The organism is Nocardia sp. bgisy134, assembly GCF_965341865.1.
Lineage (GTDB): Bacteria > Actinomycetota > Actinomycetes > Mycobacteriales > Mycobacteriaceae > Nocardia.
Map to the genome: position 1 here is coordinate 1 of NZ_CBDQZP010000013.1, position 114,198 is coordinate 114,198.

Here is a 114,198-nt window from a genome sequence, read left to right on the forward strand (position 1 = left end):
CTGAATCGGCCGACCCGGTTGGTGGTGGAACCGAGAGAGGAATTCTGAGCTGTTCTTCGCGCTGCTCGGGCGACATGGAGTACGTAGTGCGCACATCTGGCCGGGGTGAGATGCCGGTTACACACTCCTCGAATACCCGTACACGGGAGGCAGACGACGATGTCACCTCTCTTTGCAGGCGGCCCCATGATTCGGCGTGGTGAGAGCGCGGATCGTGGTTGATCGGTCAGGCAGTCGGGGAACCGCTACCCGCCGGTCCGCGGCCCCGGGGACACCGGGTCCGGCGCGGACGGAAGCCTCCAGATCGGCCTTCGATCACATCGCTACCACGGAGTTGGTCGGAGCAGCCTGAAATGCCGAATGCAGGATGGTTTTGAAACCCGCCAGTATCGAGAATCGAACGATTTCGCGGCACCACCAGGCAGACAGCTTGCCGCGTGATGAGGGAGTTGGGCCAGGACGAGCTGATCGACCGGTGGACGTGGCTGGGCAAGGAACCAGAGCTGGACGCCACCAAGCGGGGCGCGACGAAACTCGGGTTCGGGCTGATGCTGCGGTTCTATACCAAGCAGAGCCGGTTTCCGCGTGCCCGGGCCGAGATCGCCGACGCTGCGGTCGACTACGTCGCCCGGCAGGTGGATGTAGAGCGGAACGAGATGCGTTCTACGACTTCACCGGCCGTACCAGCAAGCGCACCGGGTCAAGCGGTGGTGTGGTCGGGAGGTGACTATCCCGACCTGTACGACATGCGGTAGGCGATAGGTCCGATGAGCAGGGGCTGGTCCAGCATGTCTGCCGTGAACGACACTCCAGTGACCTTCGCCGCCAGGGCGAAGGCTCTCGGCACGACGGCGCTGTAGCTGATGTCCCAGGCGTCCGAGTCGCTCTCGTCTTCATCGGCGTCATAAACATAGTCATCGTCGGTCATGTCCAGCTCCATGCCCAGCTCGCGCATGTAGTCGTTGAGCCGGTCGGGGTCGCAACCCCAACGGATATGCGGGTACTCCAGTCGGTGGCCGGTCACGATCGTCCCGTCGATCGCGTACTCGAGGCTGTGCTCGGCGTAGCCGTGGATGGTGATCGCCAGGACCTCACAGTCTCGCGATAGTTCCGCCAGCGTCTTGCGGTCAGTCATCCACCACCCGACCGGTTCGATGGCCACGCTCCATGCACCGGCCCGAAACACGCCCACGTGACCGCCTCCGTGCACACCGCCAGTCTTGCCGAGGAACTCGACCATCCTGTCGTTGAGCTCTTCGAAGTCCGACTCCTGGCCGGAGTCGTCGCCTTTGCTGAAGCGGCGCACCACCTCCGACGGGTCAAGGTTTCGGAAGAAGCCGACACTGAAGATCTCGCCCAGCGGGTCCGCTTGGCTCTCGGATGCGTTGAGCCACTGGAGTGGGGCCAGGGGATCAGTTGTCGCCATATGGGTCATGGTGGCAGACCCCACCGACAACTAATCGATCGTCTGGAACACCTGATCGACCCACTGTCCTCAGCGCGGAATTCCCGTGGCTCCGTTGACATCCGAGCGGCTCGCCGGGCCGGTCCGCCAGGGTCGGCAGATCACCGGACTTGCTACCACTGGCGACCATCCTTGCCGCGCGGCGAGGTGGCCCTCGGCACCGAGCACATCGGATCGGCATCCGGGACCGCCCGAAAGCACTGAAATGCCGCGTAGCGCGCTACCCGAATGGGCATGTCACAGCGGGCGAACGTCGCTTTTCCATACAGAGCATAGGTGTCGGCGGTGCACTCGATCGGCTGGCAGGGAAGGATGTCGATGTGACCGAGTTGCTCGACGACGCTCGTTTGGAACGGACTGCGGTAGTGGCGAACTCCGAGATGAACCGCGAGCGCCGCATCGGCGCATATCGCCGAGAGCTCGGCTTCGATCCGACGGCATGGCTGACAGCGCGGCCGGCACCACAGCGGTGGTTGGATGTGGGATGCGGTAGCGGCCGAGCTCTTTTCGACGCGGCGGCGTCACTGTCCGGGCATGTCGAGATCATCGGCCTGGACCTCGTCGACTTCTTCGCCGGACCCTCACGCCCCGGAGTCGACCTGCTCACCGGGTCGGTGCTGACGTGGCAGCCGCAGGCACCAGTGGAACTCATTACCGCAGTCCACGTCTTGCACTACGTCGGTGACAAGATCGCCGCGCTGACTCGGATGGCGTCCTGGCTCACCGCCGACGGACAGCTCGTCGCCAACTTCGATGCCTCCTCGATCCGGTGGGACGACGGTTCACCAATCGGTAGGCCATTCACTACCTCGCTGCGTCGCAACGGATTCCAGTACGACGCCAGGAACCATCGACTCACCCGCACCGGATATGGCCTGCCCCGCTGGGAGTTCCGGTACCTCGGCGCCGACAACCACGCAGGACCGAACTACACCGGACAGGACTCCGTCGCCGCGCACTACCGCCGATGACCTTTGCGACGCTCGGCACGAGATGGCAACAGCGCCGTGGTTGGGCGCCGCACGGAAGTAGCCGATTACCGTGTCCTACACGGCTGCCTGGCCGTACCGCCGCCAGGCCGGAGCTTCGGAAAGTTATGCCCGGCTCTTACCGCGACAGCGGTAACCACCGCTGCGCCGGTCAGCCCTGACGGCCAACGCCAGGGCAACGCACAGGCCGCCGAATCCTATGCCTCCCGCCAGCAAGATTCCCACGCCAACAATAGCGGTAGCGAGCACAGGAGTGCCGAAGCCGAAGTACACGGCGAACGGACTCGACAGTATTGTGCCGATCAAGCCCCCGATCATGGCCACGATCAGGACAGGTCGGTATTTCATGAATCCGATTCTAGTCTTCGAGTAGCTATTCACTCCGCCCAAGACACCAGCATCACAGACATCCGCACATGCCGCATATCGTCGTCTGCCGACAGCCCGCCTTTGTTGCTGCCCGTTCGCCTTGACGGCCAGATAGCTCCCCGCTAAGTGGCCGCCAGTGGGGAATCTCAACTGGCCGCTGACATATGGTCGGAGCACGGCGCGCCCTCTGGTGGTCAGCGACCCCGGCCGCGCTCTAACACTCTGCGACAACATATTCACCACCCGATGGTCCGCAACCGAATCACTCGCACGCCCCCACCTGCCCCGGTCGAATGTCCGATAGTCGGCATAGGACGTTCGTCGGTCACGCCCAACCTGCCAGACACTCGCCGAAGGACGTCAGATTCCGCCGATACCAGCAGATCTCGGTCTCGGCGTCTGAGCTAGAGTTCACCGATAACCGCCCCCAGGATTCACCAGCGGAGCTGGTGTGGCTATAGGTCCCGCCACACGATCTCGACCGAGGATGTGTCGAACCGCCACGCCTTGCGGTTCTGGTCGACCCATTTCGCGGCATACACCCGCGCGGGTTTGACGATGACCCTCTCGATCAGCCGCGCGGCGGCCTCATGCCGCCAGCGCGCACCCTTCCTATCCCACCCCTGACGCAACTCGCCCGGCGTGGACCCGATATCGGCCAGCACAGCGAGGGCTTGTGCGCCACGCAACGAATCCTGTTCGGCACGAAGCGCTTTCAGCGTCTGATTCAGTCCCGTGATGGTGCGTTCGATCACCCGCAAATCGTCTTCGTCACCGGCCCCGGTCAGCACCTCGGTGCGGCGGTCGGTTTCGGCATCCAGATTCCCCGCCGTCGTCTCGATACGCTGTTGCAGTTCCGCGATGCGCCCGGCGTTGTCGTTCCCGCGATCCAGCCGGGCCAGGATCTCCGGGTGCTCGTACACGGCGATCACCTGCTGCGCGACGTACATCTCCAACGCGCCCGCATCCCGGAACACCCGCCCGCACCCACACGCCACCTTCGCTGAATCCTTGGCCCGGCACCCATACCGGCGCTGAACAACGGTGCCGTTCTTGCGTTCACGCTCCAACTGCGAACCCACCATCCACGTGCCGCAATACTGCCCCGCCCGCTCGCGGCCCTCGCCCCAGGTGCAGCCGCACTCGGCCAGCCCGGTCAACCAATACTCGCCGTTACGCTGCCGGGGACGATCCGGCTCCTCGAGACGGCGGTGCGCGGTCAAAGCTGCTCGCATCGCGTCCTGCTCGGTGCGGGTGAAAATGCCCGGCCACTGCCCACGATGCCGGGTACCGGTGCGCTCGTGCACCCGAATGCCGTTGCCCTCCGGGTTGTTCAAGCACTCACACCGGGCACCGGTCGCGTCGGTGTGCTCACCCAGGTCATAGACCACATACGCCTCCAACCGCAGCAGGTGAGACAGTTTGCCCACCCGCCACTGCCCGCCCTGGGAGGTGGTGATCCCCCGGGCGTTCCAATCGGTGATGATCGTGGTCTGGGACTCGCCGTTGATCACCCGGTCCCGGCCCTCCTCGAGAACCGCTACCTCCTCGGCCCGCAACGCATACCGATCCAAAATGTCGGCACCGGTAATCGGGTGTGTGCCAACGACTTTGCCGTACCCGAAGCGGCGTGCACCGCCCTGCATCACCCCCTTGGCAGCCTCCTCGCCCATCCGGTCCAGGAGGTTTTCGGTGTTGGTTTCCCGGTACTCGGCGGCTTCGGCGACCTTCACCATGAAATTCTTCCGGCCTGCGCCCGTGGTTAAGTCGTACTCGGTGTCCTTCATGAACACATACCGCACCCCCTCGTCCCCGGCTCGACCGGACCGATGTCGGGGACCACCTGGCCTTCGGCGCGGGTATCCACTTCTGTCTGGGCAGCGCGCTGGCCCGGCTGGAAGCCACCGCCGCCATCGCGGAGATCATGCGTCGCGCCCCGTCTCTGACCTCGGCCGGGACGCCGGAGCGCATCGCCAGCCCGGTGCTCCGAGGCCTGCGCAGTCAACCCGTCCGCCTCGGCGCCCTGACAGCACCGAATCACCCTGGGCGATAGATCTCGTCGAACACCATCAGCTGGGCAGCGGTCAGCAGCGATCGAGCCTCGGCCAGGAGGCTCTCTCCTTGCTGCACGTGGAAGGGCCACCGGCACTTGTGTGACATCTCGAGATGAGCTCGGCTCTTGTCGGGGTCCACCGGCAGGCCGTCGGCTCCGACGAGGTAGGCCAGGCCGAGCTGGAAATGGGCATTGCCCTGCGCGAAGTGGTCGTCGTCGTAACGAAGAGAGGAACATTCGAGAAGGTCATCGGCGAAGGAGCCGGCCTCGGGGTGGCCGAAGTCTGCTGCGACATTGAGCAGTTTGTAGAGCAGTACGTCCACTTCTACCGCGTCGGCATCCGCCGATTCGAGCAAGAACAGGGCATCGACGTCACCCGCCCGAGCCGACGCCACGTACTGCCGGAATGACGGGGAGCAACCTGGGCCCGGGCTCACGACATACCCGCCCTGGTTCTCGAACGGCGATGCGCTGTCGGCAACTGTCATATTCGGCACTGTAGAGCCCGGCACCGACAGCCGGAGCGCGATGGTTGGGGTATGCCGTGTCTTGCCGCCCAGGTCAAGCGGCCGCTCCCCCAGTTGGCCCCTCCCCCGCTGCACGTGGCACCGCGCCTTCTCCGCGCATCGGCGCCGCGCTGCTCGGTCACCTCGAAATCCAGACCACCCGCGGCTACGTCGCGGTCTTCGAGGAGGATGTGGTCCGCCACTACCCGGAATTCCTCGACCGGCGGCGCGCTCAACGCCCCGCCGAGGAATACCGCAAACCGACCGAAGACGAGTGGGCTGGCTTCGAGGAGCACTTCGACAAACGACGCGTCGAATTCGGATCCTGCGGGCGCCCCTACGGCACCAGCCGCCGGCACGAACCCTCCTGCTTCTCTGAACTAACTGGCCGTGCCCATTCGGCGTCGGTCGAGCGCACTCGTGCACCCGATGACCGGTCAATTGGTCAGATCGTGCTGATCTACCAACTGGGCGTAATCCGTGTGGATTTCTCCATCGAGCAGTTTCCGGTAGAAGGCGTTCATCGCCGCGGCGGCTGGTGCGTGTCGGGTCAGGATCGCGGTCACCGTCGGAGCCACGTCGCCGGGATATGGCCAGCCGCGCAGTGGAGTACACACTCGTTACGGGCGAGGGGGCCGCCGCTGGTCGGTATCGGTATCACCCCGGGGTGAACAAACCTCGCCCGGATTCTCGAGCCGCGGGCGCAACCGCGGTCTGCGGGGGCCGGTGATCGTCCGGTGACGTTTTGGCCTGTCAGGCGCGGTCGTGGAGAGTGACCTGGTAGCCGTCGGGGTCGGCGAAGGTGAATGTCCGACCGAAGGGGCCGTCGATCGGTGCGGAGACGATGGTGTGACCGTCGGCGACCAGCGCATCGTGAATGGCTTGGACGTCTGTGGCGTGGAGCCAGATCGCGGCACCGATGCCGGGCTGAGCAGCGGATGCGAGATCGGTGCCGGGAACGATGTCGCGGAGTGCGAACGCGATCGGCTTCGTCTCGAAGACGACGGCGTGCGGAGGTCCGGCCTGCGAGCGGACGAGGCCGAGGTACTGCTCGTAGAACACCTGCGAAGCGTCGAGGTCGCGCGCTTGGAGTGAGATGAAGTCGGGGCCGGTGGCGGGCATGATGATGCTCCTTCTCTTCGTGTCAGGTTTCTGACACGGATCAATTTATGTCAGAATACTGACATGAGTCAAGACGGTGTCGGCGTCGACCTGGAGACGTCACTGGGCTACCTGCTGAAAGAGGCGTCGAGCGCGCTACGTGTAGCTATGGAGGAGGTGTTGCGGCCGCTCGGGATGAGCGTGACGCACTACTCCTGCCTCGAGCTGCTGGCTCAACGACCGGGCTTGTCGAATTCCGAGCTCGCGCGGGGCGCGTTCGTGACCCGGCAGACGATGAACGTGCTGCTCCAGGCCCTGGAACGAGACGGCTACGTGACCAGGCCTGCGCAGGCACCCGTCGGGAAGGTTCTTCCCACGCGGCTCACGCCTCGCGGCCGGCGGAGCCTCGAGAAGGCGACCATAGCGGTCCGGTCCGTCGAGGTCAGAATGCTGGCCGGCCTGACCGAGACCGAGCAGTCGGACGCGTTCCGGATCCTGCACAGCATGATCCATTCCCTGCACGATGGCAACGACGGTGCATAGCTCGCTTTCCCGGCACACGTCTCGCCGCGCCCGGATAGGAGTGCGGCCATCCCTGCAGGCAACTTCGACACCGACAGACCCCGACTACACCCTCCTTTTGCGATGAGCCTGATTGTCGGCATGCCGAGGCTGATGAATGACGGTTCGCCGGGCTGCTTCTCGTCGAGTTGGGCCAGTTTGCCTTCAGCACCGGCGAGGCTTACTTGCAGGCCTTCGATCTCGCCGAGCCATCCCTCTCGCTCTGCTTCGCTGATCCGGGTGGTGAGGTTGTCTCGGATTTGTTCCAGCCGAGTGCGTTGTTGCGGATCCGGCCACGGGAGCGAACATCGACACAGACTTCTATGAACTTGATTCTCATGGGGCAGAGCTTCTTCCGGAGATCGAGCCGAACGTGGGCATTCCGAGTCCCGTTGCTGCCGTGGTGCGTTGGAGAGTGGAATCGATCTGGGCGAGTTTGCCTTTGACGCCGCTGTAGCTGATTTGGAGTCCTTCTACTTCGCCGAGCCAGCCCTCGCGTTTGGCGTCGATGATGCGGGCTTCGAGGTTGTCGTGGATCTCTTCGAGCCGCGCCCGCTGGGCGGGGTCCGGTCGAAGGAGCGAGCACCTCACGCAAGCTTCTCTGAACTAGGGGTTGTCCTGCGTGGACTGTTGGGTAGCCTGCGGTCGTGGGAACGGGACCGAACACCGCCGGCTGGCTGGAAGACACGCGGACGTCCTACGACACCGTCGCTGCTATTTATGCAGATCTGACGCGTCACCTTCTGGATGAAACGCCCGATGAGCGCGCTGTCCTGGCGTTGTTCGCCGACCGGGTGCGTGCCGAGGGCGGGGGCCCAGTTGCGGACGTGGGGTGTGGGGCGGGGAGGATCACCGCTCACCTATCCCGGCTGGGCGTCGACGCGTTCGGAATCGACCTGTCGCCCAGGATGATCGAGGTGGCCCGGCGTGATCACCCCGGCCTCCGGTTCGATCTCGGCTCTATGACCGACCTCGCCTTCGGCGACGCCTCGATGGCTGGTCTGGTCGCCTGGTACTCGCTGATCCACGTTCCCGACGACGAGATCAGTTCGGTCTTCGCGCACTTCCAGCGAGTAGTTCGGCCCGGTGGACCGTTATTACTCGGCTTCCATGTCGGTGACGAGTCGCAGTTGAAGACGCAGGGCTATGGCGGGCACCAGATGAACATATATGTCCATCGTCGCCAGCACGGCCAGATGATTGCGTGGCTCAACGATGCTGGCTTCGTCGTCGAGACACACAGAACTCTCACCTCAGCCGAGAGCACGCTCGGGGGGATCATTCTCGCGCGCCGCCAGGTTGACGATCTCGAAGAGTGAATCGATCGAGTTCGCGCCGCCTGGGAGCCAGTTGTGCAATTCGTTCCCTCGCGTCGCAAGGCTGCCGCGGAGTTGTTCGACCTCGCCGAGCGAGCGTTCGCACTTGGCCTATCATCTGTCGCACTGATTCAATCATCGTGGGGCAGAAGACCTTCCAGAGATCGAACCGAACGTGGGCATCCCGAGGTCAGTTCCTGCCGCCGTTCGTTGGAGTGTGGCGTCGATCTGGGCGAGCTTGTCCTTGACGCCGCTGTAGCTGACCTGCAGGCTTCGCCGAGCCAGCCTTCGCGTTTGGCTTCGATGATGCGGGCTTCGAGGTTGTCGCGGATCTCTTCCAACCGGGGGCGTTGGGCGGGGTCCAGCCGTAGAAGTGAACATCTCACACATGCGTGCTCATGAATACAGGGGAGAAGCGAACGCTCGCGCGCGGGTCCCAACGGAGACTTTCCGCTTCTCGAAGTGCGCGAGGAAGGCGTCCCATTCCTGGTCGATGGGTGTGCGGTATTCCTGGCTGGGGCATTCGAACCGGTCGCCGTCGTCGGGCCACCGGCAGGCGCAGCCGCAGGAACAGCGGTTCGGGAACAGCCACTGGTCAGATCGATCGGGCCCAGCAGCGGCTCGCACGACAGGAACCGCACCGCGGCGGGACCGGCGAGCAGGTCGGTGATGCAGTGGGTGACCGCACCGTTTTCCACCGACCTGCCCAGCCAAAGGTTCGGCCGGAGCGCCAGCCCGCGCTCGACCTGCTCCGGGTCACGGGCACCGAGCCGCTTCGCCGCCGCATCGTGCAGCGGTAAACAGAACCGATTCTGTTTGGTAGAAATTCGTGCAGATCGCTTCTTGCGCAATCTAATTCATCGGACAATGGCATCTCGATGGGTACTTCTTCTGTTGGCGTTATCGAGGTGCCTCGCCGGTTTCGTCGTGCGACAATTCCGTTCCGGTTCAGGAATTCGAGGGAGCGCGCATGCAGATCCGTTCCGGCCCAGCTGTACTCGTCGTCACGGTCCTGACAACGCTGGCGCTATCGTCGTGCGGCTCCGACGCAGCGGACCGCGGCGATGCTCCGCCGTCATCGGCGCCGGTCCCCGCACCACAGTCATCGGTGGCTACTTCGTCGGCAGCGTCGGCTACGACGTCCGAACAGCAGGGCCCGACGATCCCTCCGCAGGGGGCGCCGATCACCACGAAGCCCCAACTGACCATCGCGACACCTTCGGTCGTTGCACCCTCGCCGCAAAAGCCGGAGGCACAAACGACTGTCCCCGTACCACAGACGTCAGTCGGCATCACGACCTCTCAGCGTCTGATCGTGCCCGGCATGCCGCCGATCGCGACAACTCCTCCGCCACCGACTCTTCCGCCGCTCACAGCGCGACAAGCACCCTCCAGCCGACCGGAACCGAGTTCCGGCAACGCGGAGCGCTGACCGATGACACAGCAGCAGGAACCGTCTCCGCTGAAGTCGGCGCTGACGCTCGCGGGGGCATTGGCGTCGCAGGCAGCGGTGCTCGTACCGGTCCTCTACTATTTCGGCGCGGTGTACACCCGCGCCTGGTATGGCTATTTCGGCATCGACTCGGGGCTGCTCGGCTACTCGATCACCGATTTTCTGCGGCGATCGATCACTCCCACGTTCTGGCCGGTTGTCCTCGGCATGGTGATGGTGCTGATTCTGGTGGCGTCCCGGGACGTGCCGTTACTGCTGGCCCGGCGGACCCGCAACGAGACTCGAGCGCTTCGGATTTGGTACGTGGCGATGCTGGCGCTGGGAGTGGCGGCGCTCGCGGTGGCCCCGATCATCCGGTTGACCGCGGTGCCGTCGTGGTTTCCGCCGAACAATTACCTGCTGCCGGGATCGCTGGTCGTCGGGAGTGTCTTGCTCGGCTATGTCATTACGCTTCGGTCCAGCAATCCGGGCCTGTGGCAGACTCCGCCGAGCCCAGGACTTCTGCCGCCGGCGCCTCGGCCGACGAATCAGTCAAGCACGATCGTGATCATGATCGCGCTGTTCACCCTCGGACTGGCCGGATTGATGTGGATCACCGGGGCCTACGCGTCCGACCAAGGGCTCACGGATGCTCGAAACCTGGCTCGATCCCAATTCGCCGACCAGCCTTCGGTCGTCGTGTTCAGCGTCGACCGGCTCGCCATCCTCGGCACCGGTGTAGAGGTCGGCGAAATCGACATACCCGGCGAGAAATACCGCTTCTACTACGGGGGTGTGCGACTACTCGACCGAACTGCCGACGCCTACTTCGTCATACCCCAGCAGTGGGAAGCACGGCGCGACCGCGTCTTCATCATCCCCCGCGCCGACACCATCCGGATAGATCTCGACGCCACACACAACAAATAGGGCGACATCCCAGCCGCGGCGCCCTCACTCGAACCCCGACATCGGGCTGGTATCAACCGGTTTCACGCCCTGACACGGAGCGCCGATGTGTGGGCGAGGGCTTGTCGTAGACCAGCGAGTACCTCCAGAAGAGCCTGCGACGGATGCGAGCTCCCCGGAGATGCTCCCCGGCAACAGCGCGAATTTCCGAGAGTGTCTCGCGGGGTGGCGCTGTCGGTGCAGTCATCTCGAGGGGGAAATGGTCCGTCGGCCGTGGATGCTTCAGAACTCCGATGACCATATTGGCCACGGTGGCCACGAGTCCTATTGCGAGATCGACTACCCCTGATTCCCGGTAGCACCCGATGACGACGAGGCAGCCGCCAGGAGCCAGGCAGCGATCGAGATCGCGCAAGGTCTGCGTGAGTGGAAGGTGATGAAGGCTGGCCACCAGTGTGATCGCATCCCACTGACGAGCCGGGTCGCGTTGGTCGAATCGTCGTTGTTCGATCACTACGGAAGGGATGTCGGCGAAGCGCGCTGCCGCCACGCGTGCCGCTTCGGGGTCCGGCTCGATCCCGGTCACGTGTTCGACCCGCACCCGGAGACGGCCGATCAGATTGCCTGTGCCGCACCCGATGTCCAGAACGCTGCGGGCTTTGCTCGACGCGACTCGATCGACCACCCAACCTCCGTAGAAGTCGTTGTGACTCCATGGACGCCGTCTGTTGAACCGATAGATGCGTGAAATCAAGGTCACCGCTCCACCGTACGATCATCCGTGTGGTCACCGGCACCGCTACGCCGAACTGTGGGCCGGTCTCGGCTGCGCCACCACCCGGCCGCTGATTCGCGAAATCCCGCTGCGCACTGTCGGCGCGAAGGCCCGCGGCCGCAACGACTCTCGGCGACGCGGCCGCGGGCCTCGGCCCTGGTCAGGCCGCCTTGTACTTGCGCAGGTACTCGCCGGTCAGGGAGGTAGGGTGGGTCAACAGGTCGGCGGGGGTGCCGGTGAAGACGATTCGGCCGCCGTCCTTTCCGCCGTCCGGGCCCAGATCGATCACCCAGTCGGAGTGGGCGACGACGTCGAGGTTGTGCTCGATGACGACGACGGTGTTTCCGCGTTCGACGAGTCCGTCCATGAGCGCGAGCAGGGTGTCGACATCGGACATGTGCAGGCCGGTGGTCGGCTCGTCCAGCACGTAGATCGACCCGGTATTCTGCAACTGGGTGGCCAGCTTGATGCGCTGGCGTTCGCCGCCGGACAGCGTGCTCATCGCCTGGCCCAGGCTCAGGTACTCCAGGCCGACCTCGTTCATGGTGCGCAACTTGCCATTCAGCGCCTTCTCCGGGAAGAAGCCGAGCGCCTCCTCCGCCGACATCTCCAGCACGTCGGCGATCGACTTGTCGCGCAACGTGTGCCCGAGCACGCCCTCGGAGAAGCGGCGGCCGTCGCAGGCGTCGCAGTGTGTGGCGACCGGGTCCATGTACGCGATCTCGGTGACGACCACACCGCGGCCCTCGCACTGTTGGCAGGCGCCGTGGGAGTTGAAGCTGAACAGGCTCGGCGACTCCCCCGTCGCCTTGGCGAAAAGCTTGCGAATCGGGTCCATCAATCCCAGGTAGGTCGCCGGCGTCGAGCGGGAGGACGCGGCAATGGGCGACTGGTCGACGAACAGCGCCTCGGGATGCTCGCGCACGAACACGTCGCGGATGAGGCTGCTCTTGCCCGAGCCCGCCACGCCGGTGACGGAGGTCAGTACCCCGGTGGGGATGGCGACGGTGACATCGCGCAGGTTGTGCACGCCGGCGTTCTCGATCAGCAACTCGCCCGTGGCGGCACGGAAGGTGTCCTTGACAGTGAACGGCCTGCGCAGACCAGCACCGGTGGGGGTGTCGGCGTCGCGCAGCTCGGCGAAGCTGCCCTGGAACACCACCCGTCCGCCGTGCACGCCTGCGCGCGGGCCGACATCGACGATGTGGTCGGCGATCTGGATGACGTCCGGATCGTGCTCGACCACCAGCACGGTGTTGCCCTTGTCCCGCAGCGCTTTCAGAAGATCGTTGAGCCTGCCGACGTCGCGCGGGTGCAGTCCGACGCTCGGTTCGTCGAAGATGTAGGTCATCCCGATCAACGTGCTGGACAGATGCTTGATCATCTTCAGCCGCTGTCCCTCACCGCCGGAAAGGGTCGAGGTGGGGCGATCCAAGCTCAGGTATCCGAGACCGATGTCGGCCACCCGCCGCAGCGCGGTACGGATGGCGTCGGCCAGGCCGAGCGCCGCGGGGTCGGTGATCTCGTCGAGCACCGCCATGAGATCGGTGATCTGCATCCCCGACCAGTCGGCGATATTGCGGTCGCCGATCTTGGTGGCGAGTGCGGCGGCGTTGAGCCGCGCGCCCCGACAGGTCGAGCAGACGCCCTCGGTGAGGAACTTCTGCATCTGCTCGCGGGTCTTCTCGCTGAGCGTCGAGGTGTCGCGCTGCAGTCGGGTGCGGGTGAACTTCGCGGCGAGTCCCTCGTAGTCGGCCTTCCAGGTGCCCTTCGCGAAGGTGAGCTCCACCTTGCCGCCGCTGCCGTACAGGAAGTCCTGGTACTCGGCCTCGGTGTAGTCGGCCAGCTTCTTGTCCAGGTCGAACCGGCCGGAATTGCCGTAGAGCTGCCAATCACCGCTGCCCACACCGTAACCGGGGAGCAGGATGGCCCCTTCGTTGAGCGATTTGCCACGGTCCACCAGGCGATCCGGGTCCGCGCGCACCGTCATGCCGAGCCCGTCGCAGTCCGGGCACATGCCTTGGGGGACGTTGAACGAGTAGTTGTAGACGAATCCGGCCGAGGGTGAACCGAATCGGGCGAACATGGCGCGCACCATCGAGTAGATGTCCGTCATGGTGCCGACCGTGGAGCGCGGGCCGCCACCGACCGGTTGCTGATCGATGATGACCGGCGCCGTCAGGTTCTCGATCGCCTCGGCGTGCGGGCGCTCGTACCGCGGCAGGAAGTTCAGGACGAACGCCGGGAAGGTGGCGTAGAGCTGGCGCTGCGATTCCACGGCGATGGTGTCGAACACGATGGACGACTTGCCCGACCCGGACACGCCGGTGAAAAGGGTGATCTTGTTCTTGGGGATCTCGAGCGAGACGTCGCGCAGGTTGTGCTCGCTGGCCCCGAGCACCCGGATGACATCGACGGAGGCGGTCGATTCGGTAGATGGCATGCCGAACACCATGCCATCGTGGGCCGACAAAATGGCGAGGGTGAAGTGATGTAGATCACAGAAGCCGCTCGATGATCGGGCCGAACTGTTCCATGCTGTTCTCCAGCACGGTGATGTAGCTGAATCCGAAGCGCTCGCGCAGTTCCCGGACGCGGTCGGCGCCCTCCTCGGGGGAGCCGATCAGCAGAGTCGGGATCCGCTCGGGGTGGTCGGCGGCCGAGGGCGGCAGCGCCGGTGCGTAAGCATCGGCCAGCGCGGGCCAGTCCGCGCGCGAGACCACCCGCTGGATGAGCAGATTCAGTTCCACCTCGCCCGCACGTGCGCCGAGCAGCCCGTCGACATAAGCCACCCGCTCGGCGGTGGTGTCTTCGTCGGCGAGTTGCACCGGGCCGCCGGGCGTCGCTCCCCCGCCCGCGAAGGCGATGATGTCGGCCTGCTCGGCGGCGAGCTTCAACAGCCGGTCGCCCCAGCCTGCCAGCAGCAGCGGCGGTCCGGACGGCTGCGCCGGGCGCGGCTGGTAGTCCGGGTCGGCGAACAACCTGCGCAGCGTCGTGACGGTGTGCTCGAGATGACGCACCCGCTTACCGCCGCTCTGGAAAGGGATTCCGGCGGCGTCGAACTCGGCCCGCACGTAGCCCGCGCCGAGCCCGAGTTCCACGCGCCCGTCGGTCAGCTGGTCCGCGCCCGCCGCGTCGCGGGCCAGCAGCACCGGGTTGTAGAAGGCGGTGTTGAGCACGAAGGTGTTGAGCCGCACGCGTTCGGTGGCCTCGGCCGCCACGATCATGGCGGGAAACGGCGCGGGCAGGCCGAGATGATCGGCGACGCCGACCACGTCGAAGCCGAGTTCCTCGGCCCTGCGGCATTTTTCGATCCACCGGGACCTGGACTCGGGTACCACCATGTTCACGCCGAAACGGAAGGGACGCTGCACAGTCACCGGTCCTGTCTACCCGTTGGCGCGACCCGCCCGCCACCCGGCAAAGTGTGCGCTCAGCACTCCGCGAGCGCACTCGCCGTGACGGCGACGCCGAGGCCGAGCAGCGCCACCGCCGCGCTGAGCGCGGGAACCGGACGTCGTGCCGCTTCGCGGAGGTATCGGCGCCACTCCGCCCCGCGGAAATATCGACGCATCGCGGCAGTGTCGAGTCGTGCGGGACGGCGCGCTCCGCTGTCGGCGTGCGCGGCGTCGCGATCCCTGCGGAACACGCGACGCACGAGCCCGAGGGCCGCGAGGATCAGAGTGGCGGTCACCATGTCCGAACCCCTAGGCGCCGAGCACGTTCGACGCCGGACGCGGCGCGGCCGGGCGGGTGCGGACACCCGGCGCGTGCACGACGCCGAAGGCGAGCAGGCTCTCCGCGGTGTCGAGCACGGTCTCCCGGACGGGACGCATGGTCCAGCCGAGCTCCGTGCGCGCCTTGTTCGCGCTGACCATCTCGGTGCGGCCGAGCACCGGAAGCGCCAGCCGAACGCCCTTGTCGAATCGCGCGACGAGCCGGATCAGCCAGTCGGGCAGCACGCGGGTGGGCACCCGCAGGCCGCGCGGGTTGTATTCGTCGGCCAGGATCTGGGCCAGCTCGGCCATCCACACCGCATCGGACGCGCAGATGTACCGATTGCCCGCCGCCTGCGGCAGCTCCATCGCCAGCCGATGCGCCACGGCGAGGTCACGCACGTCGACCGGGGTCCAGCCGGTGCGCATCGAGCCGGGCACATCCCGCGCCATCAGCCGCCGAATCGGTTCGTGCGAGGTGCTGGTGACGGGGCTCTGTAGCGGGCCGAGCACCATACCCGGGTTCACCGCGGCCAGCTCGAGTCCACGCTCGGCGGGCAGGCCGCCGACGAACTCCCACGCCGCTCGCTCGGCCAGCGTCTTGCTCTTCTGGTAGGGCGGAATCCGGCCGACCACCGACCAATCCGCCTCCGTACGCACGGCGTCGGTGTCGTGGCCGTAGGCGATCGCGGCGACCGAGGAGGTCAGCACCACCCGTCGCACGCCCGGCTCGGCGGCGGCCGCGCGCAGCACCCGCAGCGTGCCCTGGACGGCCGGTTCGACGAGTTCGTTCTCGTCGTCGGGAATGTACGACGGGAACGGCGAGGCCACGTGCACCACGTACGCGCAGTCCGCGACGGCCTCGGCCCACCCGGCGTCGCGGCCCAGGTCGGCGGCGACGAACTCGAGGTCCGCGCCGAGGCGCCGCGCGAGCTCGGTGAGGTGCGCGCGCTTGCCGGTGTTCGCCAAGTCGCGCACGGTGGCGCGGACATGGTAGCCGTGCTCGAGAAGGTCGGCGATGACGTGCCCGGCGATGAATCCCGTTGCGCCGGTGACGAGTACCTGCTTGCTCATGTGTTCCACCTGTCAGGGGAAGAGGGGCGCGGCCGGAATCTAAGCGCCGCTCAGATTATCTAAGCACCGCATAGATAGGTTGTCCAGCCCCGGTCGCATACGCTCGGATGGTGAAGCGGACCAGTTACCACCACGGCGCACTGCGTGATGAGCTGATCGCCGCCTGCCTGCGCCTGATCGAAACCGAAGGCATCGCGGCGGTGAGCCTGCGCCGGGTTGCCAGGGAGGCCGGCGTCAGCACCGGCGCGCCGTACCATCATTTCGCGGATCGGGCCGCACTGCTCGCGACGCTGTCCACCAAGGGATTCGAGCTGCTCGGCGCCGAACTCGCCGCCGCGCGAGCCGCCGCGACCGGCTCGCCGCTGGACACCCTCGCCGCGCTGGCGGGCGCCTACGTCCGCTTCTCGCGCGAGCAACCCGGCTACTTCCGGCTGATGTTCCGGCCGGAGCTCTCCCAGCCGGAGAAGCACCCCGACGCCATCGTGGCGGGCGACGCCGCCTTCGCGATCCTGGCCGACGCCATCGGCGAGTGCGTTGCGGCCGGTCTGCTGCCTGCCGACAAGGCGGATATTCTCGGCATCACCTGGTGGGGCATCGGCCACGGGCTCGCCTCGCTGTGGTTGGACGGTCAGCTGGAGAAGCGGGCCGTTCAGCTCGGCACCACCGCGCCCGAACTGGTCGAGGACGTGATGCGCACGGTGTCCTCGCTCCTCGCGCCCGGGTCTTGACGCGGCGCGCCGCATTTCTGACCTAGAGTGGGCGCCAGATGTTTGCTGTTCCGTCACTGCTCGACCCGATTACCGTGATTCGAGAGGGATGACCGGATGTCCGTACAGCAACAGCTCGACCCGATCGTTCAGCAGTTCGTCGACGCGCTCAACGCCAACGATCGCGACCGCTTCCACTCGGTGCTCACCGAGGACGCGACCATGTCCGATGACGGCGTGGAACGCGATGTCGAGCAGTGGACCGATTCGGAGGTCTTCGCCAGCAACGGCCGGATGCAGATCGAATCGGTGACCGACGGCGGCGTCGAATTGCTCGCCGACTACACGAACTCGCGCTGGGGATCGATGCGCACCGCGTGGCGTTTCACCGTGCGCGACGGAAAGATCAGCCGATTCGAGACCGGACAAGCCTGAAACCCTTGCCGTGGCGGCGCCGATCTTGACATTCTGACCACGTGTTCGACGCGCCACGCTACGGCTCGGGTTCCCTGGCCGACTTGTTTCCCTCTGTCCTGGCCTGTCTGGGCGTCCCCGGCGAAGACGATCGGCTCGGCCTCGGACTGTCCGCGCGCCGGGTCTGTGTCCTGCTGGTGGACGGGCTCGGCGCGGAAGCTCTCGCCGCTCACTCGGAGGAGGCGCCGTTCCTGTCGAGCCTCGCCTCGGCCGAGCTGGCGGCGGGGTTCCCGAGCACGACCGCGACCAGCCTGAGCTCCCTCGGCGTCGGGGTCCCGCCGGGTGAGCACGGCATCGTCGGCTATCTGATCAACGTGCCCGGCTACGACCGGTTGGTGAACGCACTGCGCTGGCGATTGCACGGCGAGGGCCCGAAGGTGGATCTGCTGCGCGAGCTGGTGCCCGAGCAGTTCCAGCCCACCGCAACGGTATTCGAACGCGCCGCCCGTGCCGGGATCAGCGTCTCGCAGGTCGCCCCCATGTACCAGGCGGGCTCCGGGCTGACCAGGGCCGTGTTGCGCGGCTGCGCGTTCCGCCCGAGCCTGTCGTTCGGCGACATGGTCGACGGCGTCGCCGAGGCGTTGCGCACGGGCGACCGCTCGCTCGCCTACGCCTATCACGGCGATCTGGACACCACCGGCCATGTGCGCGGTCCGTCCTCCGACGCGTGGCGGCTGGAGCTCGCACACGTGGACCGCTTGGCCGCCACCATCGCCGAACACCTGCCGCCCGGCGCGGCGCTGCTGGTGACCGCCGATCACGGCATGGTGGAGCTGACCGGAACCGTGGACTTCGACGCCGTCGACGCGCTGCGCGCCGGCGTCCACCAGCTCGGTGGCGAACCGCGGGCCCGACACGTCTACACCGTCGAGGGCGCCGTGGACGACGTCGCTGCGGCATGGCGGGAGACGCTCGGCCCCGACTTCGCGGTGCTGCCGCGCGCCGAGGTGATCGAACGCGGCTGGTTCGGGCCTACCGTCGGGCCCGTGGTGGCCGAGCGGATCGGCGATCTCGTCGTCGCGGCGCTCGGACCGCGCGGCGTCATCCGGACCGGGGCCGAACCGCTCCAATCGGCCATGGTCGGCCACCACGGCTCGCTGACCTCGGCCGAGCTCAACGTCCCGCTGCGCACCTGCCTCGCCTGATCGGCCCGCGTCGGCTCGATCAGGGCTTCCGGCGCCGTAGGCACGGCCGACGGGTTCTCCGGGTCCCAGACCAGGCCGGGCCTTGGTGACAATGTAGGGGCGGTCGGCTTGCGGCAGGCCTGCGATGGCCTTGCCGACCAGTTCCTCCGAATGGCCGAGGCCGTACACCGCGGCGGTGTCGATCCACTTGACGCCCACGTCGAGCGCGTGGCGGATCGCGGCGACCGACTCGGCGTCATCCGTGGCACCCCAGCTGAAGGTCCAGCCCGAGCCCGAAACGGCCCACGAACCGAAGCCCAATCGGGTGATGTCCCTGCCGGTACGGCCAAGCGTGACAGTCATGAGTGATGCGCTCGTGCGAATCCGTGAAGCCGGAACCGTTCCGGCGGATTCGACCTTTGCCGATTCGCGCCGGGTCAGGCAGTGCCCGGCTCTGCCTAGGCACGCCATGACGAGACATCCACCCGAGTCGAGAAATGATGGGACACATGAACTTCGACCGACGCGCCGAACTGGGTGAGTTTCTCCGATCGCGCCGCGCCCGCCTCCGCCCGGAGAAGTTCGGACTCACCTCCTACGGGCGGCAGCGCCGGGTTCCCGGACTGCGTCGCGAGGAGCTGGCGCAGCTGGCATCGCGGCGGGCGTCGTAGGTGAACGAGTACAAGTCATTCATAGGGTCGGGCGGGATCTGCCTTCCTCGAATGATGAGCCGGCACCACCACAACGACCTCGACGATCCAAACGGAATCAGGTCCACTCGCTCGATGTCGTCGAACAGGACATGCACCGGCGACTGCGCGGCTTTCCATTTCGAATGATGGTTCCGGTCCTCGAATACCACGTGGGTAGGCGTCCACGTCAACGACTTCATGATGCTCCTGTCACCTTGACATCAACCACCAATCTGCCTTGGGTCAAGATCTTGGCGGGATCTGGCTGGTCACATGGTTGATGCCACGGCTGGTGAGATCGATCGAGAGCGGTCGGATGGACGGCGATCCCGGCGGGCTGAACGCTCAAACGGAACACCCTGGGCTACTGGCGTTGTCGAAGATGACGATCATGACCGAGCTGAACGCTCGGATCGCGTGGTGCGGTTTCTGCGATTGATGCAGAGACGCGGTAAAGACCTGCCCGTCGACGAACAGGCTGACGAGGAATTCTTCCACGTGGAAATGGCCCGGAGCGGAGTGACACCAGCCGATGTCGACTGGGATACTGGATCTGGCTCAATTTTCGTGATTGACCCGTTCGGGATGCGCTCGGGCGCTTGATCATTGATGATGTCACGGGCGCTCTGGCCTCGGACCGATGTGATCGAGTCGCGGTCGCGTTTCATTGCGGTTCGGCAAAGGAACCAGTACCCGGTGGGCAGATCTCCTGGACGAACTCGCCGCGGAATGCGTCGAAGATCAGGTCCTTCGTGGCGATGTACTCGGCCATGTAGTCACGTTTGCCGTGTTCGATATTGGCCTCGAGGCTGACCCAGTGTTCCAGAAGAGTGAACGACTGCGGATCGTCTCGGTCCTGGAAGATACGGAATTCCAGGCAGTCGGGGTTGGCGCGAGTTGGACCGGCGATCTTCTCCAGCGCCCGTCGCGCTACGTCGATCTGATCCGGCCGCGCATGCACTCGCACAAGCATGACCAGGGGTCCGGGATGCTTCGGTGACGCCGCAGCGACCCGTGCGGTGACCCCGGAGTGGGTATCTGACATGTGGAAAACATACCTCAATTGGTTCATTGATCCAAATTAGTGCGATGATCCAAAAATGCTGGCAGAATCGGGCCATGGCCACACGAGCGCGCCGGGCACAGCGGCGCAACCAGGTGCTCTCCCGCGAGCAGATCATCGCTACCGCTATTGAGCTGCTCGACGGCGGCGGCGAGAGCGCGCTGACGGTCCGGGCGCTGACCGAGCGCCTGGCCACCGGAACCGGGGCGATCTACTACCAGGTAGGCGCCCGAGACGAGCTGCTGGATGCCGCGACCGAAACAGTCATCGGCACTGTGCTCGACACCGAGCCCGCCGGGGCCCGGACCACTGCGGGGGACGAGATCCGCGCCGTGGCGCTGGGCCTGTTCGACGCGATCGCCGAACATCAGTGGCTTGCCACGCGCTTGGCCCTGCAGATCACCCGCAATCCATGCGGCCCGGTGACGGTGGGGATCTTCGAGCGGTTCGGCCGGCAGGTGGGGGCACTGGGTGTGCCGCAAGCCGCGTGGTTCGACGCGACTTCGACGCTGGTGCACTACATCCTCGGTGCTCTCGGCCAGAACGCCCGTATGGACGGTGATACCTCGGGTGTCGACCCCCAGGCCGACCGCGGCGAGTTCCTCGGCGCGGTGTCGACCGCGTGGCGGGAACTCGATCCCGACGACTACCCGTTCATGCACGTGATCGCCGGCCAGATGCGTGAGCACGATGACCGCGAACAGTTCCTCACCGGCATCGCCGTCGTCCTCGACGGCATCACCAACCTGCGCTGACCCGTCGAATCCGATCGGGTCAGCGACAATCAGAGGGGAATTTCTTCATGCATGACGTCATAATCGCGGGCGCCGGCCCGATCGGACTGTTCTTGGCCGGCGAACTCGCGGTGGCCGGTTGTGCTGTCCTGGTACTCGAGCAGAACCCGGACCGGGACTCGCCGTTGAAAACACTCCCACTCGGGCTGCGTGGGTTGACCCCCGGTTCCGTCGAAGCGTTCTACCGTCGCGGCATGCTGGACGCACTGCTGAAAGCGTCCGGTGTCGATGCGGCAGCGGTCGGCGCCGTCCCCGATGCCGACCAGACCCCACCTCCCCGGAACGTGAGCCACTTCGCGGGAATAACGCTCGACGCGACCAACATCGAAACCGACGCCCTCCCGCACCGGCTGCCCAGTCCGGCGATGGAACCGATTATGACCAGCCTCGAGGCGGTCACGACGGTGCTGGCGGAGCGGGCCGCCGCGCTCGGTGCGCAGATCGTCCGGGGTGTTCCCGTCGCAGCCGTGGCCCAGGACGACGGCGCCGTTGTCGCGACGGCGGGCGGGCACGAGTACCGGGCGCGATGGCTCGTAGGATGCGACGGCGGTCGCAGCGCGGTACGCCGGCTCGCGGGCTTCGAGTTCGTCGGCACCGAGCCGCTGTTCACCGGCTACGTCGCACGAGTCACCTTCGCCGACCCGCAACAGTTGCGCCTCGGGTTCAACCTGACACCGACCGGTATGTACCTGCGCACGCCCTTCGAAGGACACCTGGGCATGATGGACTTCGACGGCGGCACGTTCGACCGCTCACAGCCGCTGACCCGCGAACACCTCCAAGCGGTCCTGCGCCGGGTCTCCGGCACCGAGGTGACACTGACCGAGGTCCACCTCGCCTCCAGCTTCACCGACCGCGCCATGCAGGTCACGACCTACCGCAACGGCCGCGTCCTGCTCGCCGGCGACGCCGCCCACATCCACTCCCCACTCGGCGGCCAAGGGCTCAACCTCGGCATCGGCGACGCGATGAATCTCGGGTGGAAGCTCGCGGCAACCGTGCACGGCTACGCGCCCGACGGACTGCTCGACACCTACACCAGCGAGCGCCACCCCATCGGCGCATCTGTTCTCGACTGGTCCCGGGCCCAGGTCGCAACCATGCAACCGGGCCCCAATGCAGTCGCCCTGCAGCGGCTGGTCCGCGACCTGATGAGCACCCCAGACGGAACCACCCACGTGTATCGGGAAACATCGGGACTGGCCTACCGCTATGGCCTGGGCAGCCGACAGCCCCTCGCCGGCCACACCGCCCCGGACTTTTGCTTCGACGACGACACTCGCCTCGGTGACCTCCTACAGCAAGGACACGGCGTCGCGCTCGACTTCAGCACCGACCACGCACTCCGGGACGCAGCCCAGGGTTGGCAAGGCCGGATCCATTACGCGGCCGGCCCGGTACACGACAACCTCGGTCTCGGCGCCGTACTGATCCGGCCCGACGGCATCGTGGCCTGGGCGGACGACCATGGCCCCGATCCCGAAGCGTTCCAACAAGCCGCGACCCGCTGGTTCGGCCGCCAGGAACACTGACCGCCCGCCAGCAAAGGCGCACGAACCCGCATCCGGACAGCCCAAGCCACTACGCCTGAGCGCCAGCGACATTCAGCGTTTTCCCCGCCACGAGCACCTCGAAGGGGCCATGAGAACCATCACCCGATCGCGATCATCGGTGAACGTCTTGGCGGCTCACCACCGCCCTGTCGGTGACGCTCCAAAATGCTGATCTCGGACCGTTTGCGGTCCTGCTGCCGCACCTGTCCACTCTGAGGATCGAGACCCTGAGTGCGACAGGGACTTCGGTGCGCATCGAGGCGAGCACCCGAGATGAGCCGGCGGCCTGTCCGGGTTGCGAGGTGTCGGCGCGACGAGTTCACAGTCGCTACGAGCGACGGTTGTCCGATACCGAGATCACCGGTCGTGAAGTGGTGATCAGGCTGCGTGTGAGACGTTTGTTCTGTGACAACAATGCTTGCAGCCGAAGGACTTTCGCTGAGGCATTACCGGCGTTGGCGGCGCGGCATGCTCGCCGCACGACCACGCTGCAACGGCTCCAGTGCGCGGTCGCGTTGGCACCGGGCGGCCGGGCCGGCGCCCGGTTGACCCGGCATCCAGCGGTGCGCCGTCTCGTCTTCGACCCGCTGACGGCCACGTAACGCCGCCACCCACCGTGGGAATCTTCGTGGCTATCGCCGGGATCGACCTGAGGGTCATGCGTGGTCCTCAGGTTTTGGGGCGGCGTCGATCTCGACCATGTGCTCCTCCGCCCACGCCCGCAGCGCGGCCAGCGGATTTTCCAGGGAGAGCCCGAGATCGGTAAGGCGATAGTGAACGCGCGGGGGAACGGTGGGTTCGACGCGGCGGGCGACCAGCCCGTCGCGGGACAGGCTTTGCAGAGTCACCGACAGCATCTTCTGCGATACGCCGGGCATCCGACGCTGCAGTTCGGCGAAGCGCACCTCGCCGGGTGCGGCCTCGGCGAGCAGCTTCACCACCATGGACACCCATTTGGTGCCGAGCCGATCCAGAAGCCGACGGGTCGGGCAGCCCGGAGCGAACAGATCCCCGCGCTGGCCTGTGCTGGTTCGGGTAGTCACCCGGAGCTCACCACCTGTATCAAAAGTGCCGTCTTGGCAGGCTACTTCAGGTTACCTACGGTCAGCTAGTAACTATTGGTAACCGGCTAGCGGAGGATCGAATGTCTCACGAACTGCCAGATCTCACAGTGCGGATGGTGGCAACCAACGGGATCGAAGCGAACGTGGCGATCGCCGGCACCGGACCGGCAGTCCTGCTGCTGCACGGCTTTCCACACACCTGGCAGCTATGGCGCGAGGTGATGGGCCCACTTGTCCGACGACACCGGGTGATCGCGCCGGACCTGCGCGGCCTCGGCGCCAGCACACGAGCACCCGACGGCTACGACGCGGGCACGCTTGCCACCGACGCCGAGGGGCTGCTCGACGCCCTGGGTGAAACCAGCGCCTCCGTCGTCGCGATCGATGCCGGTGCTCCGCCCGCGTTCCTACTGGCGATGCGGCGGCCCGAACGAGTCAACCGGCTGGTGCTCATGGAATCGCTGCTGGGCACGCTGCCCGGTGCCGAAACCTTTCTAGCCGGTGGGCCGCCCTGGTGGTTCGGTTTTCACGCGGTGCCGGGTCTTGCCGAAAAAGTCCTTGCCGGAAACGAATCCGATTACCTCGACTGGTTTCTGACGACCGGAACCCAGGGCCGCGGCATCCCCGCACAAACCCGCGATGCCTTCGTCGCCGCCTACACCGGCACTGATTCCCTGCGGTGCGCTTTCTCCTACTATCGGGCGATGCCCACCAGCGCTGAGCAGATCCGGCGGGCCGTCGACATCGCCCGGCTCACCGTGCCGACGATGGCCATCGGATCCCACCCGGTCGGAACCACACTCGAAAACCAACTCCGTCCGGTCGCCGACACCTTGACCGGGCACTTGATCGAGGACTGCGGTCACATCATCCCCCTCGACCGTCCGGCGACGCTGGTGCCGCTGCTCGTCGACTTTCTCGATTCCTGAAGGGCCAGAAACCGACCGCCGAACCTCCACTCTCCCAACGGGATTCCGTGACGATGTCCGGGCCTGACTGCTGGTGCTGCACGAAGGAGAGGATCGGGCGCGGCCTCGGGCGGAGGCGGCGTTGCACGTCTACTTCAGCCGGGCGCATGCGCCGCTGACCGAGTGGGCGAGCACTCGGTCGCACCGTCGCCGACGGTGGTGGCACCATCGACGAAGCTGTAGGCAGGAGGCGCACTCTGTGCGGGTCAGCGAGCGATCGAGATCGCGAAGGGCGCGAATCCGCTGGATCGGATCACGTGCGGTACGAACAAGATCGCGGCCTCGGCAGCCCGCGCGGTCTCGATCCCGCCGAGGTCCGTGATCCACTCCTGGTGCCAGCCGAGGTCAGCGAGAATCCCTCGGACGACCTGCTTGGCCTCCGGGTCCTTGCCGGAGAGGAACGCGGTTGGCGTCTGGGTGAGCGCGGTGGGCGCGGTCATCACCGAGTGAAGCATCGTGTTGAGCGTCTTGACGACGTGCGTCTCGGGGAGCGACTCCTGGAGTTGCTCGGCGAGGCTCGAGCCGGGGTAGAGCAGGTCGGCGGGGAGTCCGTCCGGTCCGTCGACGGTGGCGTTGGAGACGTCTACGAGGATCTTGCCGCGCAGTTCCTCGCGCAGCGCGGCGAGCCGCTCCAGCGAGCTGGCGCCCGGCGTGGCGTTGATGACGATCTGCGCTGTCCGGGCAGCGTCGGCGGCAGCGCCCGGTGAGCGGTCCGCCACGGTCACTTCGTGCCCGGCCCGGGTGAGGGCGGTGGCCAGGCCGCTGCCGACGCGGCCGCTGCCGAGGATGGTGATCTTGCTCATGGTGAACTGGTCCTCCTGAGGTTTTCTGTTCTGGTCGGTGGTCAGCGGGAGAGCGTGGCTACCGCATCGGCGTGCACGCCGGGCGCCGCTGCCAGGAAGCTGTCGCTCTCCGGGGTCCATGGGCGGCCCTCGGCGGTGGAGATCCGTCCGCCGGCCTCGGCGACGAGCAGCGCCCCGGGAAGCAAGTCCGCGCGGGCTCCGGCGAACTGCCAGAAGGCGTCGATCCGGCCGGCGGCCACGTTCAGCAGGTGCAGGGTGGCGGGCACGGCTGTCCGCACCACGAGCGCGTCGAGGAGCATCTCGGTGATCGAGGAGCCGACGCGCCGGACGACCTTCTCGTCCTCGTCCGGCCTGGCCTGGCTCGTGGCCACGATGCTCAGCCCGAGGTCCGTGGTGCCCGACACGTGCAGCGGCCGGCCGTCGAGGTGGGCGCCGGCGCCGGCGAGCGCGGTGTAGGTCTCGCCGGTCAGCGGCAGGTGGACCGCGGTGAGCACCGGCTGGTTATCGCGCACGAGGGTGGCGGTCACCGCCCACTCCGGCAGGGCGTGCAGGTGGTTGACGTTGCCTTCGGCCGGATCCACGACCCACCATTCGCCGGCAGGCAGAGCGCCGCCATCCAGCTCCTCCTCCACCCAGCGGGCGTCCGGGCGCAGGACTTCGAGGCGGGGGCGCAGGATGTCGAGAACCGTGTTGTCGTTGGCGGCGAGCGCGCGCATCAGCTCTTCGCGGGTCTGGTACTGGACCACGTCGCCGAAGCGCTCCCGCAGTGCCGAACCCGCCGTGCGTACGGCGATCGCGGTCTGTGCGAGCAGGTCGGCGTCGGAGGCGGAGCCGGTGGCTGCGGCAACACCGGTGGTCCGAATCGACTCGGGCATGGCAGTACTCCGATCTGGGCAGGGGTGATGGGGTCAACCGGGCGAGAACCATGGTCTTTTGCGCCCGCATCTCAAAGGTAGGAGGGAGAATCATTAACTTCAAGTGCATGTAAAGCACGGATAGGATGACTCTCATGCAATTGGATTTGAATCTGCTCGCCGCGCTCGACGCTCTCCTGGAGGAAGGCAGCGTGGCCGGCGCGGCCGACCGCCTGCACGTCACCGCCCCCGCGATGAGCCGAAGCCTCGGCCGAATCCGGCGCACGACGGGGGATCAGATCCTGGTGCGCACAGGGCGCACGATGACCCCGACGCCCTACGCGCTCGCCGTCCGGGAACAGGTGCACGACCTGCTGCGGCAGGTCCAGAGCGTGCTGGCGCCAAGCCGTGAACTCGACCTCGCGACGCTCGAGCGCACCTTCACGCTGCGCTGGCACGACGCACTGGTCGCCCTCAGCGGCCCCGCCCTTCTCACAGCCGTGCGCGAGCAGGCGCCGGGCGTGCGTCTGCGCTTCATCGCGGAATCGAGCATCGATACCCCCGAGTTGCGGCGCGGCGAGGTCGACCTCGCCGCGAACGCGGACCGCCCGACCGCACCCGAGATTCGCGCCGATATGGTGGCCGAGACCCAGCACGTCATCGTCGTACGGCGGGGGCATCCGCTCACCCATGTCGAGACCGTCACCGCCGCGCGGTACGCCGCGGCCGAGCACATCACCGTCTCGCGGCGCGGAAGGCTCGGCAACATCATCGATGACGCTCTCGCGCGGCTCGACCTCACCCGACGTGTGGTGGCGACCGCGCCCACCGAACGAGCCGCGTTCGAGTTCGTGCGAGGCTCCGACCTCCTCGTCACAGCCCCCGAATCCACGGCGCGTTCGGCCGCCGCAGATCTCGGCCTGGTCCTGCTCCCGCTCCCGTTCGACCTGCCGCCGGCCCCGGCGTACCTGTCATGGCATCAGCGCTATGACACCGACCCCGCACACATCTGGCTACGCGATCTGGCACGGACCGCGTTGACCAGTGCGATGAGAGGACAGGCTCAGACGGCGCGTTGACACCTGCCGACGCAGCGAACGTGACGACCTCCTACCGAAGCGGTGCAGCTGGTAAGGGCCGCGGGTTCCTGATGCTGGATCCGGAAAAAGATGATTGTTGACGACCGGCTTACCTGGTCACTCTCATGCCTTTCTGGACAAGCCAGCGTTCAGGAACCCGGAATTGTCCGGACACTCTCAACTCTTTCCGGATCGAACACACTGTCCGGCGGATCGTGTGGCCGTGATGGCGCCAAGTTAGTTCTCGCGGGCCGGACTGCGCCCGGTTGCGAGGCGTTTCTGCCCCTCGGGCATGGGCAGGACCGCCAGTGCGGTGTTGGCAATGTTCCGCAGCGTCTCCGCGTCCAGGCCGGCCTTGCCTACCGCCTCGATACCTCGGACCACCGTCAGCAGCAGTGCCGCCAACCGCTCCGGATCCGCAGCGCCATCGATGTCGCCGTGGCGCTGGGCGGCGCTGATCTCCGTCCGCAGCAGGGTCAGCAGTGCCGTCATGGTCTCGGCCGACCGTCCGGCGACCGTCGGATCATGCTGGGCCAGTTCCGCCGCGCCCTTGGCCAACAGGCACCCGCGGCGCTTGGTGTCGGAGGCGGTGTTCTCCGCCATTAGGTGCACGTATCCCGACAGCCGGGCCAAGGCCTCTGCGTCCGGGCCACCTGCCAGCCGCGCTTCGGCCACCTCAACGACTGCGGTGCACCAGTCGCCGAACACACGGTGGAACAGCTTGCCCTTGTCGCCGAATGCGCCGTACAGGCTGCCCTTGCCCAGGCCGGTCGCCTGGGCGATGTCGTCCATCCGGGTTCCTGCATAGCCCGTCGCCCAGAACTGTTCCCGGGCCCGCTCCAGGACTTGGCGTTCGTCGAATGCGCGTGGTCTCGCCATGGTCTCAGCCTATCCATTCTTGACTCGATCGTCCATTACTGCCTATGTTATGGACGATCCATTCCACAACTGAAGGGGTTCGACATGCCAGGCGTGCTGCAGGAGAAGGTGGCCGTGATCACCGGAGGGACCAGCGGGATCGGGCTGGCCATCGCCCACCGCTTCGTCCGGGAGGGCGCACGGGTCTTCGTGACCGGCCGGGACATCGACCGCCTCGAAGCGGCAGTCAAAGAGATGGGCCCTGCGGCCACCGGCGTACGATCCGACGTCTCGGTCCTGGCCGACCTGGACGCGCTCTACGCGCGAGTCCGCGAGGAGGCCGGACGCATCGACGTGCTGGTGGCCAACGCGGGAATCGTCGCGGACGCCGAGCTCGGCGCCCACACCGAGGCGAACGTCGACCTGACGCTCGCCGTCAACGTCAAGGGCCCACTATTCACCGTTCAGAAGGCGCTTCCGCTGCTGGCGGAGAACGCCTCCATCCTGGTCGTCGGCTCGAGCAACAGCGTGCGGCCCAATGAGCAACTCGAGGTCTACAGCGCCTCGAAGGCGGCGGTGAGCAACCTCGTGCACAACTGGGCCCGGCAGTCGCGGGAGCGCCGATTCCGGGTCAACGTGCTCAGCCCGGGACCCACGCGGACCCCTGGCCTGCTGGGCGCCGCGGGGCCGGACGTCGACCGGTTCGCCGAGGCCGTCGTGCCACTGGGGCGGCTGGCCGACGCCGAGGAAATCGCCGCGGCCGCCCTCTTCCTGGCTTCGGACGCCTCGTCGTTCGTCACCGGCGCCGAACTCTTCGCCGACGGCGGCTACACCCGGGCCTGAACCACGGCCGGTGGTGCGCATCCGTTCCCTCGAAGCGATGGGGCGCACTCCCGGCCGCGCGCGTGCGTCGTACGAGGCCCAGTGCGCCGGGAGCAACGAGATCGTGGCCGCGGCCTCTTTGGATGACGTCGGCCGCCATCCCGACTGCCGCTCCGGCAACGCCAACCTCCGCTGGATCCTCATCCATTCCATCTCGTCGTCGTGGAGTGCGGCGAAGGCGACCGAGTGCGCGTCGACGGTGTCGGTCTTGCGGCCGTTGCCGGTGGCGAAGACTCGCACTTGCGCGGAGAGTTCGGCGGGAACGTCGATGACGAGTTCCCCGTCGTGGACCAGGCGGTGGGCGAGGTGGCGGCCGATGCCGTTGCAGCCCTCGACTGCCCAGATCCGATCGGTGAATCGTTCTGCAGCGGTGAGCATTTGCTGATATCCGGCGGTGTCGGTGGCGTATCGGCCGGTGGCCAGGACACGACCGGTGGGGTCGATGGCTTCGACGGTGGCAGAGCGTTTGTGTGGATCCATTCCGATGATGACGGTCATCGCTGTGGCCTCCCGTGGTCTGCGGACCTGTGGTGTCCGTGCCGGGGAGGGCATTGCTAGTTCGAGCGTGGGGCAGTCCCCTTTCGAGCCACTCCGGCACGGCACCCGGTGGGAGGCAAGCCAATTAGTGAGTCACACCAATCTTGACGGCGGGCAGCCGCTGAGAGAGCGCTCCCGCCGGGCACCTGGAGCCGATCCTGGCCGGGATCAGGCCCTGGCACCAGGGTTAAGTAGCCGATGAGCGGATATCAACCGGCGAACTTCGCGGCGGCCTGCGCGGTGACCGGGGTGAAGAGGTTGATCAGGTTGCCGTCGGGATCGCGAAACAGCAACGACCGGTTCCCCCACGGCATCGTCGTGGGCTCGTTGACGAAATCCTCGACCGTATCTCGCAACCGCCGATAATCGGCATCGACGTCGGGGACCAGGAATTCGATGATCGCGGTGTGATTGTCGGCTGGGTGCGCGCTGCCCGCAGCGAACAGCGCCACGGTGCGGGTGCTTCCGATCGCGAGGGTGCCGGCCGGTGTGACGATTTCGGCGAAATCCGGTGTAGCCCAGTTTGCTTCGACGCCGGCCACGTGCTGATAGAAACTGACCAGCCGCTGGATGTCGTCAGTGATCAGACGGATCGAGACGAGCTTCATTGTGTGCTCCTGCTGTCGGATGAGGCGGAGGTTCCACCGCCGCACGCCACGGTAGAGCCGATACCGGACAGTTTCCGCCCGGTATGGATGCGAGAATTTCCCGATGACGCGCCCCACCGCCCGAGTGCTGGCCCTGCTCGAGCTGTTGCAGACCGGCGGTACTCATACCGTCGGCGAACTCGCCGGACGGCTCGGCGTCGATGAACGCACCGTCAGGCGATACGTCACACATCTCACCGACCTGGATATCCCGGTCCGATCGGTGCGGGGCCGCTACGGGGGATACCGGCTCGCTCCCGGATACCGAATGCCACCGCTGATGCTGACCGACGACGAGGCGGTGGCCGTGTTACTCGGGCTCCTCACCAGCCGCGGCGCCGACCGGCCGACAGCGGCCGCCCGCGCAGCCGACAGCGCGACGGCCAAACTCCGCCGTGTCCTACCCCCACGTCTGACGGCCTGGCTGGACGCACTGATCAACACCGTCGAATTCACCGCCGACGCGCGCCCGGAAGTGGCTGTCGAGACCGCCGTCCTGCTCCGGCTCGCCGAGGCCACCCGCGAGCACCGACCGGTCGCAATCGGGTACACCGACCGAAACGGGCGGTCCAGCCAACGGACCGTGCACCCCTACGGGCTCGTCGACCACTCCGGCCGGTGGTATCTGACAGGGATGGACAGCAACAGCGACGAACTACGCCAGTTCCGGCTGGACCGCATCACCGCGGTGAGCACACAGCCCGGAACGTTCGCTCCGCCCACCGGATTCGAGCCAGCCGCTCATCTGCTGTCCGCATTGGCCAACGCGCCCTATCGGCACGAGGTATCGATCCGAGTCCAGGGCACGCTCACCCAGGTCCGCCCGCTGCTCCCTGCGACGATCGCGACCGTGCATGAGATCGACTCGCAGCCCGCTGACACCAACCCGTGGGTCCGGATCCGAATCCGCGCCGAACAACTCGACTGGATTCCCGCCCTCCTCGCCGGCCTGAACCGACCGTTCATCATCGAGCACCCCGACACACTCAACGACGCCGTACGCGCCCTGGCCCGCCGACTCACCGCAGCCGCCGACGGCCGATACCAAACCCATAGGTAGCAGCCCGGACGCTCGGTAATGCCGCATATCGCGCGCCAGGACAGCTTGGCCCGGCGCCTCGGAGGCACGCGCGCTCATGCCAATGTCATGTCACTTCAGCCGACTCCAGACCAGCCACTGCTCGCGGTAGGCGTGCTGTTGCTCGACAGTCGAAACCTTCGACGCGGGCGCAGGCGAAAATATGTACCGGTAGCCGCGACCTCGCGACACACCTGCGATTGCAGTACGAAAAACGTTACGAAGGCCGCACCGGTAGCGGGCCCACAACTCGAACCCACCACCCATCTGACTGCTCATCGGGGTCGGCCAATACTCCGGCCGTGCGCCGACAACCAAAAATCGAAAACCACTGCGCTCCGGGAGTTTTCGCACCGCCGCGAACCCATCGAACACATCGTCGCTATCAGCGACCCATTCCCCGCCCGCCCCATCGGTCAACGTGACTCGCCACCGACCTGTTTCAAGGGCTCTCGCTGTCACCGGCCAGCGCTGGATGCGTCCGTCGGGCGAACGCACCGCCACCAGATCGCGGCATTCGCCGCGCAACTCATCAGACGTCACAAGTCCCCCTGACCACCGCCATTTCAACAGCTACCACGAGGCTGGGGGCAGGAGCCGGCCGCTGAGGACGGGACGGTCGTCGAGGTACTACCGAGGCACCCCGACGCCGAGGTTCTCTGCAAGCCTGTAGAACATTCCGCGGGACCCCAAGGGGCCGTATTCGTGTTCTTCGGGTCGGGCGCCGAGGGCCTGCATCTCGGTGTCGAAGCGGTGAGAGTCGCTGCCTGTCCGTGCGAAACGTCCGTGCTGTCGAGTCCGGTGATGAGGCGGCCGTCCTCGGCGTACTGGAACACCACTCCCGGTTTCCCGGTGGCGTGCAGCTCCAGTGCCGCGGTTTCGATCGAGGCGCGCAGCACCAGTCCTCGGTCTTGGATACCTTTCCAACTACCGTGCGCCCACGCCCATGCCCAGCTTCGGTAATGCCCTGCGGTGACCACATATCCGCCGTGTACGTAGAGAAGGTTGCCCAGCTCGTGGTGGAAGTCAGCCCGCGTATCGGCACGGTGTTTTGGTCGACGCCCATCCGCTCCAATAGCTCTCGGGCGTTGATCTGACGCGCGAAGGTGAGGCTGACCAGCGGCAGATCCGCGTCGTACATCCACCCCAGGCCACCGGTCGTGGTGTTCACGACGCCCCCGGTTCGTTGATCGCGATCAAGGTCGGAAACCAGTCCATGATCATGAAACCAGGCGTCGTCATCAGCTGAAGCAGTCACAGCGGCTGACACTGCCACGAGCCACCGACAACCATGACCGGGCCCGCGCGAGACCGTCGTCTAGAAGCGACGGCCACTCCGGCGGATAAGCCGGTTCCATGCGCCGGGCTGTTGCGGGACTCGATGGAAGTCCAACGTCTGGAAATGCCGCTGTGCGCGCGGTCATGAACGTCCGCTTCTGCCTGCGGGTTCAGGCGGTCATCGCAACGCTTGGTTGAGTGCTTCTGATGGTGTCTTGAAGCCGAGGGTTTGTCGAGGTCGTTGGTTGAGTTCGTCGGCGATGGCATCGAGGTCGGTTTGGGTGTAGTCGCGCATGTCGACGGTGCGGGGAAGGTATTGGCGGACGAGACCATTGATCCGCCCGGCTGGGGCGAGCCCACATGTGGCGAGGCGGCAGAATGTACATGCCAACGAGGGTGGGCCGCAGTGTGTCCGAAGGGGGCTCACGAATCCAACTCGGCCACAGCATGATCCGACATCGCCGGACATGCCTACCAGTGCCGAACCATGCGACTGCGGTTGCGTCTCAGCGGAACGCGGCGATATTGCGAGCGACCCAGTCCGCGAACGGGCGCGGGGCACGACCGAGGACCTGCTGCACGTGCGGGCTGATCCGCAGTTCGGAGGGGCTCGGTGAGCCGATGATGTCCAGGGTGTCATCAGCGAGTTCAGCTGGTACGAAACGGATCATCTCGGCCTTGGCCTCCTCGCGGGTGAGGTCGTGGAACCGCACTGGCGAGCCGAGCGTGGCGGCGATGGTCTCCGCCTGCTGGCGCGGGGTGATCACCTCCGGCCCGGTCAACTCGTACACGCCACCGGTGTGCCGGTCGTCGAGTAGGCAGGCCGCCGCGACCTCGGCGATGTCGGCCGGGTCTACGATCGGCACCCCGATGTCTCCGAAGGGCGCGGCGACCACCTGTCGCGTGCGGACCGATTCCATCCAGGCAAAGGCGTTGGAGGCGAAGCCACCCGGGCGCAGGATGGCCCAGTCCATGCCGGACTCTCGCGCCGCGTCCTCCACCGCGCGCATGGCGACCCGCGTTGTCCCGAGCGGCCTGGTCACCACGCCCTGCGAGGACAGCAGGACGATCCGGCGGATGCCGCTGTCGGCGGCCAGTCCGATGATGCCGGCTGGCTTGGCCCCGGGGGCATGCAGGTCGCCGGACAGCAGCAGGAACAGCGCTTTCGCCTCTGCCAGTACTGGTTTGAGGCCCGTCGGCTCAGCGAGGTCGACAGTCACGTGCCGCACGCCGTCCGGTACGGCCACCGTGTTCCGTGACACCGCCGTCACCTGTTCACCAGCCTCGGCCAGCGCCCGCGTCAACGGTCGGCCGATGTTGCCGGTAGCCCCGGTCACCACAATCATGTTCAGCTCCTTTGTCGGATGTGCACTGTGGACATGACGCTAGGAGCCGGGCTGACAATTAGTAAGGACATACCTTTGAGTAAGCTCATGACATGGTGGGAGGTGCGCAGCCAGCACAGGCCGAGGCGGGCAAGCGGTATGAGGTGTTTCACACCGACTGCCCCGCGCGTGATGTGCTCGACCACATCACCAGTAGGTGGGGAGTCTGGGTGCTGATCTCCCTGCGCGGCAACGACCTTCGGTTCTACGAGCTGCGCGAGAGCATCCGCGGCATCAGCGAGAAGATGCTCGCCCAAACCCTGCGCGCGCTGGTACGGGACGGCCTGGTCTGGCGCGAGGTCGAGCCGACGACCCCGCCCCAGGTCACCTACGGCCTCACCCAGTTCGGCCGAGACATCGGCGAACCGCTCGAGGAGCTGTTCGACCGGATCGGCCGCAGCCGTCCTTGACTCTCGCGGGCATAGGTGCCCGGTCGATGCTGGTGTACACGCGCGTACGAATACGGCTCGGCGAGCGTTCGCGAACGCACGCACATGCCGCGATCCGCGCGATCCTGAGGGCAGGGCGCCAGCCGCCGAACACACTCAACTGCCGCCTACAGCGATGAGCGAAGCGGCCACGTCGTGGTAGCCGGCGGGCCAGACCGGTTGCGGCTCAGAACATCCGGTAGTGCCGATCAGCGGATCTCGACCACCACTTTGCCCAGGGCGCGTCCCGCACCGACGTGTGCCAGCGCGTTCGCGGTCTCGTCGAGGGGGAAACTGCGGTCGATGTGGATACCGATCCGTCCCGCGACACACGACTCCGCGAGGGGTGTGAAGTGCGCGGGCCCTTCCTTTACCGCGAGGACGCCGAGCCCGCGGCCGGTCACCATTCCGGCGACCACTCCGACCGTCGTCAACCGCAGCAACGCGCGCGTGGTGCCGCCCACGCAGCGGTACCGGCCGCCACGCGCGACCGACCTGCGATAAGCGAAGACCGACCGGTGGGCGACGAGGTCGAGTACCCGGTCGTACGGTCCGGTTCGGGTGAAGTCCTCAGCGCGATAGTCGATGACCTCGTCGGCGCCGAGCGTGCGCATGAACGCCAGTTTGGCGGCGTTGTCCACCCCGGTCACATGCGCCCCGGCACTCTTGGCCAACTGGATCGCAAACGCTCCGGAACCGCCGCCCGCTCCGTTGATCAACACCGACATACCGGCTGCGATGCCGGCCGTGCCCTGCAGTGCGATCGCCCCCGCCTGTGGCAGCGTCGACGCCTCGGCGAAGCTCAGCGACACCGGTTTGTGAGCCAGCGCCGATTCAGGAACCACCGCATATTCCGCGAACCCGCCCTTGAGCATGAGATTGTCGCCGTAGACCTCGTCACCCGGTGCAAATAGTGTGACCTCGGAGCCGACGACTTCGACCCGTCCGGCGATATCGGATCCGAGAACCGGGCGTCTGGGTGCCCGGAGCCCGCCGATGCGCGAATACAGCGGCGTCCCCCGCAGTGTCTCCCAGTCGGAGAGGTTGATCGACGTCGCGTGCACTTGGACGAGCACCTGTTTCGGCCCTGGGGAAGGCGCTGGGACCTCCACGATCGACAGCACCTCGGGGCCGCCGTAGCGGTCGTACACGACGGCCCTCATGCGATTCCAGCACCGAGGATCGAGCGACAGCCTGACACACGACAAACTCTAGTCGGCGGGCCGCCCCGCGACCGGCGAACTGTGCGTCGGCATTCGGCGCGACTCGCCGAACCCTCTCCCGCAAACCAGCAACGTCCTGTATTACCGCGTGACGCGCGGGTCCGACAGGCCACGCGAAACACCCCAAAGATTAACGGGCCGAGACTATCTCGACATCCACCAACGCACTGAAATGCCGATGACCAGATCTGCGGCTCGATGTAATCCGTTGGTGGACACTGCAGTTCGCACTACGGTCTACCAGCTATGGACGTCCCAGTACCTGATTGCGCCACAGCCCGGATCGACTGCGTAACAATCGACTCCGCAGACCCAACTCGACTTGTCGACTTCTGGGGAACACTGCTCGGCTACGTTCGCCTGGAGAACTTCACCGCCTCCATCCGCATCGGCCCGTCGGACGGTCGTGGCCCGGTGCTGCTCTTTACTCCTCAGCAACCGGCACCAACGTCGAAGAATCGGCTCCATTTCGATTTGCGCCCACACGATCGCGAGGCGTGGACAGGGCTCTCGCGCTCGGCGCGACCCGAGCCCAGTGGGGTTCGACGATCGAATCATGGACAGTGCTTGCGGACCCGGAGGGCAACGAATTCTGCGTTCTGCAGTCGGAGCGTGACTACGCCGCCTTCGCAGCTCGCCGACGAGGCGAAGCCACCGTCGCCCCGACGGATGACTGACGCGCAGCCGGCGCGCCTGGCGCTGAAACGCAGCATAATCAGCGTAAGGCGTTTTGTGTCAAGCGGTTCCACTAAGTATGCCGATGTGCGGACCTTCATGAACGGGAGTGCTGGATTTGTGGCTCTTCACAGTCGAGGGTGTAGTCGGGGGTCCGCTGCCCCGCCGCAAGGGAGGCGGAGTGATGCTCCTCGGTCGGCGGTTGATGTCGCTGACGAACACAAAGTCTCGTGAAAACGCGTCACAAACTGCCGTGACACGTGCGGGCCGGTTAGTCTTCTGACCGGGTGAGCTATGGAGCGTAGGGGAAGGCGGGGCCACCGAACATGACGAGTAACCTTCAAACGACGCGAGATCAACGAGCGGGCACCACCAACCTGGCGGTCGGTGTAATCAAGGCGATGCGACCTCGGCAATGGATCAAAAACGTGCTGGTGGTCGCTGCACCGTTGGCGACGCTCGGTGGCCACGTGCATTACGACTACCGCGACGTCCTCTACAAGGCCGGCATCGCATTCGTCGTGTTCTGTTTGGCGGCGTCATCGATCTATCTGATCAACGACGTACGCGATGTGGACGCAGACCGGCAACACCCGACCAAGCGGTTGCGGCCTATCGCGGCTGGCGTTGTCGCGCCCACGCTGGCGTACGCGATCGCTGTCGGGCTGATTGGTACTTCGTTGGCTATGGCACTGGTCACCGTGCCAGCGCTCGCACTGGTGATTGCGGTCTATCTCGTGATCCAGCTCAGTTACTGCTTCGGCCTCAAACACCAGGCGGTACTCGATATCGGCATCGTCTCCTCGGCCTATCTCATCCGCGCGGTCGCCGGCGGCGTGGCGACCGGTATCCCGCTGTCTCAGTGGTTCCTGCTGGTGATGGCGTTCGCGTCGCTGTTCATGGTGGCAGGCAAGCGCTACGCCGAACTCCAGCTCGCCGAACGCACCGGCGCCAAGATCCGCAAATCGTTGGAGAGCTACACCGGCACCTACCTGCGATTTGTATGGACGATGTCGGCTACTGCCGTCGTCGTGTTCTACGGGCTGTGGGCGTTCGAACGCGACGGGCATTCCGGGCAATGGTTCGCGGTATCGATGATCCCGATCACCCTCGCGGTCTTGCGGTACGCCGTAGACGTCGACAGCGGGACTGCCGGCACACCTGAAGACATCGTCCTGCGCGACAGGGTGCTGCAGCTTCTTGGTGCTATCTGGATCGCGACCATCTGCCTCGCAATATCGGTTGCTTGAATACGTTCGCTTGGCCCCGTTGGCTTCGCAGATGATGGTGTAGAAAGCGCCAGGCGCGTCGCTGGCTCGGCAAGACCGTGGTCTTCCGACGATCGAGGTTCACACGCCGCCGATCCGGAAGACTCGACCTTGTCTGACGGACGCTACCTGCTTCGCCTGCCCCGACCTGACCACGTTCTGCCGCGTCGACGAACTCGGCTTGCAGGTCGTCGGGCAGCGACTCGACACCGATCGCGCGGTGCTGGCCTGCCGGGTCGTCGACCCCGACCAGTGGTGTCGCCGATGCGGTTGCGAGGGATCACCACGCGACAGCGTGACCCGGCAGCTGGCGCACGAGCCGCTGGCGTGGCGACCCACGACGCTGCTCGTCACGGTCCGCCGCTACCGATGCTCCGGGTGCGGACACGTGTGGCGCCAGGACACCAGGCGCGCGGCCGAGCCGCGGGCCAAACTCTCGCGCCGCGGCCTGCGGTGGGCATTGGAGGCGATCGTGTGCCAGCACCTGACTCGAAATGCCTCCTGGGCGCTGACTGAATCGGCCGACCCGGTTGGTGGTGGAACTGAGAGAGGAATTCTGAGCTGTTCTTCGTGCTGCTCAGGCGACATGGAGTACGTAGTGCGCACATCTTGCCGGGGTGAGATATCGGTTACACACTCCTCAAATGCCCGCATATTGAGACGGAGACGCAATGTCGTCTCTCCCCTGCCACAGCCCCATGATTCGGCGCGACGAGAGCGGGGATCGTGGTTGATCGGCTAGGCAGTGGTGGAACAGCTACCACCGGTCCGCGGAACCTGGACACCGAGTCCAGCGCGGACGGAGGTCCCCAGAACGGTCTTCAACCACATTGCCATCACCAAGTCGGTATAGGCATCCTGAAATGCCGATGAGCGGTCGAATCGGCCCTTTGATCCCTGGGTTCACGCAGCAGAACTGGCACTGACAGGGGCGTGGGTCGGTGTGTCCGAGAATAGGCTTCGGGCAAAGATGAGCAGGACCATTGCACCCGAGCGTCAGTGCGTCAGGGTATGTGGTTGACCAGGGAGTTAGCGATGCGCTGGGCATCGTCGCAGGAGTTGAATCCGTCGGTGCCGCCCTGAGGGTTCCAGATTCGTGACGCCAAGAGCAAAATGTCACCACCGAAAGACGCCGGTACCGCGATGTAGCACCCGAGCTTGTGAGTGTCTTGCGCCGCACGGAATTGCTGAGATTTACGGCCGGCCACCGTGACCGAACTGAAGTCGACGTACTTACCGGTCTGGCGCAGCTCACCTACCGGCATGCCATAGGCCGTGACGTAGAACTCGAGCGCGTTGTCGGCGGTCTTCCATTTGCAGGACTTCTCGGTGGGGAAACCGGGATTCGAGATCGGTTGCTCGCTGGCGACGTTCAAGCCCGCACTCGCGAGCGCGGAATCGGGAGTGTCACAAGGGTTCCAGCTGCCGGCGGGCCGATCCGTGTCCGTGCCCGGCGCCGCCGTCGTGGACTCGGACGCGACGGTCGTCGCCGGGGCTGGAACCGATGTCGGCGCCGCTGTGGTCGCGGTGACTGCATTGGCCGAGGTGACCGTGTTGTTCGGGGTGCTCGGCGCGGACGTGCTGTCATTCGAGGCGGGACCACATCCGGCAAGCAGCAGTGCGGCACCGAGTGCCATCGTTGCGACGCTGATCGATCGCGTTGTCGTACGACTCATGAATGCATATTCGCGCCTCGGAACAGGTTGTTACACAGGATCATTGCAGAGCTGAAGACATCAGAAAGTCAGCAGTCCACGTGTTCCGCCGCCAAAAGGTGCTGATCATCTCCGATTAGCCGGCTATCTGCGCGCCGCTTACGGGTCGAGCCGAGCAGATCGGACCGCGGCCTGCCGAACGCATGCAAATGCCGATTTCAGGATGGGTCGAGCTGTCCCTGGCCGGCTTCTACCGTGTGCGGTTGCGCTGTGGCCCAGGCGCGGAACGCGACCACCCACTCCCGCCCTGGGGACGGGATAGCGGGCGGGGATTTCGGGTGCCGATCCGACGCGTCAGGTGAGCCGGTCCGGTCCGGCCTCCTCGGGTGCCTCGGGGCTCTCGAGCGACGCCGTGATCGCCGCTCCGGGGGCTGCACTGACCTTGTGGCCGTTGGCTATGGCCCAGGCTCTGATCGCGCTGCTCGCGGCGCTGTCTTCCGGGCTCACCTGCGGCGTCCAGCGGCCATACCGCACGCTTTCAGCGCTCATCCCGTGTGCGGTGAGAAGCCGCGAGAGCTGTTCGAACTCGGTCGGTGTCACGAAGGCCAGGTAGTAGTTTTGCCCGGATTCCAGCGACGCCAGGACAGTACCGAGGGCGAAGGCGTGCTCACCGATCTGTTCGAGGAACGCTTCGATGTAACCGACGCGATCGTCGGCTGGCACGACGAAGGTGGCGGCCCAATCCCAGGGCAGCGCTGTGGGATAGGAGCTCAGCGATGTCAACTGCTCGCGGACAGACTGGAGATCGGCCTCGCGGGAGATGACCGCCATATCCGCGGTCCCGTTTGGAGATTCGGCGTCGCGAAACGATTCGGCGCCGTCAGGGGTGAGGTGTGCCCGTCGTTGGGCCATGATGGCCCGCACGCGGAACTCGGCATCGGGTTGCCGGCGGGCCCAGTCATGGGAGTAGGCCGCGTCCTGCGAGGTCTGGCGCACTATGCGGTCCGGTTCGGGCGGGGCGGGCCAGAACTGTAGGAGGTAACGGTCCTGTAGTGGCTCATCGTCGAGCCTGACGTCCTTCTCCCGTGCCTGGTCCATGCCCTGCGCGCAGTACCGCACCCGGTAGTCGAGCCCTTCTTTCAAGTCCAGTTCCCAGGAGTCCTCGCCTGCCCACTGCACCAGGAAGCTTCGATCCGAGAGCGGGTAGAAGGAGACCTCCACGACGTCTTCCCATGCCGGATCCAGCGGAGGAGCCTGGCCGCGCACTTCGACGGTGAAGCCGACGTCGCCGGTGTGCAACCCGGTGTGCAGGAAAAGTGCGCCGGGTACCGCGGCGCCGCACAGTCCTGAGTTCTGTCCGGCGAACGCCTCGTGCATGCGCGGGCCGTAGCCCCCAAGGGCACTCTCGACATAGATCTGGCTGTAGGAGACACCTACCTCGCCATCGAGCCTGAACACTTCTCACACCATCCCAACCGGCGAGAGCCCACCATCGCCGGGCCGCGAGGCCCCAAATAGCGAGGGGGCGTTCATCTCAGCAGGGTCGGTGCCGACCAGCTCGAGGGCGAAAGGGCCGTCAGGAGTGTGGTGCGGTCTGGTTCGGGAACGGGTCATGCACGGCAGCGTAGAGAAGCCCACTGACACGGGGCTCCCGAACTTCGCGGCATGAACATTCTGAAGCGGTTCACAGAATGCGGCATTTGCTCGGTGCGCATCGGCGACCGCCGACCGGGCGGCCTCGCAAGGGTTCTCAGAGCAGCTCAGGCAGGATCGGCTCAACGCATACAACGCCTTTGCGGACGCTGCGGTCGAGTATCGAAGCGCGGAGAACGACCGATGGTTTCGCCTCCAGGAGGGCGATGACGGAGCTACTCGATCGGCCGAACAGACTGCTCATTCGAAGCGAACCGTGGCCCGAAGTACGCTCCTTCGCATCGGCTTGCCGACGAACGACACGCGATTGCGAGAGCTCGGCAGCGAAGCCATTCAGGTATGCAGGTCGATCTCGCGCGCGAATAGTCCCGAACAGCGGGAAGAGCGCGGTGATCAAGCCAAGGCTCTGATCGATACATTCGTCGAGCGCGCCGCGGCTCAGGTTCAGTCTCCGTCAACCCAACGGCGAGTACCGGATACATCGACTGGTGGGCGCGGGCCCGCGACGTGGTGGCCTTCCTCCGGGTGGATGCGGCGCGCCCAGCGGTTTCCCCGGCCGCCCAAGCCCTGATCGAGAAGCTGTCGGCAGCCAGCCACGAGTTCCGCCAGATCTGGGTCGAGCACGACATCAAGGCTCCGGAGCACGGCAGCCACCGATACCGGCATCCGCTGATCGGCGAGCTCGAATTGATCTACGAGACACTCCAACTGCCCGGCCATCCCGACCTCGCTTTGGTCGTGCACACCGCAGAGGAGGGTTCCCCCGCCCAGGAAGCCCTCCGCATCCTGATGCAGTAGTCCCCTACATCGCCGCACCGTCACACTGGGCCGCGTGGCCCACCCCGATGCCCGCACCCTTACCCTCGATACGATCGCGGCGGCCCATCCGCTCGACCAGGTGACCAGGAGGAGCAGATGAACGCCACCGTGCTACGGACCGGCCTCGGCATGGCGGCCGCCGCGCTGCTGCTGGCGGGCTGCACCGATATCGAACGGGCCCTCAACAAGGGCGGCGACACACCGTGCAACGAGTACGTCACCCAGGATCCCGACACCAAGCGCATGACGATCACGAAGTTCGTCAAGCAGCAGACCGGGGACGACCGCGAGCCCGCGGGCACCGTCGTCGACGCCACCATCATCTCCGTCGACCTGCTCTGCGCGACCCAGCGCAATGCCGAGACGCCGATCAAGAACGCCGACGTGGCGGGCATCTTCCTCAACAAGTAATCCGCACGCGATGCCGTCACGCACGGTGTGCCCGCCGGTCGGCTCCGGCCCGGAAAGCGCTGTCAGAAGCGAACTGTCACCCCCGGCGCCACTACCGACTTGTCCGGTTCACCGCCGAAGAAGGTTGCACCCGCACCGGCGGCACCCGTCGCTGGTGTGATCGGCGTCGGCCAGATCCGATAGGCAGGCCCGAGACTCAGGTCGGGACCGTCGGGACGGAAGAACGGATCGAGTGTCCCACCCTTGGGAATGGTGCCCGGACTGGTTCCGATGAACGCTTGGTCGGGTCCGGGACCGATCCCTTTGACGCCAGGCGGCACCTTCCCCGGATTGATGTTCTTGAAGAATTCGAAGCCCTGTCCAGAAGCCTTGTCGAGATCGGGGATCGAGGTCGTCACCACGACGTCGACATCGCTCGTGGTCGGCCCGGATCCCTCCGGCCACGTTCCGGTCGCTTGGGCCTCGGCACGGCTGCCGACCACGTCGATGGCTTCGGGACGCTGACCGAAGCTCTGCTTGAAGTCCTGGGCGACCCCAGCCCCCTGCCCCTGCCGTACGCCGGGCACTACGGGAGTGGGCAGGATTCTCTGCATCGCGGTGCCCTCCAACCGACCCGCGATCTTGGAGCCCGCGCGTTCGCCTGCTTCGTGCACCGTGCGCAAGGCGCCACCCGCGCGCGAGGCCGCTCCCGCTGTTGCCCGGCCGACGGTCGACTCGGCTACCTTCGTACCGGCACGGCGCGCCGCCTGTCCCGCCGCGGATTGGCCGATTCGCGCGGCCGCCGATCGCACGACTTGCGCGGTCGCCGAGGACGCGACTCGGGAGGCGACTCCCTGCGCCGCGGCCGTTTTCGCGATCGCACCGACCGCGGCTCCCGCACCGGCGAAGACGCCGCCGATCGCGCCGCCGATGACCGCGGAGCGCAGCACGTGCGATTCGCGATTGTCGATATGCGCTTCGAGCGCTTCACCCAAACCGCTGCCCGCCGCGCCGCCGACGATGCCGCCGATGACGGCCGCGGCCGCGGTCCCCACCACCGGACCCGCCAGTCCCGCCGTGGCGACGGTGACGACCGTGCCGACCACGACGGCGGTGGCGATCCCCACCCATTGGCCAAGGCTCAGGTGGCCGGTCGGATCGGTCAGCTTGATGGGGTTGTCGCGAACGTAGACATAGAGATTCGGCCCGTCGACCACACCGGCGGGATCGGGACTCGTCCAGCGGCCGAGCCAGGGGGCGTAGTACCGCGCGCCGTGGTAGTAGAGGCCGGATTCGCTGTCGCGTTCCTTGCCGGTGAATCGATAGCGTTTGGGCGTCTCGGTCTGCGCGCGCACCGCTTGATACGAGGTGCTGCCGTACGGGTAGTACTCCTCGTAGCTGATGACCTGTGCGGTGTCGTCGAGTTCGAGCACCGCGGAACCGAGCAGGTTCGCCAATTGATAGCGCACGAGTTGCGCCGGTCCGTCGTCGGTGCCCTCCGTGCGGGTTTCGACGACGGCGACGCGTTGGTTGTCGTCGACGATGTGCAGGGTTTCGCGTGCCAGCGTCACCGTGCCGCCGGCGCCGAACTCCCGATGAATCTCGAAGCCGCCCCAGTAGATTCGCTCGGACTTGCGCCGCCCGTCGGCGTGCCGGGAGACCTTGCGCACCCGCGCCCCCGCCGAATCGTAGGAGTAGTGGGTGATTTCACCGCCGACCTGCCGGGCGGTCTCACACAGGTCATCGCGCGGATCCCAGCGCATCGTCGCAAGCTCGGGCATCGCGGTGATGTTGCCGTTCGCGTCGTAGTGGAACGGCTGCGGTGTGGTCGCTTGATCGCGCGCCTTGGTGGCCGAGAGCCGGTTGCTCACCCGATCGGGCTCGAGCAAGCTCGGTTCGGTGTAGAGATAGTCGCGGGTCCAGCCACCGCGGGCGGGATCGTCGGTCCGGTGCGCCATGCGCAGCATATTGCCGACGGTGTCGTACCAGTACCGCTGGACGTATCGGCCGAGGGCCGTGCCGTCGGCCGGATGGTCGATGCCCACCCGCGGCGCGTCGTCGGCATCCGGCGGGACCGGGATGCCTTGCCCCGTATGCTCGCGGCCGCTCGCTTCGATCAGTCGATAGGTCGCGTCGTAGACGTAGTCCGCGCGAGGATCCACCATGCGATTGCGGAAGAAGACCGTCTGCTGGGCGTCGTCGCGCAGCGTGGTGATGTTCCCGGCCGGGTCGTAGGTGTAGTCGAGATCCTGTAGCCGGGTGTCGGCGCGCAGGGTGGTCAGGCGGGTCAGCCGGAAGGTGGCCGTGTCGTATTCGTAGCCGGTGCTCGCGCCGTTGCCGTAGTCCACGAGGGTGCGCTGGCCGCGGGCGTTGTAGTCGAGGTTGGCGACGAAGGTCGTGCGCTCCTGAGCGCCGCGCAGTGCGACCTCGATCCGCTCCAGCAGATTGGCTTCGTTGTAGCCCGTGTACACCACGCTGCCGTCGGGAGTGGTGACCGCGATCGGTCGATCCAGCGCGTCGTAGCGGGTATGTCCGCGATAGACGTGCTCCTCTACGGATACCTCGGCGCTCCAGTCGACGACCTCCCGCTCGTCGACCGTGAATTGCCTGCCGACGTCCACGAGATTGCCCTTGAAATCGTACTGTCCGTGGATGTCCACGCCCGCTTGGTCGAACCGCTGGAACACCTGACCGCGCAGGTTGTGCGCAACCGCGTCGGGATGGTCCTCCCCGTATTCGATACGCAGGTACAGCGATTCGTCCGTCCGCTCCGGTTCCCGCAGCCACGTCCGCACCGGCCGCCGGAGGCGATCGAACTCGGTGCGGAATCGAAACCCGCGCGCCGTCCACTCGTAGGCGGTTCCGTCCAGCGCGTCGGACAATGTCAGTCTGCCGCCGGTGTCCATGCCCGCGTGGCCGACCCGGTGGCCGAGCATGTCGTAGTCATAGCGCATGACGATGCGATCGGCGGCGTCCCGGACTTCCCGCTCGTTGCCCTCGATATCGCGGACGGTCCTGGTGGCGTATGGCTCGTCGATCAATTCGCCACCGCGTCGGAAGCGATTGTGCGCCAACGACAGAAAGGTCCGTCCCAGCGTGTCGAACCACGCGCGCAACGGCGTCGCCGCGTGCTCGGTGGTGAGCCGGGCGGCACGCCGCTGCTCGGGTCCTAGCTCGCCTTCGATCCTCCGCTGATACCAGGTGCGCCGGTCGGGCAGGCTGCCGAGGTAGGGCCGGACCAGTCCACCGATATCCGGATCGTCGGCCGGATCGAGCAGCACGGTGTCGTTGCCGTCCCAGCTGTCCTGCCGCCAGGGGTCGAACACGGTCTTCGCGTAGCTGCCATCGGGATGGACAGCGGCGACGATCCGCTCCAGCGGGTCGTAGAACAGCACCGAGCTGACGCCGGCGATCGTGGCGAATTCGAAACGATGACTCGCCGTGAAGAACGGCTCATAGCTGCGAACCGGTTTGCCCTTGTTGTTGAAGATCGTCCAGCCGCTGCCGACCCATCGGGCACGCACCGCGGCGTCTTCGATCAGTCCCGGCTCGGCTTGCGCTTTCTGCTGGACAACGCGACCGAACCCGTCGGAGTAGGACAGGTGATGCTGGATGCGCGATGTGTCGCCGTCGGCGATTTCGTCGCTGTGCGTTTCCCTGGTCAGCGTCGCTGTCGCGGTCGGCAGCGGCCGGGCGTGATCTCTAGTGCGCCAGTGTGCCAGTTCGTCGTAGAGGATGCGGCTGGTCGCCGAGCCCAGGAGCCGCGCGGGATCGGCGAGCGGGTCGTCGAAGTAGTCCTGCACATCGCGGGGATCCGGGTCGGGGTCGAAACCGGACAGCGAATCACCGAGGCTCTCCTCGCGTTTGCCCATCACCGCTGTGCCTGCCAACCGCCCGAGCGCGTCGAAGGCGGCCGCGCGGCGATTGCGGTTGCTGTCGGTGATCAGACGTGGCGCGAGGACTCGATAGTCGTTGCCGTTGCCGAGTACGCGGTCGGCCGCATCGCGTTCGCCGACCGTGATCTGGTTGCCCAGCGGGTCGCGAGTGCCGGTGACCAGCAGGTCGTAGCCGTCGTAGCCGACTGTCGTGTCCGCGCCGAACGGATCGCGGAATCGGTGCGGGAGAAAGAAATGCGCGCGGGCAAAGGCCAGCTCGGCTGCGGCCGAGGTCTTGTCCGGCGAGTAGAAGACCCGTCCCGAGGGGATCCACCAGGCGTCCTCGATCCGGCGATAACCCGCCTCGCCGAGGATGGTCGGATCGACTCGGTCGCCGTACACGGCGTCCAGCAGACCCGGCGTGAACGCCTTGCGGTAGCTCTCGAACGGCAGGGCCATCGACTCGACAACACCCACGGGCAGCGGCCCGGAAAGATCGTCGCGGCGGAACACGGCGCGGGTCTGCTCGACGAGGCGGCGAGTGGGAACCCGCGGTGCGTCGGGATCGAGATCGACCTCGTAGGGCACCGTGATTTCGATGCCATCGAGCCCGGCGCGCAGCTCGGCGAACTCGAAAAGGCGTGCGGCGGGCGACAGTCCGAGCACCTCGAAGACACGGGCCTCGGCACGAAGCGGAACGCGGTGCGCATCAACGAGTTCGACGCTGTTGGTGTAGTCGTGCTCGGTGTACACGAGGTGGCGCCGTCGCTGTTGTGCACGGTCGGAATCCGTCAGCGCGAGGTCGGGGTCCGGGCGGAGTCGGCCGTAGCCGATCGCCGCGGACCGCAGGATGTTCCCGAACTCGTCGACGGCGAGGACCACCTCGTGCGAGACGCGCGGGTCGGACCGCCGCTCGTGGTGGGCCGTCAGCGTCTCGCGCGGCGACACAAGGAAGACCGCGTTGCGCAACCCGGCGGCGTCGGGTTCGGCCTGCGCCGGTTGCAGCATGGTGACCGTGTAGTTGTGCTCGGTCACCTGGTACGGAAGCCCCTGTGCGGCACTGCCGTCGTGCGCGTACACCTCGTGCCGCACCGGCTTGCCACGCAACGCGCGAACCGCTTGCCGCGCCTCGTCCACTGTGAGATCGCCGGACAGGGTGGAGTCTGCCAACGGGTGGTCATCCGGATGGTATTCGTCCGCGAACTGACGCGAGATACCGCGATCGTCGAGCATCGCGCCGGTGTGGAACCACGTCTTCGTCACCACGGGCGCGACGACCGTCCGCTCGTCGCAGTTCTGCGAGTCGGCCGATGACGCACCGTCTCCCAGCGCGGCGAGGTCTTCGGTGTCGAACTGTTCGACCATGCCGAAGCCGCGGAACTCCCGCTCGACGCCGTCGAAGAAACCGTGGTGGTAGGCGTACCGGGTGCGGAAACGGTTGCGGCCCACGGCATCCACGGTCTCCACCTGATGCACCACCTGCACCGGGAACGGTAGCCGCGTCGCCCACGGACGACCGGCTTCGGCGTCGGCGACGGCGAATCGGGTCGACGGTGCGTAGCTCACGCGGGTGCGCGCCCCGAGGTTGTTGCGCATGTCCACCAGCAGATGCGGTTTCCGCCCGCCCATCAGGTCCAGGTAACGCAGCTGCCGTCCCGATTCGCTCGGCAGCGGCGAGGACCAGACCAGGCAGGCTGTGCCGTTCCCGAGCAGGTCGACGACGCTCACCGCCACCTTGCTGTCCGTCCGCGGGAACGCGACGCCGAGATCGTGTGCGTTGCTCCACCTGTTGCCGCTGCGATTGAGGTAGAGACGGGTGCTGTCGGCGTGCAGATAGACGACGTCGATGACGCCGGAGCCGTCGACGTCGGCCAACCGGATGCGTCCGGGGTCGAAGGCGTCGGGCTTGTCGAACCAGGGTGCGTTGTCCATCGACACTTTCGCGCCGAACCGTCCGTAGCCCAGGTTCGGCCAGTAACAGATCTCGCCGTTGCGAATGCGCACCAGATCGGACAGCCCGTCGCCGGACATGTCCGCCAGCTGGATCGACTGGGTGCTGTCGTCGAATACGACCCGGGGTCCGCGCTCCTCGTCCCTGGCCGTCGTGACCCGTTGCGCGACATCGTATCCCGCCGTCCCCAACGCGGCATGCCAGCTGAGCACTCGGTCGTCGGTGATCAGCACATCGGCATGGCCGTCGCCGGTGAGGTCGACCATGCGCAGGTTGGGATCGGCCCAGTCGATGTTCGGCCGGCGATCAAAGGGGTGGAACGCCGCCCAACCGCCGTTCGATCGTTCGCTGAAACCCGAAGTCTCGCCGAAGAACTCGACCAGCTCGAGGTTTCCGTCCCCGTCCAGATCCAGAAACTGCTGACGGCCGTTGCCCAGCGCGGCACCGGCCGGACGCGACACTGTGCGCAGCGGACCGAACCGGCCGTCGCCGCGATTGGGTTTGTAATACCAGGCGTGCGCCTGCTCGGTCAGGATGCCCGACAAGCCTTCGCCGTCGAGGTCGACCCATCGGTAGTGGGAACCGGCCAGCCCGATCGGCAGGTTGGCCGCGCTCTCCGCGTCGAGTGTGCGGAGGCGGGCGTCGACGTGTGCTTCGCTGTAGGTGAATTGCACCGGCGGCAGCGCCCGCGACACATAGCCGCCGTCCGCTGCTCGCCGAAAACCTCTGCGGCACACCGAATCGATGACCGATACCACGGATTCGCCCCGGCTCGCATCACCTCGATAGGTCAACTCGATCGCCGACACCAGACAGTCTGCGCCGACGCCGGGCTCGTCGATGTGATGGAACATCAGCACGCGTTGGCACAGCCGATAGGTGCGCACTTCGAATCCGGCGCGGTAGCTGGAGAAAGGGTCCAGGCGACATGTCCACGGCCGGTGTTCGGCGGAGGTCGGCTCGGCCGGATCGTGGTCGCCGTAATCCAGCACGACCTCGAACAACCAGTCAGTCGCAGCCGGTTCCGGACGCACCAGGCGCGAGGTTCGATTGCCGTAGCGGATGCGTTTGAGGTACCGCTGCGCCGACCGATCGGCGGCGTCTCGATTGCGTTCGTGGGCGGCGGCGAGATCCACGCCGTAGGCGTCCTCGGCCTTGTACTCGTAGCGAATGACGTCGCCGACGTCGTTGTAGCTCTCGCAGATCAGCCAGCTGAACACTTTCGCCGGGTCGCGGGGGTCGGCGATTCGACTGTCGGCGTCCCTCCCATAGACGGTTGTCACATTCTCCCGGTCGATGGATCGCCAATGCGATTGCCCCGTCTCGGCGTCCACCCACCGCTCGATGCGCGCGAACAACCCCTCCACGCGCGGACGGTATTCGTACACGGAGAATTCCCGCCCCGACTCGACATTACGGCGGTGGACCCGCCGCCACTCCCCCTCGCGCCGCTCGAGTCGTGGCACGAGATCTTCCGCGCCGGACAGGATGTAGGTGTCGGCCGCGATGTCCGGGCCTGAGCAGCGGTCCGGTTCGGACACACCGTTCTGGTATCGGGGCATCCCCCGGTCCGTTCTGAGGGTGATCGACGGCAAGCTCAGCCGCCATCCCAACCCGAACGGGCCGTTCCCGATTCCGGAGTCGTAGCTCAGCGTCAACGCGGGACCGAAACCCCGCCGCCCGGGGCTCATGTCCAACGGAATACTCGCCGAGGCCGTTCCCGTCGCGGCGTTGACGGTGAAGGTCTCACCGATCCCCCGGATGGCTCCGCCGCCTTTCGGCAGCGAGATCGCGGGCGGACGAGCCTCCGCGCCGCCGCCGGACCAGCCATCCGAGGAGGGCGTTCCTTCGTCGTTTCGCGAATCCAGCCGGTCGTCACGCGCGGTGCGGCCGGTCGCTGTGGCGTCCATCAGTTCACCCCGCAGCAGCACTCGATGTCGCGGCAACCGCACCGTCTGTCACCACCGCAGGACCGCGCCTGCTCCGCGCAGTAGCCGAGGACCAGGTACGTCTCGCAGATCTCGCCCACTGAGTCCGGGAACTCGAAGACACCCAACGGCTCGGCGCGGTCGTCGTCGAGCGGACCCAGCCGGGTGCCGTCCAATTCGACTACGCCCCAGAACAGTCCGGGGAACTCGCTGCTCGCCACACAGTGCACGTCGATCCACTCGCAGGCGCACCGGTCGTAGCGCGCCGGGCGGAACCGGACGACGAAGGAGGCGCCCGGTTCCGCGCACGGCGCCTCGACGAACAACTGGATCGAGTCCACCCACCGCACCTCGCGCAGCGGCACGAACGGGAACATGGCCCCGGACAACCGCAGCTCGAGCCGCCGGTTCCACGGCCCGCCCTGCTCGCGCGGCACGCGCAGGCCGGACCAGGCGTCGGCCAGGTCGCGGCGGACGTCGAACAAGCGCTGACCGTCACCGGGCAGCCTGCACCTGGCCGCGTCCAGCGCCGCGGTGCGCAACACCGCCCCGCCCTCCCATGCGGTGAAGTTGACATGCAGCACGAGATCGCTCAGCGCCGCGGCGAAGTCGAAAGCGTTGGTCTCCGGGGGCAATTCGATGCGCCAGCGGCTGATCGCACCGGCGAACTCGAACGGCAGGTACCGCTCGTCGCGGAAGTTCAGCTCGAACATGCCGGAATCGTTCTGGCCGGAGGAGGTCGCGATCGCCTCGGTGGCGGTGTACGAGCGCACCATCCGGCTGTCGTTCGCCGCGGCCGAATAGCCGTTCGGTGGTGCCGCACAGCAGCATCCGAGGCGGACCGGCTCGTGGCAGCAGGCGGCGGGCGGGTCGATCAGTCGCGGATCGACCCGCGTCCAGCTGCTCAGCAGCGTCAATCGGCAGTTCACCCCGGTGTACGGGCCGACGACGCACGGGATGGTCACCGAGACGTTCTTGATCCGGCGCATGTAGTGGCCCGGATAGTCGAGGTCGAACATCCATTCCGGTATCTCGATCTCGGCGCTGCCGGTGGCCTGAAGCTGAAGGAAGGCGAGCGGGAAGCACAGGCGAAGCGAAATATGTTTGGTGAGTTCGTATTCCCGGCAGTTCTCGTCCAGATAGGCCTTGTCCATCCGCGCTACGGCCACGTGCAGCCGTTCACCCGCCAGCAGGCCCTCGCGCAGGTTGTCGAAATCGTCGACACCGAGGAAGGTCCGATTGGTGTAGCCCCGCTCGTAGTTGAACGCTCGCTCGGCCTTGCGGGCCGCGCTGCGAGCCAGCCCGTACATCCGGTAGTACTGCGCCGCGGTCTCCTGCTGGAGATACAGGTACAGCTCCCAGTTGGTGAATTTGTCGCGCAGGAAGTCTTGCACGCGCTCGACGTGCTCGAGTTGCCGCTGGTGGTTGCTCAGTTCCGACAGCGCCACGTCGCGGCGGCGTTCGGCGCCCAGGATCTGCCGCTCGATCTGCTCGAGCTCGATGGTGATGGTGTCGACCTGGTGCCGCCACTCGGCGAGCCTGCGGTCCCAGACGCCTTCTTGGTTGCTGAGATTGGCTCCGCTGGTGGCGTTCTCGCTCAGCGCGTTCATGATCCGCGCCGCGGTCGAGAAGCCCGCGGCGAGCTTGTTGCCGATCGGGATCTGGTTGAACTGCAACGGCGAGCCCGCGATACCGGCGACGCCGATCCAGAAGTCCGGCGTCATCCCGATGCCCTGCGCGATCGCCTCGAGCACATTGCCCGCGATGCGGGAGCCGAGGGACACCCCGGTGAGCGATTCGTAGCCGATCTCGCCCGCGTTCAGGCCGTTGGCGATCAGATTCTGGTGGTAGCGCAGCCGCGCCTGTGCGCCTTCCTTGGTCTTGCCGAGCGCCTGGACCTGCCAATCGGCGTCGCGCCACTGGTTCTGGCGCTGCTGCACGCTGAGCTCGAGCAGTTGACGTTCCTGCGCCGAGCGCAGCGCCGCCAGGTATTCGGCGTCGCCCTTCTCGTAGGCGCTCAGCAATTGCGCCCCGAGCGCGCGGACCTCACCGGCCAGTTCCCGCGCCTGCCGTACCAGGACGGTGAAACGGTAGGCGTCGCAACAGGATCCGCAGCCGTCGCCGCCGCATGGGCAGCCACCGTCGTGCCAGCCGTCGCGCCGCGGGTCCGCGCCGAAGAACGGCCGGTCGAGTCCGGCTCGCCCGGTGGGCAGGCGGCGTCCGTCCTGGCAGTGCCGCAGCAGCGCCAGCCGGTCGCCGGTGCGTTGGTAGAGCGCCATCAACCGCGGGTTGAGCGGCGCTTCCCTGGGCACGAACGACGACACCGTGCGCTCGTACCACTCGTCGTCACCCGGCACCGTCTGCGGGCGGGCGCCCAGGATCCGGTCGATCTGCATCAGCACCACGTCGGCGCGCCGCATCGACTCCGGCGTGCTCCGGCACAGCAGCGTGTCGGCCCAGTCGAGCATCGTCTCGAGATAGCGCAGCAGCAGCGCACGTTCGCGCGCCCGCCGCGCGTCGACGGCGGTGGTGGAACAGCAGACCTCGTCGGCGCGCGGGCGGCGGTCGGTATCCGTTCCCTCGGGATCGATCGTTCCGGTCACGACGACGTCGCCGTCGTCGTCCGGCTCGTCGTCCGTCGGCGGCGGGATGCGGCGGCACTCGGTCCACGCGTTGTCGGTGACGCCGGGGCGCTGCACCAGCTCGTACCACTTCAACGCGGCCTCGTACCGGCAATGGCTGCGCAGTGCCGCGCCGACGGTCAGCGCGACCGAGAACAGCGACAGCGGTTCCAGCGGCGCGCCGGGGCAGACGTAGGCGAAGAACGGGTAGGCGTCCAGGCCGCCGATGGAGAGCTGCGGTGCGGGCGGCGCCGCGATGAGCGGCAGGGTCGTGGCGGTATCGGTGGCGAGGTCGTAGCGGAAGCCGGGCGGCGTCGGATCGGCGTCGTAGCCGGTGGGGCGCAGGCCGCCGACAATCGCGAAGCGCAGTGAATCCAGTGTGCGGCCGGTGAATTCGAGCTGTGCCTGTGCCGCCGACTGGACCCGGACCGGTCGGCCCGACCACCGCTGCGGTTCGAATCGTCCGCCTCGCTTGCGCGACCAGCACAGATGGACCACCGGCACGGCGGGCCAGTGCAGCAGCGCGGGCAGCTTGTCCGGGCGGTGCCAGTCCGAGATCTCGTCGGTCGTATCTCGCCCGGTATCGGCGGATTGCGCTGTCGGTTCGTACACCAGCCCGTGTTCGAGCCAGAAGTAGTACTCGTCCACCTGCGGCTCGTGCTCGCCGCCGCAACCGCAGCAGGCATCGGGGTCGCCGTCGCACGGCGTGAATCCGGCGGCGGCCGGTGGCATGCCCGCGGCGGCGACCCGGACGAAGCGGGCGCCCATGCGGGCGGCCGTCCGAATCCACAGCGGCAGGCGGTCGCGGTCGGCGGACGCCAGTTCCCCGGCGGTCGCCGCGTGCACCTCCACGTGGACGTCGCCGTTGCCGTCGCCGTCCTCGTTGTCGCCGTTGCCTGGCTCGCCGTCGTCACCGTCGTCGTCGGTGTTGCGGATGCGCTGCAGCGGCGCGAGCCAGGACGCCTGGGCGTCGGCCCGCGGCGTCCCGAGCAGATCCATGCCCTCCGGGACCGGCCCCGGCACCAGCGCCTGGATCACCGACGGTTCGGCGTCCTGCAACACCGTCAGCCCGGGGTGTTCCTGCGGTCGCCGATCGGGCCACCACTCCAGCCCGCCCGGCACCGCGATGGTCAGTCGGCTGCGGCGAAGGCGGTCCTCCAGGAAGGCGAAAGCCTCGACTCGGCGTGCCTTTTCGAGCTCGTCCCATTCGATCCAGTTCTCCCGGTATACATCCCGCTCGGCGCAGCGCTGCCAGGTGCGGAAGGTCTCGTAGCGGGCCTCCCACAGCTGGGCGAACGCGGCAGAGACCGGGAACCCCGGTTCCAGCCCGAGCCGGGCGCGCTGCACGAACGCCTGCGCGCTGCCGATCGCGTCCTCGATCCGGCTGACGCGCGCGCACGTCCCGGTCGCCACGTCCTGGAGCAGCAGGTCGCCGAGGTCGGTGGCGCGGGTCGCGTACCGACCGGGATCGAACGGCAGCGGCACCCGACGCATGCCGCACAGCCAGGCCACCAGGGCGTCTCTGGCCCGGACACGCAGCTCGTCGTTCAGCGTCCGGACGTCGAGATAGCGGCGCGGCGCGGCGTTGTCGAAGGAGGCGTTTTCGAAGGACCCGTCCCGGACGAACCGGGTCAGGTTCTCGTTCCCGGCATCGGGTCCGACCTCGGGACGATCCGCCGCCCACCGGTACGGTTGCGCCGCATCGATGTGCAGCACGCGGAAGCAGCGTTCGAGCCGGTCCAGCCACATCTCGCCGCGCCACGCGCGAATCGCCCACGCCTCGTTCTCCAAGTCGGGCACCTGGACGACATAGTCGGCGTAGGTCAGCACGAGCGACGCGTGCCGCACGTCGACCCCGAGATGCCGCACCAGCTGCGCCGGATCGTCGGGCTGCCGCTCGGAGGCCTCGTGGAAGACGCGCCACGCGGGCTTCTCCCTGGCCTCCCAGGTCTCGCGGCGCAGTGCGGTGTAGTCGTAGAGCCGCTCCCACCAGTCGAACAGCGCGGCCTGACGCGCGGCGCTCGGTGCGGCCCGCTGGTCGCCTGCGGGTGGCCGGAACGGGTCGGCGACGGGCAGCAGATCGGGATCGAACCACGCGCGGTGTGTTCCGAACGACGTCGCGCCGGTCCGCGGATGACTTTGCCCGGCAAAGCCTTCCGCGTGGTCGAGCAGGTAGCCGAGCTCCGACTGCGGTTCTCTCGGCAGGGTCGCCGCCGACAGCCGCAGCCGGTGCGCGAACAGGGCCGCCTTGAACGCTCGCTGGTAGGTGCGCCGGATGTCGCGCAGGCTGGAGGTGTAGCGGGCGCGCAGGTAGGCGGCCGCCGGATCCCCGACGTCGACGCAGTCGTCCAGCGGCGCGTCGACGTGCGTGCGATACAGCCGCCGATGCGGGACCGCGACGAGGCGGTCTTCGGTGTCGGGACCGGTGTACTTCACCTGGAAGCCGGTGTGCCGTGGCCGCACGTCCTCTTCGCGGTCGAAGGTCGGCTGCGGCTGATGCAGCTCCACGGTGATCTGGTACGTGCCGCGACGCAACTCGATCGGCGCCGAGTGACAATCCGGCGCGTCCTCACCGGACCAGCCGCGGTTCAACAGGATCCACGACCGCTGCCCACGCCGCAGGGTGACGCGCCAGCGGTGATCCTCACAGCATTCGCAGTCGGGTTCGACGCCGTCGGGTGTCGGATCGCCCGCGGCGAATTCGTAGCGGCCGCCTGCCTCTACGAGCAGCGCACCGGTCCACGTCACCGTGAAGGGCTGTGCGCCGAAGAGCGGCTCGCCGTCTACGTCGCGCAGGGCGAAGCCGTTGCGGACGGCCACCTTGCGCAGCTGGTGCGGCGTCAGGGTGAGCCCCATCTCGGGGACGACGGTCGGCGCGGGCGCGTTCCACGCGTTGCGGCCCGCACCGAACGCCGTGAGCGGACCGCTCATCTCGCGCCAGGCCGGGTCGAGCCCGGCCACCGAGAACGCGCCGGTCAGCCCGGTGCCGACGAGTCCGAGCAGCGCGGCGAAGGAGCTGCCGGTCGGTCCGGTCGGCCACGTCACCTCGGGCGGTGCGCCGCTGTCGTTCTCCCACGACGCGCCGCCCGCATTCTCGTCGCCCCACAGCGACAGCAGCAGCCTGCTGACGTCGCGCGCCTCGAGCCCCGGATCGCGCTGCGGCGCCACCACACGGACGTGCGCGGCGAGATGTTCGGCGATGATCCCGGTGCGGCGGTAGAAGCGCGCGAACTCCCGCTGGACGAAGGCGAAGCGCTCCTGTTCGTCGGGCTCGTGCACCAACCGGTCGAGGGCCGCTTCGAACTCGCCGAACAGCAAGCCGAACGGCGCGAGCAGCGCGCGCGGCGCGAAGTACAACGTCTGCACAGCCGCCCGCTCGACCTCGGTCAGCGGCCGCAGGGTGCTGAGCCGCTCGGTGACCGCGGTGTCGTCGAGCGGCAGTCGCGCCCACAGGGTCTGGCTCGCGAGGTCGTAATGGAAGGGCCCGTCCGGCGGCGAGTTCCACATCGCGGGCGCGGTGTCGCCCGCGGCCAACGGCGTGCCGAACCGGCGACGGTCGGCGGCCACCAGGATGCCCTCGCGCTCCAGCACCGACGGGAAGAAGCGTTCGCCCACGGCCTGCCACGCGTCGTCGGGCGCCGAAGGCGCATAACCGAATTCGCGTTCCAGCACGTCGGTGATCCGGCCCCAGGTCCAGCTCTCGGCGTCCTCGGCGGTGGCGTCGAGCAGCTTGCGCCGCAGCGCCCACAGACCGTGCGCGTCCTCGTCGTCGGGCAGGGCGAGCGGATCGTCGTGCGCCTCGTTCGCCGCGGGCAGCGGGAACGGGTCGTCCCCACGCAGGTGCGCGTCGGAAAACAGGAACAGCACCTCGCCGACGGTGAACTCGGACAGGTAGATCTTCAGCAGCACCTCGGCGAAACGGATCGTGGCCGTCGGTTGCCGGTGCCAGGTATCGGTCGCCGTATCGGGGTCGAACCCGGCCAGCCGCGACAGCGAGTCGAGGTTGCGTGCCATCAGTTTGGCGAGCTCAGGCTGCTCGGCGAGCTCGGGGCGCAGGCGTTCGGCGGTCGCGTCGATCCGCTCGATGAGGGTGCGCACGGCCCAGTCCCAGCGCGGTGACTCGGGGCCGATCCACAGGGCGAGCAGGTGGGTGCGGTGCGAGGGGGCCGCGGCGGTCGGTTCCGGCGCGTCGGGGTCCTCCCACGGCAGGCAGAGGAATTCCCGCAGCAGGAACAGCGCGGCCAGCTGCCGCGCGAACTCCGGGTTGACCGTGTCGTCACGGAACAATTCGAGCACCGTGCAGATATCGGCCAGCTGCGTGAAAGTCACGGCGGCACAGGGATGTTCGCGCAGCCGCCGCCACAACCGGATGAAGACGGCCAGGCGGCGCAGCGCGTCCGCGATGTCCTGTTCACCGAAATCGATCACCAGATCGTCCGGGCAGCAGGGCAGGCAGTCCGGGAATCCACCGCCTTCGCGGGGACCGGCGTCGGTCTCGCCGCCCCCTTGCTCGCGCCAGAACGGCACGTAGCCGCTGTACCAGAGGTCGAGGAATTCGCAGTAATCCAGTCCGGTGCGGCGCAGGAATTCCGGTACCACCCGGACGAATTCGGTCCAGCTGCGCTCCTCGATCTCCGGTTCCGGATAGCCGTAGACCTCGTGCAGCACCAATCGGCCCTCGGCCGGCTCGGTACCGATGTCGTGGCTGTAGAGCAGCTCGTACTCTTCCGGCGTGATTCGCAGGTATTCCAGCGCGATCGGCAACCGCAGCGGAAAACGCCAGTAGTGGGTGCGGAACGTATCCGGCTCGTGCGCGGCGTCGATCGCCAGTTCGGTGATGTCCTCGCGGAAGTGCCGCATGGCCGAGAACCGGCTGGCGCCGAGCGCTTGCAGATAGCTGCGGTTGACATCCAGCGCCTGCGGGTAGGGCAGGTCGGGATGGGTGAAGTCGGTGCGCAGCACGTCGTAGGCGGCGGGGACCGCGACCGGCGTCGCGGGCGACGAGTGCTCCGGCACCGTGGCGAACAGGGTCTGCGGATCGTGGGCAAACGGGTGACCGCCAACGATGCCGTCGTCGGCGAGCCGGTGTCCCGCGAGTTCGTAGTTCGCGGTGTCGTACACGGCGCCCGCCGTGGCGCCGGGCGTCGTGGTGACCAGGTGCTCGAGGCTTTCGTTGACCAGGTCGATGACCGGGATCGTGGTCTCCAGGTTTGCCTTCGTCACCGCCAGATCGCCGAGCTCACCGCGACGCTCGCCGAGCAGGTCGCCGAGCGTGTCCTCGGCGTAGGGCACCGGGTCGGCGCAGCTGGAGGCGCCCGAGACCCGCAACATCTCGTGCAGGTAGGCCACCGGCCCGAGCGGCGAAAGATGTTCGGGCGGAACGCAGTCGATCAGCGAGCCGTCAGGATTCACGGGGTTGAACGGTCCCGGCGGCCATGGTTGCTCGGGTTGTTCGGGGGTGGCCTTCTCGTAGATGTCGAGTGCGTAGCCGTAGGCGACCGTTCCCGACAGCGCGTACCGGAAGTCGGCCCGCGAGAGCGCGGCGATCTGCGCGGCCGCGGTGAAGCCGCGCGCGTAGAGCGCCTCGATCAGAGAGAAGCGCAGCTCGCCCGCGTCGATGTCGGTCACCACCCACAGCTCGCGAATGGCGTTCAGCGCGAACAACAGCCACTGCTGGGCGGCCGGGTCGTCCGGCAGCACCTCGGTGACGGTGGCGACGACAGCGGTCGGATCGGGAGCGGTCGTGAAGCTGAAGTCGACGCCGCCGGAGTACACCGGGTACGTGGACACGAAGTTCTCGAACACATCGTCGTGCGAGCGCGTCAGTTCCGCAGGCGCACCGACCTCGGGTGGCGCACCGCTGCCGGGGTCGGCCTCGACGTCGAAGAAGGTACGCAGATGCCGGATGAACGCCTCGGTGCGTTCCGCGGGCGTGCCGGGCGCGGTGAAATCGGGCAGCAGTGCGGGATTCGCCGCGAAGAAGTCTCGCCACCGCTGATCGGTCACCGCGACCAGATCGGCGACGGACGCGACGTTCAGCGGCGGCGCCTCGATCGCGGCGATCAGCGCGGCTGAATTCGCGGTGACGCCTTGCAGCAGCAGTTCCAGGTACGGCCCCGGGTTGACTGTCACCTCGGACGCCCAGAAATCGGTGTCGATGGAGGTGCTCGGACCGGTGTGGGCCAGCCAGCGGGTCACCAGCGCTTCGATCGGCGCGATCAGCGGCACTTCGGTCAGTGTGTTCTCCGCCGCCCCCAGCGCACGCAGCCGCCGCGCCGCCTGGGTGGCCGCGACCGCGGGACCGGTCACCGTCAACGGCGCGGCGGGCGCGGTGATCACGCCGCCGTCGACCGCCGTCTCGAAGGCCGAGAGCACTTGCGGTTCCAGCGCGAACCGGGCCATGTCGAACCGCTGCGGCGGACCGACCTGCCCGGGCATCTGCGCGCCGAGCGCGTAGAAGTACGCTGCGGGCACCACGTAAGCCGGTGTGAGGCCGCCGTTTTCGACGAGCGCCACACCGGCGGCGTGTTTGGTCGTCGGAGTAGCGGCGTCGGTGATCAACGGGAAGTCGAAGCGGGCCTGCGTCGCCCTGATGCTGAGTACCTCCTGGGCGACCGCGGCCGATGCGGAGTACACGAACCCCGCCAGCCGCAGCGCCTCGGCCTCGTGGGTGCCGTAGTAGCCGTTGAGTTCGGCTTCGAAACGGGCGCGCGCCTTTTCGATGTCATCGGCGCTGAGTGTCTCCTCGGCGGGCGGGTCGGTGTAGAGCGCGCCGAACGGATCGAGCCCGAGCCTCGCGTCCGGTTGCGGCGGTGGGTAGGCGGTGCGGTTCCAGACGATCTCGGCGGCGATCTGGCGGCTCTCGGCGAGGGTGAGCGGGGATCGGCCGACCAGAGTGGCGTTCGCGCCGCCGGGGTCGTCGGCCAGCACGGTGTCGATGGCGCGCACCATCTGGTCGAACGAGGGCGGCTGCCCGTCGGAGGGCAGGTCGACGAAAGCGAGGTTCGGGTCGAGTCCGGCGCCGGTGGCGGGCAGGGTGACGTACGCGCTGGCCTCCATGTCGAAGTACTTCTTCTGGCTGTTCGAAAGATTCGGCCGGGTGGTGACGTCGACGTTGTAATGCAGCCTGCGGTGGGAGATGCCGAGCCCGCCCTTGGTGAGTTCGAGCCGCAGATCGAACGAGGTGGGCGTCGGGTACTCGGTGTGCCCCGCGGGCGCATCGACCACGATCACCGCCGTGGCCACCGCTTCCAGCTCGCGAGTGGTGGCGCCGAACGGATCGGTGACATCGATGTAGTGCTGGAGCAGCTGGGTGCTCTCGATGTCGACATGATTGTTCGTGGTGCTGCCCAGGTGCGGGTCGGCGAGGGCGGAGGCGGAACCGAGCTCCACTCCCTCGACACTCTCGGCGAAGGTCAGATCGTAGGCCGTGATCTTCAGGCCGGTCAGCACGGTGGTGAAGTCGTTCGCGGCCATCGGCTCGGCAGGGAAGAGCCGGAGGATGATCAAGTCAGGCATGGGTGTCTCCACAACTGAAGTCGAGGCGCACCGGAATGTGCCGCTGGGTGCGTGCAGAAACGTAACTGCCCAGGAAACCCGTCGCCTGCGTATGGGACTACGCGGATTCCGCGGCTCGGAGGCGAACTACGCGGCCGGACACGGCTTTTCGGATCGGATTTCCGGGAGATCGGTCGGTCGGCCCGGGTAGCCGGGGCCGACGCGAGACAGTGGCCGTGCTAGACGGTTCTGGAGTGATGGGCCTCGAATAGCGTCGCGCGCATCCGTTCCGGCCGACGTGTCCGCCCCTCGATATGTGTGTCCGCGACCGCCATGATCCCTGCCCCTCTGTGCGTTCATGCGCTCGGACGACCGAGACTCGACAGCCCCGGCCAGATCAAAATATCGGCAACACCGCGACCCATTGTGGCCTCTGATACCCCTGCCGCGCCGGGAAATCCCGGCATCCATCCGAAATGCGTTCGTACGCAGGGGCAATCCGGCTACTCACGCATTCGGCGGGAGCGGATGGGCGGCGAGCCAGTCGGCGGCTCGCTTGCGGGATGCCTGGGCGAGCCAGCCGTCCTGGATGATCTCGGTGAGTTCGCCGAGGGTGATTTCGTGCAGTCGGCACGCGCGCACCAGCACCGAGGGGTGTCCGTCGAAGTGCGGTGTGGTGAAGAACGGCGAGTCCGGATCCTGTACGAGTGCTTGCTTGTCCGATTCCGAGGGCACCCAGAAGACGATGACGTCGGGGTAGCGTTCGCCGGTCTGCGGATCCACGGCATCCGGGCGCGGCGTGCGGAAGAACACGAACGACTTTCCGCCAACCTGGTAGATGGCGTTGCCGCGCGGACCGGCCGCGTTGGTCACGTGCGGCATCCCGCGCGCGATGGCGTGCACGTCGGCGATCCGGGCCGGTCGCTCTCGCTTGTCCATGAGTACGAGCCTAGGCCCGGAAACCGGCGCGTCGCGCAGGCGCGTCCGCCATGATGGGTCCACGAGGCGAGTTCACTCGACGACAAGGGTTTTCCGAGGTGGCACCGTCGCGCACCCTCACCCGGCAGCGGGCAGAACTGGAAAAGGAATGGACCCGGTGGGCATCGACCGCCGGGCCTCGCGCGCGAATCCGTCCCGATTCCAGCGTGCTTCGCACCGACGTGGCACGCTCTTGGCAGCGCTCGCTGCACACCGTCGATCCCGGCCGCACCGTCGCACCCGGACTCGACCGGGTCGACGACCGGTGGGCGGAATCCCCGCTGCGCGGCCCCGTCACCGAACTCGCGGGCCAGATGCGCAGCATCGCCGAGGACGCGAAGTACCTGGCGGTGGTCACCGACGCGGCGGGCACGGTCCTGTGGTCCGGCGGTGACCGGAAGCTGCGCCGCCGGGCCGAGGACGTGAACTTCGCGCCGGGCGGCTGCTGGGACGAAAGCCATATGGGCACGAACGGGCTGTCCCTCGCGCTGCACGACGACCAGCCTGCCACCGTGTTCGCCGCCGAACACCTCGTCGCCGCGCTGCACGGCTGGGTCTGCTATGCCGCGCCGATCCACGCACCGGACGGCAGGCTGCTCGGCGTGCTGGATCTGTCCAGCGACTGGAGCCGCTCGCATCCGATGGCGATGGCCTCGGTGCGATCACTGGTCACGGCGGTCGAGGCGGTGCTGCGCACGAGCGCGCCGCCACCCGCCGAGCGGGTGCGGCTCGAATGTCTGGGCACCGCACGGCTGTTGCGCCACGGCAGGCCGGTGCCGCTGCCGCCGCGGCAGCTGGAGATCCTCGCTCTGCTCGCGCTGGAGCCGGACGGCTACACCCCCGATCAGCTGCACGCCGCGGTGTACGGCGATCGCTCGATCTCGACGAGCACGCTGAAAGCCGATGTCTCGCATCTGCGCCGGGCCACCGGAGGTGAGATAGCCAACCGCCGCTACACCCTGACCGGACCGCTGTCCTGCGACGCCGTCGACCTGCTCGCCGCCATCACCTCGGGCGACACCTCGGGCGCGGTGTGGCACTATCGCGGCCCGCTGCTCCCCGGTTCCGACACCCCGGGCGTCGTCGAATGGCGCGACTACCTCGATGTCGGCATTCGCACCGCGGTCCTGGCCAGCGATCGACCCGAGCACGCCATCGCCTTCGGCGAGCGCGCCGGGGGCGATATCGCGGTGCACGAGCACGCTTTGCGGCTGCTGCCCACCGACGACGTGCGCCGCGCGGTCGTCGCCGCCCGGCTGCACAACGCCCGGCACAGTTGATCCCGGCCACCAACCTCCCGCCAACCTTCGCCGTTCATAGTGGCGTGCGTCGATGGCTTTCGCGCGAGGAGTGATTGCGATGATCTACGCCAAACCGGGTTCCGACGCCGCCATAGTCGGTTACGCCACCCGCTACGACAACTTCATCGGAGGCGACTGGGCCGCTCCGATCGAGGGCCGCTACTTCGACAATCCCTCCCCGGTCGACGGGGAAACCTTCTGCTCTGTCGCCCGTTCCAGCGCCGCCGACATCGATATGGCGCTGGAGGCCGCCCATCACGCGGCCGAGGCGTGGGCCGCGACCTCGCCGACCGTGCGCGCGAACATTCTCCTCGAGATCGCCGCGCGCATCGAGAACAGCCTCGAGCCGCTCGCGGTCGCCGAAACCTGGGACAACGGCAAACCGGTCCGCGAAACCCTGGCCGCCGACCTGCCTTTGGCGGTCGACCATTTCCGCTACTTCGCCGGCGTCATCCGCGCCCAGGAGGGCGGCATCTCCCAGATCGACGCCGACACCGTCGCCTACCACTTCCACGAGCCGCTCGGCGTGGTCGGGCAGATCATTCCATGGAACTTCCCGATCCTGATGGCCGCGTGGAAACTCGCGCCCGCCCTGGCCGCGGGGAACTGCGTGGTGCTCAAGCCCGCCGAGCAGACGCCCGCCTCGATCCTGCTCGTGGTGGAGTTGATCGCCGATCTGCTGCCGCCCGGAGTCCTGAACGTGGTCAACGGTTTCGGCGTCGAGGCGGGCAAACCGCTGGCCACCAGTCCGCGGGTCGCGAAGATCGCGTTCACCGGCGAGACCACCACCGGGCGGCTCATCATGCAGTACGCCAGCGAGAACATCGTCCCGGTCAGCCTGGAACTGGGCGGCAAGAGCCCCAACATCTTCCTGCCGGATGTCATGGCCGACGACGACGCGTTCCTGGACAAGGCCGTCGAAGGCTTCGTGATGTTCGCGCTCAACCAGGGCGAGGTGTGCACCTGCCCGTCGCGCGCGCTGATCCACTCGTCCATCTACGACGAGTTCCTGGCTCGCTGCCTGGAGCGGACCGCGGCCATCGAGGGCGGGCACCCGCTCGACGACGCCACCATGATCGGAGCCCAAGCCAGCAACGATCAGTACGAGAAGATCCTGTCCTATATCGACATCGGCAGGCAGGAGGGCGCCCGCGTACTCAGCGGAGGGGAAGCACGCAAGGTGGACGGACTGCCCGGCGGGTACTACATTCAGCCCACCATTCTGGAGGGCGACAACACCATGCGCGTCTTCCAGGAGGAGATCTTCGGACCCGTGGTCGCGGTGACCCGCTTCGACACCGTCGACGAAGCGGTCCGGATCGCCAACGACACCCTCTACGGCCTCGGCGCGGGCGTGTGGACCAGGGACGGCGCCACCGCCTACCGGATGGGCCGGGCGATCAAAGCGGGCCGGGTGTGGACCAACTGCTATCACGCCTATCCCGCGCACGCCGCCTTCGGCGGATACAAGAAGTCCGGGATCGGCAGGGAGAACCACAAGATGATGCTCGACCACTACCAGCAGACCAAGAACCTGCTGGTGAGCTACTCCCCTACCAAGCTCGGATTCTTCTGATGCGGAATCGGATCACTCTCATGCAGAACCGGGTTCATCGCGTCGGCATGACCGACGCGGCGCGAGTGGTGCTGCGCCGGTTGATAGAACACCACGGGCCGGTGCGGTTCCATCAGTCCGGCGGATGCTGCGACGGCAGCTCGCCCATGTGCTTCCCGGCCCGCGAATTCCGGGTCGGTGCCGCCGACGTGCTGCTGGGGCAGCTACCGTGGCACACCGAATTCTGGATGAGCGCCGATCAGTTCCAGCTGTGGAAACACACGCACCTCACCGTGGACGTGGTGTCGGGGCGCGGGAGCGGCTTCTCGCTCGAGGCGCCCCTCGGCGTGCGTTTCCTCATCCGGTCCCGGCTGCTCACCGACGAGGAAGCGGCGGCATTGGCGGCAGGCCCGCCGCCGCCCACCGGTGCCGACCGGCTCACCTGAGAGCCGGCGACGGGGATCTGGCCGGCTCGACCGCAGACCGAGCCGGCCAGGGCCCCGAAGACGCGGTCGAATTCCGGCGGCAGGGGGCCGCCGACCGGCCGAAAATCGGGCGGATATGGCGTAGCTGCCTGGTAGAGCACGGTTTTCGCGTTCAGGGTGCGGGTCGGGTGGTTGGTGCTTGGCTCATCAGGCGGATCGCCAACAAGGCAACCCACATGCCGCCGGCAATGATCCCAATTCGTTCAATGAGCCCCGCTGGTCCCTCGTCTACCAATTTGGCGGTGAGGACGAAGGCGACATAAGAGGTGACGACCAGCAGGCCAGTGGCAACCGAATACCAGGACCAGGCCCGACTTTCGAGCGCCTCATCGCGCCGTGCCAACACGAAGCAAGCCGCAGTCAGCGAAGTGAACTGAACCAGACCTAAGAGACTATGAATGGCGCCGTGAATGGTTAGCGCTTCGGACGCTCCTGGTGGGTAACCTAGCGACGGGTCGGGAAGGACAGGCCCGATGGCGACGAAGGTGAAGCCATAGATGCCGAGCAGGATGGGCCCCCAGCTGGAACCACGTCCTGTACGCAGAAGCAGCCTCATCCCGATGGCAAAAGCGAGCAGGAGCGTTCCGGTGACGATGTAGTTGGTTACTTGCATCCACCCACCAGGCCCCAGTTCGAGGTTGCTGTCGGGGACTACCCAGGCGTTGTAGTCAGGGCGTACAGCCCCGAGGACGAGAATGACAACAATGTTGAGCAGCGGAGCAACGACACCGCAAGCCAGCAGCAGTCTCATCGCCGCTGACTGCTCTCCAGCACTTTGCGCTGAGGTTTCCATATCGATCACGACACGTGTCCTCTCGTCGTCTATCGGGGTAAGGGGTTCGAGTTGCGTTCGGCTCGCCGACCGCACCCGAGGTGAACACCACTATCGACCGATCAGTCACTCCGGAGATTGGAAAAATGTTCCCCTGGCCCGGTACCGATCCAGGGCGATGACAGGCAGATTGTCCGCGTGCAGCGCCGTTTACGGCTCCATCCGGACCATGTCCCTCCCTCTGTACCGCACCACATCGCCGTCTGCCACGTCGTCTGCGTGTTACGCTCCGCCACCGTGACGTTGTGGCCCTACAACGAGATGCCCGCCGGTTTCGCCCTCACCGGATACGGCTTGGACCCCGCCGACGAGCAGGCGCTGACCGAGAAAATCTGGTCGTGGCTGGTGGCGGGCAATGCCGATGCAGACGAATTCGTCGATGCCGAGCAGGAGGGCTGGGATCTCACCGGCGACCGGCTCTACGCGGCGTTCGAGACGGCCCGCGAAGCCCGCATCGAGCAGCAGGCGCAGTGGACGCCGGAGCAGACCGGCACCAACCTCGATCGAGCTTTTGGGGAGCTGAACGAGGCCGGCATCCTCGCCCGGCAAAACTTCACCTGCTGCGGCACGTGTGGTACCGCCGAGATCGGTAGCGAAATGAACGGCTCCCGGCACTGGCGCGGCTACGTCTTCTTCCACCAGCAGGACACCGAGACACTCGTCGACAGCGGCTATGTGTACTTGAACTACGGCTTGTTCCCGCCGGCGGACTTCGACCAAGAGGCGTATTCGCAACTGTCCGAAGCCGACAAAGAGGCCGCCTACCTGGCCGATCTCAACACCGTGATCACCGATGACGCGGTACCACGCCTGGAGAAGCACGGCCTCGATGTGGAGTGGGACGGCAACCCCCGCACGCGGATCCTGCTGCGCAACGCGCAGTGGTATGCGCCTCTCGACGCCTGATCACTGCCCCGGTAGCCGGATCAGCCTGCGGGCAGGACAACCGATGTATCCGGAGACGCTGGGCGGCCTGCTGAAAGTCCTTGGCGTTCCGAATGTTCCGGGCCGGACATCGGCAATGCGCCAGCACGTCCAACAGATGCCCGCCCCGGTCGTCGGGATCACCGCCGAACAAGCCCGCGCCTGCAAACCAACACAGAGCTGTTCCGGCATGCACACCCGTCAGTCCGGAGCTGTGGTTCAGACGGGCGTCGTCCGGGGCGCGAATCTGCGACAGATGAATAGGCGACCTCACCAGTCGGCGACACCGGCAGGCCGTGCGCGGATCAGCGGCCGGGCAGGAACCGGAGGCTGCGCGCGACGAGCATCAGGAAGCGCTGCCACAGGTCGTGCGAAACCATCGGCGGCGGATCCAGATTCATGAACCTGGTGACCACGACCGTCTGCGGCTCGGTGAACTTCAGCAGGCCGTCCGCGCCGTGCCTGCGCCCGACGCCGGAGATGCCCATGCCGCCCATCGGGGCCGCGGTGGTGCCCCACGCCGGGGCGTAGCCCTCGTCGACGCACACGGTGCCGGCATGCAGTCGCTGCGCGATCTTCTCGCCCGCCGACTTGCTCTCCGCCCACACGCTGGCATTGAGGCCGTATTCGGTGTCGTTGGCCAGCCGGATGGCGTCCTCCGCCGAGTCGACCGGGTAGATCGACACCAGCGGGCCGAAGGTCTCGTTGCGACCGCACTCCATCTCGTCGGTCACGTCGGCGAGCACCGTCGGCTCGAAGAACAGCGGGCCCAGGTCGGGGCGCGCCTTGCCGCCCGCGAGCACCTTGGCGCCCTTCGAGGTGGCGTCGGCGACGTGCTTGGTGACCGTCTCCAGCTGCGCCTCGGAGATGAGGCTGCCGATGTCGGCCGAATTGTCGTAGGCCGCGCCCAGTTTCGCGCCCTGCACCGCGGCGACGAACTTCGCGGTGAACTCGTCGGCGACCGCCTTCTCGACATAGAGGCGCTCGATCGAGATACACAGCTGACCCGCGTTGGAGAAGCACGCGCGCACCGCGGCCTTGGCGGCCTTGTCCAGGTTCGCGCCGCGGGTGACGATCATCGGGTTCTTGCCACCCAGCTCGGCCGAGAAGCCGATGAGCCTGCGCCCGCACTGTTCGGCCAGCGCCCGGCCGGTGGCCGAGGAGCCGGTGAACATCAGGTAGTCGCAGGCGTCCACGATGGCGGTGCCGACCACCGAGCCGGGGCCGGGCACCACGGCGAGCAGGTCGCGCGGCAGGCCCGCACGGTAGAGCAGCTCGGCGGCGGCCAGCGCGGAGTACGGGGTCTGGCTGTCGGGCTTGACCACCACCGCGTTGCCCGCGAGGAGAGCGGGTATCGAGTCGCCGATGGACAGCACCATCGGGTAGTTCCACGGCGAGATCACGCCGACCACGCCCTTGGGCTGGGTGTGCACCGCGGCGCGGTTCAGCACGGGGAAGGCGCCGGGCACGTTCCGCGGCCGCAGCAGTCCGGGCGCGACCCTGGCGAAGTAGCGGGCCGCGAACATCATGCCCATGATCTCTTCCTGGGCCGCCCAGCGCGCCTTGCCGGTCTCGGCCTGGATGACGTCCATCAGGGATTCGCGCTCGGCGATGATCAGCGCGCGGAAACGCTCGAACACCGCGGCGCGCTCCGCGGCGGGGCGGGCGGCCCAGCGCGCCTGCGCGGACCTGGCCTTCGCGAATGCCGACGCCACGTCCTCCGCGGTGCCGACCGGCACCGAGCCGAGCGGCTTGCCGGTGAACGTCTCGGCGATCGTCTTGCGCGAGCGAGCTTCGTGATCGTCGATCGCGGCGAGCGCGCTCAGACGGTCGAAGACTCCGGCTTCCGGCGCGGGCATCCTTGCCTCCTACTTGTGAGTAACCTCGGGATACACACAATCTACGCCGTCGGTGGCGTCGAACGCACTCGGTCCACCGACATGGTCGGATCAGGCTCGTGACGCCGCGCAGGTCCGCCAAGCACCGGTTCGATACGGTCGGCGTCCAGATGACGGGCAGGCCCGGCGATGGACAGCGCGGCGGTGAATTCGGACCAGCCCGCGGCTCGACCTCGCCGGGTCGGTGCTTTCGACCAGCGATTCACAAGTGGTCGCCGCCGGCAGGCGTCGCGAAGCCACGGACGCCGATGCCGCCGTCGACCGCCAACGCCTGGCCGGTGATGGGTCCGCTCTGTTCGCGGGAGGCGAGCAGCACGTATGCCGCGGTGAAATCGCGGGGGTCGACGCTGGAGTCGTGCAGAGGGATCGGCGGGGGCGCGGCGTTCGCGGGCCGTTCGGCAAAGGAATCGGCCAGGGAACGGCCGTGCATGGCAAGCGATTCCGGGCCGCGCAGGTCGGTGTTCATGCCGCCGCATGCCACGCCGTTGACGCGGACCTTGGGTGCGAGTTCGTAGGCCAGTTCACGCATCAGGCCCAGGCAGGCGTGCTTGCTCGCGGTGTAGACGGGTCCACCGCCGTTGACGTAGAAGGAGGCGTTCGACAGCGTCATCACGATGCTGCCGCGGGTCTCGACCAGGGCACGCCAGGCCGCCTCGGCGGCCAGCAGGTACCCCTTGACGTTGACGGCGAACAGTTCGTCGAAGGTGTCCGACAGCTCGGCGGGGGTCAGCCGGGTGAGCTGACGCTGGAAGTCCCAGATGCCCGCGTTGGCCACGAGGGTGTCGAGTTTGCCGAAACGGGAGACGGTTTCGGCGACCGCGTCGTGCAGTTGCCCCGAATCGCGCACGTCGGCTTCGACCGCGTGCATCCGTTCGGGATCGGCGCTGTCGGCGACGACCTTCTCCAGCCGGTCGAGGTCTCTGCCGAGGACGGTGACCGAGGCTCCCTCGGCGAGGAACCGCTCGGCGACGGCACGCCCGATTCCGGATCCGCCTCCGGTGACCAGGGCGACGTATCCCTCGAGCCAGCCCGTCACGACAGCTCTCCCAGGAAATCGCCGACCAGGCGCTCGAATTCACGGGCACGCTCGAGCTGCACCCAGTGTCCGCAGGATCCGAAGATGTGCATCTGAACGTCGCGAATGTTGCGGAGCATGATCTGGGCGCCGTCGAGGGTGATGGTCCGATCGTCACGGCCCCACAGCAGCAGGGTGGGTGCGGTGATCTTGTGCAGATCCCGCCACAGCGGGTCCATTCCGTGCCGTTTGCCGAACGCGGCGTTGTACCGGTGATAGAAATCGATGTGGCTCTGCTCCAGCGAGGCATCGTAGCGGGCCTTGACCACGTCCTGCCCGAACTGTTTGTGGTCGAAGACCATGGTGCGGATGAAGGCGGCCATCTTCTTCTCGCTCGGCCCGCCGCCGTTGTAGTAGCGGAACATCTCCTTCTGCCCTTCGGTCGGGGTGGGTCCGAAGGGCAGCCAGCCACCGCCGGGCGCCATGAGCACCAGGCCCGAGATACGGTCGGGTTGGGTCTGCGCCATCGCGATCGCGGCCGCGCCGCCGAGGCTGTTGCCGAGCAGGTGGAAACGTCGCACCTCGAGTCGGTCCAGTGCCTCGAAGATAGCGGTAACCGCGATCTCGGTGATCGAGTGCCGGTCGAGATCGACCTCGGTCGGGCGGTAGCTGTCGCCGAATCCCGGTTGGTCGGGCAGGATCACCCGAAATCGCTGGGCGAGCGCGGGCAGGTTCTGGTGATAGTTGCTGACGCCGGAGGCGCCGGGGCCGCCGCCGTGCAGCATCACCAGCGCGGGCCCGGCGCCGACCTCGGTGACGGCTATCGACCCGGCGGTGGTGGCGATCGTGTGACGGGTGAACGTCAGTGGTGTGTGGTCGAGGCCGGAAGGGGCGGACATGGCTGTGCCTTTCGGGATCAGAAGAATGTGGAAATGTTCTTGGCGCGCAGAACGTTCTGGTCCAGCAGAATGCTGCGGCGGGCGACCAGCAGGCCGTCACCGCGGCGACGAAGGACGTCGGTACGCCGACCGGCGAAGACGTTCTCCTCGTGCTCCAGGCGGTTGCGGTAGACCAGGAACGCCGACCGCACCAGCAGGTCCCGCGGTGTGAATCCGGGATGCTCGGTCGGATCCACGTGGTGTGCGACGACATTGGTCACCAGGTGGCGGGTCCGCGACGGCGGGTCCTCGGCCCATGCCATTCCGGAATCGAAGCGCCGAATCCGCCAGGCCAGACTGTCCTTGGTCTCGTCGTAATAGGCGGCCTCGCCGCGGGCGGCGACCGACAGCGCCTGCTGGCGTCGTAATCGGTTGGTACGCGTGGGCATCCAGTAGTCGAGGTCGTCGGCGAGCAGGTCGAGCCAGTCGGCGAACCTCCCGTCGTCGAGTAGCTCGGCTTCCAGGTAGTAGAACTGCTCCACCTCGAAGTGGATGTCGCGGTCGGCTCTGACACCGGGTGCGGTGATGGTGCTCACGGCGTCGGGTATCCCTTCTCGATGAGGGCGCGCGGGCGGCTCATCCGCGCACCAGCCGCTTGAGGTCGACTGCGGTGTCGGTCAATTGCTCGGGGTGCACCGCGACGGCGCGGTCGATCAGGCGACGCGCGGCACGCGCCGCGGTCGAATCGCCCACCGCGACCGCCGCGACGACCCGATCCCCCGACAGCCCGAAGGCGCAGAACGGCGGTTCACCGAAAACGCCTCGGCAGACGGTGTGTTCGGCTTCGGCCATCGCACCGACCACTTCGACGTGCACGCCGTGGCGGTCGGTCCAGAACCACGGCGCGCCGTCGGCGGGTGGATCGATGCCGAGGATCGTGGCCGCGGCGCGGACCCCGTCCTGCTGGGCCGCTTCCCAGTGCTCGGCCCGCGGTAGGGCGATCCCGTCGCGGCGCACGCGCGCGGCGTCACCGACCGCAAGCACCGCGGGGTTGCTCGTGGTGCGGGTGTGGTCGACGAGGATTCCGCGATCGACGTCGAGTCCGGCCGCGACGGCCATCGCGGTGTCGGGGGCCATGCCGACGCCGAGGACGACCAGATCGAAGGTGTGGCTGCCGCGGTCGTCGGCCAAGTCGGCATGGATCAGGCCCGAATCGTCGAGCAGTGACCGCACCGAGGTCCGCATGGTGACGATGCCGCGCCGGGCGTGCTGACGGTGCAGCCAGTCGGCCGTCATCGGCCCCACGGCCGCCGCGAGCGGTGGGCGCACCGGATCGACCAGCGTCACCGCGCAGCCCAGATCGACTGCGGTGGACGCGACTTCGGCGCCGATCAATCCGGCGCCGACCACGAGCACGCGCGCTCCGGGCTGCAACTGCGCACGCAGGCGTAGCGCGTCCTCGGCGGTGCGCAGCACGTGGACCCGCTCGCTCTGCACGCCGGGGACAGGTGGGCGCACCGCTCGGCCGCCGGTCGCCAGCACGACGCGATCGGCCGTCACCGCCGTCCCGTCGGACAGCTCGACCTGTCCGGTGCCCGGCCGCAACGCGGTCACCGTCCGCCGCGTGATCAGGCGTACTTTGTTGTCGTCGTACCAGCCCGGACGCTGTAATGCGATGTCGGTCAGCGTCTTCGCGCCGGTCAGGAAGTCCTTGGACAGCGGCGGCCGATCGTAGGGGAACTCTCCCGCGTCGACGAGGGTGATGTCGCCGACGAATCCACCCGAGCGCAGCGCCGCCGCGGTGCTCACTCCGGCGATACCGCCACCGACGATCGCGACGGCGGTCACGGTGTCTCACCCGGGAAGACGAACACCTCGTCGTCACGCACCTCGACACGATGGGTGCGCGCGTCCTCTGTCGCCGGAAGGCTCTGCACCGCACCGCTTTTCAAACAGAATTTGCTGGCGTGCATCGGGCATTCGACGAATCCGCCCTCCACCCAGCCCTCGGCCAGGGAAGCGACCTCGTGCGGGCAGGTGTCGTTCAACGCGTAGACCGCGCCGTCGTCGTCGCGCAGCAGCGCGATGTGGTCCGCGGTGCCGGTGATCGACCTGTCGATCGCGATGCCTTCGCCGATGGGGATGTCGTCGAGTGCCGCGACCCGGATTCCGGTGGTGTTCAACGAATTTCCTCCTCGTGCCAGGCGGGGGTGTTCATCAGGTCCCGCCAGCGGCCGTAGAACGCGCGCCCGGCCGCGTCGCTGTAGAGCTCGCTGGTCCGGCCGGGATGGCGGCCGTCGTCCCGCTCGGAACCCATGCCCATCTGGTAGTTCAACGGGACGCGATTGGTGATGAAGCCGTGCGAGATGGCCTGCACCTCGCTCCAGTTCTCGCCGTCGTCCTGCTCGAAGATGCCGCTGGGTCCGAAGGTGCGCAGGTTGTACAGCCGCTGGGCTTCACGGACTTCCTCGGGCATCGACTTGTCGACCACCGTCCACGACCAGACCTCCATGCGATCGGGTCCTTTGGGATGCCAGACCCGGACGGTGCCGATCACCGGAAGGTAGGAGAAGTTCGGGAACACCGTGGCGTGGCCGTCGGTGAGCGGACCCTCCACGCGCGCATCGCCCAACCGCGCGCGCAACGCGTCGTAGTCGGTCCATTCGTGCACCGTCTTGGCGTTGAAGCGGTTCTTCGGATGCACCGGGAACCCCGCGCCGTGCCCGTTCTGCCCGACGTACTGGCGGCCGCTGCGATGCACGACCTCGGTCTTGGGATTCTTGGTCGGCGACAGCACCATCAGCGCCGACGCGTGGCTGCTGTTGACGTGGTACCAGTCGGTGGCGAACTGTTCGGCGGCCAGCTTCCAATTGCCTTCGAGCACCCATTTGTGCACGCCGCCGACGACCGTGGTGCCCGCGTCGTCGTGGTCGAGCATCGCGTCCATGTACCAGGCCATCTCACCGAGGTATTCGCGCAGGCTCATCGGCCGCGGATGCCAGGTGCCGAAGACCAGGCCGCGATAGGACTCGACATGGGGCACCTCGACCAGCCCCCACTGGTCGGCGTCGAAGGAATCCGGGTAGCCCTCGCGATTGGGGATCGACACCAGCCGCCCGTCCAGGTCGTAGGCCCAGCCGTGATAGGTGCAGGTGAAATTGCGGGTCGTGCCGAAATCGGCGCGGCACACGCGAGCGCCGCGATGGCGGCACGAATTCAGATAGGCCCGAATGCGCTTGTTCTTGTCCATCGTCACGATCACCGGGTCTTCGCCCATGAACGTGGTGAAGAAGTCGCCCGGTCTGCGGAATTGCTCGGCGTGCGCCAGAAACAGCCAACTCGGCGCGAACACCCGGCGCATTTCCTGTCGGTAGAGCTGCTCGTCGGTGAAGATCGCGCGATCGAGCAGACCGCCCTCGGCGTCGACCAGGCCCGAGACATCGACGGTGCGGACCAGGTCCGCGGGGCGTCGCAGCGCACCGCACGGGGCCGCGCACGCCGCGTCGCGACCGGACGTGGGTTCGATGGTGGAGGTCATGCCGATCAGCAAAGCCGCCGAACGCCTGCCTTATCCAGCAACCGTTCCGCAGGACGGCACGACGACTGTTCTCGACCGCCCTGTTCGGGCGACGGTGGCGGCATGCTCGCTGCACAAGCCATCTCCCAGAGCGCTACCGACCCACTGTCGGGTCTGGTGGTGCACGATGTCGAAATCCCGCAGCCGCAACCGGGTTGGACGCTGGTGCGGGTCGCGGCGACGTCGTTGAACATGCACGATCTGTGGACCCTGCGCGGAGTCGGCCATCCCGCCGACCGGCTGCCCATCGTGCTCGGTTGCGACGCGGCAGGCCACGACAGCGACGGCAACCCCGTAATCGTGCATCCGGTCATCGCCGATTCCGACGCGGGCGGCGGGGACGAGACGCTCGATCCGGCGCGGGCCCTGATGTCGGAACGCTACGACGGCACGTTCGCCGAGTACGTCGCGGTGCCGCGCCGCAATCTGATCCCGAAGCCGGATTGGCTGTCGTTCGACGAAGCCGCATGCCTGCCGGTCGCCTGGACCACCGCCTACCGAATGCTGTTCACCAAGGCCGAGATCAAGCCTGGCGACCGGGTTCTGGTGCAAGGCGCCGGTGGCGGTGTCGCCTCGGCCGCGATCTCGCTCGCCGCCGCCGCGGGTGCGGTGGTGTACGCGACCAGCCGCAGCGCCGGCAAACGCGCCGCGGCCGTGCGATGGGGTGCGCGACTGGCGGTGCCGACCGGAGAGCGGCTGCCCGAACGCGTCGACGTCGTCATCGAAACCGTCGGCGCGGCCACCTGGGAACATTCGCTGAAGTCGCTGCGGCCCGGCGGCGCGGTGGTGGTGGCGGGCGCGACCAGCGGTGGAGATCCGTCCGCGGCGCTCAACCGGGTCTTCTATCTGCAACAGCGCATCCTCGGTTCCACCGGGTGTACGCGCGCCGAGCTGGTGGCGATGCTGCGCATGATGGAAGCCACCGGGGTGCGACCGGTGATCGATCGGACCATGCCGCTCACCGACATTCACAAGGGCTTCCAGCTCATGATCGACGGCACCCTCACCGGCAAGGTCGTCGTCCATCCCTCCGCCCCGCAGCCGTGACGCACGGCGATCCTCAGGAGTCAGCTATGACCGCGGCAGCCGTCGGCCTGTCCCATTCACCCTTGATCGGCAAGAACGATCCCGCACCCGAGGTTCTCGCCCGGGTCGATCACGCCATCGCCATCGCACGCGAGTTCGTCCGCACCTTCGACCCCGAGCTGGTGGTGCTGTTCGCACCCGATCACTACAACGGATTCTTCTACCGGGAGATGCCCCCGTTCTGTCTGGCCACCGCGGCGCACGCGGTCGGCGACTTCGATTCCGCCGCTGGGCCGTTGACGGTCGACACCGCCGCCGCCGAGCAGTTGGCCGCCGGGGTGCTCGCCCGCAGAATCGACCTCACAGTGTCGGCGCGCATGACCGTCGATCATGGTTTCGCGCAGCCGCTGGAGATGCTGTTCGGCGGGATCGACCGGGTTCCGGTGGTCCCGGTGTTCGTCAACGGTGTCGCCACTCCCCTCGGCCCGGTCGCCCGGGTGCGCGCACTGGGCACCGCGATCGGCCAAGCCGCCGCGGAACTCGATCGTCGCGTGCTGTTCCTCGGGTCGGGCGGGCTCTCCCACGACCCGCCGGTGCCGGTGCTCGCCGGCGCTCCGCCGCGGGTGGCCGACGCGCTGATCGAGGGACATCCACCGACACCGGAACAGCGCGCCAAGGGCGAGGGCCGTGTGGTCGAGGCAGGCCGCGCCTACGCGGCCGGATCGACCGGCATGATCCCCATCAATCCCGAGTGGGACAGCCAGCTGCTGGATCTGTTGCAGCACAACGATCTCGCGGCCTTCGACGACTGGACCGTCGAATGGATGGGACGCGAGGGCGGTGGATCCGCACACGAGGTGCGGACCTGGATCGCGGCCTACGCCGCGCTCGCCGCGTCCGGCGACTACGAACTCGGTTACCGCTTCTACGAGGCCATTCCCGAGTGGATCGCCGGATTCGCCGTCACCACCGCGACCGGCCGCCGACAGGAGGCTTCGTGAACACCAGTCGAGTCGCGACCCCCGGCATCCGGCAGGCGGCCGAGCTCTTGGCGCAGGCAAGCGAATCCGGTTGTCCCACAGCGTCGATCCGCGATCTGATCCCCGCCGGGGATGTGCCGGGTGCCTATGCCGTGCAGGCCGAAGGCACGCGCCGCCGCCTCGCGTCCGGCGCGCGGATCGTCGGGCGCAAGATCGGGCTGACCGCACCGGCCGTCCAGCGCCAGGTCGGGGTCGATCAACCCGATTTCGGCGTCCTGTTCGACGACATGGATGTCAGCTCGCTGCCCGCGGTGCCCTCCGATCGTCTGCTGCAACCCAAGGCCGAAGCCGAAGTCGCGTTCGTGCTCGGCGCCGATCTCGCCGACGGCGAGCTGAGCCTCGAGCGGGTTCGCGCGGCGGTCGACTACGCCGTCGCCGCGATCGAGATCGTCGACAGCCGCATCGCCGACTGGGACATCACCATCACCGACACCATCGCAGACAACGCCTCGAGTGGTCTGTACGTGCTCGGCCGAGATCGCCTGACCCTGGCGGAGTTCCAGCCCAGGGCGGTGACCATGCGCATGTTCGCCGACGACGTGCTCGTCTCGGAGGGCGCGGGCGCGGCGTGCCTCGGCGATCCGCTGCTGGCGCTGGCCTGGCTCGCCGATGCCGCTCGCGCGTACGGGGATCCGCTGCGCGCCGGGCAGGTCGTGCTGTCGGGCGCGCTGGGTCCGATGGCGCCCGCGCCGCCGGGTGCGCGCATCCGCGCCGAGATCGAGCCGCTCGGATCCGTCGATGCCGTCTTCTCCCCGAAAGAGTTCTCATGAACGTGTCCGAATCCACCACGACCTCGGTGGCGATCATCGGTTCCGGAAACATCGGCACCGATCTGATGCTCAAGGTGCTGCGGCTGTCCGACACCCTGCGCGTGGGCGCGATGGTCGGCATCGACCCCGGTTCCGACGGGCTCGCCCGGGCCCGCCGCCTCGGCATTCCGACGACGGCCGATGGTGTCGACGGCCTGATCGCACTGCCGAACTTCGACGAGATCGACATCGTCTTCGACGCCACCTCGGCCAAAGCCCATGTCGCGAACGCCGAGAAGCTCCGTCCCTTCGGCAAGAAGCTCGTCGACCTCACCCCCGCCGCGATCGGCCCGTTCGTGGTCCCGCCGGTCAATCTCGACCGGCTGCTGGACGACGGCAGCGACGACGTCAACATGGTCACCTGCGGCGGTCAAGCCACCATTCCGATCGTGGCCGCCGTCGCGGCCGTGACCCCGGTGCACTACGCCGAGATCGTGGCCTCGATCGCCTCGAAGTCCGCGGGACCCGGCACGCGCGCCAATATCGACGAGTTCACCGAAACCACGTCGCGCGCCATCGAATCGGTCGGCGGTGCGGCGCGCGGCAAGGCGATCATCGTCCTCAATCCGGCCGAACCGCCCCTGATCATGCGCGACACCGTGTTCTGTCTCATCGGCGACGCCGACCGTGAGGCGATCGCGGCCTCGGTCGCCGAGATGGCCGACAGGGTCGCGCAGTACGTGCCCGGATACCGGCTCAAGCAGCAGGTGCAATTCGCCTCGGTCGCCGAGGACGTGCACACCCTGGTCCCGCCGGGCCTCGGCCCGCTCACCCAGGTGTCGGTGTTCCTCGAGGTGGAGGGCGCGGCCCACTATCTGCCCGCGTACGCGGGCAATCTCGACATCATGACCTCGGCGGCGCTGCGCGTGGCCGAACGCATCGCAGGTCGCGACGCGGTCGCGGCGATCGGCCCGGCGCGGGCTGGAATCGAGGTGGACCGATGACCCGGCGGCTCTACATCCAGGATGTGACCCTGCGCGACGGGATGCACGCCATCCGCCACCGCATTTCGCCCGGTGATGTCGGCGCGATCGTGTCGGCGCTGGACGCGGCGGGGGTCGACGCGATCGAGGTCGCGCACGGTGACGGGTTGGCGGGCGGTTCGGTCAACTACGGGCCTGGCAGTCACACCGACTGGCAGTGGCTCGAGGCCGCCGCCGCGGCCGTGCGGAAGTCCGTGCTGACGACACTGCTGTTGCCGGGTATCGGCACCATCGCCGATTTGCGGCGCGCCTACGAGCTCGGCGTGCGGTCGGTTCGGATCGCCACCCACTGCACCGAGGCCGATATCGCCGCACAGCACATCGCCACCGCCCGCGAACTGGGCATGGATGTTTCCGGGTTCCTCATGATGAGCCACATGGCCGCGCCCGCGCAGCTGGCCGCACAGGCGGCGCTGATGGAATCCTATGGCGCACAGTGCGTTTACGTCACCGACTCGGGCGGGCGGCTGACCATGGACGGTGTGCGCGAGCGGCTCCGCGCCTATCGCGACGTGCTCGCGCCCGACACCCAGATCGGCATCCACGCTCACGAGAATCTATCGCTGGCGGTGGCCAACAGCGTCGTCGCTGTCGAGGAGGGCGCGACCCGCGTCGACGCCTCGCTGGCCGGTCAAGGCGCGGGGGCGGGCAACTGCCCGATCGAGCCGTTCATCGCGGTCGCCGAACTGCAAGGCTGGCAACACGATTGCGACCTGTTCGCACTCCAGGACGCCGCCGACGATCTGGTACGCCCACTCCGGGACCGGCCAGTGCAGGTCGACCGCGAGACCCTGACCCTTGGATACGCCGGCGTGTATTCCTCGTTCCTCCGGCACGCGGAGAACGCGGCGACACGCTACGGCATCGATGCTCGCGCGCTGCTACTCGAAGTCGGCCGCCGCGGGCTGGTCGGCGGTCAGGAGGACATGATCGTCGACATCGCCCTGGATCTGATCTCGAGTCGCCCCGTCACCGGCTGACCGGACCTCCGACTTGTCCGGCGCGTCGAGGGGTCCCGGACGAAAAACAACGACAATGGCTCGACCAGCTGAGATAGCACACTCCTCGTTTGTCCTGCGGGGCATCGTGATTGGTGCTTGGCTTGGCTGCCGATGAGGTTGGTCGGCGTGCTGGAGGTTGGGTTTCGTGGCGATGCAGGTGTTCGCGGCCGAGGAGTTGGCGCGGCTGCGCGAGTTCCCGGATATCAGCCGCGAGGAGTTGTTCCGGCACTTCACGCTTACTCCGGCTGACATCGCCTTTCTGACACCTGGTCGCGGGCGCGGCCCGGCGGAGCGGCTGGGTTTGTCGGTGGCATTGTGTGCGCTGCCGTGGCTGGGGTTCGTGCCGGACAAAGTGGCTTCCGCACCTGCGGTGGCGGTGGCGCGGTTGGCGCAGCAACTGGATGTTGATGTGTCGCTGATCGATTCGTACGGGAAGCGTGCACAGACGCGCACCGAGCATCTCCGGTTGGTGGCGCAGTATCTGGGGTGGCGGTCGGCGAGCACGATGGAGTTGAAGGAGTTGAACGAGTTCTTGCTGGCGCGGGCGATGGAACATGATTCGCCGACACTGCTGTTCCGGTTGGGGTGTGAGTATCTGCTCTCGGCGCGGGTGATCCGTCCCAGCCCCGACACCGTCGTTCGCCGCGTCGTGCATGCGCGGGAGCAGGCCCAACGGGAGACCTACGATCGACTCGCGCACGAGCTGACTCCGCAACGATGCACGGAGCTGGATCGGTTGCTGGTCACCGATGCCTCGATTCGGATGTCGCGGCTGCGGTGGTTGTCCACCGGGCCGGTGGAGGCGTCGGCGGCCGCGGTAAAGAACGAGGTCGAGAAGCTGGGGTTCGTTCGTAGCCTGGGGGCCGACACCCTGGATTTGTCGGTGCTTCCGGCCGAGCGTCGCCGGTTCCTGGCCACGCTGGGCCGCCGTTTGACCGGTCAGGCGCTGGAGCGCCGTGATCCCGAGCGCCGGTATCCGATCTTGTTGACGGTGCTGGCGCAGTCGGCCGCCGAGGTACTCGATGAGGTGGTGGCGCTGTTCGACCAGGCAGTGTCGGCGAAGTTCAGTGCCGCCGAGAACCGGATGCGCGAGGAACTGGCCGAACGCGGAAAAACGGAGAAGACCGGCAGGCGCTGCTGGACGAGCTTTGGCGATCATCACCGACCCGCAGATTCCCGACGAGGACGTGGGTACGTTGATCCGGGGTGAGGGCATCGGGTGGGAGCGGTTGCGGGCCGCGATCGCCCAGGCCCGGCCGCGGCTGCCGCGCGATCACGGGCACCTGGCCGCCCTGGATGGGTCGTATTCGTATCTGCGGAAGTTCACTCCGGCGGTGTTGTCGGCGGTGCGCTTCGCCGGCGGTACGTCGGCGACGGAGCTACTCATCGCGGTGAACATGTTGCGCGAGCTCAACGCGACCGGTCGCCGGAAGGTGTTCGACGACGCGCCCACGGGATTCGTGCCGACCAAGTGGCGGGGCTATCTCGACGAAGCACGAAAGACCGGCAATGCCGTTGCCTACCGGCATTTTTGGGAGTTGTGTGTGCTGCTCGGTCTGCGGGACGGGCTGCGTAGTGGGGATGTGTTCGTGCCGGGGTCGCGCCGCTACGCCGATCCTGCCGCCTATCTGCTCACGCCCGAGCAGTGGGAGCTCCAACGCGGCGAGTTCTGCCGCCTGGTCGGCAAACCGGCTGATCCGGCTCGTGCATTGGCCGCGCTGTCGGATGAGTGGGGTGAGGCAGTCAGTGAACTGGAGCAGATGCTCAACGCCGGTGACGGGCCGGTGCGCCTGGATGACGCCGGTGACCTGGTGATCTCACCGTTGACCGCCGAGGATATTCCGACCGAGGCGATCGCGTTGAAGGCCGAGTTGACCGAGATGCTGCCGTTCGCGCCGATCGTGTCGTTGCTGATCGAGCTGGACAAACGCACTGGCTACCTGGACTGCTTCACCCACGCGGGTGGCAAACAGGCCCGCAGCCCAGAGCTAAAACGCAATCTGATCGCGGTGCTGCTGGCCTATTCCACGAATCTGGGGCTCACCCGGATGGCCGAAGCCAGCGGCATCTCCTACGACATCCTGGCTTGGACCGCGGAGTGGTATGTGCGCGAGGAAACGCTGCGCGCGGCGAATCTCGCGCTCATCGGCTACCACCAAAGACTGCCTCTGACAGCGGCTTTCGGAACCGGAACCCTGTCCTCCAGCGACGGTCAGCGGTTCCCGACGCGCGGCAAGTCGACCACTGCTCGCACCGTGCCGCAATTTTTCGCTGACCAGGGCTTATCGACCTACACCCACGTCACCGATCAGCACACCACCTACGGCACCAAGATCATCGTCACCACCCGCCGCGAAGCCCACTACGTACTCGATGAAATCCTGGGCAACGCAACCGATCTGCCGATCACCGAGCATGCGACAGATACTTACGGGGTCACCTTGGTCAACTTTGCACTGTTCGACTTGCTCGGGATGCAGTTGTCCCCGCGTATCCGGGATCTGGGCAAGATCACCCTGTACCGGCCGGTGCCGCGCGCCGACGCCGAAGCGCGGTTCCCTCACACAGGACCGCTGCTGACCCGCAAGTTGAATCTGGACCTGATCGCCGAGCATTACGACGACCTGCTCAGGTTGGCCGGGTCACTGAAATTCGGGCACGCCACCGCGTCCCTGCTGGTCGGCAAACTGTCGGCCTCGGGTCGGCAGAACGCCCTGGCGGCGGCGCTCAAGGAGTACGGCGCGATGCGCCGCACCATCTACGCCTGCCGGTACCTGACCGATCCCGACTACCGGCGCAAGATCTCGCGCCAGCTCAACAAGGGCGAATCCATCCATGCCCTCAAACGCGACCTCATCTACGCCCACGAAGGCGCCTTCCGCGCCCGGCACCTGGAAGCCCAGACCGAGCAGGCCTGGTGCCTGACCCTGGCCACGAACGCGGTAATCGCCTGGACCACAGAGTATTACGGGCTCGCGGTGGACCAGATGCGTCGGCAGGGTCGCCGCATAGACGCTGATGTGCTGGCCCATATCTCGCCCGCGCACTCGGAGAACATCAACTTCTTCGGCGCGATCGAGGTCGATATCGATGCCGAACTCGCCCAGCTCGGGCCGACCGGTTACCGCCCGCTTCGTGTGCGCGACACCCTCTTCTGACCTCGACCCGGTGCTCACGCCGTCTGTCATCAACGGCCTGTGATTAGCCGAGCAGTGCGCGTTCGGGGCGATTTCATTCTCCGTAAAAACCTGTTGGCGAACCACGGCGACCACTGTTACTTTGCCGGAGGCCGTGCAAGAGACCGAGGAGGTGGTATCCGTGAACGCAGTATCGACATGGGTGCTCCCCTCGTGGGTCATGGTCGGGCGATAGGTCGTCGTCCGGGAGCGCCGTTCACCAGCACTCCCGAAAGGCAACACCTGTGAACTCTCCTCAGTCCACCCCATCGTCGAACGCAACGGTCGAGCGGGATGTCACCTCCGGTGACGTCCCCGGCCTCCGGTCGCGGGCCTCCGGCAGCGAATGCGCGCCACTGACATTCGATGTGATCATTGCCGGGTGCGGCCCGACCGGTTTGATGCTGGCCGCCGAACTGCGGCTGCACGATGTGCGAGTACTCGTTCTGGAGAAAGAACCTGAGCCCGTGTCGTTCGTGCGCATAGTCAGTCTGCATATGCGCAGTCTCGAGCTGATGGCGATGCGTGGACTGCTGGATCGCATGCTCGAACGTGGAAGACGGCGACCGGTTGGCGGTATCTTCGCCGCCATCCCCAAACCCGCGCCCGAGGGCCTGGATTCGGCGCACGCCTATCTGCTGGGCATTCCGCAGGCGGTCGTCGTTCACCTGCTCGAAGAACATGCGATCGCGCTGGGCGCGCAAGTCCAACGCGGTTGCGCGGTGGCCGGTTTCGAGCAGAACAACGAGGGCGTGACCGTCGAGCTGGCCGACGGGGAGAAGCTGCGTGCGCGTTACCTCATCGGCTGTGACGGCGCGCGCAGTACGGTGCGCAAACTGCTCGGCGTCGGCTTCCCCGGCGAGCCCTCACGGAATGACACTCTCATGGGTGAGATGGAAGTGGGTGTGCCGCAGGAAGAGGTCGCTGCCAAGGCGGGCGAAATCTACGCGACCAATAAGCGTTTCAGGCTCCAGCCCTTCGGCGAAGGTGCCTACGGCGTCGTGGTCCCCGCCGCCGGAGTCAGCGATCGTGCGGAGCCGCCCACCCTCGACGATTTCAAACAACAGTTGCGCGCCATCGCCGGAACCGATTTCGGCGTGCACTCCCCGCGCTGGTTGTCCCGCTTCGGCGATGCCACTCGGCTGGCCGAGCGTTATCGGGTCGGGCGTGTGCTGCTGGCCGGCGATGCGGCGCACATCCACCCGCCCACCGGCGGACAAGGCCTGAACCTGGGCGTTCAGGACGCAGTCAACCTCGGCTGGAAACTGGCCGCACAGATCCGCGGCTGGGCGCCGGAAACACTGCTGGACACCTACCAGACCGAACGTCATCCGGTCGCCGCGGACGTACTCGACAACACCCGCGCCCAAACGGAACTGCACTCCACCGAACCAGGCCCTCAGGCGGTGCGCAGGCTGCTCACCGAACTGATGGACTTCGACGAGGTGAACCGCTATCTGATCGAGAAGATCACCGCCGTCGACATCCGTTACGACTTCGGCGAGGGCCCCGACCTGCTCGGCCGCCGCCTGCCCGACATAGATCTGAAACAGGGCCGCCTTTACGGTCTGCTGAATCGCGGCCGAGGCCTGCTGCTGGACCGCACCGAACGCCTGACAGTCGGCGGTTGGTCAGACCGGGTCGACTACCTCGCGGATTCCTCTGCGGCACTAGATGTTCCGTGCGTCCTGCTGCGCCCCGACGGCCACGTCGCCTGGTTCGGCGACGATCAGCAGGACCTAGACGGCCACCTCACCCGCTGGTTCGGTAAGCCCGGCACTGATTCCGCGACTGAGCAACCGAAAGCCTGTGAGGAGGATCGAACGGCCGATAGGGACTGACCATCGGAATGCATGTGAGGCGGCCAGGCCGCCTCACATGCTGCGACACAGGTGGGTGATCACTCGAGTCGAAAACGTTCGTTTCTGTCCCACAACGGCATCCCGGCGAGAAACGCGCATCCGCCCAGCTCGACGCCGACCCGATTCGGGCCAGAACTCGTGTGCGGTATCTACGGGACGAAACCGCAGGTGTCAGCCCTTTATGGGACAGTTCCGGGCATGGCTCAGTTCGGGTACGCGCGGGTGTCGACTCGCGGGCAGAAAGACGATTCCCAGATCGACGCACTCAATGCGGCCGGGTGCGAACGGATCTGGGTGGACAAGGCATCCGGGAAGCTGGCGCGGCGCCCGGAGTGGGACAAATGCTTCGAACACCTGCGTCGCGGTGACGAACTGGTGATCATCCGGCTCTCGCGCCCGTTCCGCTCTGTGCGGCATATGACCGAACTCGCCGCCCAACTCGACGAACGCGGCATCGAGCTGGTCGTGCTCAAACAAGGCATCGACACCACCACCCCCGCGGGACGGTTCCTGTTCCACGTCATCGCCGCGATGGACGAGATGCTCGCCGACCTCATCAGCGAAGGCACCCTCGAAGGACTCGAATCCGCCCGCGCCCGAGGACGAGTCGGCGGCCGACCACCCGCGCTCACCCAGTTGCAAGCGCTCAAGGCCCGCGAGATGTATGACGAACGCGACCGGCACGGCAAACGCAAATACACAGTTGCCCAGATCGCCGAAACCTTCGGCGTCTCCCGCAAAACCATCTACCGCCACCTCGAACCCGCCTGAACGCAATGACCGCTCGCGACTAGAGGCATCACCGCTGGTCAAGCCATTGTCGTTGTTTTTCGTCCGGTTACTACCGGGACCCCGACTTGTCCGGCGCGTCGAACCGCATTCTCCCGGCACCCTGCACCACATCTATGTGATCACCGGCAGGATCAGAACCGGACCGGTCAACGACAGCGGCGGCGGCTGCTGAGGTGACGGCGGTGAGTGCGCTGCCCATCCGGTCCGATTCTTGCGTTGGCACTTCCTGACAGCCTCAGGAGTTCGGGGTCGTCTCAGCTTTCGGTGGCGCGAGTGAGGAGCAGATCGATCTGCCGGGGAAAGGGTCCGGTGGCCAGGGTTGGCGGAAGTGGGTATCGCAGCATGTCCAGAATATCCTCTGGTGCGTAGGGGTTCTGGATCTTGTAGAGGCGAAAACCATTGTCCGTGAATGGTTTCAGAATCGTACTCACGTCGTGCCCGGCGATGGTCAGCCAGTGGGGAGTGACTTCGACGATGATCTCGCAGTCCTTGCGCAGCCGAGGGATCGAGGCGGCGAGCTGGGTGAGGACTGTGCCTTCGGCGCCTTCGACATCCACCTTGATGATCCGGGCGTTCTCCAAGTCGCCTCGGTCCAGCATCTGGGCCAGTGGCAGGCCGGGAACGGTGATCGTGGACTGGTAGGTGTCGGGGCGGATCGTTGTGGTGGCGCCGGTGTTCGCGTGCGGGGTGTAGAGGGTCACCGCCCCCGGTTCGTTGGTGACGGCCGCCTGGACGACGCGCACGTTGCCGATGCTGTTGAGCGCCAGGTTCGCCCGCAGCTGTTCGTGTGACGCCGGTTCGATCGCGACGACATATCCGGTGGGGCCGACGAGTCGTGCCGCGAGCACGGCATACCACCCGCCGGCGGATCCGATGTCGATGAATCCGTCGCCTCGCCGCAGACGCGCGGCGACGAGCCTGGAGATACCAGCCTCCCAGCAGCCGTGGGTGTAGATCGCACGGGCAATGAAGTCGCTGGTCGTCGGGACGAGGAACCGCTGCCCGTAGCGGGTGCGCACGTTTCTGGGTGGCCGTGGTCGCTGCTGGAGACCGACGTCGAGCCATTCCCGCAGCAGCCTCCGTTCGACGGCGATTCCAGGCCCGTATCGAACCCACCAGCGGGCCGCGATGAGCAGCGGCGGCCAGGGCGGTGGTTTCAACACGATCTGTTGCCACAAAGGAGGGGCCGAGACAGGATGCACCGCCGTGACGATATCGGCGCCCGCGCGGAATCGTCGAACCATTTCGCGCGAGCCGATGACTGCGATTCGCGGTCAACGTCTTCGGACAGGGAAGCGGTGACGCGCGCGTTCCGGCTACCGGTCCCGATCGGCGGGGGATGGTTGCGGGCTGCCGCACAGGATCCGGACGGCTTCGGCGTTGATGGCCTGCTGCAGTTGAGCATTCGAGATGTCGTCGAGCCCGGCGGCGTTGCGCAGGAAGGGCTCGAACAATTGCCAGCCGAGTACGAACGCCGCGGCGTGTGCGACGGAGAGGGCGGCGTCGCGGTCGTCGGCTCGATGTGAGCGTGCATAGTCGATCAGAGCCGCGATGACAGGAAACCGGCTCTGCATCTGTCCGACCGGGTAGCCGTCGAGAATGCAGCGCGCCAGCACGACCCAGTGCCTGCGCAGCCGGGGATCGTCCGGCAACAACACGCCCGCATCGGCGAGCTCGGCGGTCTCGGCGGAGAGGTGATCGAGGACGGCTGTTACGAGCTTGTCCTTGGCGCCGAGGTGCCGGAATACCAGTCCGTGATTCACTCCCGCCCGCTCGGCGATGTCTCGGATCGACGTCGCAGCGGGGCCGCGTTCGGCGAACAGATCCGCGGCGTGGGTGAGCACCGCGGACACGACGGCGTCGCGACCGAGCGGGTTGCTGTCGTCGGGAGACGTCCTTGCACCCTCTGTAGTCATGTGACTACAGTAGCTCACATCAGCTGTAGTCGATTGACTACAGCCTCGCTCCCTCCCAGAAAGAAGGTCGCCATGTCCGTGATCGCCGACAAGGACCCGGCCGCCGGCTTCACGCCCCGCACCGTTCAGCTCCCCGGATACCCGGTCCGGTCCGGCCCTTTCACGCATATCGCCACCGAGCGTGACCGGCTCGCCCAGCTGAGCTGGCAGCATTTCGACGCCCGCCAGGTCGGCGCGACCCTCGGCGCGGAGATCTCCGGGGTGGACCTGACCACCGAGTTGCCGAACGGGGTGATCGTCGAACTGCGGCAGGCGCTGCACGAGTACAAGGTGCTGTTCTTCCGCGACCAGCCGCTCACCCCGGGACGACATGTGGCCTTCGCGCGACGGTTCGGCATGCTCGAGGTCCACCCGTTCATTCCCTCCAACACCGACCAGCCAGAACTCGTGCGATTCGAAAAGAGTGCCCAGGTCGGCGGTTTCGAGAACGCCTGGCATCACGACGTCACCTGGCGCGAGCAGCCGTCGATGGGCGCGGTCCTGCATGCGATCTCGGTGCCCCCGATCGGCGGGGACACGCTGTTCGCCGACATGTACGCCGCCTACGACGCCCTCGACGAGGACACCCGGGCGCGAATCGAAAACGTCGACGCCGTCCATGATTTCACTCGCGCGTTCGGGCACATGCTCAACGACGAGCAGCGGGAGAAGATGCGCGCCGAGCATCCGGCGGTCGCCCACCCGCTGGTGTGCACGCACGCCGTCACCGGCCGCAAGCACCTCTACGTCAACCGGGTCTTCGCCGACCGCATCCACGGCTGGGACCTCGAGGAGGGCCGCGATCTGATCGACCGGTTGTGCCGGACGGCCGACGCCCCCGAACATCAGGTTCGCCTGCGGTGGGAGCTCGACACCGTCGCGTTCTGGGACAACCGCGCCGTCCAGCACTACGCCGCCAGCGACTACTGGCCCCACGTGCGCATCATGGAACGCGCCTCCATCGTCGGCCCCCGCCCCGCCCGTTGACCGAAATGACATTCGACGACATCCGGTCCGAGACCCCGCACGACTCCGCGCCAGTACGCTCGGCCGCCAGGGTGCTCGGGCAGGCCGTCCTCGCGCGTGGCGGCGTTCGGCACTTCGTCGACGCCGCCACGCCGGTCGCGGTATTCCTGGTCGGATATCAACTGTTCGGAACCGGTCCGGCGGTCGCGGCCACGTTGACCGCGGCGGCGCTGCTCGCCGGATGGCGGCTGCGACGCGGTGATTCACCGAAGGTCGTCACGGCCGCCCTGGTGGCCGTCACCGCCTATTCGGCGCTGGTGCTGTTCACCGGCGAGGGCCGTGCCTTCTTTCTCCCTGAGATCGTCGGTTGCGCGGTCCTGACTGTCGCCTTCGGCGCCACCCTGATCCGGGGCCGACCGTTGAGCCTGCTCGTGTGCCAACGCCTCCGGATCGAACCCTCCGATGTCGACCAGCCCCGGATCCGGAAGCACAGGCGCCTGACCGCGGCCTGGGCCGTGATGTGGGCGCTCCACGTGCTGGTGCTCCTGCCGCTGTATGCCGCCGATCAGATCACGGCCCTGGCGGTCGCGACCACGCTGCTCGGCAAACCCTCGGTAGTCCTCGCCGTCGCCGCCTCGTGGTTGTGGATCCGCAAGCGATAACCGACACGTCACCGCGACGCGAATCCTGTCGGCGGCGAGCTCGCTGCACCGACCGAATCGCTTGCCACTCCGAATGATTCGCCTCGAATACAGGCGTGTCTCATCGTGCATGGATCACCTCCATGCGACTTTGTCAAATCCAGTCCCGCTGAGCGGGACCGGAATGCCAGCCGTGTAGTTCGCTGAATTACGTTGTGCCGATGTTCAGAGCGAGGCTCGGTGTCCGGACCCGGATACTGGCGATCGCGCTCCTGCCGAGCCTGACTCTGCTCGTGATCGGCGTGGGTGCGGCGGGATACCTGGTCGACCAGGGCAACACAGCGAAAGACTGGGCGGCGCAGATGCAGGCCGCGATCCCGTCGACCAGGGAATTGATGGAGGCGACGCAGCAAGAACGCCACCTCACCCTGGCGCACCTGGCGGGCGACGACTCGATCGGTCCCGCGCTCACCGCGGCGCGGGTGCGGCTGGACGGCGCGCTGCGCAAGTTGCTGGAGGCCGGCGAGGGAATCCGCGCGGTCGACGACTCCAAGATCGGCGACGACCTGGCCGGTTTCAACACCCTCGGCCAGCACCTGGCCGGCGTTCGCGCCCAGACGGATTCGCGCCAGCTGCCCGCCGCCGAGGCGTACGCCTTCTACAACCGGCTGCTCGACGTGGTCTCGGTCGGCTCGCAGGTGGCCCAGCAGTCCGCGCCGGACGCCGAGATCGGTGTCGAGATCACCGAGGGCATGCGATTGCTGCATGCCGCGGAGGCCATGTCGCGCAGTCACGCGGTTGCCGTCGCCATCGTGACCGCCGACGGAAACGTGTCGGTGCCTGTGGAGGAGTTCCTGCGCCAGATCGGCTTCTATCACACCGAGATCGCCCTGCTCGCCACCGAAATCGACACCGATCAGCGTGCGTCGGGCGCCGCGCTCGTCGACTCCGCGGCCTGGCAGCAGCTGACCGCGATGGAGAACGCGGTCGCGCGGCGTTACGTCGCGCCCGCCGAGCACGAGAACTCCTCGACCGGAACTACTGGCGGTAGCACCGGCAGCAGCACCGTTTCCGAGCCTGCGCCGCTGCCGCTTTCGCCGCAGGACTGGCAGAAGGCGGCCGCCGAGGTGAACCGCGGCCTGCTCGATCTGTGGATCGCCCAGAACAAGCGCACCCAGCGCCTCGCCGAGGAGAAGTCGGCCGACTCCGCGCTCACCTCGCTCTTCGGCGGCGGCGGTGTGCTGCTGCTGAGTGGCGCGGCCATTGTGGTCGCGGTGCTGATGGCCAACCGGATCATTCGGCGGCTCGAGCGGTTGCGCGGTGAGACGCTCGCGCTGGCCGACGACCGGCTGCCCGACATGATGCGCAGGTTGCGCGCGGGCGAGGACATCGATGCTGCCGCGGAGACGCCACGCCTCGACTACGGCCGCGACGAGATCGGCGAAGTGGCTCAGGCATTCGAACACGCGCACGCGGCCGCGGTGACCGCCGCCGTGGACGAGGCCCGCACCCGGGAGGGCGTGAAGGCGGTCTTCCTCAATATCGCGCACCGCAGCCAGATCGTGGTGCACCGGCAGTTGGAGATCCTGGACGAGGCCGAGGCGCGCCAGGAGGATCCGGCGCTGCTGGAGACGCTGTTCCGGCTCGATCACCTGGCGACTCGCGAACGCCGCAACGCGGAGAACCTGATCATTCTCGGCGGCGGTCAGCCGGGCAGGCAGTGGCGCTATCCGATTCCGGTGATGGATCTGGTGCGCTCGGCGGTCGGCGAGACGCTCGACTACTCGCGCGTGCGGGTGTCGAAGCTGCCCGACGCGCGTGTGCTCGGTACCGTGGTCGCCGACCTCGTGCACCTGGTGGCGGAGCTGGTGGACAACGCGACCGCGTTCTCCCCGCCGCAGTCCCGGGTGGAGATCTCGGGCAACATCGTCGGCCGCGGCGTGGTCGTCGAGGTCAGCGACCAGGGGATGGGCATGCCGGAGGCGGAGCTGCTCCGGGTGAACGAGATGCTGCGCAATCCACCGGACTTCGGCGTCGCCACGCTCTCGGCGGATTCCCGTCTCGGGCTGTTCGTGGTGGCGCAGCTCGGTGTCCGGCACGGCGTCGCGGTGCGGCTCGCGGAATCCGACTACGGCGGCATTCGCGCCATCGTGCTCATCCCGACCTCGCTGCTCGTCACCGACAGCGCGCCGGCCGCGCCGGAAACCCCGGCACCCGAGCAGGCGCGACGCCCGCGGCATCCGGTGCCGTTCATCGAGGCGCCAGGAACCGAAACGCCCGCTGGCACGGCGGAGTCTTCGGCCGCGGTGCTCACCATGGACCCACCTGCGCCGGAACCCGAACAGGCGCCGCCGAGCTCGGCCGACGCGCCCGCGATCACCGCCGACGGCAGGCCCGTGCTGCCCAAACGCAACCGACAGGCCAATCTCGCACCCGAGCTGGCGAAGCCATCGTCCACCGAGCCCGTCGTCGAACGCGAGCGTTCCGCCGAACAGGCCCGGGATCTGATGTCCGCCATCGAGAATGGAACCCGGCAGGGTCGCCGTGCGCAGCCCGCCGACGAAGAGGAAGGCGTGCAGTGACCGCTCCCAAACCCGGTGATCTCAACTGGCTGCTCGATGATCTGGTGGATCGGCTGGCCGGTGTGCGGCACGCGGTGGTGCTGTCCACCGACGGACTGCTGCTCGGCCGCTCCACCGCGATGAGCCGCGACGACGCCGAACACTTCGCCGCCATGTCCTCGACCCTGTACGGGCTCGCGCGCAGCGCGGGCAGCCGATTCGACGGCGGCGGCGTGCGCCAGGCGGTCATCGAACTCGATCGCGCCGTGCTGTTCGTGACCTCGGCGGGTGACAATGCCTGCCTTGCCCTTCAGGCCTCCGAGAGCGCGAATCTCGGTATGGTGGCCTACGAAATGAACGTCACGGTCCAGCGCGTCGGCTCCTATCTCTCCACCCCCGCCCGATTGCCATGACGCGCCGGAGTGAGCCGTGGTTCGACGACGCGGCCGGACCGTTGATCCGGCCGTACGCGCTGACCCGTGGGCGCACCATGGGCGCAGGTCACGATTTGGACATCGTCACGGTGGTGGTCACCGCATCGCCCGCACCCACTTTGCGCAGGCCGGAGCCCGAATACGCGGAAATCGTACGCCTGTGCCGTGATCCGCAGTCGGTGGCCGAAGTGGCGGCGAACTTGAAACTTCCCCTTGCGGTGACCAAGATTCTCGTCGGCGACCTGATCGGCGAGGGACATTTGATCTTCCGGGCTCCGGTACAACCGGAGGCTGGCCCCGGCGATCTCAACATATTGCGAGCGGTACTGGATGGCATCAGAAAACTTTGACCCCGCCCGGCTCGATCCCGACGGGCCGCAACACTTGGCCGCGTCGGTCAAGATCCTCATCGCGGGCGGCTTCGGCGTCGGCAAGACCACCATGGTCTCGTCGATCAGCGAGATAGCGCCGTTGCGCACCGAGGAACTCATCACCGAAGTCAGCACCGGCGTCGACGATCTGTCCGGCGTGGAGTCCAAATCGACCACCACGGTGGCGCTGGACTTCGGGCGCATCACCATCGACCGCGATCTGGTGCTGTACCTGTTCGGCACGCCCGGCCAGGACCGATTCTGGTTCCTGTGGGACGAGCTGTCCCGCGGCGCGCTCGGCGCGGTGGTGCTGGCCGACACCCGGCGTCTCGGCAATTCCTTTGCCGCCGTGGACTTCTTCGAGCGCCGCGGACTGCCGTTCATGGTCGGGGTGAACTGCTTCGACGGAGCGCCGCGCTACACCCAGGACGAGGTGCGCGACGCGCTGGATCTGGACCAGCACACCCCGGTCATGCTGTGCGACGCCCGCGACCGCGAATCGGCGAAGAACGTGCTGCTGACCCTGGTTCAGCATCTCATCGAGCTGGCCGGACGCGAGCCCGTCACGACCTGAGCCGGCTAGCCGGACGGTGAGCCGAGATAGCGGCCGAGCACGCCGTCGACGGTCAGGTCCTCGAGGCAGCCGACCAGGCGGCGCTCGGTGTGTTCGCCGAGCGCCGGTGCGAGCGTCACCGCCCACGCGTCGCCGTCGGGCACCGGCCCCGCGACGATGCGCACGTGGTTGACGTGGCTCGCGCACTTGTCCCACAACCGCAGCGCGGGCTCGGACGACACTCCGGCGTCCTTGGCCCGTGCGTCGAAGCGCACCACCTGGGTGCTCGCCGCCGTGCCCCGGTCGGTTTCGAACTTCATGCGGTCGGCCATGGCGAGCACCACCGTCACGATGAGCACCGCGCCCGTGCCGAGCAGCAGGATTCGGCGCATCGGGTCACCGCCGCGGCCGGACGAGTGGACCGTGCAGCAGGTGCAGGCGGTCCGCGCTCGGGGTGAGGAAACCGTTGGGCGGCAGAGCGAGCCGGTCCAGCCGGTCCACGATGCGGTGTTCGGTGGCCGGGCCTGCGGTGAGCTTGGCCAGCCGCTCCACCAGCCAGGCCACCCCGGTGAGCAGCACCCCGCCCGCCAGCAGTACCGGAACGAACACGCCGAGCCGGTCGGGTCTGCTGAGCCAGGCGAAGGTGACCCGCGGCGCGGGCGTGGCCGCGTGCACGATCCGCGCCGTGCGCGCCCGCTCCCCCGCGGCGCCGAGTTCGCGCTGTACATCCCGCAGGCGCCTGGTCAGCAGCATGGCGACCAGCGCGATCTCGGCCGCGATGAACAGCGCCGCGGTGAGAATGGCCCGGTTCCACTCCCACCGGTACAGGTAGACGAAGACATAAGCGCCCGTGGCGATCAGCGTGCCGACGGCAAGCAGCACGCCGAGCCCCCGCACACCGCGATCCTGGGTCATCGGTGGTCCTCCGTTTCGGTCGTCTGCCGCACTTCGCCGCTGCGCCCGTCGACCTGGACGATCGCGCCGTCCGGCAGCCGCCGGGTCGCGTCGGGATAGCCGACCACCACCGGGACGCCGTGCTCGCGGGCCAGGATCGCCAGATGACTGAGTGGGCTGCCGGTTTCGGCGATCAGGCCGGACAGCCTCGGCACCACGACGGCCAGCCGAGGGTCGAGATGCCGCACGACCAGCACCGACCCCGCGGGCGGGTGGTCGCCGATGTGCACCATGCCGCGGCCGACGCCCCCGCCCGCGCCGACGCCGCGGTCACCGCGGCCCCGCCTGCGCGACACCGCGATCGGGAAACCGTCGGTGGCCAGCCGGAATTCGGTGGGCAGCGGCGTCTGGTCCGGTGGGGTGCGGTCGGGCAAGTCGTCCGGCAACCGCCGGTGTCGCACGGCGCTTCGCAGTTCGTCCAGCGTGAGCAGCGTCAGAGTTTCGGGATCGTGCACCAGCCGGGCTGCCGTGAGGCGTCCGCCGAGTTCCCATGCCGCCCTGGCGCCGAGCTCCTGCACCCAGCGGGCGCGCAGCCGCAGGGCTTCCCTCGCCAGCGCCAGCTCGCCCGCGGCGTCGCCGATCGGCATCGGAGCGCCCTCGACCTTTGGCGCCTGTGGCGGCGGACCGACCCGAGGCGGAATCAGCGCCAGCACCACGGGCAATTCCTCGATCACCCGATCGTCGGGCAGACCGGTGGCGCGCGCGGTGGCGAGGGCCGACAGCGCCATCGCGGCCGCGGTGGGCGCGGATTCACCCTTCCCGCCGAGCATTCCGGCCAAGGCCTCGTAGCCGTGAACAGCGGTGAGCGCGGTGCGGGCGTTGTCGAGCACGGTGAGCAGGGCGAGATCGGTCAGCTCGGCCAGCGGCGGAATCTCCGCGAGATCCGTATCGACCCGTTCGCATGTCTGCTGTGCCAGATCCGGTAGCGCCGCGGCGAGCCTGCCCACCCGCATGGCCGCGCCGAGCCGCCGCGCTCCGGGACGCGGGTCGAGGATCCGCGTGAGGGTGCGCCGCGGCCGCACCACGCCGAGCAGTTCGAGATCCGCCACCGCGATCCCGCGCACGGCGGTGGCGACCGGGGACTCGTGCAGCGCGCGCGGGGGCGCCGCGCTGGTCAGGTCGATCGCGACCCGGAGTCCATCGGCCAAGGGCGACAACCACAGATCCTGTTCGAGCGGACTTAGCGGATCAGGGAAGGTCTCGGCCAGCGGGCCCGGCCCGAGGATCGGTCCCCGCACCGGTCCGTGCAGCGCCGTGACCGGGCGGGCCTGTAACAGAATCACGCGGCCCCGGGTGTCGATGGCCCACTCGATGTCCAGCGCGCCGCCGAACACCCGCTCCGCGCGCAGTGCCAGGCGAACGACCTTGCGCCGCAGACCGCTCGGCAGCGGATCGGCGTCGGGCGTCGCGACCGAGGCGACCCGTCCCCGCCTGGTCAAAGTCGCGGTCCACCCGGCCTCGGCCCCGCCGACGACCGCGCTGGGTCCGCCGCGGGACGCCGTGATCATCATCCGGTCGGTCCGCCCGGTGACCGGGTCGGCGGTGAAGACGACACCACCCCAGCCCGCCGCCAGGAACGGCTGGACCAGCACCGCCATCGCGGCCTCGCCCGCGCCGAGTTCGGCGGGCGGACCCGAGGCGAGCACCACGTCCACGGCGTCGCGGAAGCCCTGCCAATCGCGGACGTCGAGCACCGAGGTGAACAGGCCCGCCATGGACTGCTGCGCACCGTCCTCGGCAACCGAGGAGGATCGCACCACAAGAGCTTTCGCGCCCGCACCGGACAGTACGCGCCATTCGGCTTCGGGCGGGTCGCCGTGGTGCGACCACGCGGTGGTGAGAACGAATCCCTCCAGCACGGGCAGGCCGTGGGCGGCGGCCCTGGCGAGGGCCGCCGCTTTGGCGCCGGTCAGCTCGGCATCGCGCGCTCGCGGATCGCGCAGGGCGACGACGCCTGGCTGGTTCGTGGTGGTTGTCGTGATGGTCATCGAACCGCCTTCGACGGAAAAACAACGCTGTTTCCGGGGCCCACCGGTCTGCACCTAAGAGGAGATGGTGTCTCCACTTAGGTGGAGTCCAGTGTTTCCCCGGAGTCCCGCGCCTGTCAAGGAATGGACGTTCGTTTTGCGAGTCGCACAGTTCACCCCCTCGTGGCCTGGCGATCCCCTACCGTTCACGGTACGATCCGCCGCCCGCGTCGAGCACTGCCCACGCACAACGTTATTCACCGGAGACGAGGTCGCGGCCACCCTGGAACGAGTGCGCCCGCGACCAGGCCGGTTCGGCTGTCCTATCGAAGGTTGCTCTGCGGGGAGCCGCTCAGGATGCGCTGCGCTCGACTCGACCCAAGAAGTCGAGAATCGATTCGACGGTGGCGTCGGGCGCTTCGAGCTGAGGCCAGTGCCCGATACCGGGTAGCTCGATGACCTGCGGGTCCGGCACCAGCTCGCGATATCGCGCGACCATGTGGGCGCCGGAATTCGGGTCGGCGGTCCCGTTGACGAAGACCATCGGTACCGCCGCGTCGATGAGCGGCCGAACGAGTCGGTCACGCAACGCTCGCCGCTCCTGGACGAATCTGCCCACCATGTGCGACACGTAGCGACCACCGTTGTGTCGCAACATGTCCAGGAGTGGTTCCAGCTCGCCGTTCGCAGGTTTGGTATCCGGTCCGAACAACCCCGTGACCGCGTTCCGGATCGCCGACCGCGGCAGCAGCGGACCTATCACGTGCCCCACCGGACTGGACAGGATCTTCTGAATCGATCGCGCGCGGTAGGTCTCAGCGAAGAGTCCGCCATTGAGGAAGACCGTGGCGCGGATCGAAGGCAGTGTCGGGTCGTCGGCTCGCCGGGCCAGCATTTCCTGGACGACCGAAACACCCAAGTCGTGACCGACGACGGCGAAATGGTCGACGCCGAGATCTCGTAACAGCGCCTCGTGCATGTCCGCGTGCATCATCAGGCTGTAGCCGGCCCGGATCGGCTTGTCGGAGAACCCCATACCGAGCATGTCCGGTGCGATGACATCGAGGTTCGCCGTCAGCTTGCTCCAAATGCGGTGCCACTCGAATGATCCGAACGGATAGCCGTGGACGAGCAAGACCGTCGGGCCATCGCCCTGGCGTCGATAGAAGATGCGGCGGCCGCGGAACTCGAAGAATCGACCGGTGTCGCGCCATGTCTGCACGGTGTCGTGCGTGCCGACTTCTCCACGGGGTTCGTAGTGCATCAGGACTCCCTTCCGATTTCGCGGCCAGCCTACTGCTTGTAGACCGAGTGGTACAGAGGTAATATCCATGTTCATGAGCGGTGATACGAGACCATCGGTCGATGCGAGTACCGATCGGTCTAGACTTGCCGAGTTGCCGACCCGCGAGCGGCTGGTGGTAGCGGCGGCCGATCTGCTGCAAGTGCAGGGTTACGCGGGCACCGGGATCGCGGAGATTCTCGGGCTCAGTGGCGTCACCAAAGGGTCGCTGTATTTCCACTTCCCCGGCGGCAAGGAGGAACTCGCGGCCGAGGCGTTGCGCCTGCGCGGCAACGAGATCGGCAGGCTGATCGAGCACCTGACTTCCTCGGCGCCCGATGCCGCGACCGCCGTCTGCGCGTTCGCCGTCGCGCTCGCGACACGACTCGAGGACTCGGAGTTCCAGCGTGGTTGCGCGCTCGCCACGGCGGTGCTCGACGCGGGCCCCGATGCCACGACGGTACGAGACGCGGTGCGCACCGGCTACGACCGCTGGCGGGAACTGCTCGCCGCTCGCATCGCCGCCGACGGGGTGGTCGACGACCCGGCAACGGAGGCGATGCTCGTTCTCTCCGCGCTCGAAGGCGCGCTGATCATGGCTCGGGCGCAACGTGATCCAGGGCCGGTGTTGCAGGTCGCGAAAAGGATCACCAGCCAATGGCTCGAACGGAAGCCGGAAGGCCGGCCCGGCTCCGGCACCACCAACAGGGAGGCACAACGATGACCACGACGACACTGACGGCACCGAACCCCGACTTCGCGGCACTGGTCAAGGGTGCGGTGTTGAGCATGCCCGCGGCCAAGCACCTCGGCTTCGAATTCGGCGCTATCGCCCCGGGCGAAGCGGAGCTGGTCCAGCCCTACCGTGCGGAGCTCACCGAGCACAATGGCTACTTCCAGGGCGGCGTGCTCGGCATGCTCGCCGACTTCGCAGGCGGCTCGGCCGCGGGCACCATGCTGCCGCCCGGATGGGTCAACATGACCATCGACTACACGGTGAAGATCGTGGCTCCGGCCAAGGGCGACAAGGTGATCGCCCGCGGTCGAGTGGTGAAGTCGAGCACGACCGTCACCGTCGCGGCGGCCGACGTCTACGCGGTCACCGGCGACACGGAGGCGCTGTGCGCCACCGCGCTGGTAACGATGCGGAACATCGACCTCAACAGGTCCTGAAACTGGACGGCGCGCAGACCGGCCTCGGCGACGCCCCCGACCAGCAGGGCGCGGCGTGGCTCGCTCACACCTGGGCGAGCCACGCCAGGAAGAGGAAAACACCGCCGATGGTGAGGACGATCGCCACCGGAATCGGCCACGCCGGCCCGGTGCGTTCGAAGAGCCTGCGTATGAGCCGCAATTGCAGGGCGGCGAGCCCGGCGAGCGCCGCCAGCCATACCGGAAGCAGCCCGACGCCGAGCGCCGCGTGCACGGCCCACGCCCCGGCCAATGTTGGCCCGCCCCACGAATTCTCGTAGTCATTCGCGCCGACCAGCGGATACGCGACCCCGCGGACGAAAGCGATACCCGCCAGGAAGGCGAGGAACCACGTCAGTAGCCCGACGCCCGCGCTCAGGATCGAATGCGCGACGATCCGCATCGGTGTGATGCCGCGCCGCCGGATCGGTTCACGCAGCCACCTGCGCGGCACGCGCATCCGGGCCGCGACCCGCGCGGCGGCGAGCGGCAGCGCGGCCAGCGCGTACCCGACCCAGCGGGCGAGCGAGCGAACCGACTTCATCCTGGGACCGTATCGCGGGGTGCGCCGCACCGCGCAGTTGCGCCCGCAAGTCGTTCATGGCACGGCCCATCGTCGGCGCGATCTCGCTCGCACGGCTTCGTGCGCGTCGCACAGGTCGGCGGTGGTGCGCGCGCTTCGTCGATCCGGTGAGGGAAGTCCGAGCCGGGGCGAGCCGCCCGGGGGCAAGCGTCAGCGCAGCAGGCCCGCCGCGGCGAGGTCGTCGAAGAGCAACTGGTCGACCGGCGGCACGAGCGGCCGGTCGGCGTAGCCGAACCAGGCCGTTTCGTCGATCTCGTTGCTCGCGGTGAGCGTGCCACGATAGTCGGCGGTGTAGCAGCTCATGCGCACGGTGACGCCGTCGTCCGGTCCGTGCACCGCCGCCTCGTACGTACCCACGTGCCGGGCGGTCTCGGGAATCAATGCGACGGTTAGCTCTTCCTCGATCTCGCGCAGCAGCGTTTCCAGATCCGTCTCCGTGCCTTCCCGCTTGCCGCCGGGAATGTAGAAGATGTCCTTGCCGCGGGGGCGCGCGCACAGGATGCGACCGTCCTCGATGCGCACCCACGCGACCGTGTCGATGACCGTTTCCACTCGCGCGTCCGTCACGCGGGCAGCCTATCGCGGCGGCACGATGCGAGCCGCGTCCGCCGCAAGCGCGGCCGGGATGAGCGTCTTGTCGCTCGCGCCGGGGCCGTACACCGGTCGCAGTTCACAGCCCTGAACATGCTCACCACACTCCGAGCACACGGGTTCGATCGTCGTCCGGTGGCCGCAGGTGGTGTGCACCAACTCGAGCGGCGGACCGTCCGGCGCGGCCCACTCGTCGCCCCACTGACGCATCGCGGTGACGACCAGCCACAGCGAACGCCCCTTCGGCGTGAGCCGGTAGTCGTGTCGTGGCGGATTCTCTTGGTACGGAACCTTTTCCAGGATGCCGTTGGCTACCAGGTTTTCCAGGCGCTGGGTCAGCACATTGCGGGCGATGCCGAGCCGGGCGCGAAAGTCGTCGAAGCGGGTCACGCCGAACAGTGCGTCGCGCACGATCAGCAGCGTCCACCACTCCCCGACCACCTCCAGGCACTGGGCCAGCGAGCAGTTCATCTCTTCGAAGCTCGTCCTGCGCATGCCCGTCAGCCTAGTCGGTTGCTTGAAAGAACTCACTAGCCTATGGTGCGTTTTATGAAGCAACTCACTCAGCGGTCGCTGGGCGACGTGTTCGCGCTCGGCGCGACCAGCCCTGGGACCTGGCAAGCAGAGGTGGATCGAACGTGGCGCGGCTGGACCGGTCCGCACGGCGGTGTGCTCGCCGCGCTGCTGGTCGAGGTGGCCCGGCGCGCGGCGGGCGACGACCTGCCGGTCCGCGCCGTGGACCTCCGCTTCCTCGGCCGGCCCGTCGACGGCGCGTTCACCTTCTCGGCCACCCCGCAGCCGGTCGGGCGCAGCACCGCGATCGTCGATGTGGTCGCGCGCCAGGAATCGGGACCCGTCGCGGCCGCGTCGATCATGCTCGGCCGGACCGCACCGAGCTCGGTGCCGGACCGTGCCGAACGGCCCGCCCCCGAGGTGACCACGGCCGATGCTTGCGCGGCATTCCGGCTGCCACCCGAGATCGTCCCCGCCGCAGCCCATTTCGACATTCGCCCTGCCGCGGGCCCGTTGCCGTTGACCGCGTCCGCGCAGGCCTGGATGTGCGCGTGGCTCGCCCTCGATCCGCCGATGGCCACGGACGCGGCCACGCTCGCGATCCTGGCCGACGCGCTACCGCCGGGCATCTTTCCCACGCTCTCGGCTCCGGTCGCCGTCCCGACGGTCGGGTTCTCGATGTACGTGCACACCGACTTCACCGAGCCCGCCTCGCAGCGGGTGCTCGTGCGCGCCGCCAACACCGGCACCGGTGGCGGCTGGTCGGTGGACGACGTCGATATCTGGGACGAGTCGGGGCGGCTGCTCGTCTCGGCCCGTCAGAACCGCCGAGTTCTCGGCTGAAACGAGAGATGCTGGTGAATACTGTTGCCCCCGAGTCCGATCGGACCACGACGGATTCGCGGCTCGTGCTCGCGATCGTGTCGGTCGGCATCCTGCTGTCGAGCCTCGACCTGTTCATCGTCAACGTGGCGCTGCCGGACATGGCGCGCGATTTCGGCAACACCGAGCTCGCCGGCCTTTCCTGGGTACTGAACGCCTACGCCATCGTGTTCGCGGCGCTCCTGGTGCCCGCGGGTCGCCTCGGCGACCGCGGCAGCAACCGCACCACCTTCCTGCTGGGACTGGCGGTGTTCGTGCTCGGCTCCGCGCTGTGCGCGGCCGCGTGGAATGTGGCCGCGCTGGTGGTGTTCCGAGTGCTCCAGGCGGTCGGTGGCGCCATGCTGACGCCGTCGTCGCTCGGCCTGGTGCTGGCTGCGACGCCGCCCGAGCGGCGTGCCACGGCGGTGCGGCTGTGGGTGGCCTTCGGCGGTCTCGGCGCGGCGCTCGGACCGGTCATCGGCGGCCTGCTCGTCGAAATCGACTGGCGCTGGGTGTTTCTGGTGAACGTGCCGATCGGTCTTGGGGCGCTCGTCGTCGGCCTGCGCAGGCTGCCCGACCCACGCGGCGACGGCGGGGCGCTGCCGGATCTGTTCGGCGCGGCCGCACTGGTCGGGGCGATCGCCTCGCTCGTGCTCGGCCTGGTGAAGGGCGAGGACTGGGGTTGGGCGTCGCCGCAGACGCTGGGCGCCTTCGCGGCGGCGGTGGTGTTCGGTGTCGCGTTCGCGATCTCCTCGGCGCGCCACCACAGTCCGGTCGTCGACCCAGGCTTGCTGCGCGCCCCGAATTTCACGTCGATGGCGGCGAATTCGCTGCTGTTCCAAGTGGCGTTCGCGGGCATGCTGCTGTCGGTGGTGTTGTGGGCGCAGACCGTCTGGGGGTGGTCGGCGCTACGCACCGGGCTCGCCATCGCGCCCGGGCCGCTGGTGGTGCCGGTCGTGGCTGTCCTGGCGGGGCGGTTGATCGGGCGCGTCGGCGCGGGACCGGTGATCGCCGCGGGCGGTGTCGCGTTCGCGGCGGGCATGGTGTGGTGGGCCCGCGCGATCGAGCTCGCGCCGGACTACCCCGCCGGTCTGCTGCCCGGCATGGTCCTCAGCGGTCTCGGCGTCGGCCTGACACTGCCGACCGCGTTCGCCGCGGGCACCAGCGGTTTACCGCCGCAAGGGTTCGCCACGGGGTCGGCAGTGCTGAGCATGGCACGGCAGATCGGTTTGGCTGTCGGCGTCGCAGTGCTGGTCGCGGTTCTCGGCTCCCCCGCCGATCCGCTCGCCACCTTGGATGCGTTCCGCCGCGGATGGTACGTCGTGGCCGCCGTCGCGCTCGCGTCCGGTGTCGTCGGGCTCGGGGCGCGGATGCCGCGTCCCGCCGTGCACACCGCGCCGGAAACGTCGGCACCGGCGCGAACATAGGGCGGTTGCTGCCCGGCATCGCTGAACAATGCCGGGCAGCAACGGTTTTCAGCGACTCAACCGCTGGAAGCGGTGCACCGCGAGAGGCAGGAAGATCGCTGTCAGCACCAGCGGCCACACCACCGCCATCAACACCGCGTGCTGCTCGATCCACGAATCACCACTGCCCACCGGCGTTCCGAACAGTTCGCGGGTGGCGGCCACCGTCGAGGAGATGGGGTTCCACGCCGCGATGTGCCCCAGCCAGCTCGGCATGAGCTGCGGCGCGACGAAGATGCTGGAGATCATCGTCAACGGGAACGCGACGGCGAACAGCCCGCCCGCCGCCTCCGGGTTCGGCACCAGCAGCCCGAGCCAGACGCCGATCCAGATCAGCGCGAACCGAAGCCACAGCAGCAGCGCGAAGGACGCCGCCGCACCCAGGATGCCGCCGTCCGGCCGCCAGCCGATCGCGTACGCGGTGATCATCAGGATGGTCAGCTCGGCGCACGCGACGATCAGATCGGTCACGCCGCGCCCGGACACCACCGCCGAAGGCGCCATCGGCATGGAGCGGAATCGGTCGATGACGCCCTTGGTGGCGTCGTGGACGACGAGCGTCGCGGTGTTGATGAAGCCGAACGCCATCGTCATCGCGAACATGCCCGGCATCAGGAAGTCCCGGTAGTCGCCGCCGCCCGGCACCGTCATGGCGCTGCCGAACACGTAGCCGTAGAGCAGCACCGACAGGATCGGGAAGCCGAGCTGCCAGGCGATGTTCACCGGCTGGCGCTGGTAGTGGGTCAGCCCGCGCCGCACCACATTCCAGCAGTCGGCCAGCGCCCAGTACGCCCGGGAACGGGTCTGCACGAGATCGATGGTGCTCATCAGGCGGCCTCCTCGGCGATCGTCCGGTGCCCGGTCAGTTGCAGGAACACGTCGTCGAGGCTCGGACGGCGCAACCCGATGTCCTCGACCGCGATGTCCTCGTCCTGGAGGGTGCGGGCCACCTCGGTGAGTGCGGCGACGCGGTCGGTCACCGGTGCGTACACCCGGCGCTCGGCGTCGTCGGTGTCCGGCTCACCCGTGCAGACCCTGGCGACCACCTTGGCCACCAGCGGCAGATCGGCCGCGTCGGCGGCGACCACCTCGATCAGGTCGCCGCCCACCGTGTTCTTCAGGCCGTCCGGGGTGTCGTCGGCGATCGCGCGCCCCTGGTCGATGACGGTGATCCGGGAGGCGAGCCGGTCCGCCTCCTCGAGGTACTGCGTGGTGAGCAGCACGGTCGTTCCGTCGGCGACCAACGCGCGCACCGATTCCCACACCTCGCCGCGGCTGCGCGGATCCAGTCCCGTGGTCGGCTCGTCCAGGAAGAGTACGTCTGGAGCGAGGATCATCGAGGCGGCCAGATCGAGTCGCCGCCGCATGCCGCCGCTGTACTTGCCGACGCCGCGGCCGGCGGCGTCGACCAGGTCGAAGCGTTCCAGCAGTTCGTTCGCCCGCTGTTCGGCGCGGCGCCCGCCCAGGTGGAACAGCCTGCCGAACATCTCGAGGTTCTGCCGCCCGGTGAGCACCTCGTCGACCGCCGCGTACTGGCCAGTCAGCCCGATGCGCGCCCGCACCTCCCTGGCTTGCCGCACCACATCGAGCCCGGCCACCGTCGCGTGCCCGCTGTCGAGGCGGATGAGGGTGGACAGGATGCGCACCGCCGTCGTCTTCCCCGCGCCGTTGGGCCCGAGCAGACCGTGCACCGTGCCGCGTCGCACGGTGAGATCGAAGCCGTCGAGCGCGTTCTTGTCCCCGTATCTCTTGCGCAAGCCCTCGGCCCGCACCGCGTAGTCGTTCACCGAATCCTCCCTGTCGAACCCTAACTGGGTACGTTGTACCCGATTTAGAGTACAACGTACCCAGTTTTACGCCAAGCGTTTAATCTGAAGGCATGACGACCACGGAGACCAGCGGCAGCGGCGACATCGCGCGCACACTCGATCTGCTCTGGGACACCGGTCATCGACCGAGCCGCGGGCCCAAACCCACGCTCACACTCGACCGGATCGTCGAAGCCGCGGTGCGGGTGGCCGACGCCGAGGGCTTGGCAGCGGTCACCATGCGGCGCGTCGCCACCGAATTGGGCACCGGAACGATGTCGCTCTACCGGTATCTGCCCGGCAAGGCCGAACTGCTCGATCTCATGCTCGATCGAGTGCAGCAACCCCCCGAGGGGGAGATTCCATCCGAGGGCTGGCGCGAAACGCTACGCGCGTACGCGTACGAATCGCTCGAAATGTATCGCCACCATCCCTGGCTGCTCGAGGTCAACCAGACCCGCCCCGTCCTCGGGCCTGGCGCGCTGGCCGGCATGGAACAGCTGCTCACGCGGATCGGACCGATGGGGCTCGCGGATCCCGAGATGATCGCGGTGCTCGTGATGATCTCCGGCTACGTCGCGGGCGTCGCCCGCACCCGGGTGTTCGCGCAGGAAGCCGAGCGCACGACGGGCATGACCGACGCCGAGTTCTGGAAGGCGCAGGAACCGGCGCTCGAGAAGGCCCTCGCCACCGGCCGCTACCCCGTGGTCGCCGCACTCTCGGAGGCGGCGTTCGACATGTCCTTCGACCACTTCGACTTCGGTCTGCAACGCATCCTCGACGGACTCGAGGTGTTCGTCGCGAAGCGGCCCGGAGACTGACCGCATCGCCGAACGCGATCAGAACCGCGCAGGCACGGACGACGTGTCAGTGCCAGCACGGTGGTTCCAAGGGGAACCCCGATCCGAGAATCGTCCTGTCGCATCGATGGAATACCGCGGGACAGGACCGAACAATGCACGAACTTCGACTGCACATCATTCCCTTGACCAACGAAGAACTGGACACCAACGGTGATCCCGTCAAGCCGTACGACGTCACGCCGATGGAGTTCGCGCAACTCATCGATCGGGTGAACCTCATCTTCGCCGACACGGGTATTCGATTCCTCTTCTATCCGGCTCACGACTGGGCGCCGATGGCGAACACGGAAATCAATACCGATGGGCCCCGTCAGCGCGAGCTCGCCAACCGCATCGCCGCGAGGCTCCCCGGCAAGATCGTCTGCTTTCTCCGCTGGGGTCCGGGACGTGACCGTACCGGCAACGGCAATACGTTTCCACCGCCGGGCGCGGGTCCGAAACCTCCGAGCGTCGGCGACGTCGTGCAGAACTACGTCGCGCTACCGAATCGGATCGCCGCCGATTTCGGGTTGCTCATTCAAGGCGACGGCGGATTCGTCGCCCATGAACTCGGTCACTACCTCGGTCTCTACCACACCTTTCCCGGTTGGACGGATCGCTAAGGGCCGGTGTACGGACACCTCTCGGGTGCGCTGACCGCAGCCGCGGCAGACCAGGCCGTCGTCGATTACATCGCCGGCCACGGCGGGACGATCGATGCGTTGAACGGTGATCTGCTCTCCGACACCGCACCCGATCCGTCGCCGGTCCTCTACGAGGCCCACAACCGACAGGACATCTGCGCCAGTCCGCGTATCACCGTTCGAGGCACGATCGGCGGGCGAACTGTGTCGTTCACGTTCTCCCCCGACCTGAACAACGTGATGAGCTACTACGCGGGATGCCCTCCGCCCGGCTCTGGCGCGAGTTCGAAACATTTCACCCCGCGACAGATCTCGCGGATGATGGACACCCTCCGGCATCCATCGCGACGTGCCCTGGTCGAATCGCCGCCGGAGGCACCCGCGGTTCGCGGGCTCTGCATCATCCAGCAACGCAGCAATTACCGGTTCCTCGACGCCTACACGGCGTCGGACGACTTCGCCGCGGTGACTCGTCCCGCGCAGAACGACGGAAGTCAGCAATGGATGCTCCTTCCCGTGGCCTCCGTCTGCACCGTGCAGCAAAGGGGCACCGGTCGTTTTCTGGATGCCTACGGATCCGCCGAGCAAGACTTTCGCGTCGTCACGCGAACCGCGCAGAACAACGACAGTCAACGCTGGGTGCTCTGGCGAACACCGACCGATGCCGATGCCGTCGCACTGCAACAGTTGAGCGGGGGCCGATTCATGGACGCCCATGAAAGTTCGGGCCACGATTTCGCGGTGGTGACACGTACCGCGCAGAACAACGACAGCCAGCTGTGGACCCTGGAATTTCGAGTCGGCGGCGGCTACTCGCTGCGGCAGAAGAGCAGCATGCGTTTCCTGGATGCCTACGAGTCGTCGCAGAACGACTTCACGGCGGTGACTCGTCCGGAGCAGGAAAACGACACGCAGCGTTGGCAACTGACGATCGTCGGCGCGGTCTACACCATCCAGCACCGGCACAACGGCCGATTCCTCGACGCCCACGAGGACGACAGGGACGACTTCCGCCTGGTCACACGTCCCGCGCAGAACGACGACAGCCAACGGTGGGTCTTCTTGCCGTACAGCGGCGATACGTTCACGGTCCAGCAACTCGCCAACGGCCGCTACGTCGACGCCCATACGTCACCGTCACGCGACTTCGCCGTCGTCACCCGCCCCGCGCAGAACGACGACACTCAGCGCTGGGTCGTCCGCGCGGTGTCCACCCGCTGACCCACCGTGCCGTGCCCGGAGTGCTGGTGCGCCTGCTCACCGGCTGCCTCCGTTGTCGCAGTCAGCGGTTCCAACCCAAAGGGCGCGTACAACTTTCAGGATTCTGTAGGCAGTCGTATTTGGTGAATCTCGGACCGCCTGGCTTCGTATTGATCTGGTAGTACATATCGAACCGCTCGTGCTCGGTGATGCCGACGGCGAGGAACGGTGGCCGGTTCCGATCCGGCACGGTGATCGCGCTTCTCCTGCCTCGATCATCGACGTAGTCGATCTGGAAGCGGAACCGGCACAAGCAGTCGGCAGATTCGACTCGGAGTCCGAGGATCATTTCCTCGGCCCTCACCGGCCGTCTGAACCGAGGGCAGTGCGCTTCGGCAGCCGATCGCGACCATGCGAAACACGATGGCCGTGAGGTGTCGGGGAAGGTCATCGGCCTCCGTTTCAGAATGGTCCACCTCGGTCGCACAGTCATGAGTAGTCGATCACTCGATCGCGACACACTCACGAAGCGCTCTGGTGTGGGAGGGTCGGCCCCTAGGCCACCCGCACGCTCACCGAATCCAGCCCGGCCGCGCGGGCCACGCGGGTCGCGGCGGTGTCGATGTTCTTCGGCAGCGACGCACCGTCGAACATGCTGACGACCACCTCGTCACCCTCGAGTTCCCAAGTGCCCGTGATCCGTCCGTCCACCACGACGATCGGGGCGATCCAGCCCGCGGTCTTGCTGACCAGCGCGCGGTGCGCCTTGGGCAGCAGCTCGGTGTCGCCGGTGCCCGGTCCGAGCACGTACTGGTCGAAGGGGCCGAGCAGGTGCACCGAGGGTGTCGGTTCGGTGGCGGCGAGTTCGTCGGCGTGTTCGGTGAGCACGTAACCGGTGCGGCCCTCCACCTCCACCGGCGTGAGCGCGTCGCCGAACTCCGCGAACCAGCCGCGCACGGTGGTCTTGCGCAGGCTGTTGCGGCTGAGCCAGGCGTCGAAGATCTCCGGTGTCGCGGGACCGTACGCGCCGAGGTAGGCGGTGATGGCGGCGGGCGCGGCGGCGGCGGGTTCGGCCAATTCCTGCCAGTCCGGGACGAGTCGGGCCGGGCTGGTGAAGGTCACCTTGTTGCCGCGTGCCGGTCCGTGGCAGATCGCGCCCTGCCAGGCGAGCGGCTTGAGTAGCGCGCCCCAGCCCGAGCGCAGCTCCTCGCCCAGTTTGTGGAACGCCTTGTCGGCGAGCAGCGCTTCCACCAATTCGTCGCGGGTGAGTTCGGCGTCGGCGAGTATCCCGCCCACCGCTTCGGTCAGTGCGGCCACTTCCGTGGGCGTGGCGCCGAAAGTGCGCTGCCAGGAAGGCTTTTCCCAGGTACGGGCGGACGCGATGAGCGGGAGGACGGCGGCGGCGCCCGCGGGCGTCATGGCGTGCAGGGTGCCGCGCATGGCCCATGTCTTGATCAGCGTGCCGTTCGACAGTGCGCGCACCACCGCCCCGTCTTCGGGTGCGGCGCTGCGCAGCGCGACCGCCGTTTCGGCCGCGGAGGTGACCTGCGCTTGCACACCGCACAGACGACCGACGAGCTCCGGCACGCTCGACGCGGCGGGCTGTGCGACGTAGTGGCGGGCGAGCCGCCAGCCGAAGACCTGATCCCAGGTGACGCGCACCCAATCCTCCTGTGTCAGCAGACGTTCGCTCCGGCACGCTACACCGCCGGTCCGACAACAGCGGCAGGTCAGTTGATCATGGTGCTGCAGAACAGAATGCCGACGGCGATCTCGAACAGGCCGATCACGGTAGCCGCGATCACGCCGAGCAAGGCGGTGCGGTTGGTGGCGCGGTGCACGCCGGTCACCGGGTCGACCAGCCGTTCGGCGCGCGCGAGCACCGCGGTGCCTGCCGCGCCGAGAACGCCGGCCGGCACCGGAGCTCCCGCACCTGCCAGGGCGATCAGCCCGCCGAGCAGTGGTTCGCGGCCGTGGACGCGGGCCGCGCGATCGTCGGCACACATCTCCAGCAGCCTGCCGATCTCCACGTTGCCCACGGAGAGCAGCCGCAGACCGGGCAGGGTGGTCGCCATCGCGCGCAGCGCGGCGGTGAGCGTGGCGTGCCTGCCGCGCAGGTGTGCGTGTTCGTGAGCGAGGACGGCGGCCAGCTGTTCCCCGGTCAGCGCGTCGAGCGCGGCACTGGTGACGACGATCGTGTCGGGGCGGCCCGCGACGCAATAGGCTTGCGGCTCCGGCGAATCCAGCACGACCGCGCCGGCGCCGAGCATCTCTCGACCGACCATTCGTACGGCGCGCCCGTGCGCCATGGTGCGCCCGCGCAGCCGCAGCGCCACCCGCGCGGCCTGCAGCGACATCGCCGCGACGCCGGAGGCGAGAAGCGCCGCCAGCGAATAGGAGGCGAACTGAGTCGCCCACCCCCCGTGCATGTCCACCGGAAACGACAACACCGAGTAGCACGCGCGCAGCGCCTCGCTCGGATGCCGCCAATAGGTGGCGAACTCGACGGCCAACAGGCCTGCCGCGAGCACCCAGGCGCCGAGCGCCCCGGCGATCGCGACCAGCCAGGCCAGCACCCCCAGCCGCGGCGCGACGCCGCGGCGGGTGAGCCGGTGCAGCACCGGCGGTCCGAAGACCGCGACGGTGCTGCCGTAGGCCATCAGGCACAGTGCGACGTTCACGGGGCCTCGGGCGTCCGTCGCGCGGTCAACCTGCGCAGCGCCGCGCGCAGCCCCGCCGACTCCTCGGCGCTGATCCGGTCCACGAAGTGGCTGAGCACCAGGTCCGAGCGCCCGCCGGAGCCGAGCGCCTCCAGCATCAGCCGGGCGCTGTGTTCCTCGCGGGTGAGCGTCGGCCAGTACCGGTAGGCCTTGCCCGCGCGCTCCCGCGCCAGCCACCCCTTGCGGTGCAGGTTGTCCATAGTGGACATCACCGTGGTGTACGCGATACCACGCTCGGCGGAGAGTTCCTCGAAAATCTCTCTCACCGTCGTGGATTCCGCGTCTCTGTCCCAGATGCGGTCCATGATCACCGCCTCCAGGTCTCCGAATCCGCGCACCGTACCGACTCCCTCATCGTCGTCCGATCTACTGTCGCCACAGAGTACCGAGCATCGACCCTGTCTACGTAGGCGAATCGTAGATCCGTGCGGAAGGGATCCCGAATCCCGCTGTCCTGCCAGGTCGGCGAGGATCAAGCTTCCTTCGCGGGCTCGCGGCGGGTATCGCCGGTCAGTGCGGCCGCGGTCAGAGTGAGGTGCCGCGTCAGCGCCTCGGCCGCGGCGTCGGCGTCGCGGGCCAGCGCCGCTTCCTCCAGCCTGCGGTGTTCCTCGACACCGTCTCGGTCGGGGTTGCGGTATGTCGACCACCGGCGAGCCAGCTCGCTCGCGGTCCACATCCGGTCGAAGGTCTCCAGCAGGACGGGATTGCCGCAGCCCTCCAGCAGGGTGCGGTGGAAGACCCGATGGGCTTCGGACCATGCCTCGCTGTAATACTCGCCCTCGTCCGGCACGAACGCCGGGGTGCGCGCCAGCCGGTGGTGGGCGGCTCGGACCTGCGCCTCCCATTCGACGTCGCCGCGCTCGATCGACATGCGAAGCATGACCGGTTCGATGGTCCGGCGGGCCTCCGCGACCTCTTGCCAGCGGCGGTCGGAGAATTCCGGGACGGCGAAACCGCGATTGGGCAGCCGATCGGCGAGGCCCTCGCCGACCACCCGCACGAGAGCTTCGCGCACGACGGCCAGACTCACACACTGCTCCGTGGCGAGATCCTGCGGTTTGAGTGCGTCACCGGGGGCGTAATCCCCGCGCATGATCGCGTTCCGCAGGTGTGCGTAGATCTGCTCGGTGAGCATCTGCTTCCCCGCGGTCGAGGTCTGGGCCGTCCGGGTCATGCTGCCAGCATAGACGATTCGACAGATAATCGATTATCTTTGCTACCGTCGATCTTGCGGTGACGCTCGTCCTCACGGGATGCCGCGGCCCCCCCGTCGGCCGCATCACCGCCCGCACAGCACGGCCCGAAAGGAACGACGCTATGAGCGCCAACAACCCCTTCGCTCGCCTCCCCGAGGCGGCCTCCTTCACCGTCACCAGCGCCACCGTCATCGACGGCGCAGCCTGGTCGCCCGAACAGTTCTCCTCCGAAATCCCCGGCGGGAAGGACGTTTCCCCGCAGCTGTCCTGGAGCGGGGCCCCGGAAGCCACCAAGAGCTACGCCGTCACCGTCTACGACCCCGATGCCCCCACCGGATCCGGGTTCTGGCACTGGGCGGTCGCCGACATCCCCGCCACCGTCACCGAATTGCCCGAGGGCGCAGGGGACGACACCGGCTCGGGTCTGCCCGAGGGCGCCTTCCAGTTGCCCAACGACGTCCGCGCAGCCCGGTTCGTCGGCGCAGCCCCGCCGGCCGGGCACGGCCCGCACCGCTACTTCGTCGTGGTGCACGCCCTCGACGTCGAGTCCATCGGCGTCCCGGCCGACGCCACCCCGGCCGTTCTCGGCTTCACCATGGCTTCGCACACCCTCGGTCGCGCGGTCCTGACCGCTACGGCGGAAACTCCGCCCGTGCGCGAAAACGCCGAAAGGATCGAGGTTTCCCGACTCGTCCCCGCCTCCGCCGACGCCATCTTCGCGGTCCTGACCGACCCGAAGGGCCACGTGGACATCGACGCGTCGGGAATGCTCCTCGACGCCGAAGGGGAACCGGTCACACAGCCCGGCGACCGGTTCCTGGTTCACATGGACAGGGAAGCCCTCGGGGACGTCCCGCTCGGCAAGTACGACGTCGAGGTCGTCATCACCAAGCTCGCCCCGGACGCGGAGATCGCCTGGACCGTCGAAGCGCGGATCCGGCCTCATGTCCGCCATATCTACGGCTACCGGCTGGAGCCGACCGAGGGCGGCACCCTCGTCACGTCGTACTACGACTGGTCGGACGTCGATGAGGAGTCGAAGAGGCGCTTCGCCTTTCCTGTGGTTCCCGAGTCTGCCCTCAAGGCCACACTCGGGATCCTCGAGCGCACCGTCCGCCGGAGGGCCGCCTGACCATAGGTCGTCAGGTCTGTCAGTCGGCGACGTAGCGCAGCATCACCACCTTGTCGAAGTGCTTCGTCTCGGCCAGCCGGAGCTGGATTCGCTTGTCCAGCAACGGGAAGAGCGGCGTGCCGCCGCCGACGACCACCGGATAGAGGAACAGCCAGTACTCGTCGATGAGCCCGTGCGGCATCAGCGAGGCCGCGATTTCCGCGCCGCCGACCTCCATCACGCCATCACCCCCGGCCTTCAGCCTGCGGACCTCCTCGACCGCGTTCTCGCTGATCAGGGTGCTGTTCCAGTGGACCTCGGTGAGCGTCCTGGAGAAGACCACCTTGGGCTTCTCCGTCCAGAGCCTGCCGAACTCGCGCTCGATGCGCGGCGCGTCCTCGGGCACGTGTGGCCAGTACTCGGCCATCAGCTCGTACAGGCGACGACCGTGCAGCGAGAGTTCGATCTCGCGGTACCTGTCGTTGTGGAACTGGTGCAGTTCCTCGTCCGGATTCGTCCAGTCGATGCTGCCGTCGCGGTCGTTGACGTAGCCGTCCACGGACACGCCGAACGAATAGATCAGTTTCCTCATGACTGATAGACCTCCCGGACCCGGAGAACTCATCGGACAAGGACGAGGCGGGGTGCTGCGGCCGCCATCCGGCCACGGAGCCTCTGCAAAAACCCGTTGGCGGACCACAGCGGCCACTGCTACTTTTCTGGAGGCCGTGCGAGAGACCGAGGAGGTGGTACCCGTGAACGCAGTATCGACATGGGTGCTCCTCTCTGGGGTCACGGCCGGGCGGTAGGTCGTCCGGGAGCGCCGTTCGCAAGCACTCCCGAAAGGCACGACTGTGCAATTCATTTCCGAACAGCGCCTCGACGACGAGAGCGTCCTCGAGCGCAGATTCACCCTCGGCGAGATCCCCGGCATCCTGTGGACACCCGCATCCGCATCCACACCGGTGCCGCTGATCCTGCTCGGCCACTCCCCCATCGGACTGCAGAAGATGTACCCGCGATTGCTGGACAGGGCCCGGTACGCCGTGGCGGAAGGTTACGCCGCAGCCTCCATCGAACTCCCCGGCAGCGGTGAGCGGCCCCGTTCCGCTGCCGTCGATCAAGCCCGCGCCGACCTGCACCGGGCGCTTGCCGCTGGCGAGCCGGTCACCGACGACATCGTCGACCGGCTCATCCTCCCTTTGCTCGACCCGGCGGTCTCGGAATGGCAGACCGCTCTGGACGCCCTGCTCGCGCTGCCCGAGATCGGCGGCCCGGTCGGGTATTCGGGAGGGGTGATCTCCATCGGCACACGGCTGGCGGTGGTCGAACCGCGCATCACGGCCGCCGTCCTGTTCGCGGGAAGTTACGTGCCGCGCACCATCATCGCCGAGGCCCGGCAGGTCACCATTCCGCTGCATGTCCTGCTGCAGTGGGACGACGAAGGAAACGACCGGCAAATGGCGCTGGACCTGTTCGACGCCTTCGGCTCCAAGGAGAAGACGCTGAACGCCAATATGGGCGGGCACACCGGCGTCCCGCAGCACGCGGGTGAGGAGGCGAACCGGTTCTTCGCCCGGCACCTGAAGTGAGGCCGGGCCGTCAGGCCGGCAGCACACGATAGGAGCTGTCGGCCAGGATGCCGCTCATCGAGGACAGGTCCCGGCCCTCCTCGATGAGCGGTGGCCGGCACATGCACAAGCTTGGTCAGCTGCGGACCGAGCGGCCCTGTCAATAGGTCTGATGTCAGTAGGTCCGACGCGCCGGACCGGCATGTATGCGAACATATGTTCGTGTCCGATCTCCGCGCCTCCCCCGCCGCCGCGCCGTCGCGCGGCCGCGGAAGGCCGCGGATCGAGGCGCGGGCCGAGGCGTCGATCCTGCACGCGGACCTGGACTCCTTCTACGCCTCCGTCGAACAGCGCGACGAGCCACGGCTGCGCGGCAAGCCGGTGATCGTGGGCGGCGGGGTCGTCCTCGCGGCGTCCTATGAGGCCAAGGCGTTCGGGGTGCGCACGCCGATGAACGGCGCGCAGGCGCGGCGGCTGTGCCCGCAGGCGATCGTGGTGCCGCCGCGCATGAGCGCCTACTCCGAGGCGAGCAAGGCGGTGTTCGAGGTTTTCCGTGACACCACGCCCGTGGTCGAGGGCATCTCGATCGACGAGGCGTTCCTCGATGTCGGCGGTTTGCGCCGCATCGCGGGCCCGCCACTGGACATCGCCCAGCGGCTGCGGGCGCGGGTGCGCGACGAAGTGGGTCTGCCCATTTCGGTCGGCATCGCGCGAACCAAGTTCCTCGCCAAGGTCGCCAGCGCGGTCGCCAAACCCGACGGTCTGCGCCTGGTGCCGCCGTCGGCCGAACTGGACTTCCTGCATCCACTCCCGGTCGAAAGACTCTGGGGCGTAGGCGATGTCACCGCACGCACGCTGCACGAGCACGGCGTCACCCGGATCGGGCAGCTGGCCGATCTCGGCGAGGGCGCACTGCGCGGATTCCTCGGCCCGGCCGCCGCCAGGCACCTGTTCGCGCTCTCGATGGCCAGAGACCCGCGCCGCGTCGAGACCGGGCGCCGCCGCCGCTCCATCGGCGCGCAACGCGCCCTCGGCCGCCGTGCCCGCCCCGCCGACGAGATCGAGGCCTACCTGCACGGGCTCACCGACCGCCTCGGCCGCAGGCTGCGCACCGCCGACCGGGTGTGCCGAACGGTCGTGCTGCGCATGCGTTTCGACGACTTCAGCCGCGCCACCCGATCCCGCACGCTGGCCGAGGCCACCGACCACACCGACACCCTGCTGCTCGCCGCGCGCCTGCTGCTCGCCGACGCCATGCCGATGATTCAGGAGCGCGGCCTCACCCTCATCGGCCTCGCCCTCACCAACCTCGACGACGCGGACGCGGTCCAGCTCACCCTCCCGCTGGAACCGCGCGCCGACAACACGCTCGACGCCACCCTCGACGACCTGCGCCGCCGCTTCGGCTCGGCGGCCGTCACCCGCGCGGCGCTGATCAACCGCGGCGAGGGCCTGTCGGTTCCGCTGCTGCCCGACTGATTCACCGGCTTCGCTTGGGCCGCTTGTCCATCAGCCGCAGGATCAGCGGCGTGAAGATCAGCTGCATCGCCAGTTCCATCTTCCCGCCCGGCACCACGATGCAGTTCGGCCGCGACATGAACGAGTCGTGCAGCATCGACAGCAGGTAGGGAAAGTCGATGACCTTCGGATCGGCGAAACGGATCACCACGAAGCTCTCGTCGGCGGTCGGAATGGTGCGGGCGGTGAACGGATTCGAGGTGTCCACGGTGGGCACCCGCTGGAAGTTGACGTAGGTGCGGGAGAACTGCGGGCAGATGTAGGTGACGTAGTCCGGCATACGACGCAGGATGGTGTCGATCACGGCCTCGCTGGAGTAGCCGCGCTGGTTCTTGTCGCGGTAGACCTTCTGAATCCATTCGAGATTGATGATCGGCACCACTCCGACCAGCAGATCGGTGTACTGCGCGACATCCACCGTCGAGGTGACGGCCGCACCGTGCAGACCCTCGTAGAACAGCAGATCGCTGCCGGGCGT

The 114,198-nt window shown here is 67.5% G+C and carries 98 protein-coding genes and 8 pseudogenes (1 of these 106 only partly in view); 53 read left to right on the forward strand and 53 right to left on the reverse strand.

The annotated features are described in order from the left end of the window. Window positions 1-437 precede the first annotated feature (437 nt). Entirely contained in the window at window positions 438-755 is a 318-nt protein-coding gene (locus ACRWNM_RS22375) for a hypothetical protein (RefSeq protein ID WP_431970023.1), read from the forward strand. Here ACRWNM_RS22375 and ACRWNM_RS22380 read toward each other — a convergent pair. Next, window positions 728-1,426 carry a DUF6461 domain-containing protein gene (locus tag ACRWNM_RS22380; RefSeq protein WP_431970024.1) on the reverse strand — a complete coding sequence of 233 codons (699 nt, stop codon included), beginning with the start codon at window positions 1,424-1,426 and terminating at the stop codon, window positions 728-730. The genes ACRWNM_RS22375 and ACRWNM_RS22380 overlap by 28 nt on opposite strands. 359 nt (window positions 1,427-1,785) lie before the next feature. Here ACRWNM_RS22380 and ACRWNM_RS22385 point away from each other — a divergent pair, with 359 nt between their 5' ends. Beyond that, on the forward strand, window positions 1,786-2,436 hold the full coding sequence (locus ACRWNM_RS22385) for a class I SAM-dependent methyltransferase (protein ID WP_431970025.1): 651 nt from the start codon (window positions 1,786-1,788) through the stop codon (window positions 2,434-2,436). An 842-nt stretch (window positions 2,437-3,278) separates the two neighbouring features. Here the strand turns inward: ACRWNM_RS22385 and ACRWNM_RS22390 are convergent. Further along, window positions 3,279-4,610, reverse strand: coding sequence for a recombinase family protein (locus tag ACRWNM_RS22390; protein ID WP_431970026.1), 1,332 nt, complete (start codon window positions 4,608-4,610; stop codon window positions 3,279-3,281). Window positions 4,611-4,666: 56 nt separating this feature from the next. On the opposite strand from ACRWNM_RS22390, the gene ACRWNM_RS22395 reads away from it, so the two are divergent. Further along, window positions 4,667-4,876 carry a cytochrome P450 gene (locus ACRWNM_RS22395; RefSeq protein ID WP_431970215.1) on the forward strand — a complete coding sequence of 70 codons (210 nt, stop codon included), beginning with the start codon at window positions 4,667-4,669 and terminating at the stop codon, window positions 4,874-4,876. Here the strand turns inward: ACRWNM_RS22395 and ACRWNM_RS22400 are convergent. Beyond that, entirely contained in the window at window positions 4,861-5,364 is a 504-nt protein-coding gene (locus ACRWNM_RS22400) for a hypothetical protein (RefSeq protein ID WP_431970027.1), read from the reverse strand. The two genes, ACRWNM_RS22395 and ACRWNM_RS22400, sit on opposite strands and share 16 nt — an antisense overlap. A gap of 44 nt (window positions 5,365-5,408) precedes the next feature. Here ACRWNM_RS22400 and ACRWNM_RS22405 point away from each other — a divergent pair, with 44 nt between their 5' ends. Next, window positions 5,409-6,053: a hypothetical protein gene (locus tag ACRWNM_RS22405; protein ID WP_431970028.1), complete on the forward strand. Its 645-nt coding sequence runs from the start codon at window positions 5,409-5,411 to the stop codon at window positions 6,051-6,053. A gap of 82 nt (window positions 6,054-6,135) precedes the next feature. Here the strand turns inward: ACRWNM_RS22405 and ACRWNM_RS22410 are convergent, their stop codons facing one another. Beyond that, the gene (locus ACRWNM_RS22410) at window positions 6,136-6,504 is read right to left on the reverse strand and encodes a VOC family protein (RefSeq protein ID WP_431970029.1); all 369 of its coding nucleotides are present in this window, start codon (window positions 6,502-6,504) and stop codon (window positions 6,136-6,138) included. A 63-nt stretch (window positions 6,505-6,567) separates the two neighbouring features. Between ACRWNM_RS22410 and ACRWNM_RS22415 the strand changes: the two genes are divergently transcribed. Then, entirely contained in the window at window positions 6,568-7,026 is a 459-nt protein-coding gene (locus ACRWNM_RS22415) for a MarR family winged helix-turn-helix transcriptional regulator (RefSeq protein WP_431970030.1), read from the forward strand. Between the two features lie 354 nt (window positions 7,027-7,380). Here the strand turns inward: ACRWNM_RS22415 and ACRWNM_RS22420 are convergent, their stop codons facing one another. Continuing rightward, on the reverse strand, window positions 7,381-7,635 hold the full coding sequence (locus tag ACRWNM_RS22420) for a hypothetical protein (protein ID WP_431970031.1): 255 nt from the start codon (window positions 7,633-7,635) through the stop codon (window positions 7,381-7,383). 56 nt (window positions 7,636-7,691) lie between these two features. Here ACRWNM_RS22420 and ACRWNM_RS22425 point away from each other — a divergent pair, with 56 nt between their 5' ends. Further along, complete coding sequence (locus tag ACRWNM_RS22425; protein ID WP_431970032.1) at window positions 7,692-8,363, forward strand: class I SAM-dependent methyltransferase; 672 nt, start codon at window positions 7,692-7,694, stop codon at window positions 8,361-8,363. 596 nt (window positions 8,364-8,959) lie between these two features. On the opposite strand, the pseudogene ACRWNM_RS22430 reads toward ACRWNM_RS22425, so the two are convergent. After that, window positions 8,960-9,211, reverse strand: a pseudogene (locus ACRWNM_RS22430) (DUF5131 family protein); the annotation flags it as partial. Between the two features lie 584 nt (window positions 9,212-9,795). Here ACRWNM_RS22430 and ACRWNM_RS22435 point away from each other — a divergent pair. Continuing rightward, window positions 9,796-10,722, forward strand: a complete 927-nt coding sequence (locus ACRWNM_RS22435; RefSeq protein ID WP_431970033.1) for a hypothetical protein — start codon at window positions 9,796-9,798, stop codon at window positions 10,720-10,722. A gap of 52 nt (window positions 10,723-10,774) precedes the next feature. Here ACRWNM_RS22435 and ACRWNM_RS22440 read toward each other — a convergent pair whose 3' ends face one another. From ACRWNM_RS22440 to ACRWNM_RS22460, 5 genes are all read right to left on the reverse strand, one after another. Next, complete coding sequence (locus tag ACRWNM_RS22440) at window positions 10,775-11,461, reverse strand: class I SAM-dependent methyltransferase (protein WP_431970034.1); 687 nt, start codon at window positions 11,459-11,461, stop codon at window positions 10,775-10,777. Between the two features lie 175 nt (window positions 11,462-11,636). After that, window positions 11,637-13,919 (reverse strand): ATP-binding cassette domain-containing protein, encoded by a 2,283-nt coding sequence (locus tag ACRWNM_RS22445; RefSeq protein ID WP_431970035.1) that lies wholly within the window; start codon window positions 13,917-13,919, stop codon window positions 11,637-11,639. A gap of 55 nt (window positions 13,920-13,974) precedes the next feature. Beyond that, window positions 13,975-14,856, reverse strand: a complete 882-nt coding sequence (locus ACRWNM_RS22450; RefSeq protein WP_431970036.1) for a TIGR03621 family F420-dependent LLM class oxidoreductase — start codon at window positions 14,854-14,856, stop codon at window positions 13,975-13,977. A gap of 53 nt (window positions 14,857-14,909) precedes the next feature. Next, window positions 14,910-15,173, reverse strand: coding sequence for a hypothetical protein (locus ACRWNM_RS22455; protein ID WP_431970037.1), 264 nt, complete (start codon window positions 15,171-15,173; stop codon window positions 14,910-14,912). A 10-nt stretch (window positions 15,174-15,183) separates the two neighbouring features. Then, window positions 15,184-16,266 (reverse strand): SDR family oxidoreductase, encoded by a 1,083-nt coding sequence (locus ACRWNM_RS22460; protein ID WP_431970038.1) that lies wholly within the window; start codon window positions 16,264-16,266, stop codon window positions 15,184-15,186. A gap of 107 nt (window positions 16,267-16,373) precedes the next feature. Here ACRWNM_RS22460 and ACRWNM_RS22465 point away from each other — a divergent pair, with 107 nt between their 5' ends. The 3 genes from ACRWNM_RS22465 to ACRWNM_RS22475 all read left to right on the forward strand — a co-directional run bounded on the left by ACRWNM_RS22465 (window position 16,374) and on the right by ACRWNM_RS22475 (window position 18,592). Beyond that, on the forward strand, window positions 16,374-16,994 hold the full coding sequence (locus ACRWNM_RS22465; RefSeq protein ID WP_431970039.1) for a TetR/AcrR family transcriptional regulator: 621 nt from the start codon (window positions 16,374-16,376) through the stop codon (window positions 16,992-16,994). A gap of 96 nt (window positions 16,995-17,090) precedes the next feature. After that, window positions 17,091-17,408 carry a nuclear transport factor 2 family protein gene (locus ACRWNM_RS22470; RefSeq protein ID WP_431970040.1) on the forward strand — a complete coding sequence of 106 codons (318 nt, stop codon included), beginning with the start codon at window positions 17,091-17,093 and terminating at the stop codon, window positions 17,406-17,408. A gap of 41 nt (window positions 17,409-17,449) precedes the next feature. Next, window positions 17,450-18,592 (forward strand): alkaline phosphatase family protein, encoded by a 1,143-nt coding sequence (locus tag ACRWNM_RS22475; RefSeq protein ID WP_431970041.1) that lies wholly within the window; start codon window positions 17,450-17,452, stop codon window positions 18,590-18,592. Between the two features lie 87 nt (window positions 18,593-18,679). Here ACRWNM_RS22475 and ACRWNM_RS22480 read toward each other — a convergent pair. Next, window positions 18,680-19,042 (reverse strand): annotated as a pseudogene (locus ACRWNM_RS22480) (aldo/keto reductase); the annotation flags it as partial. Between the two features lie 38 nt (window positions 19,043-19,080). On the opposite strand from ACRWNM_RS22480, the gene ACRWNM_RS22485 reads away from it, so the two are divergent. Then, on the forward strand, window positions 19,081-19,242 hold the full coding sequence (locus tag ACRWNM_RS22485; protein WP_431970042.1) for a hypothetical protein: 162 nt from the start codon (window positions 19,081-19,083) through the stop codon (window positions 19,240-19,242). A 366-nt stretch (window positions 19,243-19,608) separates the two neighbouring features. Here ACRWNM_RS22485 and ACRWNM_RS22490 read toward each other — a convergent pair whose 3' ends face one another. Continuing rightward, a complete protein-coding gene (locus ACRWNM_RS22490; protein ID WP_431970043.1) occupies window positions 19,609-19,761 on the reverse strand; it encodes a hypothetical protein in 153 nt (50 codons plus the stop codon). A 166-nt stretch (window positions 19,762-19,927) separates the two neighbouring features. After that, on the reverse strand, window positions 19,928-20,335 hold the full coding sequence (locus tag ACRWNM_RS22495; RefSeq protein ID WP_431970044.1) for a putative quinol monooxygenase: 408 nt from the start codon (window positions 20,333-20,335) through the stop codon (window positions 19,928-19,930). A gap of 47 nt (window positions 20,336-20,382) precedes the next feature. Between ACRWNM_RS22495 and ACRWNM_RS22500 the strand changes: the two genes are divergently transcribed. From ACRWNM_RS22500 to ACRWNM_RS22510, 3 genes are all read left to right on the forward strand, one after another. Continuing rightward, a complete protein-coding gene (locus tag ACRWNM_RS22500) occupies window positions 20,383-21,081 on the forward strand; it encodes a TetR/AcrR family transcriptional regulator (RefSeq protein WP_431970045.1) in 699 nt (232 codons plus the stop codon). Window positions 21,082-21,128: 47 nt separating this feature from the next. Further along, entirely contained in the window at window positions 21,129-22,652 is a 1,524-nt protein-coding gene (locus ACRWNM_RS22505) for an FAD-dependent oxidoreductase (RefSeq protein WP_431970046.1), read from the forward strand. A 269-nt stretch (window positions 22,653-22,921) separates the two neighbouring features. After that, on the forward strand, window positions 22,922-23,275 hold the full coding sequence (locus ACRWNM_RS22510; RefSeq protein WP_431970216.1) for a transposase family protein: 354 nt from the start codon (window positions 22,922-22,924) through the stop codon (window positions 23,273-23,275). A 54-nt stretch (window positions 23,276-23,329) separates the two neighbouring features. Here the strand turns inward: ACRWNM_RS22510 and ACRWNM_RS22515 are convergent, their stop codons facing one another. Then, on the reverse strand, window positions 23,330-23,716 hold the full coding sequence (locus ACRWNM_RS22515) for a winged helix-turn-helix transcriptional regulator (protein WP_431970047.1): 387 nt from the start codon (window positions 23,714-23,716) through the stop codon (window positions 23,330-23,332). Between the two features lie 134 nt (window positions 23,717-23,850). Between ACRWNM_RS22515 and ACRWNM_RS22520 the strand changes: the two genes are divergently transcribed. Further along, window positions 23,851-24,666, forward strand: coding sequence for an alpha/beta fold hydrolase (locus tag ACRWNM_RS22520; protein ID WP_431970217.1), 816 nt, complete (start codon window positions 23,851-23,853; stop codon window positions 24,664-24,666). Window positions 24,667-24,911: 245 nt separating this feature from the next. Here ACRWNM_RS22520 and ACRWNM_RS22525 read toward each other — a convergent pair whose 3' ends face one another. Beyond that, the gene (locus ACRWNM_RS22525; RefSeq protein ID WP_431970048.1) at window positions 24,912-25,508 is read right to left on the reverse strand and encodes an NADPH-dependent F420 reductase; all 597 of its coding nucleotides are present in this window, start codon (window positions 25,506-25,508) and stop codon (window positions 24,912-24,914) included. A 41-nt stretch (window positions 25,509-25,549) separates the two neighbouring features. Further along, window positions 25,550-26,383, reverse strand: a complete 834-nt coding sequence (locus tag ACRWNM_RS22530; RefSeq protein WP_431970049.1) for an inositol monophosphatase family protein — start codon at window positions 26,381-26,383, stop codon at window positions 25,550-25,552. 134 nt (window positions 26,384-26,517) lie between these two features. On the opposite strand from ACRWNM_RS22530, the gene ACRWNM_RS22535 reads away from it, so the two are divergent. Further along, window positions 26,518-27,441: a LysR family transcriptional regulator gene (locus tag ACRWNM_RS22535; RefSeq protein WP_431970050.1), complete on the forward strand. Its 924-nt coding sequence runs from the start codon at window positions 26,518-26,520 to the stop codon at window positions 27,439-27,441. Between the two features lie 237 nt (window positions 27,442-27,678). Here ACRWNM_RS22535 and ACRWNM_RS22540 read toward each other — a convergent pair whose 3' ends face one another. Then, complete coding sequence (locus ACRWNM_RS22540; RefSeq protein WP_431970051.1) at window positions 27,679-28,320, reverse strand: TetR/AcrR family transcriptional regulator; 642 nt, start codon at window positions 28,318-28,320, stop codon at window positions 27,679-27,681. 84 nt (window positions 28,321-28,404) lie between these two features. On the opposite strand from ACRWNM_RS22540, the gene ACRWNM_RS22545 reads away from it, so the two are divergent. Then, window positions 28,405-29,142: an SDR family NAD(P)-dependent oxidoreductase gene (locus ACRWNM_RS22545; RefSeq protein WP_431970052.1), complete on the forward strand. Its 738-nt coding sequence runs from the start codon at window positions 28,405-28,407 to the stop codon at window positions 29,140-29,142. Window positions 29,143-29,179: 37 nt separating this feature from the next. Continuing rightward, a pseudogene (locus ACRWNM_RS22550) lies at window positions 29,180-29,326 on the forward strand (hypothetical protein); the annotation flags it as partial. Window positions 29,327-29,388: 62 nt separating this feature from the next. Here the strand turns inward: ACRWNM_RS22550 and ACRWNM_RS22555 are convergent. Together ACRWNM_RS22555 and ACRWNM_RS22560 are read right to left on the reverse strand one after the other, a co-directional pair. Continuing rightward, window positions 29,389-29,733 (reverse strand): annotated as a pseudogene (locus ACRWNM_RS22555) (IS110 family transposase); the annotation flags it as partial. A gap of 194 nt (window positions 29,734-29,927) precedes the next feature. Continuing rightward, window positions 29,928-30,326: a VOC family protein gene (locus tag ACRWNM_RS22560; RefSeq protein WP_431970218.1), complete on the reverse strand. Its 399-nt coding sequence runs from the start codon at window positions 30,324-30,326 to the stop codon at window positions 29,928-29,930. Between the two features lie 103 nt (window positions 30,327-30,429). Here ACRWNM_RS22560 and ACRWNM_RS22565 point away from each other — a divergent pair, with 103 nt between their 5' ends. Then, window positions 30,430-31,425, forward strand: coding sequence for a helix-turn-helix transcriptional regulator (locus ACRWNM_RS22565; RefSeq protein WP_431970053.1), 996 nt, complete (start codon window positions 30,430-30,432; stop codon window positions 31,423-31,425). Window positions 31,426-31,515: 90 nt separating this feature from the next. Here ACRWNM_RS22565 and ACRWNM_RS22570 read toward each other — a convergent pair whose 3' ends face one another. Together ACRWNM_RS22570 and ACRWNM_RS22575 are read right to left on the reverse strand one after the other, a co-directional pair. Continuing rightward, window positions 31,516-31,986 carry a hypothetical protein gene (locus ACRWNM_RS22570; RefSeq protein ID WP_431970054.1) on the reverse strand — a complete coding sequence of 157 codons (471 nt, stop codon included), beginning with the start codon at window positions 31,984-31,986 and terminating at the stop codon, window positions 31,516-31,518. Between the two features lie 1,241 nt (window positions 31,987-33,227). After that, window positions 33,228-34,067, reverse strand: coding sequence for an SDR family oxidoreductase (locus tag ACRWNM_RS22575; RefSeq protein WP_431970055.1), 840 nt, complete (start codon window positions 34,065-34,067; stop codon window positions 33,228-33,230). A gap of 92 nt (window positions 34,068-34,159) precedes the next feature. On the opposite strand from ACRWNM_RS22575, the gene ACRWNM_RS22580 reads away from it, so the two are divergent. After that, a complete protein-coding gene (locus ACRWNM_RS22580; protein WP_431970056.1) occupies window positions 34,160-34,516 on the forward strand; it encodes a winged helix-turn-helix transcriptional regulator in 357 nt (118 codons plus the stop codon). 227 nt (window positions 34,517-34,743) lie between these two features. Here ACRWNM_RS22580 and ACRWNM_RS22585 read toward each other — a convergent pair whose 3' ends face one another. Then, window positions 34,744-35,697 (reverse strand): NAD(P)-dependent alcohol dehydrogenase, encoded by a 954-nt coding sequence (locus ACRWNM_RS22585; RefSeq protein ID WP_431970057.1) that lies wholly within the window; start codon window positions 35,695-35,697, stop codon window positions 34,744-34,746. A 306-nt stretch (window positions 35,698-36,003) separates the two neighbouring features. On the opposite strand from ACRWNM_RS22585, the pseudogene ACRWNM_RS22590 reads away from it, so the two are divergent. The 3 genes and pseudogenes from ACRWNM_RS22590 to ACRWNM_RS22600 all read left to right on the forward strand — a co-directional run. After that, window positions 36,004-36,434: pseudogene (locus tag ACRWNM_RS22590) on the forward strand (VOC family protein). 324 nt (window positions 36,435-36,758) lie between these two features. Continuing rightward, on the forward strand, window positions 36,759-37,682 hold the full coding sequence (locus ACRWNM_RS22595) for a decaprenyl-phosphate phosphoribosyltransferase (RefSeq protein ID WP_431970058.1): 924 nt from the start codon (window positions 36,759-36,761) through the stop codon (window positions 37,680-37,682). Between the two features lie 133 nt (window positions 37,683-37,815). Beyond that, window positions 37,816-38,190 (forward strand): annotated as a pseudogene (locus tag ACRWNM_RS22600) (ISL3 family transposase); the annotation flags it as partial. Between the two features lie 514 nt (window positions 38,191-38,704). Here ACRWNM_RS22600 and ACRWNM_RS22605 read toward each other — a convergent pair. Together ACRWNM_RS22605 and ACRWNM_RS22610 are read right to left on the reverse strand one after the other, a co-directional pair. Beyond that, window positions 38,705-39,337 (reverse strand): DUF3558 domain-containing protein, encoded by a 633-nt coding sequence (locus tag ACRWNM_RS22605; protein ID WP_431970059.1) that lies wholly within the window; start codon window positions 39,335-39,337, stop codon window positions 38,705-38,707. A 372-nt stretch (window positions 39,338-39,709) separates the two neighbouring features. Further along, a complete protein-coding gene (locus tag ACRWNM_RS22610) occupies window positions 39,710-40,813 on the reverse strand; it encodes a hypothetical protein (protein WP_431970060.1) in 1,104 nt (367 codons plus the stop codon). A gap of 612 nt (window positions 40,814-41,425) precedes the next feature. Between ACRWNM_RS22610 and ACRWNM_RS22615 the strand changes: the two genes are divergently transcribed. After that, the gene (locus ACRWNM_RS22615) at window positions 41,426-41,806 is read left to right on the forward strand and encodes a hypothetical protein (protein WP_431970219.1); all 381 of its coding nucleotides are present in this window, start codon (window positions 41,426-41,428) and stop codon (window positions 41,804-41,806) included. Between the two features lie 117 nt (window positions 41,807-41,923). Then, window positions 41,924-42,238, forward strand: coding sequence for a hypothetical protein (locus ACRWNM_RS22620; protein WP_431970061.1), 315 nt, complete (start codon window positions 41,924-41,926; stop codon window positions 42,236-42,238). 62 nt (window positions 42,239-42,300) lie between these two features. Here ACRWNM_RS22620 and ACRWNM_RS22625 read toward each other — a convergent pair whose 3' ends face one another. From ACRWNM_RS22625 to ACRWNM_RS22635, 3 genes are all read right to left on the reverse strand, one after another. After that, window positions 42,301-49,953 (reverse strand): SpvB/TcaC N-terminal domain-containing protein, encoded by a 7,653-nt coding sequence (locus ACRWNM_RS22625; RefSeq protein ID WP_431970062.1) that lies wholly within the window; start codon window positions 49,951-49,953, stop codon window positions 42,301-42,303. Beyond that, window positions 49,953-60,110 (reverse strand): neuraminidase-like domain-containing protein, encoded by a 10,158-nt coding sequence (locus tag ACRWNM_RS22630; RefSeq protein ID WP_431970063.1) that lies wholly within the window; start codon window positions 60,108-60,110, stop codon window positions 49,953-49,955. The genes ACRWNM_RS22625 and ACRWNM_RS22630 overlap by 1 nt, the downstream gene beginning before the upstream one ends. Before the next feature lie 486 nt (window positions 60,111-60,596). Further along, the gene (locus ACRWNM_RS22635; protein ID WP_431970064.1) at window positions 60,597-61,028 is read right to left on the reverse strand and encodes an MmcQ/YjbR family DNA-binding protein; all 432 of its coding nucleotides are present in this window, start codon (window positions 61,026-61,028) and stop codon (window positions 60,597-60,599) included. A gap of 221 nt (window positions 61,029-61,249) precedes the next feature. On the opposite strand from ACRWNM_RS22635, the gene ACRWNM_RS22640 reads away from it, so the two are divergent. From ACRWNM_RS22640 to ACRWNM_RS22650, 3 genes are all read left to right on the forward strand, one after another. Continuing rightward, window positions 61,250-62,347, forward strand: coding sequence for a transcriptional regulator (locus tag ACRWNM_RS22640; RefSeq protein WP_431970065.1), 1,098 nt, complete (start codon window positions 61,250-61,252; stop codon window positions 62,345-62,347). 79 nt (window positions 62,348-62,426) lie between these two features. Next, a complete protein-coding gene (exaC, locus tag ACRWNM_RS22645; protein ID WP_431970066.1) occupies window positions 62,427-63,944 on the forward strand; it encodes an acetaldehyde dehydrogenase ExaC in 1,518 nt (505 codons plus the stop codon). Window positions 63,945-63,964: 20 nt separating this feature from the next. Beyond that, the gene (locus ACRWNM_RS22650) at window positions 63,965-64,369 is read left to right on the forward strand and encodes a DUF779 domain-containing protein (protein WP_431970067.1); all 405 of its coding nucleotides are present in this window, start codon (window positions 63,965-63,967) and stop codon (window positions 64,367-64,369) included. Window positions 64,370-64,520: 151 nt separating this feature from the next. Here the strand turns inward: ACRWNM_RS22650 and ACRWNM_RS22655 are convergent, their stop codons facing one another. Then, a complete protein-coding gene (locus ACRWNM_RS22655; protein ID WP_431970220.1) occupies window positions 64,521-65,201 on the reverse strand; it encodes a DUF998 domain-containing protein in 681 nt (226 codons plus the stop codon). A 276-nt stretch (window positions 65,202-65,477) separates the two neighbouring features. Here ACRWNM_RS22655 and ACRWNM_RS22660 point away from each other — a divergent pair, with 276 nt between their 5' ends. After that, window positions 65,478-66,146, forward strand: coding sequence for a DUF6891 domain-containing protein (locus tag ACRWNM_RS22660; RefSeq protein WP_431970068.1), 669 nt, complete (start codon window positions 65,478-65,480; stop codon window positions 66,144-66,146). Between the two features lie 323 nt (window positions 66,147-66,469). Here the strand turns inward: ACRWNM_RS22660 and ACRWNM_RS22665 are convergent, their stop codons facing one another. The 7 genes from ACRWNM_RS22665 to ACRWNM_RS22695 all read right to left on the reverse strand — a co-directional run bounded on the left by ACRWNM_RS22665 (window position 66,470) and on the right by ACRWNM_RS22695 (window position 73,307). Then, on the reverse strand, window positions 66,470-68,023 hold the full coding sequence (locus ACRWNM_RS22665) for a succinic semialdehyde dehydrogenase (RefSeq protein WP_431970069.1): 1,554 nt from the start codon (window positions 68,021-68,023) through the stop codon (window positions 66,470-66,472). A gap of 241 nt (window positions 68,024-68,264) precedes the next feature. Then, the gene (locus tag ACRWNM_RS22670) at window positions 68,265-69,098 is read right to left on the reverse strand and encodes an SDR family NAD(P)-dependent oxidoreductase (RefSeq protein WP_431970070.1); all 834 of its coding nucleotides are present in this window, start codon (window positions 69,096-69,098) and stop codon (window positions 68,265-68,267) included. Then, on the reverse strand, window positions 69,095-69,976 hold the full coding sequence (locus tag ACRWNM_RS22675; RefSeq protein WP_431970071.1) for an alpha/beta fold hydrolase: 882 nt from the start codon (window positions 69,974-69,976) through the stop codon (window positions 69,095-69,097). The genes ACRWNM_RS22670 and ACRWNM_RS22675 overlap by 4 nt, the downstream gene beginning before the upstream one ends. 17 nt (window positions 69,977-69,993) lie before the next feature. Next, window positions 69,994-70,551: a 3-phenylpropionate/cinnamic acid dioxygenase subunit beta gene (locus tag ACRWNM_RS22680; protein ID WP_431970072.1), complete on the reverse strand. Its 558-nt coding sequence runs from the start codon at window positions 70,549-70,551 to the stop codon at window positions 69,994-69,996. 40 nt (window positions 70,552-70,591) lie between these two features. Beyond that, a complete protein-coding gene (locus tag ACRWNM_RS22685) occupies window positions 70,592-71,803 on the reverse strand; it encodes an NAD(P)/FAD-dependent oxidoreductase (RefSeq protein WP_431970073.1) in 1,212 nt (403 codons plus the stop codon). Beyond that, window positions 71,800-72,138: a non-heme iron oxygenase ferredoxin subunit gene (locus ACRWNM_RS22690; protein WP_431970074.1), complete on the reverse strand. Its 339-nt coding sequence runs from the start codon at window positions 72,136-72,138 to the stop codon at window positions 71,800-71,802. The genes ACRWNM_RS22685 and ACRWNM_RS22690 overlap by 4 nt, the downstream gene beginning before the upstream one ends. Then, a complete protein-coding gene (locus ACRWNM_RS22695; protein ID WP_431970221.1) occupies window positions 72,135-73,307 on the reverse strand; it encodes an SRPBCC family protein in 1,173 nt (390 codons plus the stop codon). The genes ACRWNM_RS22690 and ACRWNM_RS22695 overlap by 4 nt, the downstream gene beginning before the upstream one ends. 288 nt (window positions 73,308-73,595) lie before the next feature. Here ACRWNM_RS22695 and ACRWNM_RS22700 point away from each other — a divergent pair, with 288 nt between their 5' ends. From ACRWNM_RS22700 to ACRWNM_RS22735, 8 genes and pseudogenes are all read left to right on the forward strand, one after another. Continuing rightward, entirely contained in the window at window positions 73,596-74,579 is a 984-nt protein-coding gene (locus tag ACRWNM_RS22700) for a zinc-binding dehydrogenase (protein WP_431970075.1), read from the forward strand. 26 nt (window positions 74,580-74,605) lie between these two features. Continuing rightward, window positions 74,606-75,559: a 3-carboxyethylcatechol 2,3-dioxygenase gene (locus ACRWNM_RS22705; protein WP_431970076.1), complete on the forward strand. Its 954-nt coding sequence runs from the start codon at window positions 74,606-74,608 to the stop codon at window positions 75,557-75,559. Further along, entirely contained in the window at window positions 75,556-76,368 is an 813-nt protein-coding gene (locus ACRWNM_RS22710; protein WP_431970077.1) for a 2-keto-4-pentenoate hydratase, read from the forward strand. Before ACRWNM_RS22705 ends, ACRWNM_RS22710 begins: the two co-directional genes overlap by 4 nt. Next, the gene (locus tag ACRWNM_RS22715) at window positions 76,365-77,351 is read left to right on the forward strand and encodes an acetaldehyde dehydrogenase (acetylating) (RefSeq protein ID WP_431970078.1); all 987 of its coding nucleotides are present in this window, start codon (window positions 76,365-76,367) and stop codon (window positions 77,349-77,351) included. The genes ACRWNM_RS22710 and ACRWNM_RS22715 overlap by 4 nt, the downstream gene beginning before the upstream one ends. Then, a complete protein-coding gene (dmpG, locus tag ACRWNM_RS22720; RefSeq protein ID WP_431970079.1) occupies window positions 77,348-78,370 on the forward strand; it encodes a 4-hydroxy-2-oxovalerate aldolase in 1,023 nt (340 codons plus the stop codon). Before ACRWNM_RS22715 ends, dmpG begins: the two co-directional genes overlap by 4 nt. 166 nt (window positions 78,371-78,536) lie before the next feature. Then, window positions 78,537-81,549, forward strand: a pseudogene (locus ACRWNM_RS22725) (Tn3 family transposase). A 374-nt stretch (window positions 81,550-81,923) separates the two neighbouring features. After that, entirely contained in the window at window positions 81,924-83,408 is a 1,485-nt protein-coding gene (gene rox / locus ACRWNM_RS22730; protein ID WP_431970222.1) for a rifampin monooxygenase, read from the forward strand. Window positions 83,409-83,627: 219 nt separating this feature from the next. Next, window positions 83,628-84,200: a recombinase family protein gene (locus ACRWNM_RS22735; protein WP_431970080.1), complete on the forward strand. Its 573-nt coding sequence runs from the start codon at window positions 83,628-83,630 to the stop codon at window positions 84,198-84,200. A 275-nt stretch (window positions 84,201-84,475) separates the two neighbouring features. Here ACRWNM_RS22735 and ACRWNM_RS22740 read toward each other — a convergent pair whose 3' ends face one another. After that, window positions 84,476-85,384 carry an FkbM family methyltransferase gene (locus tag ACRWNM_RS22740; protein ID WP_431970081.1) on the reverse strand — a complete coding sequence of 303 codons (909 nt, stop codon included), beginning with the start codon at window positions 85,382-85,384 and terminating at the stop codon, window positions 84,476-84,478. A 153-nt stretch (window positions 85,385-85,537) separates the two neighbouring features. Then, window positions 85,538-86,137: a TetR/AcrR family transcriptional regulator gene (locus ACRWNM_RS22745; RefSeq protein ID WP_431970082.1), complete on the reverse strand. Its 600-nt coding sequence runs from the start codon at window positions 86,135-86,137 to the stop codon at window positions 85,538-85,540. Between the two features lie 72 nt (window positions 86,138-86,209). Here ACRWNM_RS22745 and ACRWNM_RS22750 point away from each other — a divergent pair, with 72 nt between their 5' ends. The 6 genes from ACRWNM_RS22750 (at window position 86,210) to ACRWNM_RS22775 (ending at window position 91,723) form a co-directional block, all read left to right on the forward strand. After that, window positions 86,210-87,163, forward strand: coding sequence for a TauD/TfdA dioxygenase family protein (locus tag ACRWNM_RS22750; RefSeq protein WP_431970083.1), 954 nt, complete (start codon window positions 86,210-86,212; stop codon window positions 87,161-87,163). 5 nt (window positions 87,164-87,168) lie between these two features. Further along, on the forward strand, window positions 87,169-87,804 hold the full coding sequence (locus tag ACRWNM_RS22755) for a DUF3159 domain-containing protein (protein ID WP_431970084.1): 636 nt from the start codon (window positions 87,169-87,171) through the stop codon (window positions 87,802-87,804). A 200-nt stretch (window positions 87,805-88,004) separates the two neighbouring features. Then, window positions 88,005-90,365, forward strand: coding sequence for a sensor histidine kinase (locus ACRWNM_RS22760; protein WP_431970085.1), 2,361 nt, complete (start codon window positions 88,005-88,007; stop codon window positions 90,363-90,365). Further along, window positions 90,362-90,757, forward strand: a complete 396-nt coding sequence (locus tag ACRWNM_RS22765; RefSeq protein ID WP_357456658.1) for a roadblock/LC7 domain-containing protein — start codon at window positions 90,362-90,364, stop codon at window positions 90,755-90,757. The genes ACRWNM_RS22760 and ACRWNM_RS22765 overlap by 4 nt, the downstream gene beginning before the upstream one ends. Continuing rightward, on the forward strand, window positions 90,754-91,128 hold the full coding sequence (locus ACRWNM_RS22770; protein WP_431970086.1) for a DUF742 domain-containing protein: 375 nt from the start codon (window positions 90,754-90,756) through the stop codon (window positions 91,126-91,128). Before ACRWNM_RS22765 ends, ACRWNM_RS22770 begins: the two co-directional genes overlap by 4 nt. Further along, window positions 91,109-91,723 carry a GTP-binding protein gene (locus ACRWNM_RS22775; RefSeq protein WP_431970087.1) on the forward strand — a complete coding sequence of 205 codons (615 nt, stop codon included), beginning with the start codon at window positions 91,109-91,111 and terminating at the stop codon, window positions 91,721-91,723. The genes ACRWNM_RS22770 and ACRWNM_RS22775 overlap by 20 nt, the downstream gene beginning before the upstream one ends. A gap of 5 nt (window positions 91,724-91,728) precedes the next feature. Here ACRWNM_RS22775 and ACRWNM_RS22780 read toward each other — a convergent pair whose 3' ends face one another. The 4 genes from ACRWNM_RS22780 to ACRWNM_RS22795 form a co-directional block, all read right to left on the reverse strand. After that, on the reverse strand, window positions 91,729-92,094 hold the full coding sequence (locus tag ACRWNM_RS22780) for a hypothetical protein (RefSeq protein WP_431970088.1): 366 nt from the start codon (window positions 92,092-92,094) through the stop codon (window positions 91,729-91,731). A gap of 4 nt (window positions 92,095-92,098) precedes the next feature. After that, entirely contained in the window at window positions 92,099-92,617 is a 519-nt protein-coding gene (locus ACRWNM_RS22785; RefSeq protein ID WP_431970089.1) for a hypothetical protein, read from the reverse strand. After that, window positions 92,614-94,644, reverse strand: a complete 2,031-nt coding sequence (locus ACRWNM_RS22790) for a PEP/pyruvate-binding domain-containing protein (RefSeq protein ID WP_431970090.1) — start codon at window positions 94,642-94,644, stop codon at window positions 92,614-92,616. Before ACRWNM_RS22790 ends, ACRWNM_RS22785 begins: the two co-directional genes overlap by 4 nt. Before the next feature lie 331 nt (window positions 94,645-94,975). After that, complete coding sequence (locus tag ACRWNM_RS22795; RefSeq protein ID WP_431970091.1) at window positions 94,976-95,887, reverse strand: alpha/beta fold hydrolase; 912 nt, start codon at window positions 95,885-95,887, stop codon at window positions 94,976-94,978. A 67-nt stretch (window positions 95,888-95,954) separates the two neighbouring features. Between ACRWNM_RS22795 and ACRWNM_RS22800 the strand changes: the two genes are divergently transcribed. Then, window positions 95,955-96,629: a TetR/AcrR family transcriptional regulator gene (locus tag ACRWNM_RS22800; RefSeq protein ID WP_431970092.1), complete on the forward strand. Its 675-nt coding sequence runs from the start codon at window positions 95,955-95,957 to the stop codon at window positions 96,627-96,629. Next, window positions 96,626-97,078 carry a PaaI family thioesterase gene (locus ACRWNM_RS22805; protein ID WP_431970093.1) on the forward strand — a complete coding sequence of 151 codons (453 nt, stop codon included), beginning with the start codon at window positions 96,626-96,628 and terminating at the stop codon, window positions 97,076-97,078. The genes ACRWNM_RS22800 and ACRWNM_RS22805 overlap by 4 nt, the downstream gene beginning before the upstream one ends. A gap of 64 nt (window positions 97,079-97,142) precedes the next feature. Here the strand turns inward: ACRWNM_RS22805 and ACRWNM_RS22810 are convergent, their stop codons facing one another. The 3 genes from ACRWNM_RS22810 to ACRWNM_RS22820 all read right to left on the reverse strand — a co-directional run bounded on the left by ACRWNM_RS22810 (window position 97,143) and on the right by ACRWNM_RS22820 (window position 98,765). Further along, on the reverse strand, window positions 97,143-97,640 hold the full coding sequence (locus tag ACRWNM_RS22810) for a hypothetical protein (RefSeq protein WP_431970094.1): 498 nt from the start codon (window positions 97,638-97,640) through the stop codon (window positions 97,143-97,145). A gap of 189 nt (window positions 97,641-97,829) precedes the next feature. Continuing rightward, the gene (locus tag ACRWNM_RS22815; protein ID WP_431970095.1) at window positions 97,830-98,246 is read right to left on the reverse strand and encodes an NUDIX hydrolase; all 417 of its coding nucleotides are present in this window, start codon (window positions 98,244-98,246) and stop codon (window positions 97,830-97,832) included. 9 nt (window positions 98,247-98,255) lie between these two features. Continuing rightward, window positions 98,256-98,765: a winged helix-turn-helix transcriptional regulator gene (locus ACRWNM_RS22820; RefSeq protein WP_431970096.1), complete on the reverse strand. Its 510-nt coding sequence runs from the start codon at window positions 98,763-98,765 to the stop codon at window positions 98,256-98,258. Window positions 98,766-98,819: 54 nt separating this feature from the next. Between ACRWNM_RS22820 and ACRWNM_RS22825 the strand changes: the two genes are divergently transcribed. Both ACRWNM_RS22825 and ACRWNM_RS22830 read left to right on the forward strand, forming a co-directional pair. Further along, window positions 98,820-99,626, forward strand: a complete 807-nt coding sequence (locus ACRWNM_RS22825) for an acyl-CoA thioesterase (protein ID WP_431970097.1) — start codon at window positions 98,820-98,822, stop codon at window positions 99,624-99,626. A 14-nt stretch (window positions 99,627-99,640) separates the two neighbouring features. Continuing rightward, complete coding sequence (locus tag ACRWNM_RS22830) at window positions 99,641-101,071, forward strand: MFS transporter (protein WP_431970098.1); 1,431 nt, start codon at window positions 99,641-99,643, stop codon at window positions 101,069-101,071. 48 nt (window positions 101,072-101,119) lie between these two features. Here ACRWNM_RS22830 and ACRWNM_RS22835 read toward each other — a convergent pair whose 3' ends face one another. Together ACRWNM_RS22835 and ACRWNM_RS22840 are read right to left on the reverse strand one after the other, a co-directional pair. Then, entirely contained in the window at window positions 101,120-101,938 is an 819-nt protein-coding gene (locus ACRWNM_RS22835; RefSeq protein ID WP_431970099.1) for an ABC transporter permease, read from the reverse strand. Next, on the reverse strand, window positions 101,938-102,897 hold the full coding sequence (locus tag ACRWNM_RS22840; protein ID WP_431970100.1) for an ATP-binding cassette domain-containing protein: 960 nt from the start codon (window positions 102,895-102,897) through the stop codon (window positions 101,938-101,940). Before ACRWNM_RS22840 ends, ACRWNM_RS22835 begins: the two co-directional genes overlap by 1 nt. A 92-nt stretch (window positions 102,898-102,989) precedes the next feature. Here ACRWNM_RS22840 and ACRWNM_RS22845 point away from each other — a divergent pair, with 92 nt between their 5' ends. The 3 genes from ACRWNM_RS22845 to ACRWNM_RS22855 all read left to right on the forward strand — a co-directional run bounded on the left by ACRWNM_RS22845 (window position 102,990) and on the right by ACRWNM_RS22855 (window position 105,625). Beyond that, on the forward strand, window positions 102,990-103,739 hold the full coding sequence (locus tag ACRWNM_RS22845; RefSeq protein ID WP_431970101.1) for a TetR/AcrR family transcriptional regulator: 750 nt from the start codon (window positions 102,990-102,992) through the stop codon (window positions 103,737-103,739). 134 nt (window positions 103,740-103,873) lie between these two features. Next, window positions 103,874-104,383: a hypothetical protein gene (locus ACRWNM_RS22850; RefSeq protein WP_431970102.1), complete on the forward strand. Its 510-nt coding sequence runs from the start codon at window positions 103,874-103,876 to the stop codon at window positions 104,381-104,383. Between the two features lie 6 nt (window positions 104,384-104,389). Next, window positions 104,390-105,625 (forward strand): RICIN domain-containing protein, encoded by a 1,236-nt coding sequence (locus ACRWNM_RS22855; protein ID WP_431970103.1) that lies wholly within the window; start codon window positions 104,390-104,392, stop codon window positions 105,623-105,625. 534 nt (window positions 105,626-106,159) lie between these two features. On the opposite strand, the gene ACRWNM_RS22860 is transcribed toward ACRWNM_RS22855, so the two are convergent. The 4 genes from ACRWNM_RS22860 to ACRWNM_RS22875 form a co-directional block, all read right to left on the reverse strand. Further along, window positions 106,160-107,266 (reverse strand): winged helix DNA-binding domain-containing protein, encoded by a 1,107-nt coding sequence (locus tag ACRWNM_RS22860; protein ID WP_431970104.1) that lies wholly within the window; start codon window positions 107,264-107,266, stop codon window positions 106,160-106,162. 68 nt (window positions 107,267-107,334) lie between these two features. After that, window positions 107,335-108,285 (reverse strand): M56 family metallopeptidase, encoded by a 951-nt coding sequence (locus ACRWNM_RS22865; protein WP_431970105.1) that lies wholly within the window; start codon window positions 108,283-108,285, stop codon window positions 107,335-107,337. After that, window positions 108,282-108,662: a BlaI/MecI/CopY family transcriptional regulator gene (locus tag ACRWNM_RS22870; protein WP_281292405.1), complete on the reverse strand. Its 381-nt coding sequence runs from the start codon at window positions 108,660-108,662 to the stop codon at window positions 108,282-108,284. Before ACRWNM_RS22870 ends, ACRWNM_RS22865 begins: the two co-directional genes overlap by 4 nt. 134 nt (window positions 108,663-108,796) lie before the next feature. Further along, window positions 108,797-109,498, reverse strand: a complete 702-nt coding sequence (locus ACRWNM_RS22875) for a GntR family transcriptional regulator (protein WP_431970106.1) — start codon at window positions 109,496-109,498, stop codon at window positions 108,797-108,799. Window positions 109,499-109,641: 143 nt separating this feature from the next. Here ACRWNM_RS22875 and ACRWNM_RS22880 point away from each other — a divergent pair. Further along, window positions 109,642-110,169: pseudogene (locus tag ACRWNM_RS22880) on the forward strand (YbhB/YbcL family Raf kinase inhibitor-like protein); the annotation flags it as partial. Between the two features lie 502 nt (window positions 110,170-110,671). On the opposite strand, the gene ACRWNM_RS22885 reads toward ACRWNM_RS22880, so the two are convergent. Beyond that, window positions 110,672-111,223: a dihydrofolate reductase family protein gene (locus ACRWNM_RS22885; protein ID WP_431970107.1), complete on the reverse strand. Its 552-nt coding sequence runs from the start codon at window positions 111,221-111,223 to the stop codon at window positions 110,672-110,674. A gap of 262 nt (window positions 111,224-111,485) precedes the next feature. Between ACRWNM_RS22885 and ACRWNM_RS22890 the strand changes: the two genes are divergently transcribed. Both ACRWNM_RS22890 and dinB read left to right on the forward strand, forming a co-directional pair. Continuing rightward, entirely contained in the window at window positions 111,486-112,223 is a 738-nt protein-coding gene (locus tag ACRWNM_RS22890; RefSeq protein ID WP_431970108.1) for a dienelactone hydrolase family protein, read from the forward strand. A gap of 195 nt (window positions 112,224-112,418) precedes the next feature. Further along, window positions 112,419-113,681 (forward strand): DNA polymerase IV, encoded by a 1,263-nt coding sequence (gene dinB, locus ACRWNM_RS22895; RefSeq protein WP_431970109.1) that lies wholly within the window; start codon window positions 112,419-112,421, stop codon window positions 113,679-113,681. A gap of 1 nt (window position 113,682) precedes the next feature. Here dinB and ACRWNM_RS22900 read toward each other — a convergent pair whose 3' ends face one another. Next, on the reverse strand, window positions 113,683-114,198 hold the 3' portion of the coding sequence (locus tag ACRWNM_RS22900) for a phosphoribulokinase (RefSeq protein WP_431970110.1). 363 nt of this gene lie beyond the right edge of the window; 516 of the gene's 879 nt are visible here — the last part of the coding sequence; its start codon lies beyond the right edge, outside the window — the gene reads right to left on this strand; its stop codon occupies window positions 113,683-113,685.

Excerpts from the sequence above, each read along its gene's own strand:
- ACRWNM_RS22380 (WP_431970024.1), bottom strand. The coding sequence starts at position 1,426 with ATGGCGACAACTGATCCCCTGGCCCCACTCCAGTGGCTCAACGCATCC.
- ACRWNM_RS22390 (WP_431970026.1), bottom strand. The coding sequence starts at position 4,610 with ATGAAGGACACCGAGTACGACTTAACCACGGGCGCAGGCCGGAAGAAT.
- ACRWNM_RS22400 (WP_431970027.1), bottom strand. The coding sequence starts at position 5,364 with ATGACAGTTGCCGACAGCGCATCGCCGTTCGAGAACCAGGGCGGGTAT.
- ACRWNM_RS22410 (WP_431970029.1), bottom strand. The coding sequence starts at position 6,504 with ATGCCCGCCACCGGCCCCGACTTCATCTCACTCCAAGCGCGCGACCTC.
- ACRWNM_RS22415 (WP_431970030.1), top strand. The coding sequence starts at position 6,568 with ATGAGTCAAGACGGTGTCGGCGTCGACCTGGAGACGTCACTGGGCTAC.
- ACRWNM_RS22435 (WP_431970033.1), top strand. The coding sequence starts at position 9,796 with ATGACACAGCAGCAGGAACCGTCTCCGCTGAAGTCGGCGCTGACGCTC.
- ACRWNM_RS22445 (WP_431970035.1), bottom strand. The coding sequence starts at position 13,919 with ATGCCATCTACCGAATCGACCGCCTCCGTCGATGTCATCCGGGTGCTC.
- ACRWNM_RS22455 (WP_431970037.1), bottom strand. The coding sequence starts at position 15,173 with ATGGTGACCGCCACTCTGATCCTCGCGGCCCTCGGGCTCGTGCGTCGC.
- ACRWNM_RS22460 (WP_431970038.1), bottom strand. The coding sequence starts at position 16,266 with ATGAGCAAGCAGGTACTCGTCACCGGCGCAACGGGATTCATCGCCGGG.
- ACRWNM_RS22465 (WP_431970039.1), top strand. The coding sequence starts at position 16,374 with ATGGTGAAGCGGACCAGTTACCACCACGGCGCACTGCGTGATGAGCTG.
- ACRWNM_RS22470 (WP_431970040.1), top strand. The coding sequence starts at position 17,091 with ATGTCCGTACAGCAACAGCTCGACCCGATCGTTCAGCAGTTCGTCGAC.
- ACRWNM_RS22485 (WP_431970042.1), top strand. The coding sequence starts at position 19,081 with ATGAACTTCGACCGACGCGCCGAACTGGGTGAGTTTCTCCGATCGCGC.
- ACRWNM_RS22495 (WP_431970044.1), bottom strand. The coding sequence starts at position 20,335 with ATGAACCAATTGAGGTATGTTTTCCACATGTCAGATACCCACTCCGGG.
- ACRWNM_RS22500 (WP_431970045.1), top strand. The coding sequence starts at position 20,383 with ATGGCCACACGAGCGCGCCGGGCACAGCGGCGCAACCAGGTGCTCTCC.
- ACRWNM_RS22505 (WP_431970046.1), top strand. The coding sequence starts at position 21,129 with ATGCATGACGTCATAATCGCGGGCGCCGGCCCGATCGGACTGTTCTTG.
- ACRWNM_RS22520 (WP_431970217.1), top strand. The coding sequence starts at position 23,851 with ATGGTGGCAACCAACGGGATCGAAGCGAACGTGGCGATCGCCGGCACC.
- ACRWNM_RS22525 (WP_431970048.1), bottom strand. The coding sequence starts at position 25,508 with ATGAGCAAGATCACCATCCTCGGCAGCGGCCGCGTCGGCAGCGGCCTG.
- ACRWNM_RS22530 (WP_431970049.1), bottom strand. The coding sequence starts at position 26,383 with ATGCCCGAGTCGATTCGGACCACCGGTGTTGCCGCAGCCACCGGCTCC.
- ACRWNM_RS22535 (WP_431970050.1), top strand. The coding sequence starts at position 26,518 with ATGCAATTGGATTTGAATCTGCTCGCCGCGCTCGACGCTCTCCTGGAG.
- ACRWNM_RS22540 (WP_431970051.1), bottom strand. The coding sequence starts at position 28,320 with ATGGCGAGACCACGCGCATTCGACGAACGCCAAGTCCTGGAGCGGGCC.
- ACRWNM_RS22545 (WP_431970052.1), top strand. The coding sequence starts at position 28,405 with ATGCCAGGCGTGCTGCAGGAGAAGGTGGCCGTGATCACCGGAGGGACC.
- ACRWNM_RS22560 (WP_431970218.1), bottom strand. The coding sequence starts at position 30,326 with ATGAAGCTCGTCTCGATCCGTCTGATCACTGACGACATCCAGCGGCTG.
- ACRWNM_RS22565 (WP_431970053.1), top strand. The coding sequence starts at position 30,430 with ATGACGCGCCCCACCGCCCGAGTGCTGGCCCTGCTCGAGCTGTTGCAG.
- ACRWNM_RS22575 (WP_431970055.1), bottom strand. The coding sequence starts at position 34,067 with ATGATTGTGGTGACCGGGGCTACCGGCAACATCGGCCGACCGTTGACG.
- ACRWNM_RS22580 (WP_431970056.1), top strand. The coding sequence starts at position 34,160 with ATGGTGGGAGGTGCGCAGCCAGCACAGGCCGAGGCGGGCAAGCGGTAT.
- ACRWNM_RS22585 (WP_431970057.1), bottom strand. The coding sequence starts at position 35,697 with ATGAGGGCCGTCGTGTACGACCGCTACGGCGGCCCCGAGGTGCTGTCG.
- ACRWNM_RS22595 (WP_431970058.1), top strand. The coding sequence starts at position 36,759 with ATGACGAGTAACCTTCAAACGACGCGAGATCAACGAGCGGGCACCACC.
- ACRWNM_RS22605 (WP_431970059.1), bottom strand. The coding sequence starts at position 39,337 with ATGGCACTCGGTGCCGCACTGCTGCTTGCCGGATGTGGTCCCGCCTCG.
- ACRWNM_RS22620 (WP_431970061.1), top strand. The coding sequence starts at position 41,924 with ATGAACGCCACCGTGCTACGGACCGGCCTCGGCATGGCGGCCGCCGCG.
- ACRWNM_RS22625 (WP_431970062.1), bottom strand. The coding sequence starts at position 49,953 with ATGGACGCCACAGCGACCGGCCGCACCGCGCGTGACGACCGGCTGGAT.
- ACRWNM_RS22630 (WP_431970063.1), bottom strand. The coding sequence starts at position 60,110 with ATGCCTGACTTGATCATCCTCCGGCTCTTCCCTGCCGAGCCGATGGCC.
- ACRWNM_RS22635 (WP_431970064.1), bottom strand. The coding sequence starts at position 61,028 with ATGGACAAGCGAGAGCGACCGGCCCGGATCGCCGACGTGCACGCCATC.
- exaC (WP_431970066.1), top strand. The coding sequence starts at position 62,427 with ATGATCTACGCCAAACCGGGTTCCGACGCCGCCATAGTCGGTTACGCC.
- ACRWNM_RS22650 (WP_431970067.1), top strand. The coding sequence starts at position 63,965 with ATGCAGAACCGGGTTCATCGCGTCGGCATGACCGACGCGGCGCGAGTG.
- ACRWNM_RS22655 (WP_431970220.1), bottom strand. The coding sequence starts at position 65,201 with ATGGAAACCTCAGCGCAAAGTGCTGGAGAGCAGTCAGCGGCGATGAGA.
- ACRWNM_RS22665 (WP_431970069.1), bottom strand. The coding sequence starts at position 68,023 with ATGCCCGCGCCGGAAGCCGGAGTCTTCGACCGTCTGAGCGCGCTCGCC.
- ACRWNM_RS22675 (WP_431970071.1), bottom strand. The coding sequence starts at position 69,976 with ATGTCCGCCCCTTCCGGCCTCGACCACACACCACTGACGTTCACCCGT.
- ACRWNM_RS22700 (WP_431970075.1), top strand. The coding sequence starts at position 73,596 with ATGCTCGCTGCACAAGCCATCTCCCAGAGCGCTACCGACCCACTGTCG.
- ACRWNM_RS22705 (WP_431970076.1), top strand. The coding sequence starts at position 74,606 with ATGACCGCGGCAGCCGTCGGCCTGTCCCATTCACCCTTGATCGGCAAG.
- ACRWNM_RS22715 (WP_431970078.1), top strand. The coding sequence starts at position 76,365 with ATGAACGTGTCCGAATCCACCACGACCTCGGTGGCGATCATCGGTTCC.
- dmpG (WP_431970079.1), top strand. The coding sequence starts at position 77,348 with ATGACCCGGCGGCTCTACATCCAGGATGTGACCCTGCGCGACGGGATG.
- ACRWNM_RS22735 (WP_431970080.1), top strand. The coding sequence starts at position 83,628 with ATGGCTCAGTTCGGGTACGCGCGGGTGTCGACTCGCGGGCAGAAAGAC.
- ACRWNM_RS22745 (WP_431970082.1), bottom strand. The coding sequence starts at position 86,137 with ATGACTACAGAGGGTGCAAGGACGTCTCCCGACGACAGCAACCCGCTC.
- ACRWNM_RS22750 (WP_431970083.1), top strand. The coding sequence starts at position 86,210 with ATGTCCGTGATCGCCGACAAGGACCCGGCCGCCGGCTTCACGCCCCGC.
- ACRWNM_RS22755 (WP_431970084.1), top strand. The coding sequence starts at position 87,169 with ATGACATTCGACGACATCCGGTCCGAGACCCCGCACGACTCCGCGCCA.
- ACRWNM_RS22760 (WP_431970085.1), top strand. The coding sequence starts at position 88,005 with ATGTTCAGAGCGAGGCTCGGTGTCCGGACCCGGATACTGGCGATCGCG.
- ACRWNM_RS22770 (WP_431970086.1), top strand. The coding sequence starts at position 90,754 with ATGACGCGCCGGAGTGAGCCGTGGTTCGACGACGCGGCCGGACCGTTG.
- ACRWNM_RS22775 (WP_431970087.1), top strand. The coding sequence starts at position 91,109 with ATGGCATCAGAAAACTTTGACCCCGCCCGGCTCGATCCCGACGGGCCG.
- ACRWNM_RS22780 (WP_431970088.1), bottom strand. The coding sequence starts at position 92,094 with ATGCGCCGAATCCTGCTGCTCGGCACGGGCGCGGTGCTCATCGTGACG.
- ACRWNM_RS22785 (WP_431970089.1), bottom strand. The coding sequence starts at position 92,617 with ATGACCCAGGATCGCGGTGTGCGGGGGCTCGGCGTGCTGCTTGCCGTC.
- ACRWNM_RS22790 (WP_431970090.1), bottom strand. The coding sequence starts at position 94,644 with ATGACCATCACGACAACCACCACGAACCAGCCAGGCGTCGTCGCCCTG.
- ACRWNM_RS22795 (WP_431970091.1), bottom strand. The coding sequence starts at position 95,887 with ATGCACTACGAACCCCGTGGAGAAGTCGGCACGCACGACACCGTGCAG.
- ACRWNM_RS22800 (WP_431970092.1), top strand. The coding sequence starts at position 95,955 with ATGTTCATGAGCGGTGATACGAGACCATCGGTCGATGCGAGTACCGAT.
- ACRWNM_RS22805 (WP_431970093.1), top strand. The coding sequence starts at position 96,626 with ATGACCACGACGACACTGACGGCACCGAACCCCGACTTCGCGGCACTG.
- ACRWNM_RS22810 (WP_431970094.1), bottom strand. The coding sequence starts at position 97,640 with ATGAAGTCGGTTCGCTCGCTCGCCCGCTGGGTCGGGTACGCGCTGGCC.
- ACRWNM_RS22820 (WP_431970096.1), bottom strand. The coding sequence starts at position 98,765 with ATGCGCAGGACGAGCTTCGAAGAGATGAACTGCTCGCTGGCCCAGTGC.
- ACRWNM_RS22825 (WP_431970097.1), top strand. The coding sequence starts at position 98,820 with ATGAAGCAACTCACTCAGCGGTCGCTGGGCGACGTGTTCGCGCTCGGC.
- ACRWNM_RS22835 (WP_431970099.1), bottom strand. The coding sequence starts at position 101,938 with ATGAGCACCATCGATCTCGTGCAGACCCGTTCCCGGGCGTACTGGGCG.
- ACRWNM_RS22845 (WP_431970101.1), top strand. The coding sequence starts at position 102,990 with ATGACGACCACGGAGACCAGCGGCAGCGGCGACATCGCGCGCACACTC.
- ACRWNM_RS22850 (WP_431970102.1), top strand. The coding sequence starts at position 103,874 with ATGCACGAACTTCGACTGCACATCATTCCCTTGACCAACGAAGAACTG.
- ACRWNM_RS22875 (WP_431970106.1), bottom strand. The coding sequence starts at position 109,498 with ATGACCCGGACGGCCCAGACCTCGACCGCGGGGAAGCAGATGCTCACC.
- ACRWNM_RS22885 (WP_431970107.1), bottom strand. The coding sequence starts at position 111,223 with ATGAGGAAACTGATCTATTCGTTCGGCGTGTCCGTGGACGGCTACGTC.
- dinB (WP_431970109.1), top strand. The coding sequence starts at position 112,419 with ATGTTCGTGTCCGATCTCCGCGCCTCCCCCGCCGCCGCGCCGTCGCGC.